We start from the raw sequence: 92,133 nt of genomic DNA, 5'->3' as shown, positions 1-92,133 counted from the left end.
ATCTACGTCGCCCTCTCCACCGGCACCACATTCGCCCCCAGCACCAAATGGCACGACTACTTCGGCCTCAACGGCGAAACCACCCTCTGACCCCGACAGACCCCCAGGAGGATCCATGGACCACCAACCCGTGAGCAGGCGACGACTCCTCACCGGTGCCGCAGGGGTCGCCGCAGCTGGCGCCCTCGCCGGTGCCTTCTCCGCGCCGACCTCGGCAAGCGCCGCAGGTAACGGGTACGGCCTGCGCATCGTCGCCCGGAACGAGAACGGCGGCCGGTTGCAGTACTACCGGTTCGCCACCGACGCGATCGAGTGGGACCCGGCGGTCAACGTGCTGCTGCCGGACGGCTACCACACGAGCGGCAAGCGCTACCCGGTGCTCTATCTGCTGCACGGTGGCAACGCCGACTTCCGCACCTTCCACATGCATGACAACATCATCAACCTCACCGCCGGCCGCGACATCATCGTCGTGATGCCGGACGCCTCCACCGGCTGGTATTCCAACCCGGTCACCAGCAACACCGGGCCCCGCAACTGGGAGACGTTCCACATCGCTCAGTTGCTGCCCTGGATCGACGCCAACTTCCGGACGTTCGCCGAATACAACGGCCGTGCCGTGGCGGGTTTCTCGATGGGCGGCTTCGGCGCTCTCAAGTACGCCGCGAAATACTACGGTCACTTCTGCTCGGTGAGTGCCCACTCGGGGCCGGCAAGCCTGCGCCGCGACTTCGGCCTCGTCGTCCACTGGGCCAACGCCACCTCTGCCGCTCTCGACCTCGGCGGCGGCACGGTCTACGGCGCGCCGCTGTGGGACGAGGCTCGGGTCAGCGCCGACAACCCGGTGCAGCGCATCGAGAGCTACCGCAACAAGCGCGTCTTCCTGGCCGCCGGCACCTCACCCGACCCGGTCAACTGGTTCGACACCGTCAACGAGACCCAGGTCCTGGCGGGGCAGCGTGAGTTCCGCGGCGCGTTGGCCTGGGCCGGCATCCCGCACGAGTGGCGGGAGGTTCCGGGCGGCCACTACTTCCGTCACGAACTGTTCGTCCAGGATCTCGGCGGAATGCTGGGGCGGCTGCGTCGCGCCGCCTGACCCCGTGCAACGCACAGGCCGCCGTACCCGGGAGGGTACGGCGGCCTGGCAGGCGCGGTGGAGCTCAGGAGCCGGGGGTGTTGCCACCCTTCGCGGTGGCCGCGAGGTAGTCGCGGTTGAGCCGGCCGATCGTGTTCAGCGGAATGCCCTTCGGGCAGGCCACAGTGCACTCGCCGGCGTTGGTGCAGCCGCCGAAGCCGGCCTCGTCGTGCGCGTCGACCATGCCGATGACCCGGGTGTAGCGCTCCGGCTGGCCCTGAGGCAGCAGCGAGAGTTGGGTCAGCTTGGCGGCGGTGAAGAGCATCCCGGAGCCGTTCGGGCAGGCCGCCACGCACGCGCCGCAGCCGATGCAGGCCGCCGACTCGAAGGCGGCGTCCGCGTTGGCCTTGGCCACCGGTGTGGAGTGCGCCTCGGGCGCGCTGCCGGTCGGTGCGGTGATGTAGCCACCGGCGGCGATGATCTTGTCGAAGGCGTTCCGGTTGACCACCAGGTCCTTGATGACCGGGAAGGCGCTGGCCCGCCACGGCTCGATGTCGATCGTCTCGCCGTCGGAGAACTGCCGCATGTGCAGCTGGCAGGCGGTGGTGCCGCGCTGCGGCCCGTGCGCGTCACCGTTGATCATCAGACCGCACATGCCGCAGATGCCCTCGCGGCAGTCGTGGTCGAACGCGACAGGGTCCTCACCGTCGAGGATCAGCCGCTCGTTGAGCACGTCGAGCATCTCCAGGAACGACATGTCCGGGGACACGTCGTTGACCGGGTAGGTCACCATCCGACCCTTGTCCTCAGGGCCCTTCTGGCGCCAGATGCGCAGGGTCAGGTTCACTTGTAGCTCCGCTGCGTGGGGTGGACGTATTCGAACTTCAGGTCTTCCTTGTGCAGCACCGAGGGCTCGCCGGCGGCGGTGAACTCCCAGGCCGCCACGTACGCGAACTTGTCGTCGTCGCGCTGCGCCTCACCGTCGGGGGTCTGATGCTCGGCCCGGAAGTGGCCGCCGCAGGACTCCTCGCGGTGCAGGGCGTCGATGCACATCAGCTCGGCCAACTCGAAGAAGTCGGCGACGCGGCCGGCCTTCTCCAGAGACTGGTTGAGCTCGTCGCCGGTGCCGGACACCTTGACCCGCTGCCAGAACTGCTCGCGCAGGCCGCGGATCTCGTCGATCGCCTTGCGCAGCCCGGCCTCGCTGCGCTCCATGCCGCAGTGCTCCCACATGATCTGGCCCAGCTCCCGGTGGAACGAGTCCACAGTCCGGTCGCCGTTGATCGCCAGCAGCCGCTGGATGCGGTCCTCGACGTCGGTGCGCGCCTCGATCGCCGCCGGGTGACTGGCATCGACCTTCTCCAGCGGACCGGAGGCCAGGTAGTTGGCGATCGTGGTGGGGAGCACGAAGTACCCGTCGGCGAGGCCCTGCATCAGCGCGGAGGCGCCGAGCCGGTTCGCGCCGTGGTCGGAGAAGTTCGCCTCGCCGATCACGAACAGGCCCGGGATGCTCGACTGGAGGTCGTAGTCGACCCAGAGGCCACCCATCGTGTAGTGCACGGCGGGGTAGATCCGCATCGGCACCTCGTACGGGTCCTCGCCGGTGATCCGCTCGTACATCTCGAAGAGGTTGCCGTACTTGGCCTCAATGGCCTTGCGGCCCAGGCGGTTGATCGCGTCGCCGAAGTCGAGGTAGACGCCGAGCTTCGTCGGCCCCACGCCCCGACCGTCGTCGCAGACGTTCTTCGCGGCGCGGGAGGCGATGTCGCGGGGGACCAGGTTGCCGAAGGAGGGGTAGATCCGCTCCAGGTAGTAGTCCCGCTCGTCCTCGGGAATGTCCCGGGGGTTGCGGTCGTCGCCCTTGGTCTTCGGCACCCAGACGCGGCCGTCGTTGCGCAGCGACTCGCTCATCAGGGTCAGTTTCGACTGGTGGTCGCCGGAGACCGGGATGCAGGTCGGGTGGATCTGCGTGTAGCAGGGGTTCGCGAAGTACGCGCCCTTGCGGTGCGCCCGCCAGGTGGCGGTGACGTTGCAGCCCTTGGCGTTTGTGGAGAGGTAGAAGACGTTGCCGTAACCGCCGGAGGCGAGCACGACGGCGTCGGCCATCTCGGTGCTGATCTCGCCGGTGACCATGTCCCGGACGACGATGCCCCGGGCCTTGCCGTCGACGAGGACCAACTCCAGCATCTCGTGCCGGGAGTTCATCTCCACGTTGCCGAGGCCGATCTGCCGCTCGAGGGCCTGGTACGCGCCGAGCAGCAGTTGCTGGCCGGTCTGGCCCCGGGCGTAGAAGGTGCGCTGCACCTGGGCGCCGCCGAAGGAGCGGGTGTCCAGCAGGCCGCCGTACTCGCGGGCGAACGGCACGCCCTGGGCGACGCACTGGTCGATGATGTTCACCGACACCTCGGCGAGCCGGTGCACGTTCGACTCGCGGGAGCGGAAGTCGCCGCCCTTGACGGTGTCGTAGAACAGCCGGTGCACCGAGTCGCCGTCGTTGCGGTAGTTCTTGGCGGCGTTGATGCCGCCCTGCGCCGCGATCGAGTGCGCGCGGCGCGGGCTGTCCTGGTAGCAGTAGGACTTGACGTGGTAGCCCTGCTCGGCGAGCGTGGCGGCGGCGGACCCACCGGCCAGGCCGGTGCCGACCACGATCACCGTCATCTTGCGGCGGTTGGCCGGGTTGACCAGCTTGGCCTCGAAGCGGCGGGTCTCCCAGCGCTTGTCGATGGGGCCGGCGGGAGCCTTGGTGTCGGCGATCGGGTCGCCCTCGGTGAAGAGTTCCATGTCAGGACACCAATCCGGTGAGAACGGCGAACGGGACCACCAGGTACCCGGCGCAGAGCGCGACGGCGAAGACAAGCGCCGCGACGCGTGCCCGACGCTCGCCCCTCGGCGTCTGCTGGCCGAGGCTGCGGAACGCGCTGAACGCGCCGTGGCGCAGGTGGAAGCCGAGCGTGACGATCGCCAGGGTGTAGAAGAGCGTGACGTACCAGCGCTCGGGCGCGAAGTCGGCGACGACGTTCGCGAACGGCCTGCTGGGGTCGCCGACCGGGTTGAGCGTGCCGGTGGTCAGGTCCAGGAGGTGGTAGATCACGAAGAGCAGGATGATCACCCCGCCCCACCGCATCGTGCGGGCGGCGTAGCTGCCCCGGACCTTCTTGCGGTGGGCGTACTTCACCGGGCGCGCGGCGCGGGCTCGCAGCGCCAGAGTGGTGGCGGCCCAGATGTGACCGACGGCGGCCACCACCAGCACGATGCGCAGGATCCACAGGAACCAGACACCGGGCAGCAGCGGCTTGCCGATGTCGCGCAGCCAGTGCGCGTAGTGGTCGAACGAGGTCGCCCCCGCGAACACCTTCAGGTTCCCGAGCATGTGCGCGATCAGGAACAGCACCAGCACTATGCCCGTCACCGCCATGACGGCCTTGAGACCGACGTTGGAGCGGATGGGCGACCGAGTTTTCGTCATTACCACGTGACCGACGCTAGGAGCACTTGGACCAGTCGTCCAATGCATCGAACTCGCAGTGTTGATAGCCGTAAGCTATGCAGATGCAGCTCCATCAGCTTCGGTACTTCGTCGCAGTGGCCGAAGTACGACATTTCACCCAGGCCGCCGACATCGTCGGCATCACTCAGCCTTCTCTCAGTAAGCAAATTCACGCTCTGGAAACCGACCTCGGTGCCCCTCTCTTCGAACGGGTAAGGGGAAACATCACACTGACGACGGCCGGCGAGGTCCTGCTGCCGTTGGCCACCCGGATCCTCGCCGACGTGGAGACCGCCACCCGCGAGGTGCAGGAGTTGGTAGGGCTCCGGCGGGGCCGCGTCCGGCTCGGCGCCACCCCGAGCCTCGCCACCTCGCTCGCCCCGCCGGTGCTGCGCCGGTTCCGCGACGCCCACCCCACCGTCGACCTGCGGGTCGAGGAGGGCGGCTCCCAGGACCTGGTCCGCGACCTGCTCCGAGGCGACCTCGACCTGGCGCTGATCATCATGCCGGCCCAGGGCGCGGACCCGGGTCTGCGCGTCGATCCGATCCTGCGGGAGAGCCTCGTGGTGGCCTCGGTGCACGAGGTGCCGACCGCCTCGGCGACCGGCGAGCTGCACATCACCGACCTGCGCGATCAGCCGATGGTCATGTTCCGGGAGGGCTACGACCTGCGCGACGCGACCATCCAGGCGTGCCGCGAAGCGGGCTTCGAGCCGACCTTCGCGGTCGACGGCGGCGAGATGGACGCCGTCCTGAGCTTCGTCGAGGCAGGGCTCGGCATCGCGCTGGTGCCGGGCATCGTGCTGGCCCGCCGCCCGGGGGTACGGATCACACCCCTGGCCCCGCCCGGGGTGCGACGGACCATCGCGGTGGCCCGCCGCCGGGACGTGGTGCCCACCCACGCCGGCCGGGAGCTGCGGCGGATCCTGCTCGACTACATCCAGTCCGCGATCGACCGCGACGACCTGCCGCCGGGCGTGGACCCGCGCTGAGCGCCGTCAGCGGCCCTCGGCGTCGTCCATGGCCCGGTAGATCCGCTGCTCCGAGACGGGGTACGGGGTGCCAAGCGCCTGGGCGAAGAGGTTCACTCGCAACTCCTCGATCATCCAGCGGATCTGTCGGACCGCTGTCTCCTGCCGACGCGCGGGCGGCAGCGCGGCGAGCAGATCGTCGTACTCCTTCTGCACCGCCGCGACCCGGTCCTGCTGCTGACGGTCGCGCTGCGGGTTGCCGCCGAGCCGGTCCAGCCGGCGCTCGATGGCTGTCAGATAGCGCAGCAGGTCGGGCAGGCGGGCGTACCCGGTCTCGGTGATGAAACCGGCGTGCACGAGCCCGGCGAGCTGTTTGCGGATGTCGGCGAGGGCCGCCACCACGGCGAGGTTGCGGGTGGCGCCGAGCCGCTGCTCGACGGCGTACGCGGAGGCGAGCACCCTGCGGACCCGGTCCATCACCTCGACCACTGTGTCGACCAGGTCGGCCCGGACCTTCTCGCGTAGCGCCGCGAAGCCCTCGGCGTCCCAGGCCGGCCCGCCGGCGTCGCCGATCAGCCTGTCGATGGCGGCACCGGCGGCGTCCTCGATCAACTGCTGTACGCCGCCGTGCGGGTTGCGGCTCAGCGCCAGCTTCGCCTCGTTGCTCAGCCGACCCTGGAGGAACCGGGCGGGCGACGGCACGGTGAGCCGCAGCAGCCGTCGGGTGCCTGCCCACTGCGCCGCCTCCGCCTCGGCGGGGGAGTCGAACACCCGCACCCCGACAGTGGTGCCCTCGTCGACGAGCGCCGGGTACGCGGTCACCGCGTAGCCGGCGCGGACCTGCTCGATGGTCCGTGGCAGTGTGCCGATGCTCCACTCGCGCAGCCCGGTCCGGGCGACCTCCGGCGCGGCGGCCGCCACCACCTGGCGTACCTCCTGGCGGAGTTGGCGCTGTAGCGCCTGCAGGTCCTTGCCCTCGGCGACGGGCTTCTCGTCGTCGCCGAGCACCCGGAACGTGACCCGCAGGTGGGCGGGCAGCTTGGCCGGCTCCCAGGCGTCCCGGGGCACTGTCACCCCGGTCATTCGCCGTAGTTGCCGGGTGAGCGCGTCAAGCAGCGGCTCCTCGCCCGGGGTGATCGCCGCCAGGGCGGCCCGCGCGAAGTCCGGCACCGGGACGAAGTTGCGGCGGATCGGCTTGGGCAGCGACCGGATCAGAGCGATCACCGTCTCCTCGCGCAGCCCCGGCACCTGCCAGTCGAAGCTCTCCGCCGGCACCTGGTTGAGCAGTGGCAGCGGGATGTCCACCGTGACGCCGTCGGTGGGGGTGCCCGGCTCGAACCGGTACGTCAGCGGCAGGCTCACCCCGTCGGCCTGCCACTCGTCCGGGTAGTCGTCCTCGTCCACGCCGGCCCGACCGTCGTTGACAAGCACGTCGCGGGTAAAGGTGAGCAGGTCGGGCTGCTCGCGGCGGGTCTGCTTCCACCATGAGTCGAAGTGCCGGCCGGAGACCACGTCGGCGGGGATCCGCTTGTCGTAGAAGCCGAAGATCGTCTCGTCGTCGACGAGGATGTCCCGGCGTCGGGCCCGGCTCTCCAGCTCCTCGATCTCGGCGAGCAGGCGCTTGTTGTCGGCCCAGAAGTGGTGGTGGGTCTGCCAGTCGCCCTCGACGAGGGCGTGCCGGATGAACAGCTCCCGACTCATCGCCGGGTCGATCCGCCCAAAGTTGACCTTGCGGGAGGTGACAAGCGGGACGCCGTACAGGGTGACCTTCTCGTAGGCCATCACCGCGGCCTGCTTCTTCTCCCAGTGCGGCTCGCTGTAGCTGCGCTTGACCAGGTGCTGCGCGAGCGGTTCGACCCACTCCGGCTCGACCCGGCCGGCGATGCGGCCCCACAGCCGGGACGTCTCCACAAGCTCGGCGGCCATCACCCAGCGCGGCGGCTTCTTGAACAGCGCCGAGCCGGGGAAGAGCGCGAACTTCGCCCCCCGGGCACCCAGGTATTCGTGCTTCTGGGCGTCCTTCAGGCCGATGTGCGACAGCAGACCGGGCAGCAGCGACTGGTGCACCTTCGGGGTGTCGATCTCCTCCGGCAGGTCGGCACCGGCGCGGCCCGCACCCCGGCCGGCGTCCGCGTCGCCCGAGGTGTCCCGCGCCGGCCGCCCACCACGCCGCTCGCCCTCGGCCGGGGTACGCAGCACCTGGCGCAACTGGCCCACGATGTCCTGCCACTCGCGGACCCGCAGGTAGTTCAGGTACTCCGCCTTGCACATCCGGCGGAAAGCGCTCGAGGACAACTCCCGCTGCTGCTCCCGCAGGTAGCGCCACAGGTTGAGGTACGCGACGAAGTCCGACTCCTTGTCGGCGAACCGGGCGTGCGCCTGGTCGGCCTGGGCCTGCTTCTCCGCCGGCCGCTCGCGCGGATCCTGGATGGAGAGCGCGGCGGTGATCACCAGCACCTCGGTGGCGCAGCCGTTGCGTTCGCCCTCGACCACCATCCGGGCCAGTCGCGGGTCGACAGGCAGTTGCGCCAGCCGCCGGCCCAGCGCGGTGAGCCGCTTCGCCGGGTCGGCCTCGGTCGGGTCCAGCGCGCCAAGCTCGTGCAGCAGGTTGACGCCGTCGGCGATGTTGCGTTTGTCAGGCGGGTCGATGAACGGGAACGCGGCCAGGTCGCCGAGCCCGATGGCAGTCATCTGGAGGATTACCGACGCCAGGTTGGTGCGCAGGATCTCCGGGTCGGTGAACTCCGGCCGGGACAGGAAGTCCTGCTCGTCGTAGAGGCGGATGCAGATGCCGTCGGAGGTACGCCCGCAGCGGCCCTTGCGCTGGTTGGCCGACGCCTGGGAGATCGGCTCGATCGGCAGCCGCTGCACCTTGAGCCGGCTGGAGTAGCGGGAGATCCGCGCGGTGCCCGGGTCGACCACGTACTTGATGCCGGGCACTGTCAGCGAGGTCTCCGCGACGTTCGTGGCGAGCACCACGCGCCGCGAGGTGTGCGCGGCGAACACCCGGTGCTGCTCGGCGCTGGAGAGCCGCGCGTACAGGGGCAGGATCTCGGTGCCGAGCAGTGTCCGCTTCGTCTGCACCAGCTTGGCCAGGGCGTCGGCGGTGTCCCGGATCTCCCGCTCCCCGCTGAGGAAGACCAGGATGTCGCCGGGCCCCTCGGCGGCCAACTCCTCGACGGCGTCCCCGATCGCCTGGATCTGGTCGCGGACGTTCTCCTCGTCGCTGTCGCCGTCCTCCTCACCCTCGGCCAGCTCGACAAGCGGCCGGTAGCGCACCTCCACCGGGTAGGTGCGACCGGACACCTCCACCACCGGCGCCGGTACGCCCTGCGGCTCGTCGGCCGTGGGCGGGCCGGCGAAGTGCCTGGCGAAGCGGTCGGTCTCGATCGTCGCCGAGGTGATGATGACCTTGAGGTCGGGTCGCCGGGGCAGCAGCTCCCGCAGGTACCCGAGGATGAAGTCGATGTTGAGGCTGCGCTCGTGCGCCTCGTCGATGATCAACGTGTCGTACTGGCGGAGCATCCGGTCGGTCTGCAACTCGGCAAGCAGGATGCCGTCGGTCATCAGCTTGACCAGGCTGCGTTCGCTCACCTGGTCGGTGAAGCGCACCTTGTAGCCGACCACGTCACCCAGCTCGGTGCCCAGCTCGTCGGCGATCCGGTCGGCCACCGTCCGGGCCGCCAACCGCCGGGGCTGGGTGTGCCCGATCAGGCCGTGCACCCCGCGCCCCAACTCCAGGCAGATCTTCGGCAGCTGGGTCGTCTTGCCGGAGCCGGTCTCGCCGGCCACGATCACCACCTGGTGATCGCGGATGGCTGCGGCGATGTCGTCCTTGCGTTCACTGACCGGCAACCCCGCCGGGTACGTGATGACCGGCACCGCCGCGCGACGGGCGGCGAGGCGCTGCTCGGCCCGGGCCAGCTCGGCGGTGATCTCGGCAAGCGCGGCCTCCCGACGCTGCGGGTCACGCAGCTTGCGGGCACCGTCGAGCCGCCGCTGGAGCCGGCGCTGGTCGCGGAACATCAGGGGAGTGAGGCGGCGGTGCAGCTCGCGGACCGGATCGGTCGCGGCGGCGGCGGCTGGATTCTGCATGTCGTGCCCAAGAATAGGCAGCGCGGCGGCGTACCGCCCCTGGGTTATCGCCCCGGCCGCCGCCCGATGGTCGGGGAGTGGCCGGGTGCGCCGCCGTCTAGTGTTGGCGGCCGATGTCGAGCGCCAGGGGGCCGGGATGGAACTGCGGGACACGGACCGGGCGCTTGTGCAGGCCGCCACGGCGGTCGCCAAGCTGCGCTGCCGCAGCCAGCACCACACCGTCGCGTCGGCGGCGCGTACCGCCGACGGTCGGGTCTTCACAGGCGTGAACGTCCACCACGAGACCGGCGGGGCCTGCGCCGAGCTGGTCGTCGTCGGCACCGCCGCGACCCAGGGCGTCACCGAGTTGGAGACGATCGTCACGGTCGCCGACCGGGGCCGCGAGGTCGTCGCGCCGTGCGACACGTGCCAGGCCGTCCTGCGGGACCACTTCCCGTCGCTGCGGATGATCGTCGGCCCGGTGGACGCCCTGCGGGTGACAGCGCTCGACTGAGCCGCCGCTTGGGCGTGCGGCGCGGCTCAGTCGCCGGACGCCGCCTCCAGCATCGACCGGGGCATCGGCACGCCCTCGAACCGCACGTTGCCCTCCGGCACCATCCAGCTCATCACCCGCACGGCCAGCAGCCCGGCGCGTACCGCCGGATCGTTGTGATAGAGCTCGCGGGCCTCGTCCGGGCTTATCGAGAGCACGGCGAAGCCCCGCAACCTGTCGTCGTCGGCGGCCAGGAACGGGCCGGCCGCGAGCACGAGGCCCTGCTCCACCAGACCGGCCTGGTGGGCCAGGTGGGCGTCCCGCAATCGGTCGGCCGCGTCCAGCGGCAGCTCGGGGGCGTCCGCCGGCCGGATCAGGAGTACGACCGTGTGCTGGTCGAATCGCATGAGCCCACCCTAGGCGCGCCAGTCCGCCCGCGCGGGCGTCCGCCCTGGTCAGCCCGTTTCGGATCGACGGATGCGAGTTAGGTAGCCCTCAGGGGGTCGGCTAAGGTAAGGCGACCCTAAGCGCGAATGTGCAGGAGACTCGTGACCACCCTCGCCACCCGGCCGGCCCCGGCCTCCAACCGGTCCGGCACCCGCACCGGCCGCCGGGTGGCCGTCACCGTCGGCGCCGCGCTCGTGCTGCTGCTCGCCGTGCTGGCCAGCTTCGCGCTCGGCAGCCGACAACTCGGCGTCGACCAGGTGTGGCACGCCCTCGTCGCACCGGACGGCGGCGACGCCACAGTCATCGTCCGCGAGCTGCGGATGCCGCGCACCGCACTCGGGCTCGCCGTCGGGCTCGCGCTCGCCATGGCCGGCGTCCTGTTCCAGGCGCTCACCCGCAACCCCCTCGCCGAGCCGCGCATCCTCGGCATCAGCGCCGGCGCGTCGTTCGGCGTGGTGCTCGCCATCTCCGTCTTCGGTGTCAGCACGCTCGCCGGGTACGTCTGGTTCGGCATCGCCGGGGCGCTGATCGCCGGCCTGCTGGTCTTCGCCATCGCCGCCCGGGCCCGCGACGGCGCCAGCCCGGTCACCCTCGCGCTTGTCGGCGCGGCGCTCGACGCCAGCCTCGCCTCCGGGGTGTACGCGCTGCTCAGCATCGACGCCCGCACCTTCGAGGAGTACCGGTTCTGGGTGGTCGGCGGGCTCTCCGGCCGCGACCTGACAGTCACCGCGCAACTGCTGCCCTTCGTCCTCGTCGGGCTCGTGCTGGCCGCCGTGGTCGCCCGAGGGCTGGACGCGCTGGCCCTCGGCGACGACGTGGCCCGCGGCCTCGGCCACCGCATCGGCCTGGTCCGCCTCGGCGGTGGCCTCGCCGCGGTGCTGCTGACCGGGGCGGCGGTCGCGGCGGCCGGGCCGATCGCCTTCGTCGGGCTCGCCGTGCCGCACCTGGCACGTGCCCTGGTCGGCGCGGACCACCGCTGGACCCTCGCCGTCTCCGCCCTGCTCGGGCCGGCGCTGCTGCTCGGCGCCGACGTCGTCGGCCGGCTCGTCGCCCCACCCGGCGAGATACCCGCCGGGATCGTCACCGCCCTGATCGGCGCCCCGCTGCTGGCCTTCCTGGTTCGCCGCGCCCGGGTGGTGACCGCGTGACCACCACCACCCAGCGCCCGGCTGGCTCGTCTGGTCCGGCCGGTGCCAGGCATGCGCTGCTGCCCGGCCGGTCGCTGCTGCGGATCGGCCCGGTCAGCCTGCAGTTCCGCCGCCGCGCCGTGCTGGTCGCCGCCACGCTCACCGTCCTGCTCCTGCTGGCGATGCTGCTCAGCCTCTCCCTGGGCACCCCGTACGTCGCCCCGGCCGACGTCCTGCGCTCCCTCTCCGGCGTCGGCACCCCGTACGACCTCGTTGTCCTTGATCTTCGGTTGCCCCGGATCATGCTGGCCGCGGTGGCCGGCGCTGCCTTCGGCGTGGCCGGCACGCTCATCCAGAGCGTGGCGCGTAACCCCCTCGCGAGCCCTGACGTCATCGGCATCACGCAGGGCGCCGGCCTCGCCGCGACCATCGCGCTCACCAGTGGGGCGGCCGCCGTCCTGGTGGCGCCCAGCGCGCTTGTCGGCGGGCTTGTCGCGGCGGCCCTGCTGTTCGTCCTCGGCGCCCGGCACGGGCTGGCCGCCCAGCGGTTCGTGCTCGCCGGGGTGGCGGTGGCATTCGGCTTCCGGGCGCTGATCGAGGTGGTCATGCTTACCGCCGACCCGATCGACGGGCTGCGCGCGCAGATCTGGCTCATCGGCACCCTGGCCGGCAAGGGCTGGACCGAGGCCGCCTGGATCGCCGGCACCCTGCTGGTGCTGCTCCCCGTGCTGGCCTGGGCCGGTTGGGCGCTCAACAGCACAGCCCTGGACGACGACACGGCCCGCGGCGTCGGCCTGCGCCCAGCGGCCCGCCGGATCGGGCTCGCCGGCACCGGCGTGGTCATCGCCGCGATGGTCACCGCCCAGGTCGGCGCCGTCGACTTCGTGGCGCTTGTCGCCCCCCAACTGGCGCGCCGGCTGGTCCGCGCCGAACGGCCACCGCTCGTCTGCGCCGCCCTGCTCGGCGCGCTGCTGCTCGTGCTCGCCGACCTCGCCGGCCGGCGACTGTTCGCGCCCACCCAACTGCCGGCAGGTGTGCTGACCGCCGCGATCGGCGGCCCATACCTGATCTTCCTGCTGCTTCGCGGACGGCGGCGGTCGTCGTGACGCACCTAAGGAGTCGTGTGATGCTCTCCACCCGCGACCTTGTCGTCGGCTACGACGAGCGGACCGTGCTCGACGGACTCAGCCTCGACCTGCCCACCGACGCGTTCACAGTCATCGTCGGGCCGAACGCGTGCGGCAAGTCCACCCTGCTGCGCACCATGGCCCGGCTGCTCAACCCTCGACGCGGCGCGGTCCTGCTGGACGGCACCGCGATCCGCGACCTGCCGACCCGGGAGGTCGCCCGCCGGCTCGGCGTGCTGCCGCAGAGCCCGCTCGTGCCCGAGGGCGTCACAGTGGCCGACCTGGTCGGGCGGGGTCGCCAGCCGTACCAGCGGTGGTGGCGGCAGTGGTCGCCGGAGGACGGCGCGGCCGTCACCGAGGCGATGGCACTGGCCGACGTGGCGGACCTCGCCGACCGGCCGGTGGACAGCCTCTCCGGCGGCCAGCGGCAGCGGGTCTGGATCGCCATGACACTCGCCCAGGACACCGACGCCCTGCTGCTTGACGAACCCACCACCTTCCTCGACCTGGCACACCAGGTGGAGGTGCTCGACCTGCTGCACCGGCTGCGCGTCGAGCGCGGACGCACAGTCGTCGCCGTGCTGCACGACCTCAACCAGGCCGCCCGCTACGCCGACCACCTGGTCGCGATGCGCTCCGGCGAGGTGGTGGCCGCCGGCCCGCCCCGGGAGATCCTCACCGCGGACTTGGTCCGCGACGTCTTCGGGCTGGCCTGCGTGGTCGTGCCCTGCCCGGTGACCGGAGCGCCACTTGTGGTGCCCGCCCTCACCGGCGGCACCGCCGCCCTGCCGGCCACCGCCGCTGCCGTCGACCCCGATCCGTCGGAGACGTCCATGCCGGACGCCCGACTCCCTGGCGACGCGGTCAACCCGCTCGCCGCCTCGTCCCCCTCGAAAGGACTCTGATGCGTCGTCTCGTCGCCGTTCTCGCCGCGGCCGCCGCCCTTGGCGTCGGACTCACCGCCTGCGGTGAGAGCGACCCGGTCGCCAGTACCACCACCGGGGAGACTCGGGAGATCACCCACGCCATGGGCACCACAAAGGTCCCGGCGGAACCCAAGCGCGTCATCGTGCTCGACACCGACAAGATCGACACGGCGCTCTCGCTGGGCATCACACCGATCGGCGCCGCCACCGCCGGTGAGGCCAAGAGCTGGCCGACCTACTTCGGCGAGGACAAGCTCGCCGGCATCAAGGAGGTCGGGGTGCTCACCGAGCCCGACCTGGAGGCGATCAACGCGCTCAAGCCGGACCTCATCCTGGGCAGCAAGTTCCGCCAAGAGAAGTTCTACGACGAGCTGGCCGCCATCGCGCCCACCGTGTTCACCGACAAGGTGGGCATCACCTGGAAGGAGAACTTCCTCCTCGACGGCAAGGCGCTCGGCCGCGAGCAGCAGGCCAAGGACCTCCTCGGCGCGTACGAGAAGCGGGCCAAGGACTTCGGCGCGACCCTCGGCGACCCCGCCGCCCGCAAGGTGTCGATCGTGCGGTTCGTTCCCGGCAACATCCGGGTGTACGGCCCCGACTCCTTCTCCGGCATCGTCATCGGCGACACCGGCCTCGGCCGCCCCGAGCGGCAGATGCTCGCCAACAAGGAGGACAAGCGCTTCGACCTGGTCAGCCCCGAGCGGATCAACGAGGTCGACGGTGACGTCATCTTCGTGACCGCGTACGGCGAGAAGGCCGCGGCCGAGCAGGCGAAGGTCGGCGGCGGCACCCTCTGGAAGGGCCTCGGCGCCGTCAAGGCCGGCAAGGCGTACCCGGTCTCCGACGAGATCTGGATGACAGGCATCGGCGTCGGCGCCGCCAACAAGATCCTCGACGACCTGGCGAAGTACCTGCCCGCCGCCTGACCCATCCCGAGCCAGGATCCCGCGACACCCACGAGGTAGTGGTCTCCCAGCGCTGGGAGACCACTACCTCGTGGCGTGTCGGATTTGGGACTCCTGGCGCCCCAACAAGGCCGAGAAAGATCGTAACCACCCACGCCTTCGCCCCGTTTGTGTCTGCGACGCGAATTCGGCATGGGGTGGGGAAACGGATGACACGAACGGCCGTGCGACCGGAAGCCAATCCCCGGGCCGCATTTCGCGGTGATGTAGAGGGGCTACGTGCGCTCGCCGTCGTTCTGGTGCTGGTGGGACACGCAAGTCAGCAACTGGTGCCCGGCGGCTTCGTCGGCGTCGACGTCTTCTTCGTCATCTCCGGATTTCTGATCACCGGCCTGCTGGTGGCCGAGGTGGACCGGACGGGCCGCCTCTCGCTTATCGGTTTCTACGGCCGGCGTGCCAAGCGACTGCTTCCGGCCGCCGTTGTGGTGCTCATCGGGACCCTGCTGCTCACGTTCGCGTTCCTGCCGCGCACCCGGTGGTCGGCCACTGGCTGGGACGTCGTGTTCAGCGGGCTGTATGCCATGAACTGGCGGCTCGCCGAACAGTCCGTCGACTACCTGGCGGCCAACCGCGCGCCCAGCATCCTGCAGCACTTCTGGTCCCTCGGTGTCGAGGAGCAGTTCTACCTGGTGTGGCCACTCCTGCTGGCCGCTGCGGTGTGGTTCGGCCGGCGGCGGTACGCCCGCACCGGATACCTGCTCGCCGCTCTCACGCTTGTCGCGGTGCCGTCCTTCGCCTGGTCCATCTGGCTGACGGAAGACAACCCCGCCCGTGCGTACTTCGTGACCACCACACGTATGTGGGAGCTGGCCCTTGGTGGCTTCCTGGCCCTGCTTGCCGGCCACCTGCAACGCCTGCCCCGGCTGGCGGCGGCCGCGCTCGCCTGGTGTGGCCTCGTCGCGATTGTGGCGTCCGCCGTACTCCTGAGCGAGAGTTCCGCGTTCCCCGGATATCTGGCGTTGGCCCCCACCCTGGGCACGGCTGCGGTCATCGCCGGTGGCGTGGCCGCGGGCGGCGTCGGCCCTGCCGTGCTGTTGGCGCTGGGGCCGGTACGCGCAGTGGGCGCGATCTCCTACTCCCTCTACCTGTGGCACTGGCCGCTCCTCGTCGTTGCCGAGGCCCGGTTCGGGGAACTCACCACCGTCACCGGCCTGGCCGTTGCGGCGTTCGCCGTGGTGCCGGCTGCGCTCACCTACCGGTTCGTCGAGAACCCGATCCGGCACTCGACGACGCTCGAGTGGGAACCCGCGCGGGCCCTGCAACTCGGCGCGCTCTGCACCGGAGTGTCCCTCCTGGCAGGGCTCGCCTTCCAGTTCACCGTTCCACAGGTGAGTTCGCCGTTGCCACCCACCCTGGCGGTGCCGACTGTGGGCGGCACCGGTGTCCCCGTGGCGGCGGCACCCACGGTTCTCGGCGCGGCCGCTCTGGGCGGCTCCCCGGCCAGCAGCGACGCCGGGCGTCCGGTGGACCGCGTGGGCCCGTTCGTGCCCGATCCGCTGGTGGCCAGTAAGGATGGCCCCGACGCGTGGCGTGACGGCTGCCATGCGGACCAGCGCAGCAGCGCGGTCAGAGCCTGCCAGTACGGGGACCCGAACGGATCGTTCACCGTGGCTCTCGCCGGGGACTCCCACGCCGCCCAGTGGCTTCCGGCGCTTCAGCGGGTTGCCGAGTCGAAGAAATGGCGTCTCAAGAGCTACACGAAGTCCTCCTGCCCGTTCATCGACGGCGTCGTCGCCCTGGACAATCGGCCGTACCCCAGTTGCACCGAGTGGAACGAGAAGCTTCGTGCACAACTGACCGGGGCTGAGCGACCGAACGTGCTTGTGGTGAGCAGCTCCTTCTACGTGATGATCCAGAACGGCGAGAGGGTCACCAGTGGAACGCAGGCCGCCTTCGCGGCGGCGCTGCGGCGCACCTGGGCCACGACGGCGGCAGCCGGGATTCCCGTGATCGTGCTACGCGACACCCCCTACCACGACCGGGACATCGCAGAGTGCGTGGCCGCCAATCCGAAGAACTTGACCCGCTGCGCATCACCGCGCGACAAGGTCCTCGCGGGTGGCGGTGGCCCGGCCCACGAATCGGCCGCCCGGGACAACAACAAGGTGTACCTGGTGGACCTGAACTCGGCCATCTGCCCGCGTGAGCGGTGTGCGCCGGTGATCGGCGGCGCGCTCGTCTATCGCGACAACAACCACATCACCGCCACCTACGCGGCCACTCTCGCGCCACGGTTGGCCACGGCGCTCGACCGCGTCCTCACCTGAGGTCACCACACTCTCCGCGCCCGTCGGGGGACGGAGGTCGCGGACACCGGCGACATCGCCCGGGTCGGAGTGGGGTCCACTTCGGTCTGGAGGCGGTCGGGCGGCTTCCACCAACAGGGCGCCGCCCGAGCGACAAGCCGGACCGGTAAACGGCGGCGGGCGCTCGGGCGGCGGCGCATGTCAGATGGTGAGGGAATTAGGCGGCGGTGGACCAGATGGCGCGGAAGGCGGCTGCTTCGCCGGCCAGCCAGCGCTCGATGTGCTCGGGCTTGGCGTCGGCGGGCATGCGATGTGCCTGACCGCGTCGGACGTCGACCAGGACCGGCTCGGCGTGCGGGAGGACCGCGTCCATGTGCCGGGCCATCAGGTGCAGGGTCGCGAGCACCGATTCCTCGCTCGGTGGGGTCTCGTCGAAGTGCAGGCGGATCGCTTCGGCGCGGCCGTCGCTGTGCCGTACCCCGAAATGGGGGTTGATCTTGACTGGTAGGTCGCCGAGCATGGCCAGGGCGTCGCGGGTCTGCGCGAGGTCGATGGCGGACGGGTCGCCGAGGGAGTGCAGCCAGGCCGTGGCGCCGGGAACCAGGGCCTGGTAGAGCGGGCGCCAGCGTGGCTTGACCACGTCGACCACCCCGGTCAGGTGGGTGCCGCCGGTGTGGAAGGCGATGTCGGCCTTGAGCGCCTTGACGAACTGGCCGTGCGGGTTGAAGCCCGAGCGGCTGGCGCGCTGCTTGCGCAGCCCACCCACGAATGTCGCCTTGGTGGGGCCGGTGCGGTCGACGTAGCGGGTGAAACCGAGCAGGGTGGCGTAGGGGGTGAGGGGTGCGGAGGCGGGCGCGGTCACGGGCGTCCTCCCAGGTCAAGAACTCGATTAGTACATACATTCTAATCGACACCTGTGACATCGCCCAGCGAATCTGGGCTGCGCGATCGGGCAGCGGCATCGATGTCGGCGCGGAGGCTCCCTACACTCGCCACCATGGCGACATCACCTGCTGCCGTTCGAGACCTTGGCTATGAACTGCGAGAACTCGGATGGGTCAGCGACCTGATGGTGGCAGGGTCGTTAGCCACCGGTGACTACGTCCCACGCATAAGTGATCTTGACCTGGTTGCGCTCGTGGACGGGCCTGTTGACACCGGTCGGCAGGCAGCACTTTCGGTGGTCCACCGTCGACTCGACAGCGGGAGCGGTGCGGGCTTCAGCCTTGGCTGTGTGTACGTCGACACCGCGACTGTCTCCGACGTCGACGTGCAACATCCGACCTGGACCCACGGCCAACTCGTTCACCGCATTCTTTCCAGGGTCACAAGAGCAGAACTAGCGCGACACGGATACGAGGTCTTCGGGCGCTCGCCGCGCGAGGTCTTCCCTGCGGTCTCGGCCGAGGACATACGAGCAGCGGCCCGCGCCGAGCTGACCGGCTACTGGGCCTGGGCCGCTCGACGTCCATGGCTATGGGTGGACCCCACCATGGCTGAACTCGGCCTTACTTCCATGGCCAGAGGGCGTTACGCACTCGACAAGGGCGAACTCCTCACCAAGACGCAGGCCATCAAACAGGCGCACGCCCCAACCTGGCTTATCGACCAACTCGGCGCCAGGCGGCGAGGCGAAGCCGTCTCCGCACCCCGGATACGGACAGCCTTGATCGCCTGGCGTGACGCCCGCCGGACAGTCGCTCGCGCGAAGCGCGCCGTCTGAAACTTCCGTCTCGCCGCGATGACCCGGTCGACCACGAATTGGCCAACCGATTCCGGACGGCCTGCCGGGCGCGTGCACCGGACAACGCATCGACGCCTGCGCGGGTAACGTGTCCGTGTCAGTGGACCCGGTACGGCGCAGTGGAGGCTCCGAATGGGAAGCGTTCCACCCCCGCGCACGCAAGCCGACGCGTAAGCCCGCAGTGCCAGCCAGGCCACGGTGAGCAGTGCGTTCAGCCGACTCGACCAGCTCAGCCGCGAGCTGCGCGAGCGGCTCCTGGCCGCAGCACGGGAGCTCGGCTCTCCCCGCTCCGACCGAATGTCGAACACGGTCCGGCGGGGGCGGACCGGCGCTGTCGGGTTGATCGTTCACAAGCCTCTGCGGCACCTCTTCGAGGACCCGGCGGCACGACTGACCATGGCCGGGGTGGCCCGCATCTGCGGCGAGCGCGGCTCCGCGCTGGTGCTGGTTCCCCGTGCCGAGGCGGGCGTGCCGGACGTCGTCGCCACCGCGCAGGTGGACGGCTTCGTCGCCTTCTGCGACCCGCTGGAGCCTGAGCGGCGCGAAACGCTTCGCGCCCGGCGGCTGCCTGTGGTCGGGCTCGACGCGCCAGTGGCACCGGGTGAGCCGTACGTCGGCATCGACCACCGCGCCGCCGCCCGCGCCGCCGCCGCCCACCTCGTCGACCTCGGTCACCGGCGCATCGGCGTGATCAGCCTGGGCCCGGCCCGTGGTCCGGAGACCGCCGTGGTGCCCGCCGGTTTCGACGGGCCCAGCGGGTACGTCGCCAACCGGGCCCGCCTCGACGGCTACCGGGACGCCCTGCGCCCCGTGGTCGCCGATGGCGGCCGGGTCGTCGTCGTCGTGGCGCGCGGGGGCGAGGAGGCCGATGGGGCTGCCGCCACGCGTGCACTGCTGGACCTCGCCGAGCCGCCGACCGCGATCCTGGCGATGAGCGACAGGCTGGCGTTCGGTGTCATCGCCGCCGCCACCTGCCGGGGCATCCGAGTCCCGGGTGGGCTCTCCGTCGTCGGGTTCGACGACGTGCCGGCGGCGGCCGCCGCCACCCCGCCCCTGACCACTGTGCGGCAGCCGCACGTCCGTAAGGGCGCCGAGGCCGTCCGGATGCTTCTGCGGCCAGCACTGACCCGGGCGGCCCTGATCCTGCCGACCGAGGTCGTCGTCCGGGCGTCGACGGCACCGCCCCGGACGTAGGGCCGACGCCGGCCGGCGGTCACGTCGCCCGGGGCGGTCGCAGGGCCGTCAGGGCGGCGGTCAGGCGGGTGATGCCGAACTCGAATGCCTCATCGAGGTCGCCGCCGAGATTGAAGGCGCCCGCGAGTTCCATGCTGATGAAGCCGTTGGCCCAGGCGGTGAACGTGCGGGCGGCAGCCAGGGCGTCGTCGGGCCCGGCGAGGTCGGCGGCGACGCGCAGGGCGGGGGCGCTGGCCAGGGTGAGGGTGTCGAGGCTGGGGCGGGTCTCCTCGGGGCCGTTGCTGAAGATCAGGTGGTAGCCGGCCGGTTGGGCGTGGGCGAACGCGCGGAAGGCGCGGGCCAACTCGGCGAGGTCGCGGCCCGGGTCGCCGCTGCCGGCGACGGCGCCGAGCCGCTCGCCAAGGTCGTGGACCGTTGCCTCGGTGACGAGCCGGATCAGGTCGTCGCGGTTGCGGACGCGTTTGTACAGCGAGGGGGCGCGTACGCCGACCCGCTCGGCGACCGCCTGCATGGTCAGGCGCGGGAGCCCTTCGGCCTCCAGGATCTGGCGGGCAGCCGTGACGATGTCGGCGAGGGATGTCCGGTCGGGGGTGGGCATGCGATGTTCCTTCCCGGTGGGCGACGAGCGTCACCATGATAGCTATGGCGCTTAGGCATCATGGCTATGTATCGTAGCTATCAGAGCACGACACCACTCCCCGGAGGAAGCCATGAAGCTCGGCCCGCATCTGCACCGCATCGGCAACGACATCGTGGCCGCCTACCTGGTCGACACCGAGGAGGGTGTGACGGTCGTGGACGCCGGCCTCGCCGGCCACTGGGCCGAACTGGTCGCGGAGCTGTCCGCCATGGGTCGCTCGCTCTCCGACGTCCGCGGCCTGATCCTCACCCACGGCGACACCGACCACATCGGTTTCGCCGAGCGGCTCCGGCGCGACCACGGCGTACCGGTCTACGTGCACGAGGCCGACGCCGCCCGTGCCCGCGGCGAGGTCAAGCCCAAGGCGCCCTTCGGAACGTTCAAGGTCGGGGCGACGGCAGGTTTCATCTGGTACGCGGGCCGCAAGGGCGGCCTGCGCACGACGTACCTCAGCGAGGTGGTCACCGTGCGGGACGGTCAGGTGCTCGACCTGCCCGGCGCTCCGCGCGTGATCGGGATGCCCGGCCACTCGCCGGGCAGCATCGCCGTGCACGTGCCGGTCGCCGACGCCGTGTTCGTCGGCGACGCGCTCACCACCCGACACGTGCTGACCGGCCAGCCGGGTCCGCAGCCGGCGCCGTTCACCGACGATCCGGCGCTTGCGCTCGCCTCGCTGGCCCGCATCGAGGACCTGCCGGCGACGTGGATCCTCCCCGGTCACGGCACCCCGTGGAACGAGGGCGCCGCTGAGGCGGTGCGCCGGATCAAGGCCGCCGCGCAGAGCCGGTGACGGCGGGCGTCAGAGCTGGCCGACGTCGGTGATCCGGACGACCGCGGCGCCGACCTCGTCGGACGCCACCAGGTCGATCTCGGCGCTGATGCCCCAGTCGTGGTCGCCGTTGGGGTCGTCGAAGCTCTGCCGGACGGTCCACCGCTCCCGGCCCTGCTCGATCATGAGCAGCGCCGGCCCGCGGGCGTCTGGCCCGACACCGATCGAGTCGTACTCCTCGAAGTACGGCGCCAGGGCGTCGGCCCACGCGTCGTAGTCCCAGCCGTCGCCGGCGTCCAGTTCGGCGAGCAGGTCCCAGCGGCGTAGCGCGGCCAGCTCGACGCGGCGGAACAGCGCGTTGCGCACAAGCACCCGGAACGCCCGCGCGTTGCGCGTCACCGCCGGCGGTCGGTCGGTGAGGGCGGCGTGCGCCTGGGCCACCTCGGCCACGTCCGACGGGTTGCGCAGCCGCTCCCACTCGTCGATGAGGCTGGAGTCGACCTGGCGGACCAGCTCGCCGAGCCACTCGATGAGGTCGATCAGCTCCTCGGTCTTGGCGTCCTCGGGGACTGTCTGCCGCAGCGTCTTGTACGCGTCGGCCAGGTAGCGCAGGACCAGGCCCTCCGAGCGGGTCAGCCCGTAGAACTGCACGTACTCGGTGAAGGTCATGGCCCGCTCGTACATGTCGCGGACGACGGCCTTGGGGGAGAGCTGGTGGTCGGCGACCCAGGGGTGGCCCTGCCGGTACATCTCGTACGCGGCTTCCAGCAGCTCAGCGAGGGGCTTGGGGTGGGTCACCTCGTCGAGCAGTTCGAGGCGTGCCTCGTACTCGATGCCCTCGGCCTTCATGGCGGCGACCGCCTCGCCGCGCGCCTTGAACTGCTGCGCGGAGAGGATCTGCCGGGGGTCGTCGAGGATCGACTCGATCACGCTGAGCACGTCGAGGGCGTACGACGGGGACTCGGCGTCGAGCAACTCGATGGTGGCCAGGGCGAGGGGGGAGAGGGGCTGGTTGAGCGCGAAGTCGAGCTGGAGGTCGACGGTGAGCCGGATCCGCCGGCCGGTCTCGTCCGGCTCGGGCAGCTCCTCGACGACACCGCCGGCCCGCAGCGCCCGGTAGATGGCGATGGCCCGGCGGATGTGCCGACGCTTGGCGGCCGGCTCCTCGTGGTTGTCGGTGAGCAGGTGCCGCATGGCGGTGAACGCGTCACCGGGGCGGCCGATGACGTTGAGCAGCATCGAGTGGCTGACCTGGAAGCTGGACGTCAGCGGCTCCGGCTCGGCGTCGACAAGCCTGTCGAAGGTGGGCTGGCCCCAGCCGATCGAACCCTCCGGTGGCTTCTTGCGGACCACCTTGCGGCGCTTCTTCGGGTCGTCGCCGGCCTTGGCGAGGGCCTTCTCGTTGTCGATGACGTGCTCGGGGGCCTGCACCACGACCCGGCCGATGGTGTCGTAGCCGGCCCGGCCGGCCCGCCCGGCGATCTGGTGGAACTCGCGGTTCTTGAGCAGCCGGGTGCGCACCCCGTCGTACTTCGACAGGCCTGTGAACAGCACGGTGCGGATCGGCACGTTGATGCCGACGCCGAGGGTGTCGGTGCCGCAAATGACCTTGAGTAGCCCGGCCTGGGCGAGGGTCTCCACGAGCCGGCGGTACTTGGGCAGCATGCCGGCGTGGTGCACGCCGATGCCGTGCCGGACCAGCCGGGTCAGCGTCTTGCCGAAGCCCGAGGTGAACCGGAAGCCACCGATCGCGCTCGCGATCATGTCCTTCTCGGCGCGGGTGCAGACGTTGACGCTCATCAGCGCCTGGGCGCGCTCCAGGGCTGCGGCCTGGGTGAAGTGCACGACGTACACCGGGGCCTGCTTGGTCTCCAGCAGCTCTTCGAGCGTCTCGTGCAGCGGCGTCATCGCGTACGAGAAGATCAGCGGGACCGGCCGCTCGGCCGAGCGGACGACTGCGGTCGGCCGCCCGGTGCGCCGGGTCAGGTCGTCGACGAACCGGGTGGTGTCCCCGAGAGTGGCCGACATCAGGACGAACTGGGCCTGCGGCAGCTCGATGATCGGCACCTGCCACGCCCAACCCCGGTCGGGCTCGGCGTAGAAGTGGAACTCGTCCATGATCACCTGGCCGACGTCGGCCTTCGCGCCCTCGCGCAGCGCCAGGTTGGCCAGGATCTCCGCCGTGCAGCAGATGATCGGGGCGTCGGCGTTGACACTGGCGTCGCCGGTGAGCATGCCGACGTTCTCGGCGCCGAAGACCTCGCACAGCGCGAAGAACTTCTCCGACACCAGTGCCTTGATGGGCGCGGTGTAGAAGGTCGTCCGGCTGTCCGCGAGGGCCGCGAAGTGCGCCGCGATCGCCACCAGGCTCTTACCCGAGCCGGTGGGCGTGTTCATGATCAGATTGGCGCCGGAGACGATCTCGATGACCGCCTCCTCCTGATGGGGGTAGAGGTCGAGGCCGCGCTCCTTCGCCCAACTGGCGAACGCGTCGAAGAGGGTGTCGGGGTCGGCGCTTGTCGGCAGCGCGGCGGTGAGCGTCATATCCCGTCCATGGTGCCTGGATCATGCCCTCCGGCGCCAACCGGCTCCCTTTTTCAGCGGCGCCGGTAGATCAGGTCGGCGACCGGCCGCCCGGCGACGATCGCCCGCCGCTCGAACTTCGTCACCGGGCGGTGCGGCGGACGAGGCGCGAAACCGCCGTACACGTCCACAAGTTCCGGGTCGGCGTCCAGGGTCTGCCGCATCGCCTCGGCGTACTCGGCCCAGTCGGTCGCGCAGTGCAGCGTGCCGCCCGGCGTCAAACGGGAGCGCAGCAGTGCCACGTGCGCCGGCTGGATGATCCGCCGCTTGTGGTGGCGGGCCTTGGGCCACGGGTCCGGAAAATAGATGTGCACGGCGGCCAGGGCACCCTCGGGCAGCCCTCTGACCAGGTCCAACGCGTCGCCCTGGGCGATCCGGACATTGCCCAGGTCGGTGCGCTCCACCAGGTCGAGCAGGTTCGCGATTCCCGGCGTGTGCACCTCGACCGCCAGATAATCTCGATCCGGGTCAGCGGCGGCCATCGCGGCGGTGCTGTCCCCCATGCCCGAGCCGATCTCCAGCACCACCGGGGCCTGCCGGCCGAACAGTTTCGCCAGGTCGACGGGCCCGTCCGACACGTCCAGGCCGTACCGCGACCAGAGCCGGTCGAGGGCGTCGGTCTGCCGGCCGCTCATCCGACCCCGTCGGGGGTGGAAGGTGCGGATGTGGCCCACGGGCGGGACGGCGGCGGGATCATGGTCGGTGGCGGTCACAGCAATCCGAGGGTACGCGACGCCGCCAGCGGATCGGATGTGATGTGCGACCGGGAGTGAGAGGATCCATCTGGTACGGCAGGCCGGGCGGTCCGCTGCCCGGCGCGGTCCTACCGCGTCGAGAGGGGACATCGTGCCAGTGACCCGCGTCGGCGTGACCCTGTCGGTGGTGACCGTGCTCGCCGGCCCTCTGCTGGCCGCCGCCCCCGCGCACGGCGCGCCTCAACTCGTCGGCCCCGCGCCCGCCTCGGGCGTGCTGGCCGCTCCCGGCCGTGTCGCTTCCGGCCTGGTGGCCCCCGCGCCGAGCCCGTCGCGACCCGGTGGCCTGCCGGTCGCCGCGCCTCAGCCGCCACCGCCGGTCGACGTTTTCGTCGAGGTGACCCCCAGCACGGTGCAGCCCGGCTACCTCGTCGGCATTCGGGCCAGCTGCCGGGACAATTCGGTGGGCGCCACTGTCGTCTCCGACGCCTTCGGCGCCGTCGGAGTCCAACCGCAGCGCGACGTGCTCACCGCCGCCCCGATGGTGCGTGAGCGCACCCGCCCCGGCAACTATCGGGTCAAGCTGGAGTGCCGCGGCGGCGAGACCGCCTCGACAATGTTGCAGGTGGTCAAGAAGGTGCCGGACCACCCCAGCCGGGGTCCGGCCACCGGTTTCGGCGGCAGCTCCGGCGGCATGACCGGCAAGCTGCTGCTGCCGGGCGGTGCGGCGCTGACCATCGCCGGACTTGTCATCGCGGTGCTGGCCCTGCGTCGGCCGCGTACCGCCCGTGGCGCCGCGCGCCGCTGAGCCCGCCATGGAGATCTTTCGCCCCACGCCGCCGCCCCCCGGGTCACGTCCGCCCGCTGGGTCACGTCCGCCCGCTGGGCCGCGACCGCCCGCCGGTGCGTGGCCGCCTGCCGATGCGCCTTCGCCCGATGGTGTACGCCCGCCCGATGGTGCACGCCCCGCCGACGGCGCTCGCCCGCCTGTGGATCTGGGGCCCTCGGTCGAATCGCGGCCCTCCGGTGGTCGGCCCTCGGTGGCCGCCCGCGCGCCGACAGCCGTGGCGCCCCGGCGCAGCCGTCCGTCCGGGCGCAGCCCCTGGTCGGTGCCGCTGGCCGTGGTGCTGGTGCTGGTCGGCGTGTTCGCTACCGGGGCGGGGCTGGGTCGCTCGGCCGACCCGTTCGATTGGGCTCCCGCCGGCGGCGACAGCCCTGCCCGCAGCGAGGCCGTCGGGATGTCGGCCAGCCGCCCGGTGCGCCTCACGGTGCCGGCGATCAAGGTGGCCGCGCCTGTCGCACCCGTCGGGCAGGCCCGCGACGGCTCGATCGCCGTGCCGCCGTTGGAGCGGCACAACGAGACCGGCTGGTACGACCGTGGTCCGACGCCCGGCGAGCCCGGCCCGGCGGTGATCGTCGGGCACGTGGACACCAAGAGCGGCCCGTCGGTCTTCTACGACCTCGGCAAGCTCAAGCCGGGGGACCTGATCGAGGTGGCCCGGGCGGACCGGTCGGTGGTGGTGTTCAAGGTCGACACCGTCGAGCACTTCCCGAAGGACCGGCTGCCCGCCGAGCGCATCTACGGGCACGACGGGCCCGCCGGGCTTCGACTGATCACCTGTGGCGGTCAGTTCATCGGCGGTCGCACCGGCTACGCCGACAACGTGATCGCGTTCGCCACCATGCAGTCCTCCCGCAAGCCCTGACCTGCACCGCGTCGGGCGCCGTCGGTCCGCATGATCGACACCACGTCGGCGATGTCGGGGCATCCCGCCCGCCCGGACACCCCCACATCGCCGACCTGGAGTGGATCAACAGCTCGGAGGGCCGGCTAGGCCAGAGGGCCGGCTAGGCCAAGGGGGCCGGTTACGGCTGGGGGACGTGCAGGGCCACCTCGAACTCCAGCAGGCTCGCGCCGCTGGCGACCGGAGGGCGGGGCTTCTCGCCGGGAGCGCTTGCGTGCGCGGCACGGGACGGCCCGGCGGCCCAGGCCTGGTAGGCCTCCTCGCTCTCCCACTTGGTGTAGACGAAGTAGCGGGTCTCGCCGGCCACCGGCCGGAGCAGTTCGAAGCCGAGGAAGCCGGGGGAGTTCTCCACGGTGCCCGCGCGGGCGGCGAACCGCTTCTCCAACTCCTCGCCAGCGCCCGGCGGAACGTCGATTGCGTTGATCTTCACGACTGCCATCTGCCCACCCTAGTCACCGACGACGGGCAGCGGCTCAGAACGTCTCGACGGCCGGAACGAGGTCGGCGTCGACCACGATCGGTGCGTGGTCGGACGGGCCCTTGCCCTTGCGGGCCTCCCGGTCGACGTACGCGGAGCGGACCGCGCGGGTGAACGGCGCGGAGGCGTACACCAGGTCGATCCTCATGCCCTTGTTCTGGTGGAACATCCCGGCCCGGTAGTCCCAGTAGGTGAACGGGTGTGGCCCCTTCATCGGGGTCGGCACCACGTCGCTGAGCCCCAGGTCGCGCAGCGCCGCGAGGGCCGCCCGCTCGGCCGGGGTGACGTGCGTGGAGTGGGTGAAGACCCCCGGGTCCCAGACGTCGGCGTCGGTCGGGGCGACGTTGAAGTCCCCGCAGACGGCGAGCGGGAGGCCGTCGACCAGCTCCGCGTCCAGCGCGTCGCGCAGCGCCGCGAACCAGGCCAGCTTGTACGCGTAGTGCGGGTCGTCGGGCGTGCGACCGTTGGGCACGTACACCGACCAGACCCGCACCCCGTCGCAGGTGGCGGAGATGGCGCGGGCCTCTGGGTCGGGAAAGCCGGGCTCACCGGCGAACCCGACCCGGACGTCGGCCAGGCCGACCCGGGACAGGATGGCCACCCCGTTCCACCGGCCGTCGCTGTGGCTGGCCACGGTGTAGCCCAGCTCGCCCACCTCGGCCACCGGGAAGGCGCCGTCCGGGCACTTGGTCTCCTGCAGGCAGACCACGTCCGGCCCGGTGTCGGCCAGCCACTCCAGCAGCCGGGGCAGGCGGGCCTTCACCGAGTTGACGTTCCACGTCGCCAGGCGCATGCCCCCAGCCTGCCGCATCCGCCCCCGCGACGCCCGGTCAGCTGCCCGGGGTGTCGCCGGGACGGGTCTGTTCGGCCAGGAACCGTTCCAGCTCCGCGCCGAGTTCGTCGGCGGTGGGCAGCGGGCCGGCGTCGGCGGCGAGCAGACTCTTCTCGCCACGGCCCCGGGCGAACGCGTCGTACTGCTCCTCCAGGGCCTGGACCAGGGCCGCGGCGTCCTCGGTCTGGGCGACCTGCCTGTCGATCTCCACCCGGACCACCTCGGCGGCCGAGCGCAGCCCGTCGCCGGGCAACAGCAGCCCGGTGCTGCGCGACACCGAGGTGAGCAGCACCTCGGCGGCGGCCGGGTACTCCGTCTGCGCCACGTAGTGCGGCACGTGCGCGGCGAAACCGAGCGCGTCGCGGCCCTGCTCGCCGAGGCGGAACTCCAGCAGGTGGCCGACGCTGCCGGGCACCTGGACGCGTTGCAGCCAGGGCTCGTATCCGCTGATCAGCTCCGGCCGGGTGGCGTGCGCGGTCACCCCGGTCGGTCGGGTGTGCGGCACCGCCATCGGGATCGAGTTGAGCCCGACGGTGAGCCGCACGTCCAGTCGGATGGCGAGCCCGGCGACGGCGGCGGAGAATCGCTCCCACTGCAGGTCCGGCTCGGGACCGGTGAGCAGCAGGAACGGTGTCTCGTCGTCGTCGTGCAGCAGGTGCAGCTCCAGCTTGGGCGCGTCGAAGCTCTCCCAGTGGTCCTCGACGAAGGTCATCACCGGTCGCCGTGAGCGGTAGTCGAAGAGCTGGTCCACGTCGAAGGTGGCGATGGGCCGGCTCTCCAGCGAGGTGAGCAACTGCTCGCGGGCCAGTCGGCTGGCGTTGCCGGCGTCCACGAACCCGGTGAGGGCCTGGATCAGGACCGGTTGCCCGAGGTCGGGCAGATCGTCGGTGAGCTCGTAGAGCTCGTGTGGGTCGAGCACCGGTGCGGACCTCCCTGGAATGTGCCTACGGATGCCGACGCGAGGACGGCACCCGGTTCGGGAAACGTACCCGCCATCCTGGTGCATTCCTGCGGCGGGCGATTCGTTGCCCGCCGGGTGGGCACGATCGGACCAACCATCCCAATACGCCTTTCGGTCGATGCCGGGTTCGGCTCAAAGGCCGAGTTTGTGGATCATGTCGGTCTGGGCGGCCCGATGTCCGGGCCTGTCACCGCCCGTGCCGACATGCGTGTGGCACCGGCTTCATCCGGTACGCGAGGTACGTTCCCCGGGCGGGTCCACCCGCCCTGCTCGTCCACCCGGGCACCCCCGATCTGTGGCGAGGACCACGTGATCACCGTGCGTGATCGGGGATGTCGCCTGCCTAGCCTCGGCTGATGCGTGACGACGGCATCCTCGACGACCCGAACGCCCCGAGCAGCCCAACTGCCGAAACGGAGGAAGGCACCTCAACCGAACGGACAACCGCCGCTGGCCGGCTCCGGGCGTACGCCCGCGACCTGACCGGACGCCGCCGGGCGCAGGTGGCGCTCGCCACCGGCGTGGTCTGCTGCCTCGGCCTGGCTGCCGTCGTGCAGGTCCGCGACGAGACCGCCGGCGCGGCGACCCGTGTCGACCCCACCGCGAGCGCCGAGTTGGCGCAGCGCGCCGACCAGCAGCACGCCTCCCGCGGGCGCGACCGTTCCGCCGCCCCGACGACCCCCGCCGCCACTCCTTCCGCGTCCGCGACCTCCGCCGATCCGGACACCTCCGCACGGGCGCGCAAGGTCGCCTCGGCGACGCCCACCAACCCGGCGCCGGTCGCCGGGCTGGACGAGGACCAGATGGACAACGCCGAGGCGATCGTCCGTACCGGCCGCGACATGGGTGTCCCGCGTCGTGGCCTGGTGATCGCGGTGGCCACCGCCATGCAGGAGAGCAACCTCTACAACGTCGCGAGCGGGGTCCTGCCCGAGTCGCAGAACTACCCGCACCAGGGTGTCGGCTGGGACCACGACTCGGTCGGGCTGTTCCAGCAGCGCTCCAGCAGCGGGTGGGGACCGGTCGGTCGGCTGATGGACCCCGCGTTCGCCACCCGGCAGTTCCTCGCTGCGCTGAAGCAGGTGCCGGGTTGGCAGCAGATGCGGCTCACCGACGCCGCCCAGGCGGTGCAGATCTCCGCGTACCCGGAGCACTACCAGCAGCACGAATGGCGGGCCGTCCGGGTCGTCGACGCGATCATCCCGGCCGGGGAGTAGCCTACCGACCACTGTGGACGGTGGGGGCTGAGCCTGCGCGTCCCGGGTTCATCCGTTGCGGCTTCGGGGTACACATGACACAGGGATCGTCGACAGGAGGACGTCATGTCACTGATGCAGCGGATAAGTGCATTTCTGAAATCGCCGAAGGGGCAGCAGTTGGTGGACCGGGGTCGGCGCGAGATGGCCAAGCCCGGCAACCAGCAGAAGCTCAAGGGGTTGGCGGCGCGGCTGTCCAACCGCCGCCGCTGACCGTCGAGCCGGTCCTCCTGCCCGCCGTGACCCCTGGGGAGCCCCGGTGACCGACACCCCGCCCGTCGGCAGTCAGCCCGCCACGCCCACCCCCGAGCCGTCGGCCGACGTGCCGGCGGTGCCGCCGGCCGCCCCCGAAGGTCCGCCGGCTCGACTGTGGGACCGGATGCGCGCCGATCCGCAGTACGCCCCGGAGCACCTCGCCCTGGAGGCCGTACGCCGGCTCGGGCCGGAGGCCGCGCAGTGGGCCGCCCGGGCCCGGGCCGAGCACCCAGGCATCCCGGCCGACGCCCTGGCCGACCAGGCGGCCCGCAAGTTCGTCAACCTGGCCCGCCTCTCCGGGGCGGTCTCCGGTGTGGCCGGGCTGCCCGGTGCCGTGCTCGACGTGGGCGTGCTGGCCTGGACCCAGGCGCGGATGGTGCTGCACATCGCCGCCGCGTACGACGTCGACCCCCTGCACAGCGACCGGGCCACCGACCTGCTCGTGCTGCAACGGGTGCACAAGGTCGCCGCGAGCGCCCGGCTGGCGCTCGGGGTGGCTGCCGGCCGGGAACGCGCCGACGCTCTCTTCGGCGTCGGCGGCCAGCGCCCGCTCGGCCGGGTCATGCTGCAACTCGGTGTGCGGCTGGCGCAGATGGCAGGCGTGCGGGCGGCCAAGCGCATGTTCGCCAAGATCGTGCCGGGTGCGGCGATCGTGCTCGGCACCTGGGCCAACTCGTCCGCCACCAAGGACCTCGCGCAGCGTTCCCGGGCGCTGTACCGCGAGCGCGGCACCACCGTTCCGGAGCCGCGCCGCCGCTGACCCGTGCGCCGGCCTGGCGCACGGACCTGTGCGCCGGCGGGCGCGTCGCGGTCGGTCAGTTGGCCAGGCCGGAGGCCCGCCAGGTCACCTCGGCGAGCCGATCCTGCCCGGCGGCGTTGGGGTGGAACCAGTCAAGCGGGTTGAGCAGGTCCAGGGTGAACCGGACCTTGTGCACCGCGCCGCCGTCGTGCCGGCAGCGCGAGCCGTACGCCCGGCAGGCCGCCACCAACTGCGCGTTGTACGCGTCGATCCGGTCCCGAACGGCGGCTCGGCGGGCGCGGTCGGCGGGTGCCGTCGACGTGGCGTTCGCCAACAGGGCTGGGCAGACGCCCCGCCGCCAGGCGCGTGTCGCCCGCGCGTCGTCGTGCCCGACCTCCCAGAGCCGGTGCAGGTCGGGAATGCTCACCACAAGCACCCGGGCCTGCGGCCGGCCGGTCCGCAGTGCCCGCAGGCCCCTGTCGACGTCGGCCCGGAACTGCTTCACAGGGGTCATCGCGTCCACCCCGCCCCGGCAGATGTCGTTGGCGCCGATCAGCACGGTGACGTAGTCGACGCGGTCGCGTACCGCCGCCTGGGCCTGGCCTTCGAGGGCGTCGGCGCGGGCGCCGGGCCGGGCGTGGTTGTACGTCCGGCCGCGGATCGCGGAATCCTGGTCCAGCAGCCGCCGGTAGTGGCTCTGCACCCGCAGCCCGTCGCCCGTCGACCAGGAGTTGCGCTCGCAGGAGGTGAGCACCAGGCAGGAGGCGAAGCCGGTGCTTATCGAGTCGCCGAGCGCCGCGATGCCGCCGGGCCCGCCGGACTGCGGAGCGCTCTTCGTGGGACGGGGTGTCGCCGAGGTGCCGCCCTCACAGGCCAGCGCGACAAACGCCGCGATGCAGGCCAGGGCGGCGACCCAGCGTCGAGGCATGACAACCCCCGTCTCGCAGCACAGAGCGACAGCGCGGTAACTCTATGCGTAGGACGTGGTGTGGCGGGAACGTGCTGTCGGGTATGCGGCGAAGTGGCTGCGGCACCACCGCCGGAGTGCTATGAGCGGCGCCAGGGAGCCGGCTGGCCGTGCAACCACCAGCGCAGCGCCCGGGTGATCAGGGGCAGCACCAGATAGGTCATCAGCGGGGTCAGGCAGAGCGTCATCAACAGCACCCGCGCCGCCAGCGGCACAGCGTGGAGGAAGTGGCTGGTCAACAGGGTGGCGGTGAGGCTCAGCGGAAAGAACGCCAGCCAGATGGTCACCGCCTGCTTCCACCTCGGCGGCGTCGGCGGGACGGGCGGCTCGACCGGGTCCACCCAGTGCTCCAGCGGCGGATCGAACCAACCCTCGATCCCGGTCCGCCGCTCCACCCGTGTGTGCTCGACGATGCCCTGCGCCGAACTGAGCCACCAGTGCCGCTGCGGCGACTCCTCCCACCGGCGCAGAGTCTCGGCGTCGGCGAAACGGTAGAGCATGTGCCACTCCGGCGAGCCCTGGCCGCTCTGCACCCAGCCGGCGCCGAGGAACCCGGGAAACGCCTCCGCAAGCGCGGTGCCGGCCCGCATCCAGGCCACCATCTCGCTGGCCCGGGCCGGGTCGGCGCGCCGTGCGATGGCGACGGTCACCGGCACGGTCTGGGTCATCAGCATGCGTCCATCCTGCGGTCGCCACCGCCGCTTGGCGAACTGATGTAACCGAGCACACCGGCAGACCGGTTAACGCCCCCGATCGAGGGTAGATCGGGGGGTATGACGAGATCGCAGCCCCGGCGTGCCCGCGGCACGGTCGGCCATGCCTACAGCGCGTTGAACCTCCGGCTCACCCTTGCCGGCTTCGGGCTGGTGATCATGGTGCTCTTCGCGGTGCTGGCGTTCTGGGCCGGGATCGCCTGGCTCGGCGTCCTCTGCGTGATCTTCGCGGTGGTCGCCGTGGTCGACCTGGTCGTGATCCAGCGCCGCCGCGCCGCTCGCCGCCGCGAGGAGCCGGGTGTACGACACTCGCTGTTCGAGTGACAGGAGGACGAGATGCCCCACATCGCCACCACCAACCCCGCCACCGGACAGGTGCTCAAGACCTATGAGGCGATGTCCACCGAGCAACTCGACGGGGCCATCGAACGCACCGACCTCGCGTACCAGCAGCTGCGCGCGACCACCGTCGAGATGCGGGCCCGCTGGATGAACGCGGCGGCCGACCTGCTGGACGCCGAGCGGGACGAGATCGCCCGGATCATGACCACGGAGATGGGCAAGACGTACATCGCGGCGCAGGCCGAGGTGACCAAGTGCGCCAGCGCCGCACGCTTCTACGCCGACAAGGCGCCGGCGTTCCTCGCCGACGAACCGGCCGACGCCAGCGCGGTCAAGGCCACCAGGGCATTCATCCGCTACCAGCCGATCGGCGTGGTGCTCGCCGTGATGCCGTGGAACTTCCCGCTCTGGCAGGTGATGCGCTTCGCTGCCCCGGCGCTGATGGCCGGCAACACCGGCCTGCTCAAGCACGCCTCGAACGTGCCGCAGACCGCGCTGCTGCTGGAGGACGTGTTCCGCCGCGCCGGGTTCCCCGAGGGGGCGTTCACCACCCTGCTGGTCGGTTCGGAGGCCGTCGAGCGGATCCTCGCCGACCCCCGTGTACGCGCCGCCACCCTCACCGGTAGCGAGGCCGCCGGCCGTTCCATCGCCCAGATCGCCGGCCGGGAGCTGAAGAAGACAGTCCTGGAACTCGGCGGCAGCGACCCGTTCGTGGTGATGCCCTCGGCCGACATCGACCGGGCCGCCGAGGTCGCCACCACCGCCCGCTGCCAGAACAACGGGCAGTCCTGCATCGCCGCGAAACGGTTCATCGTGCACACCGACGTCTTCGACGCGTTCGCCGAGAAGTTCGCCGCGAACATGGCCGCGCTGCACGTCGGCGACCCGATGGACCCGGACACCGACGTGGGGCCGCTGGCAAGTGAGCATGGCCGCGACGAGGTGCACGCCCAGGTCCGCGACGCCGCGGACAACGGCGCGACAGTGCTCTGCGGCGGCGAACTGCCAGCCGGCGACGGCTGGTTCTACCCGCCGACAGTCGTCACCGACCTCACCCCGCAGATGCGCATGTGGTCCGAGGAGGTATTCGGCCCGGTCGCCGGCCTGTACCGGGTGTCCTCCTACGAGGAGGCCATCGAGGTCGCCAACGGCACCAGCTTCGGGCTCGGCTCGAACGCCTGGACCCGGGACGAGGCCGAGCAGGAACGCTTCGCCACCGACCTGGACGCCGGCAACGTCTTCGTCAACGGGATGACGACGTCCTATCCGGAGTTGCCGTTCGGCGGTGTGAAGAACTCCGGCTACGGCCGGGAACTGTCCGCGCTGGGCATGCGGGAGTTCTGCAACACCAAGACGGTGTGGGTGGGCGAGGGCGCCGCCTCGGCCGGCGCGGGCGCGCACGCCGAGTAGCGCGCTCGTCGAAAGACCCTCGGTTCCGCCACCCGGCGTCGGACCGGGGGTCTTCGCATGCGTCAGCCGACGACACGGTGGGTAGGAAGAGCTGGCATGACGTCGTTCGGATTTCACGCCTCACATGAACAGATCGGTCCGCGCGCCCTGCTGACGGCGGTGATGCACGCCGAGCGGGCCGGCTTCGACGCCGCCATGTGCTCCGACCACTTTTCGCCCTGGAGCGCCCGGCAGGGCGAGTCCGGCTTCGCCTGGTCCTGGTTGGGCTCCGCGCTACAGGCCACCGGCATGCCGTTCGGCGTGGTCAACGCACCCGGCCAGCGCTACCACCCGGCGATCGTCGCGCAGGCGATCGGCACCCTGGGCGCGATGTACCCGGGCCGGTTCTGGGCCGCGCTGGGCACCGGCGAGGCCAGCAACGAACACATCACCGGCGACGTGTGGCCGCGTAAGGACATCCGCACGGCCCGGCTGCGCGAGTGCGTGGACGTGATCCGGGCGCTGCTGGCCGGCGAGGAGGTCAGCCACGATGGCCTGGTCCGGGTGGACCGCGCTCGGCTGTGGACCCGCCCCGAGGAGCCGCCCGCACTTGTCGGCGCGGCCGTCAGCGTGGCCACCGCCCGGTGGTGCGCCGAGTGGGCCGACGGGCTGATCACCGTGAACGCGCCGTTGCCGCACCTGCGCGAGATGATCGACGCGTACCGGGACGCCGGCGGGCGCGGGCCACTGCACCTCCAGGTGCACGTCTCCTGGGCGCCGGAGCAGGCACAGGCCGAGGCAATCGCGTACGACCAGTGGCGCAGCAACGTCTTCCCCCCGCCGGTCTGCTGGGATCTGGAGACCGCCGAGCACTTCGACGCGGTCTCCGCAGATGTGCCGGCGCAGCGGGTCGCCGAGGTGGTGAACATCTCGGCGGATCTGGGCCGGCACGTCGGCTGGCTCCAGGAGTACGTGGAGTTGGGCTTCGACCAGATCGCCCTGCACCACGTCGGGCAGGAGCAGCGCGGATTCATCGACGCATTCGGTGCTGAGGTGCTGCCGAAGCTGCGCCCGGGCGGCTGATCGAGCACTGATCCACCCGGCCCTAGGCTCGTACCCCATGGAAGGTCTGTTCCCGGTCGTCGTCTTCCTGGCGATCGCCACCCTGGGCGCCGCGCTGGCCCGCCGGCTCGGTCTGCTCGCACCGATCGTGCTTGTCGTACTCGGTCTGACGCTCTCCTTCGTGCCGGGTTTCCCGCAGGTGCGGCTCGAACCGGAGCTGGTGCTGATCGGCATCCTGCCGCCGTTGCTCTACGTCGCCGCGCTGGAGACCTCGGTGCCGGCGTTCAAGAACAACATCCGGCCCATCCTGCTGCTGGCCGTCGGTCTGGTGTTGTTCACCGCGTTCGTGGTGGGTTCCGTGCTGCACCTGCTGCTGCCGCAGGTGCCGTACGCGATCTGCCTGGCCCTCGGCGCGGTGGTCGCCCCGCCGGACGCGGTGGCCGCCACGGCGGTCGCACGGCGGGTCGGGCTGCCCCGCCGGGTGGTCACCATCTTGGAGGGCGAGAGCCTGGTCAACGACGCCACCGCGCTTGTGCTGCTGCGGGTCGCCACAATGGCCACCATCGGCTCGGCGGTCGGCGCCGCCGACGTCGCGACCGAGGTGCTGCGGGCCACCGGCGGCGGCATCCTGATCGGCGCGCTCGGCGCGCTTGCCTTCGGCTTCCTCCACAGGCGGATCACCGATCCGCTGCTGGACAACGCGCTGTCGCTGATCATCCCGTTCGCTGTGGTGTTCGCCGCCGAGTCGGTGCACGCCTCCGGTGTGGTCGCCGTGGTCGTCACCGGGCTCGCGCTCGGCCACAAGCTGCCCCAACTGCTCTCGGCGGCCTCCCGGTTGCAGGTCGGCGCGTTCTGGCGGCTGGCCCGGTTCCTGCTGGAAGGGCTGGTCTTCCTGCTTGTCGGCCTCCAACTGCGGGAGGTGCTCAGCGACCTCGACGAGCCGGTCGGCTCTCTCGCACTGATCACCGTCGCGGTGCTCGCCACTGTCTTCCTGACCCGGTTCGTCTGGCTCTTCCCGGCCACCTACCTGGCCCGGCTGGTGCCCCGGATCCGCCGCCGGGATCCGGCCCCGTCGCCCAAGGTCCCGATCGTCATCGGCTGGGCCGGGATGCGGGGCGTCGTGACGCTTGCCGCAGCCCTGGCGCTGCCGCTGACCCTGGCCGACGACGAGCCGTACCCTCGGGCGCTGTTCATCTGGCTGGCCTTCGCGGTGATCGTTTTCACCCTGGTCGGTCAGGGGGCCACACTGCCGTTCGTCGCCCGCCGATTGAAGCTGCCGCAGGACGACCCGGTGCAGGACGCGCTGTCGGCCGCCGGGGTGCAGCAGCAGGCCAGCCGGGCCGCTCGGGACCGCCTCGACGAGTTGGCCGACGACGCGCCACCGGCGGTGGTGGACCGGCTGCGCCGGGCCCTGGACGACCGAACGAACATGGCCTGGGAACGGCTCGGCGGCGCCGAGCGGGAAACCCCCTCCCAGGCGTACGGTCGGCTGCGACAAAAGATGATCGACACCGAGCGGGACGTCTTCCGGGCTGCCCGGGACGCCGGTCGGATCCCTGAGGAGGTGCTGGTGCGGGCCTATCGTGACCTGGACCTGGAAGAGTCGTTGCTACGGGAGGTCGAGAAGTGAGCTGTCAGCATCTGACCGAGGCCGGTGCCGCCGAGCCGCGTACCCCAGACGAGTGCGCCGACTGCGTCGCCGCCGGCGAAACCTACTGGGTGCATCTGCGCACCTGCCTGAGTTGCGGGCAGGTCGGCTGCTGCGACTCGTCGCCGAACCAGCACGCGAGCAAGCACTTCGCGTCCACCGGTCACCCGGTGATCCGCTCGGCGCAGCCCGGCGAGGCCTGGCGCTGGTGCTTCGTCGACGAGGAGATCGGCTGAGGGTCCGGCGACCGTCGGGCCTCTGGCGACGGCGTCGGCCTCCTGGGCCGGCGTTGGGCGCTCAGCCGAGCCGACGGACGAGGAGTTGCCCCGGCCAGGGGTCGCGTCCGGGCCGGGTGACCGTGAACGAGTCGGTGGCGGTGAAGCCGCAGCCCTCGTAGAAGCGGACAAGCGCGCGATCGTCGCCGCCGTAACAGTCCACCCGCAGCAGCCCCAGCCCACGCGACCGGGCCAGGTCCGCGGCGTGTTCCAGCAGCCGCGCCCCGATCCCCAGGCCGGCGTGCTTTCGGTCGGTGACGAGCAGTCGTACGTAGAGTTCCGGCTCGGTGGCCGGAGGTACGTCGTCGCCGGCATCGCCGACCACGAGCGCACCGACCGGGTGGTCGCCGAGCATCGCCAGGTAGAGGCCGCCGCCTGCGGTCCAGTCGTCGGCCTGGGCGATCCGGCGTGGATCCGTCGACGCCGGCTCGGTGCCCCACTGGCCGGTGCGGCCGCGCGCCGCCAGCCAGGCGGTGGCACCGTCGAGCAGGCGTAGCACGGTCGCGGCGTCTTCGGGGCCGCCGGGGCGGATGGCGATGGTCTGCTGAGGGGGCATGCCCGCCATGCTGCTACACCGCCGGGCGGGTGGCCAATGCCCACCTGGTCAGCGCGGGACTGGCCAGACCCACCACGGCGAAGAGCCCTCCGACGGCCAGCCAGCCGGGCACACCACCGTCGAGCACCACAAGCGTCAGCAGAGCCGGGGCGAGGGCGCGGGCCAGGCCGGCGAGCATTCCGTCCGCCCCCTGGTAGGCGCCGACCGCGTCCGGCGGAGCGAGATCGTAGGCGAGTCCCGCCCCGGCGGTGCCGTGCCACAGGTCGCCGACGGTGTAGACGACCGTGGCGACCAGTAGGAGCGCGACCGCCGCAGTGGTGGGCAGGCCTGCGGTGGTGGCGTACAGCAGCATCGCCGCGGCCAGCACCAGGCCGGCCCGGCGCATCTTCCGGGCGGCCGGAGCGGCGGAGTCCGCGCCCCGGCTCAGCCGCACCGCCAGCAGCACGGTGAGCACCGTGTTGGTCAGCAGCACCGCCGACACGACGGGCGGGGGCGCCCCGAGCAGGTTCACCGCCCAGAGTGGCACCACCAGCGTGAGCACCGTCTGATGGAGTGCGAGCAGCGCCGACGCGCCGCTCACCGCGAGGAAGCGGCCGTCGCGCAGCGGACGCGCGCGGCGGGGGACAGCGGTCGTCGACGGATGCGGGCGTGGGGCAAGGGCAGGCAGCCGCAACAGCAGCGCCGCCGACACCAGATAGGTGGTCGCGTTGCCGGCCACCAGGATCTGGTACGCCAGGTGCGTGTCAGCTACCAGCGCGAACCCGGCCAGCCCTGCCCCGATCGCGATGCCCAGGTTCGCCACCGCCCGCAGCGTGGCGAAGGCGTGCACCCGCCCCTGCGGGCCGGCGACGGCGGCGACCAGAGCGGCGCGGACCGCGAGGTTGCCGGAGGTCAGCAGCAGTTCGAGCACCGCGACGACCAGGAAGACCGGGAACGAGTCGACCAGCAGGTACGTTGCGGCAACCACCGCCTGGAGCACCTGCAGGACGACTCGCAGCGTACGCGGGTCGCGCCGGTCGGCCAGGCCGCCGAGCGGCACGCTGGCGGTCAGCCCGACAAGCCCTGCGACGCTGAGCCCGGTGCCCACCTGGACGGCGGAGAGCCCCACGTCCCGGGTGAGATAGAGAACCCCGCCGGTCAGCCAGAGTCCCGAACCGACGGTGTTCGCCAGCGTGGCGAGGGAAAGGGTGCGCAGTCGACCGGGCGGCGGCAGCGGCGAAACGGCCTGCATCCAACGCGTGGTGGGTACGGCCGATGAGACGTCGGCGACCCGCTGACCCCCGGTGTCTCGATCCACCGTGCCCCCGTTGACCATCATGATGCCGACGCTAGGCAGGCCAAGGAATGTTGGCGGTCCCGAATGACGCGAGGCCGGTCACACTGACCCCCTGGCCCGTTCCGGGGCGCGCGGGAGAACGGGACCATGCTCGCTGCGCGTTGCCGGCTCGCGCTGAGTTCTGGCTCGCGCTGAGTTTCGGCCCATTGTGATCTGCGGAGGTGGACGCGGCGCAGCGTCACGCTGGGCTGCGCGGTGGCCGGTCGTGGCTGGTGGACGGCTGTGGTGGTCACGTCCGGCGGTGGTAATGGTTGCGGCGGGGAAGCTGGTCGGGGTCGAGCCACGCTGGCGGCACGAATTCGGGGCGGCCGTCGCCGCGCAGCCGGACGGCCCAGTCGCCGCGATGGAGGTGCCGGTGGTGATGTGCGCAGACCAGCACCGCGTTCGCGAGGCTGGTGGTGCCACCGTCGGCCCAGTGCCGGATGTGGTGCGCGTCGCACCAGCGGGGCGGCCGGTCGCAGCCCGGGAAGGCACAGCCGCCGTCGCGCAGGACCAAGGCGCGTCGCAGGGGGCCGGTGACGAGCCGGCGTTGCCGGCCGACGTCGAGCGGTTGTCCCGCGCCGCCGAGGACGACGGGGAGGATCGCGGCGTCGCAGGCGAGCCGGCGGACCGTCTCGGAGGTGAGCCGGAGGCCCGTGTCCAGGGTGCCGGCGTGGAGCTGCCGGGTCAGCGCGTCGAAGCTGGCGGTGACGACGACCTGGGCGGGCTCGCCGCCGTGCTCGGGTAGTTCGCTGGTCCGCAGGGCGAGTCGGCAGACATCGGCGAGCGCGTCATGGCGGCGTTGCCCAGGGCTGCGTGGATCGTCTGGACCCGACGGTGCCATCAACGGATCGATCGCGGCGCGCAGCAGGCCGGCCGCCTCGGCGTCCAGGCGGCCGGTCAGGCGCACGTGACCATCGGGCAGCTCGGACAGGGTGACGTGACGGTCACGGGCGAACCGGTGAGCTTCGGCCTCCAGGGCGGCCTTGTCGGCGGCTTCTGCGACCTCCGGGGCAACGTGGTCGAGGATCCGGGTGCCCAGCTTGCGCAGCAGGGTCGGCTCGAACTGCCCGGCCCACTCGACCAGCACGCCGACGGCCTTGTCGGCGGCCTCCGCGCCAGCAGCGGCGTGCACCGTGCCGACCGTGTCGCCGATGACGCGGGCCTGCTCCACGCTGATATGCCCGTCGCCCAAGGCGGCCCGGACCCCGGGTGGCCCTGCATCCAGCGCTGCGGCGAGGTCGACCAGCCGACGTGCGGCCGCAACGGTGAGCCGCAGCCGGTCGCGCAGCCAGACCGCCGTGGACGACGCGCCCTGTGCCGCGGCGGTGCCCCGGCCGTCCAACTCACGCACCAGGGCCAGTTTCACGGCCGCCAGGCGCTGCTCAACACGGTATGTGGCGTCGAGCGCCGCGACGAGGTCGTGCTCACCAAGTGCCCACGGTGCCGCGTCGACGCACACGGCGGCTGCCGCCTCCGCCTGCGCCAACTCCTCCATCACCCACTCAAATTAGAACAGGAGTACGACATTTTGGCGGCCTGATGAGCGGGCTGCGCTCTGTCGTCATCGAGACGCGCAGGGCCAGGCCGATGGCAGGTCGACGTCTTGCCGATTGCCCGGCGAACAGTGCGTCGACCTCGTTGGGCACCGGACGGCGTTGGACGTTTTCCGCAGCTGTGGTGCGTTGCGGAATAGCCGGCTATTCGCTGGGCCCTCCGGTCCGAGGGTGGCGGTGGGCGTCCGGTGAACACCCTCAGCGGTGGGCGTCCGGTGAACAGGTGTTCGCTGGACGCTCACCCCGAGGGTGGAGGTATTGGACTCGCTGGTCGTCGCCCAAGCTCAGCGGTCCGCATGCTGGGCGAGGCGCTCGGTGGCGAGGCAGGACACGAGGCAGCGTTCCTTGGCGTCGCCGGTGAGCTGGGCGGTCCAGTCAGTGAGGCCACCGTCGCCGATCTCCAGGCTGCCACCCTGGACGGTGATCCGGATGGCGCAGCCCCGGTAGTAGCCGCGGCCCCGTTCCCGCTCCGGCTCGTCCACCAGCGGCACCGGGCCACCGTCGAGTGCCGGGCGGACCGTGTCGTCCAGTCGCTGCCGGACTGTCTGGTCGTCGAAGACCGTGACGTGCAGCTGGGGCGCGCTTGCCGAGGCCAGCTCGGCGAGGACGGTCCGCCAGTAGGTGAGATGGCGGATCAGCAGCCGGGCCTCGGTGTTACCCGAGCCGGCGTCCCGGGCGCTGGACACCAGGGCGAAGAGCCGGAAGTGCGCCGACCAGTCGCCGCCGAAGTGCTGCGCCCGCAGCACCCGGTGGGCGGCAGCAAGGTGCACCTCGCTGCTCCGACGACGGCGTACGGCCGCCTCGATCGCGAGGGCGTTGGTGGGATCGCTCAGCACCTCGCTGGCGCGCATCGTGGTGACGATCCGGTTCTGGCTGACCGGCGCGACCCCCGAGCAGGTGCCCATCGGTACGACCGGCGACAGCTCCAATCCCGAGACGTCGGCCGGCAGCAGCTGCCACAGGCGTGCCTCGATCTGTGCGAGCGCGCGTGGGTCGGCGCGGGCCGGGCGGACGAAGCGGTCCTCGTGCCAGCGGCGCACCACGTCGGACGGCCGCACGGTGGCCGCGCGGTCGCGGGCCACGGTCAGCAGCAGGGTACGCAGATCCGTGGCGGGTAGGTCCGCCAATGCCGATCGTGTGCCCGCTGGCATCGCCGTCCACACCCGACGCTCCGTGTCGGTCAGCTCGTCACCACCCATGGCCTTCACCATGGCTCAGGCGGCGCGCCGGATCCACCGGGTTTGGTGCGTGTGCAGTGAATCGTTTACGTCATCAGCTCGAAAGCATCCGCCAGCCAAAGCGCCGACCGCCCCCGCCCAGGATCTGGGACAACGCGACCGTGACGGGAAACGCAATCGGTCAGGAGGGCCTCCGGACCTTTCGGCCAGATCTCGGTCTCGTGGTCGGGTTGGAGCGCCGACCCGCCGTCGACCCGCCGTCGACCCGCCGCCGACCCGCCGTCGACCCGCCGTCGACCCGCCTCGGCGAGCCGGAGTCGTTCGGCGACGAGGAACGGCTGGGCTGGTGGCCGCCCGAGGAAGGGCGGCCACCAGCCGTACCGATCAGGTCAGGGTCAGCTCAGCGAGCAGGCCGACCCGTTGACCGTGACCAGGCCCGGGTCGGGGTTGGCCCCGCCCGCGGTGGTCGCGTTGAAGCCGAACATCACAGTGCCGCCGGGGGCGATCCGGGCGTTGTACGACTCGTTTTTCGCTGTCACCGTCGCGCCGGCCTGGGTGACCTTGGCCATCCACGCCTCACGGACGCGCTGGTCGCCGGTGAACGCGAACCCCACGCTCCAGCCGTTGACGGCAGTGCTGCCGGTGTTGGTGATGGTCAGCTGGGCCGTGAAGCCGGTGCCGCCCTGCCAGGAGCCGTAGTTGTCGTAGCGCACCGAACAGGTGGTTGCCGGCACTGCGCCGGAGTCACCCTGGTCGGCCAGGAACGAGGAGATCCACGTCAGCGCCGAGTTCCAGTTGATCGCCACCTCGTTCGTGGAGTACGAGTTGATGTCGTCGACGTAGCAGAACATCGGGGCGCAGCCGGCGAGCAACTTCGCCACGAACGGGTCCTGGAGTGCGGCGTTCGGGCCACCGGCGAGGGAGCCGGCGGGCGGGCGGGGCATGCTCGGGTCGAGTTGGTGGCCGAAGATCCGGCTGTGCTGGTTCTGGGCGGCGTGCTCGCCCCAGCCGGTGACGTAGGAGATGTTCAGGGCGTTGCGGCCGAAGATGTAGTCCATCGTCTGCACGGCGCCGTCGCGGTAGGCGGGGTTGCGGGTCAGGTCGAACGCGGTGGCGAGCACCACGGCGTTGTTGATGACGTTGCTGTTGCCACCCCAGAAGTAGCTGTTGGCGTCACCGGGCATCGGCAGCCCGTACGCCTGCCGGCGCAGTTCGGCGAGGTACGCGTCGGCGGCCGAGGTGACCGAGGCGCGGACCCGGGTCAGGTCGGCGGCGGGCAGCCCGTTGGGCACGGTGGCCAGGTCGAGGCGGCCCAGCGCGGCGACGCTCTGCCAGCCGAAGCCACGCGGGTCGAACACGTCGCCGGTGTGGTGCGGCGAGGCGGTCAGGTCGGTCAGGTAGGTCTGCGCCCCGGTGGTGAGGTACAGCTCGGCCGCCGCCCAGTAGAACTCGTCGGTGACGTTGCTGTCGTCGTACGCGCCGCCGCCCGTGCCGTCGGTCGGGCTGGCGTACACCGCAGGGTGTGCCTTGGCCGCGCTGTAGGCCGTCTTCGCGGCAGTGCCGCAGCGGGTCGCGAACGCCGCGTCGTAGGGGGCGAAGAGCCGTGCGCACTGGGCGGCGGTGGCGGCGAGGTTGAGGGTGGCCGCGGTCGACGGCGCATGCAGCTCGCGCGGCTGCGGGTCGTCCTCCGGGGCGAGCGGCAGGCCCGTCCAGTTCCGGTCGTGGATCTTGTGGTGGACCATTCCGGCGAACGGCTTTCCGGCGGGGACCTGCATGCGCAGCAGGAACTCCAGCTCCCAGCGGGCCTCGTCGAGGATGTCCGGTACGGCGTTGCCGCGCTCGGGCACCCGCAGCGTGCTGTCGGCCAGCCCGGCGCCGCCGGCCGCGGTGGCTGCCGTCTTGGTCCGCTCGAAGGTGCTCAGCAGCTGGTAGGTGGCGATGCCGCCGTTGACCACGTACTTGCCGTGGTCGCCGGCGTCGTACCAGCCGCCGCGCACGTCAAGCGAGTAGTCGCAGACGCCCGGCTGGCACGGCACGTTTGTGTCGCCCTGGTTGGGTGCCACGCCGAGGTGGCCGGCGGGGCGGGCGTACTCGTCGCCGATCAGGTCGCCGTCGATGGCGATGCCGCTGCGCTGGGCGTAGAAGAACTGCAGCGAGTCGGAGCGCAGTTGGTCGTAGAGGGTGCCGGAGATGTCGAACGGGTGGCTGGTCTCGCCGTCCACGGTCAGGGTCAGGCCGCTGCCGGGGGTGCGGTAGCTGGAGAAGTCGAGGGTCTGCACGTTCTGCCCGGAGGCGGCGTCCACGCCCCGCGCGGTGGTGGTGCCGCTTGCCAGGACGGTGCCGGTGGCCGAGCGCAGCTGCCAGGGCAGCGGCCCGGTGGCGTCGGTGACGACTGTGGCATTCTTTGGCCCGCCGGGCAGGTAGCCGACCTGGTTGACACGCACCCGTGGCCCGGTGTCCGGCACGTACGGCTCGGGCGGTTCGCCGCCGCGCAGCGACACGTCGTCGAGGCAGATGGTCTGCGTCTGGGGGCTGCCGCCGACCTGGAAGATCAGCTGCGCGTTGGGGTTGTCGTCCGGGACGGTGAAGGTCTGCTCGAAGCGCTGGGCGGTGCCGGTGGCGGCGGCGTCCACGGCGGCGTACGTGGTGTAGGGGGCGCTGCCGAGCTGGAGCACCGCCTTGACGGCGGTGCCGGGAGTGGCGGAGATGTCGAAGCCGAGGGTGTATTCGGCGCCGGCGACAAGCGGCACGCCGTCCTGGCCGATGCCGGCGTCCCACGGGTTGGCAAGGCCACCGTCGACGGTCGTGCAGAGCCGGCCGTCGGTCACCGCGAGCGGGCCGGTGCCGTAGGAGAACCAGGGGCTCACGCCGGCGCTGAAGTCGCCGTTGTCGATCTGCTCGGGGGCGTCCGGGGGCGGGTCGGCGTGGGCCGAGCCGGCGCCCGCGCCGACGAGGGCCAAGGTGGTCGCCGCGGCCAGCAGGAGGCGGCGTCGGGATGGCGTCACGGGGTAGTCCTTCCGGGACGGGAAGTGAGGCAGGTGGTGGTGGCGATACCTGGGAGCGCTCCCAGGTGTCGGCTCGATGTTTCCAGTGGCCGCACCTCCTGTCAATTGATCCGACTGGATGGGTTGTGGCGTACGACGAGGGCGGGGTCGGCGCGACACGACGGCGCGTGAACGTGAGATTCACCGCGCCACGCGCCGTCGTCCTGATCTCCTAGAGACAACTGCGCCCTTCGCCTGGCAGGCTGCCTCCCATGACCCTGAAGCTGCGTTCCGTGGGAACGAGCGACCGTGGGCTGATCCGCAGCGGAAACCAGGACGCCCTGCACGCCGGCACCTGGCTCGTCGCCGTCGCCGACGGCATGGGCGGAATGGCAGCCGGCGACCTGGCCAGCGCGCTCACCATCGACGCGGTCGCTCCGCTGGACGTGGAGACACCCGAGGACGCTCTGGTGGCCGCGCTGGAGGGCGGCATCGCGCTCGCCACAGCCCGGATCCGGGCGGCGGTCGCCGAGGACCCGGAGCGCCAGGGCATGGGCACCACGCTTACCGCCCTGCTCTTCGCGCGTACCGGCACCTGCCTGGCACTCGCCCATGTCGGCGACTCGCGGGCCTACCTGTTCCGCGAGGGTGTGCTCAAGCAGGTCACCCGCGACGACACATTCGTCCAGATGCTCGTCGACCAGGGTGTGATCACCGCGGACCAGGCCAGCAGCCACCCGCGCCGGGCGGTCGTCACCCAGGCATTGCAGGGTGAGGACGTCTCACCGTCGTACGCGACGATGGTGCCCCGGGCCGGCGACCGGTGGCTGCTGTGCAGCGACGGCCTATCCAACGTCGTCCGCCCGGACACCCTGGCGGAGGTGCTCACCACCTACCCGGACCGGGCCGCCTGCGCCGGCAAGCTGATCGACCTGGCGCTGCACGCGGGCGGGCCGGACAACGTCACGGTGGTGGTGGCCGACGTGGTCGAGGAATAGCCGGGCTGTCAGCGCAGCCTGCCGTCAGCGCCGCCGGGGCGCGGCGCGGCGGGTGGGCGTCGCGGTGCCCGGGTCCTCCGGCCACGGGTGGCGGGGGTAGCGCCCCCGCAACTCCGCGCGGACCTGCGGGTAGCCGGTGCGCCAGAACGACGCCAGGTCGGCGGTGACCGCCACCGGCCGGCCGGCGGGGGAGAGCAGGTGCAGCAGCACCGGCACCCGGCCGTCGACGATGCGGGGCGCCGCCGGCCAGCCGAAGGTCTCCTGGAGCTTCACCGCCAGCACCGGCGCTGCCGGATCGGCGTAGTCCAGCCGGATCCGTGAACCACTTGGCACCTCGATGCGCTCCGGTGCCAGCTCGTCCAGCCGGGCGGCCAGCGCCCACGGCAGCAGTCGGCGCAGCGCCGAGGTCACGTCGATCCGACCCAGGTCGGCGCGTCGCCGGGCGGCGGCCAGTTCCGGGCCGAGCCAGGTCGGCGCGGCGGCCAGCAGCGCCTCGTCGCCGACGTCCGGCCACTCGCCGCCGAGGTGGTGGCGGCAGAACGCCATCCGCTCGCGCACCGCCCGCGCCGCAGGCGTCCAGGACAGCAGGCCCACCCCTTCCTGACGCAGGCCGGTCAGCAGCGCCTCCGCCACCTGTGTCCGGTCTGGGCGATCCAGCCGCCGCGCCTGAAGCTCGATCGCGCCGAGCCGGGTCACCTCCCGGGCCACCACGTCCCCGTCGGCCCAGCCGACCTCCCGGCGCGTGGACAGCAGCGGGCCGGCGGCCTCACGGGCGGTCGCCTCGTCCAGCGGGGTCGCCCGGCGGATCCGCGCCGAGGGCGCGCCGGGGGTGCGGTCCGCGACGGCGACCGCGAGCCAGTCGGAACCGGTCAACCCCGACCCGACCGCCAGCTCCGCGGCGGTGCCACCCGTCATGAGGTACGCCGACCCGCCCGGCCGCCGCACCCGCGCCAACCGCTCGGGGTACGCGAGACCGACGAGCAGCCCGGCAGCGAGATCGTCGGTGAGCCCCGCCGAGCCGGCGCGTCCGTGCGGTGGCGAGCCGGCGGGCAGCGCGGCCCGCAACCGGCGTACCTCGGTGCGCCAGCGGGCCGTGGCTCCCGCGTCCACTCCTGTGCGCAGCCGTCGCCAGCCGGCCACCAGGTCGTCGGTCGGGCCTGCCGCGCTCTCCTCGGCGAGCAGGGCCACCACCTCGGCGGCCCGGTCCGCGCCGACCCGACCGGCGCCGTCGAGCAGCGCCCGGGCCAGCCGTGGGTGCGCTCCGGCGGCGGCGATCGCCCGTCCCCGCGCGGTGATCCGACCGTCCGCTCCGACGGCGCCCAACGTCTCCAGCGTGTCCCGGGCCACCGTCATGGCGGCGGCCGGCGGCGGGTCGGGCAGTGCGAGCCCGACGCCGTCCGGCCGGCCCCAGGCGGCCAGCTCCAGGGCGAAACCGGTCAGGTCGGCGGTGGCGATCTCCGGCTCCGGCCGGGCCGGCAGCCGCTCGTGGGTGGCCTCGGACCAGCAGCGGTAGACGTACCCGGGCGCCTCCCGGCCGGCCCGCCCGGCGCGCTGGGTGGCGGCGGCCCGGGAGACCGGCACGGTGACCAGCGCGCCCAGCCCGCGGGCCAGGTCGACGCGTGGCACCCGGGACAGTCCCGCGTCCACGACCACCCGCACGCCCGGCACGGTGAGGCTGGTCTCGGCCAGCGCGGTGGCCAGCACCACGCGCCGCCGGTCGTCGGTCGCGCCGGCTCGGGGGCGCAGGGCAGCGTCCTGCTCGGCGGCGCGCTGACGGCCGTGCAGTGGCAACAGCGCGACGGTGTCCCGCAGGTCGGCGAGTCGGCCGGTGATCGCGGCGATCTCACCGGCGCCCGGCAGGAAGACAAGGATGTCACCGTCCTGTTCGCGCAGTGCCCGCCGAACGGTGGCCGCCACGTGATCGAGCAGCGCGCGGTCCACCGGCCCGGCTCCGGGCGGCGCGATCCGCCGGGACGGCGGCGCCCAGATCCGCCGCACCGGGTGCAGCGCCGACTCGGCCCGCACCACCGGGGCGGCGTCGGCCCCGCCGAGCAGGGCGGCGAACCGGTCGGTGTCCGGCGTGGCGGACATGGCGAGGAGCCACAGGTCCGGCCGGAGGGTGGCCCGCGCCTCCACGGTGAAGGCCAATGCGAGGTCGGCGTCGAGTTGCCGCTCGTGGCACTCGTCGAGCAGCACGGCGCCGGTGCCCGGAAGCTCCGGATCGTGGTGCAGCCGACGGACCAGCAGACCGGTGGTGACCACCTCGATCCGGGTGGCCGGGCCGACCCGGCGCTCGCCGCGTACCGCGTAGCCGACGCGTTCACCGACGCGCTCACCGAGCAGCTCGGCCATCCGCCGGGCCGCGGCGCGTGCCGCCACCCGGCGGGGCTGCGCGATCACCACCCGACCGTCGACCCGGTCGGCCACGGCAAGCGGGGCGAGGGTGGTCTTGCCGGTACCCGGCGGGGCCACCAGGACCGCGGCGCCGGCAGCATCGAGCGCGGCCGTCAGCGCCGGCAGCGCCGGGCGTACCGGCAGGTCCAGGGTTACGTCGGAGAGCACGGCACAGTCTCGCACCGGCTCGCGGGGCTCAGCCCCGGTGGACCTCGCCGAGGCCCCGCAGGAAGAGACGCCAGGCCGTCGGATCGAAGGCGAGCACCGGGCCGGAGCGGTCCTTGCTGTCCCGGACGGCGACCTGACCGTCGGCTGTCGCGACCTCCACGCAGTTGCCGTTGCCGCTGCTGCGCGTGCTGGTGCGCCAGTCCGCTCGGGTCAGGTCGAGCGCCGTCATCCGCGATACCTCTCATCTGTGTCGGCGTGCCACAGATGCGGTCACGCAAAGTTACGAGCAGCATCCTCGATGCGGGTCATCGACGCCCCCGGATCGAGTGCCATCCGGCACAGCTCCTCGTGCAGAAGGCTATACCCGAGCACATGATCGGCCTCTTCCAGCGCCAGTCCCACCGTGAGGTTATCCAGGTAAACCACTGACGCGTCGGCGGCGTCGGCGAAATTGAGGATCACATACGGTGTGCTCATCGCCGGGTGCACACCAGCCGCGAACGGAAGTACCTGCACCCTCACGTTGGGTAGCTGCGCGATGCGCGTCAGGTGCGCCAGTTGCTCGGCCATCACGAGAGGGCCACCGACCGGGCGCAACAGCACCGCCTCATTGAGCACCACCGAGAGTTGGGCTGGCTCGTCGCGGCGGAGCACCCCCTGCCGGTGTAGTCGGGCCGCGACCTTGCGCTCCAGCCCCTCCTCGCCCGCGGTGCGTCGGAAGATCGCCCGGGCGTACGCCTCGGTCTGCAACAGCCCTGGCACCGACTCGGCCTCGTACGTGCGCAGCGCCGCCGCCTCGGCCTCCAGCCCGACGTAGAACTCGAACCACTCGGGCAGCACGTCGCTGTAGTTCTGCCACCAGCCACGCTGCTGCGCGCCCCGGGCGATCTCAATCAGCACCTCGGCGTCCGCGCCGGTGACCGAGTAGAGCGCGAGCGCCGCCCGGACGTCGCGCGGCTTGATGCCGATCTGCGCATTCTCGATCCGGGAGAGATTGCTCTTGGACATGTCGAGTTGGCGGGCTGCCACATCGAGGGTCATGCCCGCGCGCTCGCGGAGCTGGCGGAGCTCCCGAGCGATGCGCCGACGGCGCACGGTCGGGCTGGCGGCGGGCCGGAGGCTGCGGGAGGCGGTCACCCTCCGAGTCTGACACGACAAGATCCGCAGGTCGCAGGTGCACGGAGTGCAACTTTCAGATCTGGGAGTTGCATTGCAGTAGCGGTGGGTGCATCCTTTCCCGGTCGCGATCACTGTGGACACACTCTGTGCGGGAGGACCGTTGCTCATCGCCGACGAGTTCTTCCTCATCGCTCACAACGACAGTCGCGGCAAGGCCAAACTCCACCCGGCGGCGACCGGCCTCGGTCTGGCCGGTGGACTGCTCGGTGAGCTGATCCTTTACGGACACATCACCGTCTCGGGCGGGCAGGTCGCCGTCCTCGACCGACGCCCACCGGCCGACGCGCTGGCACACACAGTGCTCGACCAGCTCATCGGCGAGTCCCAGCACCACGCGGTCACCACCTGGCTCAGCTTCCTGGCCCAGAGCGCGACGACATCGGTCGGCGAGCGGCTGGCCCGGGCCGGCGTGCTGCGGCGCCAGGAGAGTCGCCGGCTGCTGCGTACCTCGGTCAGCTATCTGCCGATCGACCTCAACGCCGTAGCGTGGCCGGCCACCCGGCTGCGGGCCCTGCTGGACCGGCCGGACCCGCCGAGCGTGCCGGACGCGCTGCTGCTCGGCCTGGTCGTGGCCGCCGGGTTGACCCGCGAGGTGCTGTGGAGCGCCGGCCCGCGCGCTCACCACCGCCTGAACGTCCTCATCCCCGCGCTGCCGCCACCGCTGAAGGAACTCGTCGGCCACACCGAGGCAGCCGTCGGCGCCGCCGTGCTGCGCGGCGTGCCATAACCCCCCGGTAATCCCCAACCCCTCTCGACAACTGGAGTAGTCGTATGCCCTCGACATCGACAGTCGACAGACCCAGCAATGTCTCGGAAGCCCTCGCCCGGGGCCGCCTCGGCATCCCGTCGGTCATCTTCTTCGTTCTCTCCGCCGCCGCGCCGCTGACAGTGGTGGCCGGTGTCGTCACCACCGGCTACGGCGTCATCGGCGTGACAGGAATCCCGCTGGCGTTCCTGGTGGTCGCCGCGGTGCTCGCCCTGTTCTCGGTGGGCTACGTGGCGATGTCCCGCCGGGTGGAGAACGCCGGCGCGTTCTACGCCTACATCTCTCGTGGCCTCGGCCGCCCGGCCGGCGTGGGGGCGGCCTGGATGGCACTTGTGGCGTACAACGCGCTCCAGGTGGGGCTCTACGGCACCATCGGCATCGCCGCCGAGCCCGTGCTCGACCGGATCTTCGGCGGGCACCCGCACTGGTCGATCGTCGCCCTTGTGGCGTGGGCGCTTGTCGGTCTGCTCGGTCTGCTCCGCGTGGACATCAACGGCATGGTGCTGGCGGCGCTGCTGGTCGCCGAGATCGTGGTCGTCCTGATCTTCGACCTGGGCCAGCTCGGCAACCCTGCCGGCGGCGAGGTCAGCTTCGCCGGGTTCTCGCCGGACAACCTCTTCGTGCCCGGGGTCGGCGCGGTTCTCGTGCTGGCCATCCTCGGCTTCGTCGGTTTCGAGTCCGCGGTGGTGTTCAGCGAGGAGAGCAAGGACCCGAAGCGGACGGTGCCGCTGGCCACGTACCTCTCGGTGGGCATCGTCGCCGTGCTGTACGCCCTCTCCTCCTGGACCATGACCGTCGCGGTCGGGTCGGACCGGATCGTCGCCGAGGCCGGCGAGCAGAGCGTCGGGCTGATCTTCAACCTGGCCGCCGCGCAGCTGGGAGACACGGCGGTCACCATCGGCCAGGTGCTCTTCCTGACCTCGGTGCTGGCCGCGATGATCTCTTTCCACAACACCACGGCCCGCTACACGTTCGCGCTGGGTCGGGAGCGGGTGCTGCCGGCGGTGTTCGGGCGAACCTCGCCGCGCAGCGGCGCTCCCCGTGCCGCCTCGCTGGCGCAGAGCGTCCTCGGCCTGCTTGTCATCCTGCTGTACGCCGTCAACGGCTGGGATCCAGTGGTCAAGTTGTTCTTCTGGGTCGGCACCAGCGGCGGCTTCGGTGTGCTGCTGTTGATCGCCACCACCTCGGTGGCGGTGATCGCCTACTTCGCCCGCTCCGGCGGTGACGAGACGTTGTGGCGGCGGGCCATCGCACCCGGTCTGGCCACCATCGCGCTCGTCGTGATCATCTGGCTGGCCGTGTCGAACTTCGCCAACCTGCTCGGCGTCGCGCCGGACTCCAGCCTGCGCTGGATGCTGCCCGCCGTCTACCCGGTGGCTGCCGCGCTGGGCATCGGGTGGGCGCTGCTGCTGCGCCGCAACCGTCCGGACACGTACGCGAGGATCGGCCTCGGCGCGGCGAGCGCCGCCGCTGCCGTGCGGCCGGCGGAGCAGCCACCGGCGCCGGCCAGTGCGGAGACGTCTCGGTGAGCGCGAGGAGTGAGCCGGGGTTGCGAGCCCCGCAGCGCGAACGGAAGGTGATTCGATGAGCGCGGACATCGACCGGCTCGGGCCCGAGGACACGGCGCTGGTGGCCGGTCGGATCGCCGGGGCGTTCACCGCGCTGAGGGTGACCCGGTGGCTGGTGCCGGACGCGAGTAAGCGTGAGGCCGTGCTGGCCGGGGACTTCGAGATCATCGTCGATCACGCGATGCGGCACGGCCTGGTGTTCGGCACCGCGGACCGGTCTGCCGTCGCGGTGTGGCTGCCGTCGGTCGGTGAGCCGACCCCGCCGCCGCCGGACTACGACGCCCGGCTGGCCGCCGCCTGCGGCGAGTGGACCGACCGTTTTCAGCATCTCGACGAGCTGTTCGCGGCGAGCCACCCGCATGGCGACCATCACCACCTGGCCTTCCTGGCGGTCGAGCCGGCGCGGCAGGGGCAGGGGTTGGGCACCGCCCTGCTGGAGCACCACCACGCCTGGCTGGACGCCAATGACATGCCGGCGTACCTGGAGGCGAGCGACCCCCGCAGCCGGGACCTGTACGCCCGGCACGGTTATCGGGCCGGCGAGCCGTTCCGGGTGCCGGACGGCACGCCGTTCTGGCCGATGTGGCGGGAGCCGGCGGGGCGCTGACGAAACCGGCCGGGCCGCTGCCCATGGGCAGTGACCCGGCCGGTACGCCGAGGTCAACGCGTGAGGGCCGGGTCCGTGGACCCGGCCCTCACGTGTGAACCGATCAGTACGTGCCGTCGAGCTGGCCGCGCAGCTTGGTCAGCGCCCGGGCCAGCAGCCGGGAGACGTGCATCTGCGAGACACCGATCTGGTCGGCGATCTGCGACTGGGTCAGGTTGCCGTAGAACCGCAGGGTGAGGATCTTCTGCTCCCGCTCGTCGAGCGTGGCAAGCGCGGGGCCGAGAGCGACACGCAGCTCGGCCAGCTCGAACTCGCTGTCCTCGCCGCCGAGCATGTCGCCCAGCTCGGTGGCCCGTTCGCCGTCGCCGGTCGGGGTGGACAGCGACACCGCGTTGTAGGCCCGAGCGCCTTCCAGGCCTTCCAGGACCTCTTCCTCGGTGAGCTTGAGGTGGGCGGCGATGTCGGCGACTGTCGGGGAGCGGCCGAGGGTCTGCAGAAGCGAGCTGTTGGCGTCGGAGATGGCCAGCCGCAGCTCCTGGAGGCGACGCGGCACCCGGATGTCCCACGTGCGGTCGCGGAAGTGTCGCTTCAGCTCACCGATGATCGTGGGGATGGCGTACCCCGCGAAGTCGACGCCGCGGGACGGGTCGAACTTGTCGATGGCCTTGATCAGGCCGACGGCGGCGGTCTGCGCCAGGTCGTCGGTCGGCTCGCCCCGCCCGCTGTAGCGGTGGGCGAGGTGGTTGGCCAGAGGCAGCCAGGCCTCGATGGCCCGGTCCCGCAGAGCGGCGCGCGACGGGTGGTTGGCGGGCAGCGCGGCCATGGCGTTGAGCAGGTCGGCGGCGCTGTCGGTGAGGGCGCGCGGGTCGAGCTTGGTGGTGGTCTTCTGCTCGGCAGCGGTGGTGCTCGTCTGCTCGGTGATCGTTGGCGCGGTCATGGGTGGTCCTCCCTGCACCTCGTCCGCGGATAAAAAGACGTGACGCTTTGGTTTAGCTTCAATGGGCCGTTCGGGACTCACCTTAGCCTGATCGGCTGTTGGAAATCTAGCCGAAAGGTTGATGCACTTAAGGTGTGTCGTGCTACAAAACGGGCCAAAAGGGGGCAGCGATCGGGAGGGTCGTGGGGTGACTTACCCGATCTTCGGGTGATCCCTCGGCAGCCGGCCGTCCCGTTTGGTCCCGTCCGGCCGGTTGATGGGAGCTGACCGGGCGGTCAACATGAAACCCGACATTCGGCTAGCACTGTCGCCTATCTGTCGTTGTCCCGTCGGCGGGACTGCCCGTAGCTTCGGTGTACATACCCGGTTCGGAGGCACCGTGCTCGATCCAGCCGCTCCCCAACTCGTCGTGAACAGTCGCACGCTCTTCTTCAGCTGGTTGCCTGCCGATCCGGACGCGGTCGCCGCCCTGGTCCCGGCCGGGCTGCGCCCGCGCCCGGATCGGCAGGTGTTCCTCAACCAGTACGTCGTCGACGACGAGACGCAGACCTCCGGCTTCGGCGCCTACTCGCTTACCTACCTCGGTGTCTCGCTCGTCGGCGTCGACGCCCCCGGCGGGATCAGCCCGGGTGGCTGGTGGACGCACTATGTGGCGTCCAGCCGGATGGTCGGCGAATACGCCGCCGCCCGTGGCGCTCCGGTGCTCGCCGGCGGGACCCGGATCGAGGTGGACGGCGAGAACCTGTTCTCCGAGACGGAGGTCGACGGGACGCCGCTGCTCCGGGCCCGCTGCCGCGTGGGGGAGACCGGCCACCTGATCAGCAGTGGGCACCACCGCTACTTCACCCGCCGCGACGGTGAACTCCTCAGCTCGGTCTACCCGTACGTGGCGGAGCCGGTCGCGCCCTTCGAGGTCGAGTCGGTGGAGTTCCTGCCCGGGCACCCCATGTACGCGCTGCGCCCGGCCAACCCGCTGATCATCGGCTTCGGCTACTACTCGCCGCGCTCATCGTTCGCCTACCCCGGCGGGTTCACCGTGTATCCCGGTGGGGCCGCCATTGCCGATCCGGCGCGGCAGGGTCACCAGGTGCCGGCGAGTCTGGCCCGCAGTGGCCGGCCGTCGGGGTCGTAGACCAACCGGTAAACAGGCAACGCCCAGGCCCGGGTATACCAGGGCAGCCGCTCGGGGCGGTGCGGGCGCAGCCGGCCGGGCGGCCGTTCGCCGACCTGACCGCCGTCGTACCACAGTTGCAGCGCGTCGGCAGCGGCCGTGACGGCCGCGACGGCGGTCGCCGGGTCGAGCAGGTCGTCGTCGTCCGCGCCGGCCGGGTCGCGGTCCAGGTGCTCGCGCCAGAGTCGCAGCCGGAGGTCCCGGGCGAAGACCCGCGCGCCGTCGCCCTGACCAGACGGGTCGGTGGGCTCCCGCCGGTCGCGGGTGTCGTCGAGCACCGCGCAGGACAACTCGCTGTCGTGCGTCCAGGACCGGCGGTTGAAGTTGTCGCTGCCCACGCTGGCCCAGACGTCGTCGACCACGCAGACCTTCGCGTGGACGTAGACCGGGTCGCCGGCGTGGTTCTCCACGTCGAACACGTGCACCCGGTCCGGTGCGGCGCGCTCGCACAGCGACAGCGCCTGCTCGCGGCCGACCATGTTCGGTGGCAGCGCCAGCCTGCCGTCCACGTCCGGGTGCCGGGGCACCACGGCGACCAGGTGCAGCTCGGGATTGTCCCGCAGAGCGTTGGCGAACAGGTCCGCCACCTCGGTCGACCAGAGGTACTGGTCTTCCAGGTAGATGAGCCGGCGTGCGCGGTGCACCGCCTTCGTGTAACCGCGGGCGACGGTGCGCTCGCCGTCGGGCGCGAAGGAGTAGCGCGGCCGAACGGCCGGGTAGGTGCGCAGCACCTGGATCTGGTGCGGCCCGCATTCCGGCGGGTCGGCGGGCTGCTCGGGCAGCGGGTCCGGGCGCAGGTCCGCGCCGCGCAGCCGGTCCCGCACGTACGCCATCGGGTTCTCCGAGTCCAGCGGCATCGGGTCGGTCCAGCGCTCCCGGAACAGGGTGTCCAGCGCGCCGACCACCGGGCCGCGCACCGCGAGCTGCACGTCGTGCCAGGGCGGGTGGGGGCCGTACCGGGGGGACATCTGCACCGGCTGCGGATCGCCGTGGTGTGCCGCGTCGTCGCGGCGGCTGTGACACAGGTCGACACCACCGGCGAACGCGATGTCGCGCTCCGGGGCGCCCAGGTGCCGCAGCACCACGAGCTTCTGGTGGTGCGAGCCGCCACGGCGGACCCGCTGGTCGAGCAGCACCTCGCCGCCGGCAGCGGAGATCGTCTCGCTGAGGTCGCGGTTCTCTGCCTCGCTGTAGGCGAGCGTGTCGAGGTGTGACCGCCAGATCAGCCCCTTGACCACCACGCCCCGCTGGGCGGCCCGGGCGAAGAGCTGGGCCACCGTCGGGCCGTCCGGGCGCAGGAGTTGGTCCGGGTCGCCCCGCCAGTCGGTGAAGAACAGGTGGTCGCCGGCGGTAAGCGCCTGGACCTCGTCGACCAGCCGGTCGAAGTACGCCGCGCCGTGAATCAACGGCTCGGCGAGGTTTCCCCTGGTCCAGACGGGTAACCCAGAGACCGGGTTGGCGCGTTCCTGCGCGGTGAGGAACCAGTCCCGCAACGGCACGATCCAGCCCTCCCGAGGTCGACAACGTCCTCACGGTAGGACCGCGGCCGTGCATACGCACGTCAGGCCGACCTGACCGGTCGGACCGCCGCCATCCGTTCGACGCGACAACCGAGGAGGCCACACCATGCCCCGCGAGACGACGAACCCCGTGACCGAGCACCACGAGCCGGTGGTGGAGAGCGAACGGGGGGCGCTGGTAGCGGTGTTGGTGATGGTGATCCTGGGTGTCGCGGGGATTTTTGCGGTCTCCTGAGGTGGCGCCGGCACCCCGCGGGGTGCCGACGCCGATCGCAGAGGTCGACCGAGGTCAGGGCCGCGAGCCCTGACCGTCGGTGTGCGGCACCCGCTCGGTGGGGATCACGCCGAGCCGACCGGCCTGGAAGTCCTCGAACGCCTGGATCAGCTCGTCCCGGGTGTTCATCACGAACGGGCCGTACTGCGCCACCGGCTCCCGGATCGGCTTGCCGCCCATGATGTAGAGGTCCAGCGCCGGGCTGTTGCTGTCCTGCGTGGGGTCGGCGCTGAAGCGCAGGGCGTCGCCCGGCCCGTGCACGGCGAGCTGACCGGTGCGCACCGGCCGACGGTCGGTGCCTACCGTTCCGCGCCCGCCGAGGACGTACACAAGCGCGTTGAAGTCGGGCTGCCAGGGCAGGTCGACCTGCGCCCCCGGTTGCACCGTGACGTGCGTGATGGTGATCGGCGTGAAGGTGGAGCCCGGGCCGCGGTGCCCGGCCACCTCACCGGCGATGACGCGGATCAGCGCGCCCCCGTCGGGCGTCGTGAGCAGCGCGGACTCCCGGCCACGGATGTCCTGGTAGCGGGGCGGGTTCATCTTGGCCGCGCGGGGCAGGTTGACCCAGAGCTGGGTGCCGTGGAACAGCCCGCCGCTGAGCACCAGGTGCTCCGGCGGGGCCTCAATGTGCAACAGGCCACTTCCGGCTGTCATCCACTGGGTGTCCCCGTCGGTGATGGTGCCGCCGCCACCGTGCGAGTCCTGGTGGTCGAAGACCCCGTCGATGATGTAGGTCACCGTCTCGAAGCCGCGGTGGGGGTGCCACGGCGTTCCCTTCGGCTCACCCGGCGCATAGTCGACAGCGCCCATCTGGTCGAGGTGGATGAACGGGTCCAGGTCGGTCGTCGACACCCCGGCGAAGGCCCGGCGCACCGGGAAGCCCTCGCCCTCGAAGCCGCTGGGCGCGGTGGTCACCGTGCGGACCGTGCGGAAGCTGGTGTTCTCGTCGAGCCGGGGCAGCCGGGGCAGGACGAGGACGTTGTCAACGGTGATCGCGGGCATCGGAGGCTCCTTGACTTGTGGCTTGGGTGTTCGCGGTGGTCCGGGCCGCCCGCAGGCGGCGACCGAGCCGGTCGAAGACCCGGGTGAGGCAGGCGACCTCGGCGTCGTCGAGGTCGTCCATCAGATGGGTACGCACCGACGCCAGGTGGTGGGGTGCGGCTTCGGAGAGGGTGAGCAGCCCGGCGGCGGTGAGCACCGCCTCGCTGCCGCGCCTGTCGTCCGGGCAGGCCTGCTTGCTGACCAGCCCGCGGCGTTGCATCGAGGAGATCTGGTAGGTGAGACGGCTGGGGGAGAAGACCAGGCGGCCGGCCAACTCACCCATCCGGAGCCGCTGCCCCGGCGCCTCGGAGAGCAGGACCAGCACGTGGTAGTCGGCGAAGCTGAGGTCGCTGTCGGCCCGTAGGTCGTCCTCCAGTTGGGTGAACAGGCGCTGGCTCGCCTCGATGTAGGCGCGCCAGGCGGCCGATCGGGTGCTGTCCAGGTTTTCTGTCACGACTACGACGATAGCACTCGTTCAAAATTTAACTAGTGCCGTAACCCGTTGTCTACGTCACCTGAGCCCGGTTGGCGGCGTGAGTTGTGCAGCTTTGAAGGAAGCCTGCGGAAATGGGGCGGCAGAGTTGACCCGGGGTGTGCCAAACTCCCGCCTCGTGGAACACGTGGAACTCGCCGCCGGCGACCTGCTGCTGCGACCCTGGCGGGACGCCGACGCCCCGGCGGTGCGCGACGCCCTGCGCGACAGCGCGATCGCACAGTGGAACCCGCAGGGCGGCGGCCCGGTCGACGACGAAGCCGCCCTGCTGTGGGTCCGGCGCCGGGCCGACTGGTCGGCAGGCGACCACGCCTCGATGGCCGTGACCGCCGCGACAGGTGGCGACCTGCTGGGCTCGGTGTCGCTGCACCACATCCACCACGGCGACGCCTCCATCGGCTACTGGACGGTGCCGGCGGCGCGGGGCTGCGGGGTGGCGGTGCGCGCCGTCGTTCGGCTAACCGAGTGGGCGTTCGCCGACCTGCGGCTGCACCGGGTGGAGTTGTGTCACGCGGTGGCCAACCGGGCCTCCTGCCGGGTCGCCGACCGGGCCGGCTACCTGGCCGAGGGGACGCTGCGCGAGTCGTACCAGTACGGCGACGGCCGCCGCCACGACGAGCACCTGCACGCCCGCCTGGCGACCGACCGTTAGTCGGAGGGTGTCACTCGGCGACCTTGCGGAGGAACGCGGCGAGGGTGGTCCTGACGCGGTCGATCCGCTCCGGCAGGGGTAGGGGCTCGGGCATGCGGGGCTCGGAGCGCTTTTTCCCGCGCAGATAGAGCGAGCAGGCCAGGTCGGAGCAGATGTACGTGCCCACGGAGTCACCCTGCCGGCCACCCGGGCCGGCCTTGCGGGCGGTCATCAACGAGACGCCGTCGCCGACGTGCGTGGTCAGGCAGATCGAGCACATGCTGTGCCGCCCGCGCCCGGTCTGGTGCGTCGCGGCCCGCAGCACCACTCCGACGAGCTTGCCGTCGGATTCGGTGACCAGGTAGGCCCGCTGCGGCGCCGCCGGGTCCCGCCAGCCGAGGAAGTCGAGGTCGTCCCAGGGGCGCACTTCAAGATCGTTTGGTACGGCCATCCGCTTCGCCTCACCCTGCGTGCAGTTGACGAAGGACTTGCGGATGGCGGATTCGGTAACAGCTAACATAGGTAGTAGCCTAGCGCTCCTAGGCAAACGAATAAGGAGGCTAGTTTTGGAGGCTGCCGCGTGGCACGTGCCGGGCTGACCGCCGAGCGTCTGACGCTGGCCGCCGCCGACCTGGCCGACGAGGTCGGCCTGCCAAACGTCACAGTCGCGGCGCTCGCCCGCGCCTTCGGTGTCAAGGACGCGAGCCTCTACTTCCACCTCAGGAACGCCCAGGATCTGCGCGCCCGGGTGGCGCTGCTGGCACTCGCGGAGCTGGCCGACCGGGTCGCCGACGCGCTCGCCGGCCGTGCCGGCAAGGACGCGCTGGTGGCCTTCGCCGACGCGTACCGGGACTATGCGAAACAGCACCCCGGGCGGTACGCCGCCATGCAGATCGACCTCGACCCCGAGACGGCCGCCGCGAGCGCGGGTGTCCGGCACGCGGAGATGACGCGGGCGATCCTGCGCGGCTACCGCCTCGGCGAGCCGGACCAGACCGACGCGGTGCGGATGATGCACAGCACCTTCCACGGCTTCGTCAGCCTGGAGAAGACCGGCGGGTTCCGCCACACGCCCCGCAGCGCGGACGACTCCTGGGCGCGCACCCTCGACGCCCTCGACGCTGTCCTGAGCAACTGGCCGGCCAGCGCCTAGGCTCGGAGGGGTGCAGGATCTCGAGTTGGCCGACTGGCGCGAGCGGATGGCGCGGCTGTACCTGTCCGACGTCGACCTCGCCGGCTTCCGCGCCGGCCGCGACGACCTCTTCGCCACCCACCCGCAGAGCCCCATCCCGCCCGCCGATCGAGCCGGGTTCACAGGGGTGCGCTACTTCCCGCCGAACCCGGACGCGGTGGTCGAGGCGGCGCTGCGGCCCGCAACCGGCGAACTCCGGGTCGACACCGGCGGGCCGGACGGCGTTGTCGCGTACCGCCGGGTCGCTGTGGCGCAGACGCCGTGGGGGCCGCTGACCCTGTGGTGGATCGAGGCGTACGGGGGTGGGCTGTTCGTGCCCCTGCGCGACGGCACCTGCGGGCAGGAGACCTACGGCGGTGGGCGGTACCTCACCGACACGGTGAAGGGCACCTTCGGCCGGGGCGTCGAGCTGCTGCCCGGCGACCGGGTCCGGCTGGACGCCAACTATCTCTACAACCCGAGCTGCGCCTACGACGACCGCTGGGCCTGCCCGTTGGCGCCGCCGGAGAACCGCCTCGACGTGCCGCTGCGCGCCGGAGAGCTGGCGTACCACGACTGACCGGCCGCCCCGGCGTGCTGCCGGGACGGCCGGTCGACGGCCGGGTGGGTCAGTGGGCGTTCGCCGTCTGCGGCATCCGCAGTCGGGCCAGCACCTGCCGGGCCTGGTCGGCCAGCTGCGCGTCGACGATCACCGCGTACTGGCCGGCGCGTAGGGAACTGGCCGATGTGAAGTCCCGCTGCCCGCCGGTCATCGCGTGCGCGACGGCGCCGAAGACGGCACCCCAGATCGCACCGATGACCAGGCCCACCAGGATCACCGCCAGCCAGTTGCCGACGGTGAAGATGCCGAACAGCAGGCCGATGAAGAGCCCGAACCAGGCGCCGGTGCCGGCGCCGAGCAGGGCGGCACGGCCGGTGGTCATCCGGCCGAGCACCGTCTCCACGAGTGTGAGGTTGGTGCCGACGATGGCGCTGTGCTCCACCGGGAAGCGGTTGTCGGCCAGATGGTCGACCACCCGCTGCGCGGCCGGATAGTCCGGATACGAGCCGATCGTCACCGTGGGCGGGCCGCTCTCCGGCCCGTGCCCGTCACCTGCCGGTGCGGAAAGGCGGCCTCCCGGACCGGCCGGAAGCAGGTTGCCGTTCTGTGCGCCGGGCCGCCATGCGGCGGTCGGCCCCGAAGCTGAGGTCATGAGCATCCTCCCTCGTCAGAGCACCGGGTTCCCGCAAGCGTCGAGCGGTAACGCCATCCGCCACGGCATGTGCCGTCTGGGACAATGCCCTGATGCGGTTGGTGCTGACGGCGGACACCCACCTGCCCAAGCGGGCCCGGGACCTGCCCGGGCCGCTCTGGACGGCCATCGAGGCGGCCGACGTGGTGGTGCACGCCGGCGACTGGGTCGACGAGTCGCTGCTCGACGCGATGACCGCGCGGTCGCGGCGACTGATCGGGGTGTACGGCAACAACGACGGCCCGGCGCTGCGGGCCCGGCTGCCCGAGGTGGCCCGGGCCGACCTCGACGGCCTGCGGGTGGCCGTGGTGCACGAGACCGGCCCCCGGACCGGCCGTGAGCAGCGGTGCGCGGCCCGCTTCCCCGACACCGACCTGCTGGTCTTCGGACATTCGCACATCCCGTGGGACACCGTGGCCCCCGGCGGGCTGCGCCTGCTCAACCCCGGCTCACCCACCGACCGCCGGTCCCAGCCGCACGCCACCTACCTCACCGCCGAGATCCGCGCCGCGCGCCTGACTGATGTCGAGCTGCACCGGCTGCCCGCTCGCCGCTAGTCCTGCCGGCCCCGACCGGTCTCGGCCTGGAGCTCGTCGATCCGCTTGGACGCCTCCGCCTTGGTGAGGTCGTCCGGCAGCGGCGCGTCCGCCTCCCGGGCGAGGGTGGCCAGGTACGACTCCTGGGCCGCCGTGGGCGGTTCGTCACCGGTGACCCACTCATCCGGGTCCTTGATCGCGCCGCGTGGGTCGGCCTGCTCGTTGCGGTGGTCAGTCATCGTCATCACCCTTTCTTCGAACAGGTGTGCCAGTACCCCGGTCGGCGCCGGTTCATGCCGCCGACGGGCACCTACGATCAACCAATGAGCCGGCAACGGGGTGTGGTGGTGGTCGGGGCGGGCATCGCCGGCGTGGCCTGCGCGGTGGAGTTGGTCCGGGCCGGCGTGCCGGTGCGGGTCCGTGAGCGGGGGCACGTGTGTGGCGGCCGGATGGCCAGCAAGCGCTTCGCGGGTCGCCCCGCCGACATCGGCGCCGCGTACTTCACCGTCAGCGACCCGGACTTCGCCGCGGTGGTCGACACGTGGCGCGCCGCCGGCCTGGTCCGGGAGTGGACCGACACCTTCCAGTCGTACGACACGCACGGCCGCCACGACGCGCCAGGCCCGATGCGGTACGCCGCGCCACGCGGGCTGCGGTCGCTCGTCGAACACCTCGCCGGGCCGGTGCCGTTGACCGTCGACCGGCTGGTGCTGACAGTGGAACCCGGGCCGGTGGTGGACGGCGACCGGTTCGACGCTGTCGCCCTGGCTATGCCCGGGCCGCAGGCCGCCCTGCTGCTCGACCCCGCCCTGGCCGAGGCCACCCGTGCCGTGCAGGCCCAGGCCTGGTCACCCACGCTGTCCGCGGTGCTGCGGTTTCCGTCCCGACGCTGGCCGGCCTTCCACGGCGCGTTCGTCAACGACCACCCGGTGCTCAACCTGGTCTGCGACGACGGCGACCGGCGAGGTGACGACGCGCCGGTGCTCGTCGCGCACACGGTGCCGGAGTTCGCCGCCGGGCACCTGGCCCAGCCCACCGGAGCCGGCCCGGCGATCGAGCAGGCCGTGCGGGACCTCCTCGGGTTGCCCGAGCAGGCAGCCGACGTGCACGTGCACCGCTGGACGTACGCGAAGCCGACCGGCGACCCCACCGGCGCCACCTGTCACCTCGACGCCGACGGCATCGGCCTTGCCGGCGACGCGTTCGGGACGCCCCGGGTGCAGAGCGCCTGGCGTTCGGGCCGCGACCTCGGCCGCGCCCTGGCGGCCCGCCTCGCCTGACGGCCGGGGCTCAGGCGTGCCCGGCGGCGACGGGCCGGGCGTCACCGTCGCGTTCGGACGGGTCCGCGGTCCGCTCGCCCTGCCGGTCCAACAACTGCATGACAGGGGTGGCCGCGACCCCGTGCACCACCACCGAGACGAGCACCACCAGCCCGACCGTCGCCCAGAGCAACTCGGCCTGCGGAAAGTCCGCCTTCGTGGTGGCGTACGCGAGGTAGTAGAACGAGCCCACCCCGCGGATGCCGAACAGCGAGATCACCACGTGCTCGGCCGGCCGGCCCGGCGCGCCGCGCAGCGACAGCCAGCCGACGACAGGTCGGACCAGGAAGACGAGCACCAGCCCGACGGCCGCCGCCCGCCAGGTCAACGGTGCCAGCAGGCCACCCACGATCGCGCCGCCCAGCAGCAGCAACAGCACAAGGGTCAGCAGCCGCTCGATCTGCTCGGCGAAGTCGTGCAGCACCGAATGGAACTCGTGGGTCCGCTCGGCGGCCCGGATCGCCCGCGCGGCCACGAACACCGCCAGGAAGCCGTACCCGCCGGCCACCTCCACAAGCCCGTACGCCAGGAAGGTGGCGGCCAGGGCCAGGAAGCCCTCGGCGTGCCGGGCCAACCGCAACTGGCTGGGCGCCCGGAAGAACAGCTTGCCGAGCAGCCAACCGATGAGCAGGCCGCCGCCGACACCGACGCCGACCTTCCAGAGCACGTCGACGGCGAACCAGTCGGCCAGCCACTCGCGCGGGGCGAGGCTTGTCGAGGCGATGGCGATTGCCGCGTACACGAACGGGAACGCCAACCCGTCGTTGAGGCCGGCCTCGGAGGTCAACGCGAAGCGGACCTCGTCCTCGGAATCCTCCACATCGGTCGGCTCGCCGACCTGCACGTCGGCGGCGAGCACCGGATCGGTAGGTGCCAGCGCGGCGGCCAGCAGCAGCGCCGCCGCCGGCACCAGGCCGGCCCACCACCAACCGAGCAGCGCCACCGCTGCGATGCACAGCGGCATCGCGATGGCCAGCAGCCGCCAGGTCGACGACCAGCGGGCCCAGCTCAACGGGCGATCGATCTTGAGGCCGGCGCCCATCAGGGCGACGATCACCCCGATCTCGGTCAGGTGGGTGGCCAGCTCCGGGTGGGCCAGCGGGTCCGGTGTCGGCAGCCCGACCGGCAGCAGGAACACCACCATGCCGAGGGCGAGGAACGCTATGGGCATGGACAGTGGGCGGCGCTCCAACACCCGGGGCAGGATGCCCGCCAGCAGAGTTCCCAGGCCCACAAGCGCGAACTCCACGTCTACCGGGTCCACGGCACCACCCCTTCGCCGCACCCGCGTGGTGCGGGCAGGTGGCCACAGATGCCCCGAATGGCGTGCCGCTATGCGTGCGCGCTCACGCCATCCGACATGATCTATCTCGGCGTGGTGAGCGGTGAGTCGGCCAGCGCGGCCAGCAGCGCTGCCGGGTCGTCGTACACGGCAACCGCGCCCGCGCCCGCCAACTCGCCCCGGCTGGTGCCGCCGCAGGTCAGCCCCACGCACGGGATGTTCAGCTTGCCGGCCGCCGCGACGTCCCAGACCGAGTCGCCGACGAAGACCACCCGCTCGGCGGCCAGCCCGGACTGGTCCAGAGCCGCCACCAGGATGTCCGGTGCCGGCTTGCTCTCCTTCGCGTCCGCCGACGAGGTGACGGTGTCGATCACGTCGTCGGCGTTCAGCGCCCGGCGCAGCGCACCGACCTCGTGCTCCGCGGCGGAGGTCGCGAGCACCACCCGCAGCCCCCGCTCGGCGCAGGCACGCAGTAGGTCCGCCGCCCGGGGCAGCGGCGTGAGCCGTTCCCAGTACTCGGCGTACAGGGTGTCGTGCGCGTCGCGCAGCTTCGGGTCGTCGTCGCGGTCCCGCTCCGGGCCGAGCAGGTGATCGAGGAGCTTGTCCGCGCCCATCCCGATCGCGCGGTGCACAGTCGCCATCGGCACCGGCTGGTCGGCCTGGCGCAGCGCCTCCCACCAGCTCACCGTGTGGAGGTAGGTGGTGTCGACGAGGGTGCCATCGACGTCGAAGAGGACCCCTGTGGGTCGTTCGTTAGCCATGGCGGCACTCCTACCCGTCCGGTTGCCGACTGATTCGTGTGGACAGTGCTTCGCCTACCGACCTCAGCGGGGCTCGGCCGGCGGAACGAGGATCTCGAACCAGACAGTGGAACCGCGCACCGACGGGTCGGTGCCCCAGGCGTCGCTGAGCTCCTCGATCAGGCCGAGACCACGACCGCGACTGCTCAACGTGTCGGTACGCGCCCGGGTCACGGTGCCCCGGGTGCCGGAGTCGGCGACCGACACCAGCAGCCGCTCCGGGCTGAGGTCGATCTCCACCCGCGCGGCGGTGCCCGCGTGCAGCAGCGCGTTCGTGGTCAGCTCGCTCGTGCACAGCACCGCCGCGCCGATCACCGACTCGGCGACCTGCCACTCGGTGAGCTGGTCGGTCATCCAGTGCCGGACCCGGCTCGGCGCGGTCGGCTCCGCCGGCACCTCCATCGCCGCCGAACGGCTCGGCATGAGCGCGTGCTCGACCGCCAGCACGGCCACGTCGTCCTCGGTGCCGCCCGGCACCGACGCGGTGGCCACCGCGCAGAGCGCACGGGGATCACTGCTCCCGGCCTTGGCCACGGCATCGCCGAGGGCGTCCAACCCGGCGGTGAGGCTCTGCCGGCGGCGCTCCACGACGCCGTCGCTGAACAGCAGCAGCGTGTCGCCGGGCGGGAAGGCGACGGTGATCGTCGCCGGCCGTCCGCCCAGCCCCAGCGGAGGGCCGGCCGGCACGTCCACGTACTCGGCGTACGACCTGCCGTCCGGGGTGCACCTGCGGATCAGCGGAGCGGGATGACCGGCACTGGCGAGAGTCAGCTCCCGCCGCTGCGCGTCGATGACACCGAACACCACAGTGACGAACAGTTCGTGCGTGCGGGCCTCGGCCCCGAGGCTGGTCACCAGCCGGTCCAGCCCGGCCAGCACCGCGTCCGGCGCCGGGTCGGACAGGGCCAGCGCCCGCAACGCCGCCCGCACCTGGCCCATCCGCGCCGCGGCCTGCACGTCGTGCCCGGCGACGTCGCCGAGCACCACACCGAGCCCGCCGGTGGGCAACAGGAAGGCGTCGTAGAAGTCACCGCCGGCCGCGTTGCCGTCCACCCCCGGGTCGTAGCGGGCCGCGATCCGCAGCCGGGGCAGGTCCGGAAGGTTCTCCGGCAACATGCTGCGCTGTAGCAGCTGAGCCGTGCCGTGCTGGGTCTCGAACCGGCGGGCCCGCTCCGCCGCCTGACCGATCAGCTCCGCCGAGGCGGCCAGCAGCGCCCGCTCGGCGGCCGACCAGGAGTGCGGCACCTGGTAGCCGACCGTCAGGCCGCCACGGATCACCGAGGTGCCCAGGGGCAGCACGGCGAGGGCCTGCACCTTCTGGTCGTGGCGGTCCGCGGCCGACTCCCGCAGCGGCTGCCCGTCGCGTATGAACGACGGCTCGCCGGAGCGGACGGCGTGCGCCACCGGGCCGGACCAGTCCGTTGACGCCCGTCGCCACAGCGGCGGCAACCGCTCGTCGGCCTCGTCGAGCAGTTCGCCGCGTACTCGGCGGACCATCCGCCAACCACCGCCGCCCTCGTCGACCACGAACGAGACCCGATCGGCGTCGAACGTGGTGATCGCGTGGCGCAGCGCGACCCGGGCCACGTCGTCGAGGGTGAGGGTGCCGGCGAGCGCGGCCGCGACCTGGCTGAGACTCTGCAACTGTTGGGTCACGTGGGTGGTCTCGGCGGCGACCGTCAGGATCCCGAGGATGCGCCCGGAGTTGTCGCGTACGGCCGAGTGGCCCCGGGTGAAGACCATCTGCTCGGCCACCCTGGAGCGGCCACGGACCACGAGGGCCGTGGACTCCTTCTCCACGAACGGCACGCCCTGCCGGTAGGTGCGCTCGATCATCTCACCCCAGCCGGACAGCCCCCAGACATCGGCGTACACCTCGGCCGCCGGGCGGCCCAGGGCTGCCGGGTGCTTGTCGCCCAACAACTCGGCGTAGCTGTCGTTGTAGAGCAGGACGAGGTCGTCGCCGTACGCGAGGGCCATCGGCATCGGTGAGCCGAGGATCAGGTCGACCACGGTCCGGACCGCCGTGTCCCACCTGTCGCGGGGGCCGAGGGGAGTGGCGGCCCAGTCGTGGGCGAGCACGGCGGCGGTCGCGCCGGGCCCGGTGGTTGCGCCCGGGACCGGGGTTGCTGGCGTGGGGACTCGCCCGACCGTTCCTGGCATGTTCGCAGCCTAGTCGCCTGCCGGACAGCCGCATCTGATCATGGCGGCGGGTCGCCGCCAGGTCTGGAGTCGTGACTGTTAGGGCTGGCCAGGGCCACTGTCGGTCGACTTGTCGGAAAAATGGCTGCGAGCCGCTCGGACTGCCGCACCTGTGGCCGGGTATGCGCCCGGCGCAGTCCATGCGACAGGAGGGACATCATGCTGAAAACCCTCGCGGTTCGGCAGGCCGACATCGGCGATGCCGTCGCCGACACGTGGAGATCGGTGCTGCTCTTCATCCCGAAGGCAGTGGCCTTCATCGTCATCCTCGTGGTCGGTTGGCTCATCGCTCGAGCGGTTCTCAAGATCGTGGACACGGTGCTGGAACGGTTGCGGTTCGACGAGGCGGTCGAACGCGGAGGCATCAAACGAGCACTGGAGAGAACGAAGTACGACGCCAGCGACATCCTGGCCAGACTGGCCTACTACGCCGTCCTGCTGTTCACACTGCAGTTCGCCTTCGGCGTCTGGGGGCCCAACGCGATCAGTGACCTGATCAGGGGCGTGGTGGCCTGGCTGCCACGGGCGTTCGTCGCGATCATCGTCGTGGTGGTGGCGGCCGCGATCGCCAACGCTGTCCGGGATCTGGTCACCGGGGCGCTGGGCGGTCTGTCGTACGGCAAGGTCCTGGCCGACCTGACGGCGATCTTCATCATCGCGCTCGGCGTGATCGCCGCGCTGAACCAGGTGGGTATCGCCACCACGGTCACCACACCTGTGCTGATCGCGGTGCTCGCCACGGTGGCCGGCATCCTGATCGTCGGTGTCGGTGGCGGTCTGGTGAAACCGATGCAGAACCGCTGGGACGGCTGGCTGCACCGGGCCGCCGAGGAAGCCCGAGCGGTGCAGGAGAACCGGCGGGCAAACGCTGCCGGGCGCGGCGACATGGAGCGGCAGATGGCCGACCGTGGCGGCGAGCGCACGCAGAACATGCCCCGGGTCGACGAGCAGTCGACGATGTCCGGTGGGCGCGGCACGTACCAGTCCGGTGCGGCCGACGAAACCCAGCAGTACCGCCCGTAGCGGGGCGACACGTACGGATCGTCACGGGAGGGTGTCCGCGTTGTGGCGCGGGCGCCCTCTCGCGCGTGCGCTCAGGTGTCCCTTGCGCTCAGGCGTCGCTGAGGGAACGGGCCAGCGCGCAGACGGCGATCAGTCGGGCGAGCGGCCACTCCGGCTCGCTCCAGTCCACCGGGCCGCTCGGCGGCACCCACCCGTGCTCCAGTGCGGCGACGCGGACCCCTTCGGCGTAGCCGGCGAGGGCGGCGGCGGTCAGGGGACGGCGGTCTCCGTCCAGGCTGTCCCGAACGGCTGCCGCGTGCTGGTCGACAAGGGCGAGCAGGCCGGGCCGCGCGGCTGCGGCGGCCAGCCCGGCGGTGCCCACGGCGACCGTGAGGGCGGCCAGGGTGGACCGCGCCGAGTCGACGGCGGTACGGGAAGCGACCCGCTTGAAGGACACACGCATGGTGACCGAGGCTAACCGACAGGTGACCGGATCCGCCTCGGCCAGGCGGCGGGTGTGGTTGGTGCCACCGGACGACTCGGGGCTGGCCGCGAGGGTTGATCCGGCACAGAGAGGGCAGCAGGAGAGACACCGCGCAGCAGGGCACAGAGCACCGGAGGTGGCAATGGGGGAGCAGGTGGACGGGCCGGACGAGCAGCACCGGCGGCCGGCGGGGGTGAGCGACGAGACGGTGGCCGCGCTCGGCAAGCTCAGCGAGGCGCTGGAGTGCGTGGAACGGGCCCGGGGGCACCTGTACTCGTTGCACCAGTTGATCGGGCACGCCGACCTGATGCTCGACGACGCGGTGGAGCGGTTCCGTGCCGCAGGTCACCCGCACATCGCCGAGCGGATCGACACCGAACTGCTCGGCCGCAACGTGATCGCCGGCAGGTGGACGTTCCAGATCGTCGAGGACTTCGACGACGGCTACCACGCGCTGTTCCGGGAGCTGGATCGGCAGGCCCGCGACGAGCTGGTGGGCGGGCGGCGGCACCTGTACGAGGCGGAGATGAAGGAGCACCGCCGTAGCCGGGGCCGGCCGGGGCACGAGGCCCGACCGGCCGGCGAGGGCTAGTCGCCTGTTGTCGCGCCGGCCGGCCGGCGGCGGGCCGCGTCGTCGGCGATGATCACGGTCGCCACCATGAGCGCGACACAGACGCTGAACAGCCATGACTCGTCGGAGACCAGCCAGGCCGACACGGGCGCCTGCAGCGCGGCGAGCAGGAAGCCGAGCCAGGCGAGGCGGCGCTGACGCGTGGAGAGGATTCCGGTGCCTTGATGCATCCCGAAAGTCTGACGCGAACCAACCGGATTGCCGTCACCCGATCGGCCGATTCTGGATGAGCTGTCCGCTTTCTCGACCGATCGGACCGCACTTACCGTCACACCCGGTGGCCACCTGCCATCGGCACTAAACTGCCGCTGCGGCAGGATGGCGTCTCGTGTCCACCGCGCCCACGCCACCCCGCGCCTCGCTGCTCCTGCTCGCCTACCTCGGGTTCGTCAGCCTCGGGCTGCCCGACGGGCTGCTCGGCGTCGGCTGGCCGTCGATCCGCACGGAGTTCGGCGTGTCGACCGGGGCGGTCGGGCTGTTGCTCACCGCGGGCACCGTGGGTTATCTCACCTCCAGCGTGCTCGCCGGGTTCACGTTGGCCCGACTCGGCGTTGGCGCGCTGCTGGCCGGCAGCACCCTGCTGGCCAGCCTGGCGCTTACCGGCTACGCCCTGAGCCCCGCCTTCGCGGTGATCGTGGGCTGCGCGCTTGTGCTCGGGCTGGGCTCCGGGGCGATCGACTCCGGGCTCAACGCGTACGCCGCCGGCGCCTTCGGCCCGCGCCACATGAACTGGCTGCACGCCTTCTTCGGACTGGGCGTGGCGATCGGACCGCTTGTCATGACCGGTGTGCTGAGCGCCGGGCTGAGCTGGCGGTGGGGGTACGGCATCGTTGCCGCCGCCCAACTCGTCCTCGCCGCCGCGTTCGCGCTCACCGTGCGAGCCTGGCAGCGTGGCGGCCCGGCTCCCTCGTCCGGCGACGGGACGTCAGCGCATGTGGCTCCGGTCCCGATCCTGGCCACGCTGCGTCTGCCGGCGGTCTGGTCGGGAACGCTCGCCATCACGCTGTACGTGGCCATCGAGGTGTCCGCCGGACTGTGGGCGTTCCTGCTGCTGACCGAGGGGCGTGGCCTGAGCGCGGCAGTGGCCGGCGGCTGCGTCTCCGCGTACTGGGGCAGCCTGTTCGTCGGGCGTGTGGTGCAGGGTGTGGTGGCCGAGCGGTTGGGGTCCCGGTTGGTGTTGCGCGCCAGCCTGGCCGGCATGGCCGTGGGCGCGGCGCTGATCGCCGTACCGGGGCCGGCCGTGCTCGCCGTGCTCGGCCTGGTCGTGGTCGGCTTCGCCGCCGCGCCGGTGTTTCCGCTGCTCACCCTCACCACCGCCGAGCGGGTCGGCGCGGCGCACGCCGACCGTGCTATCGGCCTCCAGATCGGCGCCGCCGGCCTGGGTGGGGCGCTCGTCCCGGCCGGGCTGGGCATGCTGATCGGCGCCGCGTCGGTGCAGATCCTCGGCCCGGCGCTTGTGGTGCTCGCGCTGGCGCTTGTGGTGATCTACGAGCTGGGCACCCGTCGACCCGACGCGGGGGTCGGCGGAGAGCACACCGGTCCGGGTACGCCCGGGGCCGGTGCGCCCGCCCGGTCCAGGGCCGGTGTGCCCGGCGGGGACTATCCGGCGTCGGGGCCGGTGCGGCCGGTGGTCGACGGACGGTAGGCGCGCTCCGGGTCGGTCGGCACGCGCCCGGCGCCCTCGGCCTGACCGCCCCGATCCGCCGCCGCGGGTCCGTGCCCGAACGCGGCCTCCTCGCCGGCGTCGTTGCCTGTCACATCGTCGGCCTGCCCGTCGATGCTGGAGCCCGCCACGGCGCGCTCCAACTCCTCAAGCGGGAGTCGTTCCTCGTCCCGCCACACCCTGTCGTCCGTCATGACATCAGCCGTACCCGGGCGCGATGATCGCAAACGGCCGGGACCGTCCGGAGAGACGGCGGTGGCCGCCGGGAACCCCGGCGGCCACCGCGCGAACGCAGCTCAACGATCACGGCTGCGGTCGGTCCACGGTTCCGCGCCAGGCGCCGGTCTCGTGACCGCGCCGCTCGATGTACGTCTTGAACCGCTCCAGGTCGCCCTTGGCCCGCCGGTCGACGATGCCGAGCTTGTCGCCGGCCTGCTCGACCACCCCGTGCGGCTCGAACTCGAGCTGCAGGGTGACACGGGTCTTGTCCTCGTCGAGCCGGTGGAAGGTCACCACACCGGCCTGCTGCGTGCCGCCTGTGGAACGCCACGCGACCCGCTCGTCGGGGAGCTGCTCGGTGATCTCGGCGTCGAACTCGCGCTTCACACCGGCGATGTCCACAGTCCAGTGGGTCATCGTGTCGGAGAGCTGCCGGACCTCCCGCACACCCTCCATGAAGTGGGGGAACTCCTCGAACTGCGTCCACTGGTCGTAGGCGGTGCGGACGGGTACGGAAACCTCGACGTGCTCGGTAACGCCACTCATCTGGAACCTCCTTCGGTCGCCGATTGTCGTCAGGATCGGGGGGGCGATCCCTCTCACCAGCGAGTTGTCTCGTTGCGGTTGCCGAGCGCGGCCCAGACCTCGGAGACCGTCTGGTACTCGGTGCCGTCGGGCAGCCGCTCCAGCGCCGCCACGATGTCGTCCGGCGCCTCGTTCTCCCGGGCGCTGGCGATGAGCACCAGGCGGTCGCCCGGCAGCGCGCTCATCGAGATGAACCGGCCGAGCCGGCTGCGCTGCTCGACGTCCGTGGAACTCATCCCCTGCGGGGTGCCGGTGCGCAGGTCGCCGGCCGGGGCCGTGGTGGTCTCCGGCTGGTCTTCGCCTGCCGGTTCCGGCACCCGGGACTCGTCGACCCGAGAGCCACCGGTCCCCGGCCCCTGAACGAGGCCGCTGACCTCCTGGCTCATCTGCTCGTCGATCCTCGGTCCGTGCTTGCTGTTGCCACGCTCCATGCCTTCTGCGCTACCCGGCACCCCGGCGGGTAAACCGGCACCGGGCCACGAAGCGTCCCCGGGGCCGGACATTCCGCTCGAATCTGCTGCTGTCAGGAGTCGGCCGGCCGTCGCGGCGGCAGCACCGGCTCCTCCGGATCGGGGTCGCCCGCCTGCAACTGCCGGCCCCGCTGCACCTCGGCGTTGATCTGCACGCCCAGCATCAGGGCCGAGTTGGACAGGTAGAGCCACACCAGGAACGCGATTGCCGCGCCGAGGCTGCCGTATGTCGTGTCGTACGAGCCGAAGTTGGCCACGTAGAGGCCGAAGCCGACGGACACCGCCGCCCAGGAGAGCAGGGCGACTGCCCCGCCGGGGGTGAGCCAGCGGAACCGGGGCTGGCGCACGTTCGGGGCGATCCAGAACAGCAGGGACAGCAACGCCATCATGATCATGGCGAGCACGGGCCACTTTGCCACGCTCCACACCGTGCGGGCCAGGCCACCGGCGTTGACCAGGTCGCCGACCGCGTCGGTGACCGGACCGCTGACGATCAGCCCGAGCGCGACCACCGCGAGCAGCACAAGCGTGATCGCGGCCAGCCCGATCTGCAACGGCCGCAGCCGCCAGACCGGCCGGCCCTCGGTCACCCCGTAGATCGCGTTCGAGGCGCGGGTGAACGCGCCGATGAAACCCGACGCCGACCAGAGCGCGCCCAGCAGACCGAAGCTCAACAGCACCTTGGCGTTGCTCTGCTTCACCACCACGGCCCGGATCACCCCGACCACACCGTCGTCGGCCACCACCGACCCGGCACCCACCTGCTGTGCCAGGTCGACCACCGTGTCGACGGTCTGCTCGCCGCTGGACACCAGGCCGACCAGGGCCACCACCACGATGGCGGACGGAAAGAGCGCCAGCACTCCGTAGTAGGTGAGCGCGGCGGCCCAGTCCGAGCAGTTGTCGGTGACGAAGTTGCGCACGCTGCGGACCAGCACCCCTCGCCAGGTCCGCCAGCTCAGCTGCCGTACCCGCCGGGGCACCCGGCCGCCGCCGATCGCCGTACCGGGCTCCGTTGTCGTCATGCCCGCTCCCTGTGCCCCCGGCCGCCGGATGACCGATCATCGGGTCGAGCCTGGCCCGGCCGGTACCCACGGCGGGAAATCGACAAACCCGCACGCGCCGCACCGTCGGCGTCTACGGTTTGCCGCCCGGCCAGCGGGGAACGGTCACAGTGACCCTGTCGACGCGGAGGAGGACGAGATGCCCGGGCGCGAGGACATGCCCAGCACGCTGCGACGCTCCCCGGATAAGGCGCAACGCACCTGGGAGAAGACGCACGACTCGGCGGTGGAGACCTACGGCGAGGGGGAGCGGTCGCACCGCACCGCCTTCGCCGCGGTGAAGCACCAGTTCGAGAAGGTGGGCGACCACTGGGAGCCCAAGGGCCGCAAGGGCCCGAGCGACGAGCAGGCCGCCGGCGGCGGACCGGAGCGGCGGGCATCGACCGCCGGTGGGGTGGACGCCAACGCCACAAAGGACCACCTGATGTCGGTCGCCCGCAAGCTCGACGTACCCGGCCGGTCCAGCATGACCAAACCGGAACTGGTCACGGCCATCGAGAAGGCCAACGACCGCGCCACCCGCAAGGCTCGCGGCGACTGACCTGGCAGAACCATCAGTGGTACGGGCGGACGCCGCGGCGTCCGCCCGCATCCGCTCACCAGTGCCCACCGCCGGGCGCCTCGATGTGTACCGCCTTCGTGGCGGTGAACTCGTCAAGCAGCTCCGGGCCGTACCCGAAGCCCTGCCCACTGGCTCGGCGCGGATGCGCGGCACCGCCCGGTGCGCCCCCGAACACCGCGTTGACCTTGACGGTGCCCACCGGCAGCTCCCGCCACGCACGCTGTGCGTGACTCATCGACCCGGTCAACACGGTGGCGGCCAGCCCGTACGGGGAGTCCGCGGCGCACCGCAGCGCCTCGTCGAACGAGTCGACGACAACCACCGGGGCGACCGGCCCGAAGGTCTCCTCCCGCACCAGCGGCATGTCGTGCCGGCAGTCGGTGACCACTGTCGCCGGATAGAACGCGCCCGGCCCGTCCGGCACCTCGCCGCCGACAAGCACCCGTGCGCCGTCCGCCACGGCCGCCGCCACCTGACCGTGCACGTGGTCGCGGTGCCGCCGGTCGACAAGCGGCCCCAGGTCGGTGCCCGGGTCCCGGCCCGGCCCGACCCGCAGCGCCTCGGCCCGGCTCACGAGCGCCGTCACGAACTCGTCGGCCACGTCCCGGTGTACGTAGATCCGCTCCACCGCCACGCAGATCTGCCCGGCGTTGGCGAACGCACCGAGCGCCGCCTGTCCGGCCGCCCACCGCGGGTCGACGCCCGCGTCGACGATCAACGGGTCGCTGCCGCCGTTCTCCAGCAGCACCTTCGCGCCGGTGCGGGCCGCCGCGGCGGCGATCGAGCGCCCGGTGGCTGTGGAGCCGACGTGCGCGACCACGTCCACGTCCTGGGCGGCAAGTGCCGCGCCGACCTCCGGGCCGCCGGTGAGCAGCGACAGCACACCCGCCGGCAGCGCCTCGTCCAGGGCGCGGGCCAGCAGCCAACCGGTCGCGGGCGTCCGCTCACTGGGTTTGTAGAGCACCACGTTGCCGGTGACCACTGCCGCGCCGAGCAGCCCGCAGGACACCGCCACCGGGTCGTTCCAGGGAGTCATCGCGGCCACCACACCCCGCGGCTGCGGGGTCATGAAGTCCACCGCGTCCCCCGCGCCGTTGAGGGTTCGCCCGCCGCGCAGCGGGGCCAGCTCCGCGTACTGTCGCAAGGTGGCGATGCCCGCCTCGACCCCGCCCCGGGCGTCCGCGAGGGGTTTGCCCATCTCCGCGGTCACCGCCGCCGCCAGCTCGTCGATGGCCGCCGCCACCGCGTCCGCCGCCCGGTGCAGGGCCGCCGCCCGCGCGGCCGGAGCGGTCGCCGCCCACTCGGCGGCCGTCTCCCGCGCCGCCTGCGCCGCCTTACCCACCTCGTCGGCAGTGGCCACCGGCACCGAGCTGACCGGCGAGCCGTCCGCCGGATCGTGGACGACGAACTCGCCGCCCGCACCGCCCGCGCCCCACACCCCGCCCACCAACTGCGCAACCGTGTACATGCGGCGCTGCATGCCCCGGCCCCGGCCCGGCAAACGCGTTTCGCCCGGTTGCGCGCCGGGTAGGCGGATCCGATGACAACCACCGGCGCGCAGCACGCGGACGCCGTCGTCGTCGGAGCCGGGCACAACGGCCTCGTCGCGGCAAACCTGCTCGCCGACGCCGGCTGGGACGTGGTGGTGCTGGAGGCGACAGCGGTCCCCGGCGGCGCGGTCCAGTCCGCCGAGGTGACCGCGCCCGGCTACCTCAGCGACCTCTACAGCTCGTTCTACCCCCTCGGGTATGCCTCGCCCGTTCTGCGTGGGCTCGACCTGGACCGGCACGGGCTGCGCTGGCGGCACGCCCCGGACGTGCTGGCGCACCTGCTGCCCGACGGCCGGGCCGCCGTGATCAACCGTGATCCGGACGTCACAGCCGCCTCGCTGGAGCAGTTCGCCCCCGGCGACGGTAAGCGCTGGCTCACCGCGTACACCGACTGGCTCGACGTGGCCGAGCCGATGCTGACCGCCATCACCACGCCGTTCCCGCCCGTGCGAGGCGGGCTCGGCCTGCTGCGCCAACTGCGGATCGCGGGCGCCCTGCGGCTGGCCCGGCGCCTGGTGGTGCCGGTCCGCAAGCTCGGCGACGAACTCTTCGACGGCCCCGGCGGGCCGGCGCTGCTCGCCGGCTGCGCCCTGCACACCGACCTGTCCCCCGAGGAGGCCGGTTCCGGCGTGTACGGCTGGCTGCTGGCCATGCTCGGCCAGCAGGTCGGCTGGCCGGTGCCCGACGGCGGCGCGCGGCAGATCACCAATGCGCTTGTGGCCCGGCTACAGCAGCGCGGCGGCCGCATCCTCTACGGCGCCCGCGTCGACCGGGTGCTCACCGCCCGAGGCCGGGCCATGGGCGTACGCACCGACGGCGGCACGCTGTGGCGGGCCCGTCGGGCCGTCCTCGCCGACGTGCCGGCACCGGCGCTCTACCTCGACCTCGTCGGGGCGGCCGTGCTGCCGTCGCGGCTTGTGGAGGACCTGGCGCACTTCCGGTGGGACGGGTCGACGCTGAAGGTGGACTGGGCGCTCTCCGCCCCGGTGCCCTGGACCAACCGGCAGATTGCCGGCGCGGGCACCGTGCACCTCGGCGCGGACCTCGACGGGTTGACCTCCTACGCCGGGGAGCTGGCCCGTGGCGAACTGCCCCGGGACCCGTTCCTGCTGGTCGGGCAGATGTCCGTGGCCGACCCCAGCCACTCCCCGCCGGGCACCGAGTCGCTCTGGGCGTACACCCACCTGCCGTTCCGCAGGGACTGGCGGGCCGAGGACATCGCCGGGCACGTGCAGCGGATGGAGGACGTCCTGGAGGCGGCGGCCCCGGGCTTCCGGAAGCTCGTCGTCGGCCGGCACGTGGCCGGCCCCGCCGACCTGGAGAAGGGCAACCCGAGCCTTGTCGGCGGCGCGCTCGGCGGCGGCACCGCCGCCGCGTACCAGCAGCTGTTCCTGCGCCCGATCCCCGGCCTGGGCCGCGCGGACACCCCGGTGGACAGGCTCTTCCTGGCCAGCGCGTCGGCGCACCCCGGCGGCGGTGTGCACGGCGCGCCGGGCGCCAACGCCGCCTGCGCGGCTCTGGCGCGCGACCGTGCCCTTACCGGGCGGGCGTACGCCGCCGCCATCGCCACTGCCCACCGCGCCGTCTACCCCGACTGACCCGACCGGCCCGCCTTGCGGGACGGGCCGAACGGGCGTCGGTCAGCCGGTGATGTTGCGGTGCTTGCTGCGCAGCTTGAACGGCATCAGCGCGCTCTCGACCTTGGTGGCGGTGGTCATCTTCGAGACGCCGTCGCGCCGCTCCTCGAAGCGGATCGGCACCTCCAGGATGGTGTGCCCGAGCTTGGTGGCCAGGTAGTGCATCTCCACCTGGAAGCTGTAGCCGTTGGACTGCACCCGGTGCAGGCCGATGTCCTTCAACGCGTCGGCACGCCAGATCTTGAAGCCGGCGGTCAGGTCCCGGATCCGCACACGCAGCAGCGTGTGCACGTAGAGGTTGGCCCAACCGCTGAGCGCCCGGCGGTACAGCGGCCAGTTCTCATCCAGCTCGCCACCGGGCACGTACCGGGAGCCGATCACCACGCCCGACTGGGTGGACAGCAGCGCGCCGAGCATTCCCGGCAGCGCCTCCGGCGGGTGCGACAGGTCCGCGTCCATCTGCGCCACGTACTCGGCGCCGCTCTCCAGTGCCCGGGTCATCCCGTCCACGTACGCCCGGCCCAGGCCCTCCTTGCCGGCCCGGTGCATCACCTCGATCCGCTCCGGGTGCTCGATGGCCAGCTTGTCGGCCACGTCGCCGGTGCCGTCGGGGGAGTTGTCGTCGGCGACGAGGATGCGCAGGCCCGGCAGCGGCAGTGCGAGCAGCCGCTCGACCAGCGCCGGGAGGTTGCCCGCCTCGTTGTAGGTGGGCACCACGACGGTCAGGTGTGCGTCTCGCCACGGCGACGGCAGCTGGACGGGCTCGATCATGTCGGACATCCTCGGTTTGCGGACACGGCTACCTCAGAGGGTAGCCAGTTGCCCGACCGGGATTGAAAAGGCTCCCCGTCCGGAGGTCGCAGGGCTGGCCGCGGGGCCTGCTACCACGGTCCGCGTCACCGCTGCCCCTTCTGCCGGGTGGCGATGTCGGAGAGCCGGTTGAGCGTCTCCCGGTTGCGCAGGTGCAGCACCAGGTCGTTGACCTTGGTGCGGATCCAGCGCAGCGGGCCGGCGGCGAAATCCTCCCCGATGCGAACGCGGGTGGCGGCGCCACCGTCGACCGGTTCCAGGGTGAACGCCACGATCGCCTCGCCGGCTGGCCAGAGCCCGGCCCGCAGGACGAGGCGGTGCGGTGGCTCGCAGGCCAGCACCGTCGAGGCGTCCTGCAGCGAGAACGGCCATGGCCCGGCCCGGTGGTGCAGTTGACTGCCCACCCGTGGCCAGGCGTCGTCCACGTCGCGGACGTGCGCCGTCCCGACCACCCAGTCGCTGTACGTCCACCCGTCGGCCAGCACGTCGAACACCTGCTGCGGGGAGGCCGCGATCACTTTCTCCACTATCGCCACTGGGCTCCCATACCCGCGCCGTGGCGAGGGCTAACAGGGCGTCGGGTTAGCTTCTCAACGGCTGCGGGTAAGGCCGACGCGGGGCACCGCCGACGGCGTTGGCCCACCGCGCCGACGACGACGTTTACTCCTCGGGGCGCAGGGAACCCGCCGGCTGTGCGACAGGACCAGGAGGATCCGTATCAGCGCAGGTCAGCCCGGGTTTATGCCGGTGCTGACCGGGCCGTTTCCGGGTCTGTCGGGTCTTTCCGAGGTGTCCTGTACGACGCGGTGCTGCTGGACCGCGACGGCACGCTGATCGAGGACGTGCCGTACAACGGCGACCCGGAGAAGGTGCGGCCGGTCGAGGGAGCGCGTGCGGCGCTTGACGAGTTGCGGGCCGCCGGGCTGCGACTGGCCGTGGTGACCAACCAGTCGGGCCTGGCAAGGGGCTTCTTCGACGAGGACCAGATGCGGGCCGTGCACGCCCGCGTCGAGGAGCTGCTGGGCCGCTTCGACGCGTGGTTGGTCTGCCCGCACGACGACGCCGACGGGTGCGACTGCCGCAAACCGGCGCCCGGGCTCGTGTACGCCGCCGCCCGGGAGTTGGGCACGAGCGCGGCGCGGTGCGTGGTGGTGGGCGACATCGGCCGCGACGTGGCCGCAGCGCTGGCGGCCGGCGCCGCCGGTGTGCTGGTGCCCACGCCGGTGACCCGACCGGAGGAGGTCGCCGCCGCCGGCTGGGTGGCAAGCGACCTGCCCTCGGCGGTACGGGAGATCCTGCGCCGCCAGGAGGCGGCGCGCCCCGCGCAGGTAAGTGAGCCGGTGGGGACTGCTCTTGTGGTGCGCTCGGACTCGGCCGGGGACGTGCTGGTCACCGGGCCGGCGATCCGCGCCGTCGCGGCCGGCGCCCTGCGGGTGGTGCTGCTGTGCGGGCCACGCGGGCGGGCCGCGGCCGACCTGCTGCCGGGCGTCGACGAGATCATCGAGCATCCGTTGCCGTGGATCGACCCCGCGCCGGGGCCTGTCGACCCGGAGGCCATGCGGACCCTTACCGCCCGCCTCGCCGCCGTCGGCGCGGACGAGGCGGTCGTGTTCACGTCGTTCCACCAGTCCGCCCTGCCGCTGGCGCTGCTGCTGCGGATGGCCGGGATCTCCCGGATCGCCGCGATAAGCGACGACTACCCCGGATCCCTGGTGGACATCCGGCACCGGGTGCCGGTCGGCGTACCCGAACCCGAACGGGCGCTCTCCCTCGCCGCCGCCGCCGGACACCTGTTGCCCGCCGGCGACGAACCAGTGCTCCGGCTGCGCTCCGACACCGTGCCACCCCGCCCGGTCGACGTCGGCGAGCCCGGCTACGTGGTGCTGCATCCCGGGTCCGCCGCGTCGAGCCGGGCCTGCCCGACCGAGCTGGCGGCGCGGATCGCCGGAGCGCTCACCGCCGCCGGGCACCGGGTGCTCGTCACCGGAGGACCCGACGAGCGCGCGGTCACCGCGACCGTGGCGGCGGCAGGCGGCACCGACCTGGGCGGCCGAACCGACCTCGCCGGACTGGCCGCGATAGTGGTCGACGCCGCTGCGGTGGTGGTCGGCAACACCGGCCCCGCGCACCTGGCGGCGGCGGCCGGAGTGCCCGTCGTGAGCCTCTTCGCGCCGACAGTCCCCTTCGGGCAGTGGGGGCCCTACCGGGTGCCCACCGTCCGGCTCGGCGACGCCGGTGCGCCGTGCCGCGACACCCGGGCGGCCACCTGCCCGGTCCCGGGGCATCCGTGCCTCAGCGGCGTCGACCCGGCCGAGGTCGTCGACGCGGTGCGCATGCTCAGCGGTGGTGGCGACCGATGAACATCCTGCTCTGGCACGTGCACGGCTCCTGGACCACGTCGTTCGTGCACGGCAAACACCGCTACCTGATCCCCACCACACCCGACCGTGGCCCGTACGGGCTCGGCCGGGCACGCACCTATCCCTGGCCGGACAGCGCCGTCGAGGTGGCCCCCGACGACCTGCCGGGCAGCGACGTCGACCTGGTCATCCTGCAACGCCCCGAAGAGGTCGACCTGGCCGAACAGTGGCTCGGCCGCCGGCCCGGCCGCGACATCCCCGCCATCTACGTGGAGCACAACACCCCCAAGGGCGACGTGCCCAACACCCGCCACCCGATGGCCGACCGGAGCGACCTGCTCGTCGCCCACGTCACCGGGTTCAACCAGATCTTCTGGGACACGGGCGGCGCCCGCACCACAGTCGTCGACCACGGCATCGTCGCACCCGCCGTGTCGTACACCGGGGAGCTGGACCGGCTCGCCGTGGTGATCAACGAGCCGGTACGACGGGGACGGGTCACCGGCACCGACCTGCTTCCCCGCTTCGCCGAGATCGCGCCCCTGGACGTGTACGGCATGGGCGTCGCCGGCCTCGCCGACCACCTCGGGCTGCCCGCCGACCGGCTCACCAGCCACGATGACGTACCCCAGGACCGGATGCACGCCGAGCTGGCCCGGCGGCGCGCGTACCTGCACCTGTGCCGCTGGACCTCGCTCGGGCTCAGCCTTATCGAGGCGATGGCGATCGGCATGCCCGTCGTCGCGCTCGCCACCACCGAGGCGGTGACCGCGGTGCCCCCCGAGGCGGGGGCCCTCGCCACCCGGATGGACACCCTGCTCGACGCCGCCAGCCGGTTCATCGCCGAACCGGCCGCCGCACGTCAGGCCGGCGCGGCGGCGCGGACCGCCGCGCGCGACAGGTACGGCCTCGACCGTTTCCTCGCTGACTGGGACCGGCTGCTGGAGGAGGAAGTATGCGGATCGCGATGATCTCGGAGCACGCCAGCCCGCTCGCCATCCTCGGAGGCGAGGACGCCGGCGGCCAGAACACCCACGTCGCGGAACTGTCCGCCGCGCTCGTCGCCGCCGGGCACGACGTGCGGGTCTACACCCGCCGGGACGCCCCCGACCTGCCGGTGACGGTGCGCACCCCCGACGGGTACCACGTGGTGCACGTGCCGGCCGGCCCGGCCGAGCCGGTCGCCAAGGACGCGCTGCTGCCGCACATGCGGGAGTTCAGCAGGTGGCTGGTCGAGCGCTGGCGGGGTGGGGACTGGGTGCCCGAGGTGATCCACGCGCACTTCTGGATGAGCGGCCTGGCAGCGCTGACGGCCGGCCGGCAGACCGGGGTGCCGGTCGTGCAGACGTACCACGCGCTGGGCACCGTCAAGCGCCGCTACCAGGGCGTACAGGACACCAGCCCGGCCCGGCGCATCTCCTACGAGCGGGAGTTGGGCCGATCGGTGGACCGGGTCGTCGCGCAGTGCCGCGACGAGGTAGGGGAGTTGGTGCGGATGGGGGTGCCCCGATCGCGGATGACAGTCGTCCCCTCCGGGGTCAACCTCGCCTCCTTCACCCCGCTCGGGCCTGTCGCCGACCGCGAGCCCGGTCGGGCCCGGATCCTGACCGTGGGCCGGCTCGTCGAACGCAAGGGCTTCCAGACCGTGGTACGCGCCATGGCGCTTGTCCCCGACGCCGAGTGCGTGGTGGTCGGCGGGCCGCCCGAGGGGCTGTTGGAGACCGACCCGTACGCCCGGCGGCTGCGGGCGCTCGCCGAGTCGTGCGGGGTCGCCGACCGGGTGCACCTGGTCGGCGCGGTGCCCCGGGAGGAGATGGGCCGCTGGTACCGCTCGGCGGACCTGCTTGTCGCCGCACCCTGGTACGAGCCGTTCGGGTTGACCCCGCTGGAGGCGATGGCCTGCGGCGTGCCTGTCGTCGGCACCGCGGTGGGCGGCATCCGCGACACGGTGGTCGACGGGACGACTGGTGACCTCGTGCCGGCGCGCGACCCGCACGCCCTGGCCACCGCGATCCAGCGTCTGCTCGACGATCGGATCCGGCGCTTCCGGTACGCCACGGCGGCGGGCGAGCGGGCCCGGTCGCGGTATTCGTGGGCGGCCACCGCCGAGCGCCTGGCCGAGATCTACGGCGAGGTCGCCACTGTGCGCCGGCCGACGCGGGTGGTGGCTTGATGCCGGCGGGCAGCCTGCTCGACACCCACCTGAACAACCTCGTGGCGGCGCTGCCGCACTACCGGCGGTGTGAGCCGCAGCTGGCGCGCTGGGGCGCGGATCTGGCGTACCGGCTGGTCGGCGGCGCCCGGCTGCTTGTCGGCGGCAACGGTGGCAGCGCGGCCGAGGCCCAGCACCTCACCGCCGAGCTTGTCGGCAGGCTGCACGACGACCGTCAGCCGTTGTCGGCCATCGCCCTGCACGCCGAGACCAGCGCGCTGACCGCCATCGCCAACGACTACGGCTACGACGAGGCCTATGCGCGCCAGGTGCGCGCCCACGGCCGCCCCGGCGATGTCCTGCTGCTGCTCAGCACGAGCGGCGCCAGCCCCAACCTGCTCACCGCCGCGCACGCCGCCCGCGAGGCCGGCCTCACCACCTGGGCGCTCACCGGGCCCGCCCCCAACCCGCTCGCCGACGCCTGCGACGAGGTGCTCGCCGTGTCGTCGGTCGACACCCAGGTCGTGCAGGAGCTGCACCTCGTCACCAGCCACCTGCTGTGCGAGTACCTCGAACGGGAACTGCCCGCCGCGCTGGCCGCGTCCGCCGCCGCCCGGCCGGTGTCGGTCGAGCCCGCCGGGCCGGTGCCTACCGTGCCCGCCGAGCCCGCGCCGGCCGGTCGGCTTCCGTCCGGTAGGCCGGTGCGCACCGGGGTCGAGGTGGTGCTCGACGGCGGTGCGGAGCAGCAGGTCGACGCGTGAGGATGAGGAGGAAAGCGTGAGGGGACCCGTGGTGGTGGTCGGGGACACCCTGCTCGACCGGGACGTGGAGGGGGTGGTCAACCGCCTCTGCCCGGACTCCCCGGTGCCGGTGCTCGACGAGACCTCGGCTGTCGACAGGCCCGGCGGCGCCGGCCTGGCCGCGGTGTTCGCCGCGGCGCAGGGCGCCGACGTGGTGCTGGTTACCGCGCTCGCGGACGACGCCGGCGGCGCGCGGCTCAGCGCGCTGCTCGCCGCCGCCGGGGTGCGGGTGTATCCGCTGGCATTGCGGGGCGCGACCCCGGAGAAGATCCGGCTGCGGGCTCGGGGTCGGGTGCTGCTGCGCCACGACCGGGGCGGTGCGTCCGGTGAGCCGGGCGAGCCCTCCGACGAGGTGCTGCGGGTGATCGGTGCGGCATCGGCGGTGCTGGTCAGCGATTACGGCCGGGGGGTGGCCCGCCAGCCTGCGTTGCGCGCCGCGCTGGCCGCCACCCGCGCGCCTGTGGTGTGGGATCCGCATCCGCGCGGTCCGGCCGCCGTGCCCGGCGTCCACCTGGCCACCCCAAACGAGTCGGAGGTACGCGAGCTGGTGCCCGCGTTGCCCGGGGCGTCCCGCCTGGCCACCGCCTCGCGGGGCGCGCAGGGGCTGCGGCGGCGGTGGCGGGCAGGCGCGGTGGCGGTGACCCTGGGCGGGGACGGCGCGTTGCTCTGTCACGCCGGGTCGACACCGCTCGTGGTGCCGACCCCGGGCAACGCCGAGGGGGACACCTGCGGGGCCGGCGACCGGTTCGCCGCCGCCGCCAGCCTCGCCCTGGCCGAGGGCGCGCTGGTCTCCGAGGCGGTGCAGGCGGCGGTCGCCGAGGCGTCCGCGTACGTGGCAGGTGGGGGAGTGGCCGCGGCCCTGCCGCCGCCGGTGCGACCGGCCGGCGAGCCGGCCTCGCGGGCACCCCGGTCGGGAACGAGCCTGTCCGGGTTCGCCGGGGACCGCGTGGGCGTCGCGGCGGTCGCGGGGCTGCTCGCCGGGGTACGGGCCGCCGGCGGCACGGTGGTGGCGACCGGAGGCTGCTTCGACCTGCTGCACGCCGGGCATGTGGCCACGCTGCAGGCCGCTCGGCAGTTGGGTGACTGCCTGATCGTGTGCGTGAACTCCGATGCCAGTGTCGCCGGGCTCAAGGGTCCGGACCGGCCGGTGATGGCCGAGGGTGACCGTGCCCGGTTGCTGGCCGCGCTTGGTTGCGTGGACGCGGTGATGATCTTCGACGAGCCGACGCCGGACGCGGTGCTGTCGTGGCTGCGACCTGACATCTGGGTCAAGGGTGGGGACTACGCGACAGGCGGCGGGGACGCCATCACGCTTCCCGAGGCGGAGGTCCTGCGCCGCTGGGGCGGGAACACAGTTGTGGTGCCCTACCTGGACGGTCGGTCCACCACCGACATGATCGCCCGCTCCGGCGGGCAGGGCTCCGGAGTCGCCGCCGCCTTCGGCGCACCAGAGCAGCAGGTGTCGATGACGCGGGAGGGGACCCGATGACCGCCATGAGCCCTGGTGCCGGGCCCACCGTACTTGTCACCGGCGGCTCCAGCGGGCTCGGTGCGGCGGTGGTCGCCGCGGTGGCCGCGTCGGGTGGCCGCCCGCTGGTGCTGGACCGGCAGCCGCCTGTCGACGGGGTGTCCTGGACGGAGTGCGACCTGGCCGACACGCGGGCCGCCGAGGTGGCCACCCAGCACCTCGCCGAGCAGGCCGGTGGTCTGGACGCCGTGGTCACCGCCGCCGGCATGGACGTGCCGGGCCGTCTCGCCGACGTGCCGGGCGAGACCTGGGACCGGATCGTCGCCGTCGACCTGCTGGCCACCGCCGCGGTGATCCGGGCCGCCCTGCCGTTCCTCCAGACCTCGCGGGGGCGCATCGTCACTGTCGCGTCCACCCTTGGCGTCAAGGCGGTGAGCGACGCCACGGCGTACTGCGCGGCGAAGTTCGGCGTGGTCGGCTTCACTCGGGCCCTCGCCGCCGAACTGGCCGGCCAGGTCGGGGTCACCCTGCTCATTCCCGGTGGGATGCGGACCGCGTTCTTCGACGAGCGCGACCCGCAGTACAAGCCGGGACCGGACGCCAACCTCAACGATCCCGTGGACACGGCGGCGGCGGTCATGTTCGCGCTCAACCAGCCGCCCGGCTGCGCGGTCCGCGAGCTTGTGGTCTGCGCCGAGCAGGAGACGTCGTACCCGTGATCCTCGTGCTGCGCGCCCTCGGCGTCGGCGACCTGGTCACCGCGGCGCCCGCGCTGCGGGCGCTGCGGGCCGCGTACCCCGGTCGGGAGGTGGCGCTCGCCGCGCCCGCCGCGCTGGCGCCGCTTGTCCGCCTGGTGGGCGGCGTCGACCGGCTGGTGGACACCGCCGGGCTGGACGGGCCGGTATGGCCGGGGCCGGCCCCGCTTGTCGCGGTCAACCTGCACGGTCGCGGCCCACAGTCACACCGGCTGCTGGCCGCCGCCGGTCCCGCGCGGCTGCTGGCCTTCGCCAACGCCGACGCCGGGTTCGCCGACGGCCCGCGCTGGGTCGACGACGAGCACGAGGTGGACCGGTGGTGCCGGCTGCTGTCCTGGTACGGGATCCCGGCCGACCGCACCGACCTCGCGCTGCGCCGACCCGCGCCGACCGGACTGCCCGCCGGGGCCACAGTGCTGCATCCCGGCAGCAAGATCCCCGCCAAGCGCTGGCCCGCCGAGCGGTTCGCCGCGCTGGCGCGGGCGCTCACCGACCGGGGGCACCGGGTGCTGCTCACCGGCTCGGCCGACGAGTGGCCGCTTACCGCCCGGGTGGCCGACGAGGCAGGCCTGCCACCCGACTCGGTGTTGGCCGGCCGCACCGACCTCGGCGCGCTCGCCGCGCTCGTCGCCGACGCCCGGCTGGTGGTCAGCGGGGACACCGGCGTGGCGCACCTGGCCACCGGCTACGACACGCCGTCGGTGGTGCTCTTCGGGCCGGTGCCGCCGGCGCGGTGGGGTCCGCCTCCGGACCGGCCCCGACACCGCGTGCTCTGGGCCGGCGACGAGGATAAGACCAGGTGGGACGGGGTAGGAAGCCATCCGACGTTGGCGGCCGTGCACCTCGACCAGGTGTTGGCCGCCGTGGACGAGGTGGAACGGGTGGTGCGGGTCTCCGGTGCGGTTGCGGCGTAGCGATCCGGGTCGGCCGGGGTACGGCCGTCGCCGGCGGGGCAAGGGTTGGCTCTTCGTCGATCCGGCGGGTGCTCCGGTCAAGGACCCCGACGTCCTGGCCCGGCTGCGTGAGCTGGTCATCCCGCCGGCCTGGCAGGACGTCTGGATCTCGCCGTACCCGAACGGGCACATCCAGGCGACTGGCGTCGACGCCGCCGGCCGCAAGCAGTACGTGTACCACCCGCAGTGGCGGGAGAAGCAGGACGAGGCGAAGTTCGACCACATGCTGGAGGTGGCCCGCCGGCTGCCGGTGCTGCGCGAGCGGGTGGGGCGCGACCTGGACGGTCGAGGGCTGGGCCGGGACCGGGTGCTGGCCACTGTGGCCCGGCTGCTGGACATGGGGATGTTCCGGGTCGGCAGCGACCAGTACGCGGCCGGCGACGAGCCGACCTTCGGCGTGTCCACCCTGCGGCCCGAGCACGCCCGTTCCCGCAAGGGCTGTGTGGTCTTCGAGTTCCCCGCGAAGGGCGGCATCGAGCAGGTGCGCCGGATCGAGGATCCGGAGCTGTGCCGGGTGCTCACCAATCTGCGCCGTCGGCGGCGCAAGGCCGACCGGCTGTTCGGCTACTGGGACGGCCGGGCGTGGCGTGACGTGCGCAGCGACGAGGTCAACGGCTACCTGCGCGACGCCAGCGGCGGGGAGATGACGGCCAAGGACTTCCGCACCTGGCACGCCACAGTGCTGGCCGCCACCGAGTTGGCCACGGTCGGCCCGGCGCGTTCGATGACCGCCCGGCGAAAGGCCGTCGTGGCGGTGATGCGCGAGGTGGCCGAACTGTTGGGCAACACCCCGACTGTGGCGCGCACCTCCTACGTGGACCCCCGCGTGGTCGACCTCTACCACGACGGGGTGGTGGCGTCGCTGGATCCGCAGGCGCCGCGCGAGGAGGCCGAACGCGTCGTGTTGGAGTTGCTGGAGAAGGCCTGACCGGCCCCGCCGAGGATCCGGGGGGAGAACGCGACGGGGCCGGCGTTTCGGCTTGTGCCGCCTGGGGTGACACCGGGCGGCCGCCCGCCGCCGACTGGCGGCGGGCGCCTCGCCACGGCCCCCCCCGTTAGCGGGGGCCGCGAGCCCGTTGGGGTGGGCGGCGGTCGCCCGCTGTGGTCGTCAGTCTGCCAGCGGCAGGTTGTCCGTGGATGCCGGGCGATTGACGATCCGCGCCGGATCGGAGTTGCCCTCCCGGTACGCCTGCGGGCTCATCCCTTGGGCGGCCCGGAACGCCCGGCTGAAGTGGGCCTTGTCGGGGAACCCCCAACGGGCGCCGATGGTCTGCACGGGCTGGGTGCGCAGCGCCGGGTCGGTGAGGTCGCGCCGGCACCGCTCCAGCCGCAGGTCCCGGATGTACGACGCCACGGTGGACTCCTCAGCCTCGAACAGCCGGTGCAGTGAGCGCAGCGAGATGTGGTGCGCGTCCGCCACGGCCTGTGGGGTGAGCGCCGGGTCGCCGAGGTGGCGGTGGACGTACGCCTGCACCTGGGTGACCAGCGCGCGTCGGCGTACTTCGGTGGGTATTTCGTCCTCGGCGACCAGGTGCCGCCCGAGCATTGTGGTGGCCAGGTCCAGCCCCACCGCGCCGAGCCGGTTGGCGTCGGCGGCGTGGTACTGCTCGGGATGCCCGCTGATCTGGTGCAGGAACTGTGCCAGCAGTGCCCCGATCCCTTCGGTGCCGGACATCCAGCCGCCGTACAGCGCGGCCATCCGCTGTGGCGGCAGCGGCAGTACGGAGTGCGGAATCCGCATGATGACCGAGGTGGCCTGCGCCCGGTCCTGATCGGACGCGTGGTGGTAGACGTCGTGCGGGCGGGAGGCGTCGTAGAAGGTGAACTCGCCGGGCCGGGTCTCGCTGTGGCGACCGTCCTGGCTGGAGGTGCCGACGCCGCCGGTGGTGAGGGCGAGGATGTGAAAATCCGGGTCGGAGCGCCGGATCAGCTTGCGGGTGCGGGTGGCGGCCAGTGACGGGTACTCGAACCCGATCAGTTGGATCGGACCGAGGTCGATGAAATCGGCGCGGGCGGCGAAGTCGGCACTGTGCGCGGACCGGATTCGCAGTGGCACCGCCGTGCGCGCGACCAGGTCGAGCCACATCCCGAACCGCTCGCTCGGCGGCAGCACGGTGGTGTCGACGGTGTCCCGGTGCAGCATCTGGCTCCCCTCATGCCGCCCGCCGGCGGATCAGAGCCTCGATGCCGTCGAGGATCCGGTCCAGGCCGAAGGCGAACTCGTCCTCCGGATCGTCGGACTGGCCGAGAGCGCCGCTGCGCAGCACCCGGTGCAGCGCGGGGAAGCGGGCCGGGTCGATGAGGCGGCCCACCATCTGGCCGTACGCCGGCATCATCTCGTCCGGCTCGACACCGGCCGCCCGGCTGCCCTCGGCGATCTGGTTGGTGAGGGTGGCCTCGTTGCGGACGTACCCGGTGATCAGCAGGAGCACCGACATCTTCTCGCCCTCGGGCAGCGGGGTGTCGTCGAGGCAGCGCAACCCGGCCTCCAGCCAGCCGAGTTGTCGCGGCGTGATCGGTGGGCCGGTGATCGGCACGTGCAGCAGCCAGGGACGCCGTCGCAGGACGGCGTGTTCGGCCCAGGCCCAGCGGGTCAGGCCGGCGCGCCAGTCGTGCTCGGGCGCGGCCGGCTCGGGTGACGGGCCGTACCCGAGGTCGACCATGAGCAGGAGCAGATCGTCCTTCGAGGCGATGTGCCGGTAGAGGGCCATGGTGGCGGCGCCGAGTTCCTTGGCCACCCGGCTCATCGAGACGGCCGCCAATCCGTCGGCGTCGGCCACCCGCACGGCGGCCTCCACGATGGCGGGGGCGTTCAGCCCCGGCCGGGGGCCTCTGGGTGGCCGCTCGCGCAGCCCCCAGGCGCTCTCGACGGCCGGCGGAATCGCCGGGCCGCTGTCAACGTCCTTCGCCGTCACATGTCCTCCTTGCCCCGCCATCCTAGTTCTGCGTATGGTCTACGCATAACAGCGTACGGCATACGCAGAAAGGTTCTCTCATGACGACGACCACCCCGGCACCCCGCGCCGGACAAAGGGAATGGATCGGGTTCACGGTGCTGATGCTGCCGTTGCTCCTGGTCTCGATGGACGTGTCGGTGCTCTACTTCGCCGTCCCGTTCATCAGCGAGGAACTGCGCCCCACCGCCACCCAGCAGCTCTGGATCTTCGATATCTACGGCTTCGTGCTGGCCGGGCTGCTGATCACCATGGGCGCCCTCGGCGACCGGATCGGCCGGCGCCGACTGCTGCTGATCGGCGCCACCGCGTTTGGCGCCGCGTCCCTGCTGGCCGCGTACGCCGACAGCGCCACCACCCTGATCGCCGCCCGTGCCGTGCTCGGCGTGGGCGGGGCCACCCTGATGCCGTCCACGCTCGCCCTGGTGCGCAACATGTTCCACGACGCACGCCAGCGCGGCACCGCGATCGGCATCTGGACCGCCACGCTCACCGGCGGCATCGCCGTCGGCCCGGTGCTCAGCGGCGTCCTGCTGGAGCACTTCTGGTGGGGCTCCGTATTCCTGATCAACATTCCGGCGATGCTCCTGCTGCTGGCGTTCGCCCCGGCCCTGGTGCCCGAGTCCCGAAACCCGGGCGCCGGGCGGTTCGACCTGGTCAGCGCGTTGCTGTCGCTCGCCGCGCTGCTGCCGGTGGTCTACGGCATCAAGGAGATGGCCCGCGACGGTGTCACAGCGGCAAGGGCACTGTCCATCGTCGCCGGGCTGCTCGTCGGGGCGCTCTTCGTGCACCGCCAGCGCACCGCGCGTACCCGATGATCGATCTGGCCCTGTTCCGCCGGCCCGGCTTCGCCGGGTCGCTCGCGGTCAACCTGCTGGCGATGTTCGCCATCGTGGGCTTCGCCATCTTCACCACCCAGCACCTGCAACTGGTGCTCGGCCTCAGCCCGCTGCGGGCGGCGCTGTGGAGCCTCGTGCCGTCGCTCGCCGTGGGCGGAATCGCCCCGGCCGCCGCCGTGCTCGCCCGGCGCGTCGAGCGGGCGCACCTGATCGGGGCCGGTTTCGGCATCGCGATGCTCGGCTTCGTGGTGCTGACCCAGGTCACCCCGGAGACACCGCTGTGGCTGCTGCTGCTCGGCGCCAGCGTCTACGCCGGCGGCCTGGTGATGGTGATGTCACTGGTCACCGAGCTGGTTCTGGGCGCGGCGCCGCCCGAGCAGGCCGGCATCGCCTCCGCGCTGACCGAGTCCAGCAGCGAGCTGGGCGGCGCGCTGGGAATGGCGGTCCTGGGCAGCGCGGGCGCGGCGATCTACCGCCGGGAGGTCCTCGACGACCTGCCGGCCGGGCTGCCGGCGGACGCCCGGGACACGGCCGGGGAGACGTTGGCCGGTGCGCTGGCGGTGGCCCGAGGGCTGCCGGCGGAGCTGGGCGAGGCGGTGCGGCACGCGGCCCGGTTCGCGTTCACCGACGGCCTGCATCTCGCCGCGGTCGTCGCCCTGGCGGCGATGCTGCTGGGCGCCGTGACCGCCCTGGTGGCGTTGCGGGGCATCCGACCGGCGGAGCCCGCAACGATGCCCGACGACGTACCGGCCGTGCCGGCCGGCACGTCGTCGCCGGACGCGTCGGTCAGTCGTTGAGCACCTGCGCGAGCCGGTCGCGGAAGCGCCGCTCCGAGTCGCTTACCGCCTCGCCGCCGAGGCCGAGCAGCCCGCCGCTGGACGCCGCGCCCACCACCTGCTCGGCGATCTGCACCAGCCAGTGCTTGTACGCCCCGGCCTCACCCTCGTCGACCCGGGCGGCCAGCAGCACGGACGCCTCACCGGCGCGCACCAGGACGTCGTCGATCATCGCGCGCGGGTCGGCGGGCGCGATGACCGGCAGCTCCTCGCCGCTCTCCGGGTCGCCGACACGGGTCACGATCTCGCCGGCCACGGCGGCGACAAGCGGGCTGGCCGACTCCCGGCCGGCGGCGATCGTCTCCAGCCCGGCCGCGTTCTCCGCCATGGTCCGGCGGGTGCCGTCGGACTCGGCGGCGCTGGCCGCGGTCAGCACCGACTGCGGCAGGCCGACAAGCAGCCCCCACTCCTCGTCGGAGAAACCGAAACCGGTGTACGCCGGTTGCTCGATCACGGCAACGCCCCTTCCACACTGCTCTGCTCTGGTCAATCGGTTGGCCCGGTGCCCGGTCAGGCTAGTCCAGCGTCAGCAGGCCCTGCTCGGACACCACGCGCACCGACAGCGTCTTGTACCCGACCTCGTCGAAGAGAACCGTCATCTTGTCGTCCTCGTAGGAGAGCACCATGCCGGGTCCCCATTCGGGGTGGCGCACCTGGCTGTGCACCGCGAACGGCCCGACAGCGCCCTGGTCGGCAGCGCTTGTGCCGTTGTGGCAGTTGTCGCAGTGCGCACAGACCTTCGTCATCTGCTCGCCGAAGTAGGCAAGCAGGGTCTGCCCTCGGCAGGCGGTGGTCTCGGCGAAGGCGCGCATCATGTCGGTACGGGAACGGGTGACGGTCTGCTGCCGCTCCGCCTCGGCAAGCGCCGCCGCGGCGGCGTCGGTCGGGGTGGGGGCGTAGCGGGGTACGCCGATGCGCTGGCGTGCGCGTGGCTCGGCCGCGCCGACCTGCTCCAGCAGCGAAATGTACTGGCCCAGCTTGCGCGGCCCGAGGCCGGAGGTCTCACGCAGCTCGGTCTTGGTGGCCGGCTCGCGGCGCAGCAGCGCGGCCAGGTCCCGCAGCTCGGTCTCGTCTGGCAGGCCGCCGCTGAAGAACCGTTGCAGACCCACGTCCTCGGCCTGCCAGAGCAGCAGCACCCGGGCCGGCTGCCCGTCGCGCCCGGCGCGGCCGATCTCCTGGAAGTAGCTGTCCGGCGAGTCGGGCAGCGCCATGTGCACC

Annotated in this window: 92 protein-coding genes and 1 pseudogene (1 of these 93 cut by a window edge); 47 read left to right on the top strand and 46 right to left on the bottom strand. The window is 72.2% G+C overall.

The genetic code is table 11. The annotated features are described in order from the left end of the window. Positions 1-115: 115 nt before the first annotated feature. Positions 116-1,096: an alpha/beta hydrolase gene (locus ACFY2Q_RS23825; RefSeq protein WP_387133682.1), complete on the top strand. Its 981-nt coding sequence runs from the start codon at positions 116-118 to the stop codon at positions 1,094-1,096. Between the two features lie 64 nt (positions 1,097-1,160). Here ACFY2Q_RS23825 and ACFY2Q_RS23820 read toward each other — a convergent pair whose 3' ends face one another. From ACFY2Q_RS23820 to ACFY2Q_RS23810, 3 genes are read right to left on the bottom strand one after another with little or no spacing between them, the layout of a single operon-like run. Beyond that, a complete protein-coding gene (locus ACFY2Q_RS23820) occupies positions 1,161-1,922 on the bottom strand; it encodes a succinate dehydrogenase/fumarate reductase iron-sulfur subunit (RefSeq protein ID WP_387133681.1) in 762 nt (253 codons plus the stop codon). Next, positions 1,919-3,856, bottom strand: a complete 1,938-nt coding sequence (locus tag ACFY2Q_RS23815) for a fumarate reductase/succinate dehydrogenase flavoprotein subunit (RefSeq protein ID WP_387133680.1) — start codon at positions 3,854-3,856, stop codon at positions 1,919-1,921. The genes ACFY2Q_RS23820 and ACFY2Q_RS23815 overlap by 4 nt, the downstream gene beginning before the upstream one ends. A gap of 1 nt (position 3,857) precedes the next feature. Beyond that, complete coding sequence (locus ACFY2Q_RS23810; protein ID WP_387133694.1) at positions 3,858-4,541, bottom strand: succinate dehydrogenase cytochrome b subunit; 684 nt, start codon at positions 4,539-4,541, stop codon at positions 3,858-3,860. Between the two features lie 77 nt (positions 4,542-4,618). On the opposite strand from ACFY2Q_RS23810, the gene ACFY2Q_RS23805 reads away from it, so the two are divergent. Continuing rightward, entirely contained in the window at positions 4,619-5,554 is a 936-nt protein-coding gene (locus ACFY2Q_RS23805; RefSeq protein ID WP_387133679.1) for a LysR family transcriptional regulator, read from the top strand. Positions 5,555-5,560: 6 nt separating this feature from the next. On the opposite strand, the gene hrpA is transcribed toward ACFY2Q_RS23805, so the two are convergent. Beyond that, a complete protein-coding gene (gene hrpA / locus ACFY2Q_RS23800) occupies positions 5,561-9,628 on the bottom strand; it encodes an ATP-dependent RNA helicase HrpA (RefSeq protein ID WP_387133677.1) in 4,068 nt (1,355 codons plus the stop codon). A gap of 85 nt (positions 9,629-9,713) precedes the next feature. Between hrpA and ACFY2Q_RS23795 the strand changes: the two genes are divergently transcribed. Further along, positions 9,714-10,121 carry a cytidine deaminase gene (locus ACFY2Q_RS23795; protein WP_387133676.1) on the top strand — a complete coding sequence of 136 codons (408 nt, stop codon included), beginning with the start codon at positions 9,714-9,716 and terminating at the stop codon, positions 10,119-10,121. A gap of 26 nt (positions 10,122-10,147) precedes the next feature. On the opposite strand, the gene ACFY2Q_RS23790 is transcribed toward ACFY2Q_RS23795, so the two are convergent. Further along, the gene (locus ACFY2Q_RS23790) at positions 10,148-10,507 is read right to left on the bottom strand and encodes a YciI family protein (RefSeq protein ID WP_387133675.1); all 360 of its coding nucleotides are present in this window, start codon (positions 10,505-10,507) and stop codon (positions 10,148-10,150) included. 141 nt (positions 10,508-10,648) lie between these two features. Here ACFY2Q_RS23790 and ACFY2Q_RS23785 point away from each other — a divergent pair, with 141 nt between their 5' ends. The 5 genes from ACFY2Q_RS23785 (at position 10,649) to ACFY2Q_RS23765 (ending at position 16,959) form a co-directional block, all read left to right on the top strand. After that, a complete protein-coding gene (locus tag ACFY2Q_RS23785; RefSeq protein ID WP_387133673.1) occupies positions 10,649-11,695 on the top strand; it encodes a FecCD family ABC transporter permease in 1,047 nt (348 codons plus the stop codon). Then, complete coding sequence (locus ACFY2Q_RS23780; protein ID WP_387133672.1) at positions 11,692-12,780, top strand: FecCD family ABC transporter permease; 1,089 nt, start codon at positions 11,692-11,694, stop codon at positions 12,778-12,780. The genes ACFY2Q_RS23785 and ACFY2Q_RS23780 overlap by 4 nt, the downstream gene beginning before the upstream one ends. Positions 12,781-12,800: 20 nt before the next feature. Next, the gene (locus ACFY2Q_RS23775; RefSeq protein WP_387133670.1) at positions 12,801-13,706 is read left to right on the top strand and encodes an ABC transporter ATP-binding protein; all 906 of its coding nucleotides are present in this window, start codon (positions 12,801-12,803) and stop codon (positions 13,704-13,706) included. Further along, on the top strand, positions 13,706-14,653 hold the full coding sequence (locus ACFY2Q_RS23770; protein ID WP_387133668.1) for an ABC transporter substrate-binding protein: 948 nt from the start codon (positions 13,706-13,708) through the stop codon (positions 14,651-14,653). The genes ACFY2Q_RS23775 and ACFY2Q_RS23770 overlap by 1 nt, the downstream gene beginning before the upstream one ends. 188 nt (positions 14,654-14,841) lie before the next feature. Then, positions 14,842-16,959 (top strand): acyltransferase family protein, encoded by a 2,118-nt coding sequence (locus ACFY2Q_RS23765; RefSeq protein WP_387133666.1) that lies wholly within the window; start codon positions 14,842-14,844, stop codon positions 16,957-16,959. Positions 16,960-17,155: 196 nt separating this feature from the next. Here ACFY2Q_RS23765 and ACFY2Q_RS23760 read toward each other — a convergent pair whose 3' ends face one another. Both ACFY2Q_RS23760 and ACFY2Q_RS23755 read right to left on the bottom strand, forming a co-directional pair. Next, entirely contained in the window at positions 17,156-17,800 is a 645-nt protein-coding gene (locus ACFY2Q_RS23760) for a hypothetical protein (RefSeq protein ID WP_387133665.1), read from the bottom strand. A 27-nt stretch (positions 17,801-17,827) separates the two neighbouring features. Beyond that, positions 17,828-17,917, bottom strand: a pseudogene (locus tag ACFY2Q_RS23755) (hypothetical protein); the annotation flags it as partial. A gap of 18 nt (positions 17,918-17,935) precedes the next feature. Here ACFY2Q_RS23755 and ACFY2Q_RS23750 point away from each other — a divergent pair. Both ACFY2Q_RS23750 and ACFY2Q_RS23745 read left to right on the top strand, forming a co-directional pair. Continuing rightward, positions 17,936-18,661, top strand: coding sequence for a hypothetical protein (locus tag ACFY2Q_RS23750; protein ID WP_387133663.1), 726 nt, complete (start codon positions 17,936-17,938; stop codon positions 18,659-18,661). 219 nt (positions 18,662-18,880) lie between these two features. Next, positions 18,881-19,876 carry a substrate-binding domain-containing protein gene (locus tag ACFY2Q_RS23745; protein WP_387133662.1) on the top strand — a complete coding sequence of 332 codons (996 nt, stop codon included), beginning with the start codon at positions 18,881-18,883 and terminating at the stop codon, positions 19,874-19,876. Between the two features lie 19 nt (positions 19,877-19,895). Here ACFY2Q_RS23745 and ACFY2Q_RS23740 read toward each other — a convergent pair whose 3' ends face one another. Beyond that, complete coding sequence (locus ACFY2Q_RS23740; RefSeq protein ID WP_387133661.1) at positions 19,896-20,474, bottom strand: TetR/AcrR family transcriptional regulator; 579 nt, start codon at positions 20,472-20,474, stop codon at positions 19,896-19,898. 112 nt (positions 20,475-20,586) lie between these two features. Here ACFY2Q_RS23740 and ACFY2Q_RS23735 point away from each other — a divergent pair, with 112 nt between their 5' ends. Continuing rightward, the gene (locus ACFY2Q_RS23735) at positions 20,587-21,306 is read left to right on the top strand and encodes an MBL fold metallo-hydrolase (protein WP_387133659.1); all 720 of its coding nucleotides are present in this window, start codon (positions 20,587-20,589) and stop codon (positions 21,304-21,306) included. Positions 21,307-21,315: 9 nt separating this feature from the next. On the opposite strand, the gene ACFY2Q_RS23730 is transcribed toward ACFY2Q_RS23735, so the two are convergent. Both ACFY2Q_RS23730 and trmB read right to left on the bottom strand, forming a co-directional pair. Next, positions 21,316-23,829 (bottom strand): DEAD/DEAH box helicase, encoded by a 2,514-nt coding sequence (locus ACFY2Q_RS23730; RefSeq protein WP_387133657.1) that lies wholly within the window; start codon positions 23,827-23,829, stop codon positions 21,316-21,318. Between the two features lie 53 nt (positions 23,830-23,882). Then, on the bottom strand, positions 23,883-24,581 hold the full coding sequence (gene trmB, locus ACFY2Q_RS23725) for a tRNA (guanosine(46)-N7)-methyltransferase TrmB (RefSeq protein WP_387133656.1): 699 nt from the start codon (positions 24,579-24,581) through the stop codon (positions 23,883-23,885). 130 nt (positions 24,582-24,711) lie between these two features. Here trmB and ACFY2Q_RS23720 point away from each other — a divergent pair, with 130 nt between their 5' ends. Both ACFY2Q_RS23720 and ACFY2Q_RS23715 read left to right on the top strand, forming a co-directional pair. After that, positions 24,712-25,368: a hypothetical protein gene (locus ACFY2Q_RS23720; RefSeq protein WP_387133692.1), complete on the top strand. Its 657-nt coding sequence runs from the start codon at positions 24,712-24,714 to the stop codon at positions 25,366-25,368. Positions 25,369-25,600: 232 nt separating this feature from the next. After that, complete coding sequence (locus ACFY2Q_RS23715) at positions 25,601-26,266, top strand: class F sortase (RefSeq protein ID WP_387133655.1); 666 nt, start codon at positions 25,601-25,603, stop codon at positions 26,264-26,266. Between the two features lie 160 nt (positions 26,267-26,426). Here ACFY2Q_RS23715 and ACFY2Q_RS23710 read toward each other — a convergent pair whose 3' ends face one another. From ACFY2Q_RS23710 to ACFY2Q_RS23700, 3 genes are read right to left on the bottom strand one after another with little or no spacing between them, the layout of a single operon-like run. Then, entirely contained in the window at positions 26,427-26,744 is a 318-nt protein-coding gene (locus ACFY2Q_RS23710) for an antibiotic biosynthesis monooxygenase family protein (protein ID WP_387133653.1), read from the bottom strand. A 34-nt stretch (positions 26,745-26,778) separates the two neighbouring features. Continuing rightward, positions 26,779-27,576 (bottom strand): exodeoxyribonuclease III, encoded by a 798-nt coding sequence (locus ACFY2Q_RS23705; protein WP_387133651.1) that lies wholly within the window; start codon positions 27,574-27,576, stop codon positions 26,779-26,781. Positions 27,577-27,613: 37 nt separating this feature from the next. Next, complete coding sequence (locus ACFY2Q_RS23700; protein ID WP_387133649.1) at positions 27,614-28,534, bottom strand: proteasome assembly chaperone family protein; 921 nt, start codon at positions 28,532-28,534, stop codon at positions 27,614-27,616. A gap of 398 nt (positions 28,535-28,932) precedes the next feature. On the opposite strand from ACFY2Q_RS23700, the gene ACFY2Q_RS23695 reads away from it, so the two are divergent. From ACFY2Q_RS23695 to ACFY2Q_RS23685, 3 genes are all read left to right on the top strand, one after another. Continuing rightward, positions 28,933-29,793 (top strand): peptidase M23, encoded by an 861-nt coding sequence (locus ACFY2Q_RS23695; protein ID WP_387133647.1) that lies wholly within the window; start codon positions 28,933-28,935, stop codon positions 29,791-29,793. A 105-nt stretch (positions 29,794-29,898) separates the two neighbouring features. Further along, positions 29,899-30,045 carry a hypothetical protein gene (locus ACFY2Q_RS23690; RefSeq protein WP_167493040.1) on the top strand — a complete coding sequence of 49 codons (147 nt, stop codon included), beginning with the start codon at positions 29,899-29,901 and terminating at the stop codon, positions 30,043-30,045. 46 nt (positions 30,046-30,091) lie between these two features. Then, entirely contained in the window at positions 30,092-30,847 is a 756-nt protein-coding gene (locus ACFY2Q_RS23685; RefSeq protein WP_387133645.1) for an EcsC family protein, read from the top strand. A 55-nt stretch (positions 30,848-30,902) separates the two neighbouring features. Here ACFY2Q_RS23685 and ACFY2Q_RS23680 read toward each other — a convergent pair whose 3' ends face one another. Continuing rightward, positions 30,903-31,754, bottom strand: coding sequence for a GDSL-type esterase/lipase family protein (locus ACFY2Q_RS23680; RefSeq protein ID WP_387133643.1), 852 nt, complete (start codon positions 31,752-31,754; stop codon positions 30,903-30,905). Positions 31,755-31,873: 119 nt separating this feature from the next. Further along, a complete protein-coding gene (locus tag ACFY2Q_RS23675; RefSeq protein WP_387133641.1) occupies positions 31,874-32,467 on the bottom strand; it encodes an antibiotic biosynthesis monooxygenase in 594 nt (197 codons plus the stop codon). A gap of 99 nt (positions 32,468-32,566) precedes the next feature. On the opposite strand from ACFY2Q_RS23675, the gene ACFY2Q_RS23670 reads away from it, so the two are divergent. From ACFY2Q_RS23670 to ACFY2Q_RS23650, 5 genes are all read left to right on the top strand, one after another. Further along, complete coding sequence (locus tag ACFY2Q_RS23670; protein WP_387133639.1) at positions 32,567-32,830, top strand: DUF6343 family protein; 264 nt, start codon at positions 32,567-32,569, stop codon at positions 32,828-32,830. Between the two features lie 12 nt (positions 32,831-32,842). Continuing rightward, the gene (locus ACFY2Q_RS23665; RefSeq protein ID WP_387133638.1) at positions 32,843-34,258 is read left to right on the top strand and encodes an NADP-dependent succinic semialdehyde dehydrogenase; all 1,416 of its coding nucleotides are present in this window, start codon (positions 32,843-32,845) and stop codon (positions 34,256-34,258) included. 96 nt (positions 34,259-34,354) lie between these two features. Beyond that, entirely contained in the window at positions 34,355-35,320 is a 966-nt protein-coding gene (locus ACFY2Q_RS23660; RefSeq protein ID WP_387133636.1) for a TIGR03885 family FMN-dependent LLM class oxidoreductase, read from the top strand. A 37-nt stretch (positions 35,321-35,357) separates the two neighbouring features. Then, entirely contained in the window at positions 35,358-36,929 is a 1,572-nt protein-coding gene (locus tag ACFY2Q_RS23655) for a Na+/H+ antiporter (protein ID WP_387133635.1), read from the top strand. After that, positions 36,926-37,183: a UBP-type zinc finger domain-containing protein gene (locus ACFY2Q_RS23650; protein ID WP_387133634.1), complete on the top strand. Its 258-nt coding sequence runs from the start codon at positions 36,926-36,928 to the stop codon at positions 37,181-37,183. Before ACFY2Q_RS23655 ends, ACFY2Q_RS23650 begins: the two co-directional genes overlap by 4 nt. Before the next feature lie 61 nt (positions 37,184-37,244). Here the strand turns inward: ACFY2Q_RS23650 and ACFY2Q_RS23645 are convergent, their stop codons facing one another. From ACFY2Q_RS23645 to ACFY2Q_RS23625, 5 genes are all read right to left on the bottom strand, one after another. After that, entirely contained in the window at positions 37,245-37,778 is a 534-nt protein-coding gene (locus ACFY2Q_RS23645; RefSeq protein ID WP_387133633.1) for a GNAT family N-acetyltransferase, read from the bottom strand. 13 nt (positions 37,779-37,791) lie between these two features. Then, a complete protein-coding gene (locus tag ACFY2Q_RS23640; protein ID WP_387133691.1) occupies positions 37,792-39,009 on the bottom strand; it encodes an MFS transporter in 1,218 nt (405 codons plus the stop codon). 334 nt (positions 39,010-39,343) lie between these two features. Then, positions 39,344-40,594, bottom strand: a complete 1,251-nt coding sequence (locus ACFY2Q_RS23635; RefSeq protein WP_387133631.1) for a DUF222 domain-containing protein — start codon at positions 40,592-40,594, stop codon at positions 39,344-39,346. A gap of 339 nt (positions 40,595-40,933) precedes the next feature. Next, positions 40,934-41,848: a hypothetical protein gene (locus ACFY2Q_RS23630; protein WP_387133630.1), complete on the bottom strand. Its 915-nt coding sequence runs from the start codon at positions 41,846-41,848 to the stop codon at positions 40,934-40,936. Between the two features lie 374 nt (positions 41,849-42,222). After that, complete coding sequence (locus tag ACFY2Q_RS23625) at positions 42,223-44,832, bottom strand: glycoside hydrolase family 9 protein (protein WP_387133629.1); 2,610 nt, start codon at positions 44,830-44,832, stop codon at positions 42,223-42,225. A gap of 251 nt (positions 44,833-45,083) precedes the next feature. On the opposite strand from ACFY2Q_RS23625, the gene ACFY2Q_RS23620 reads away from it, so the two are divergent. Then, the gene (locus ACFY2Q_RS23620) at positions 45,084-45,809 is read left to right on the top strand and encodes a PP2C family protein-serine/threonine phosphatase (protein ID WP_387133627.1); all 726 of its coding nucleotides are present in this window, start codon (positions 45,084-45,086) and stop codon (positions 45,807-45,809) included. Between the two features lie 24 nt (positions 45,810-45,833). Here ACFY2Q_RS23620 and hrpB read toward each other — a convergent pair whose 3' ends face one another. Genes hrpB through ACFY2Q_RS23605 form a run of 3 tightly spaced genes read right to left on the bottom strand, consistent with a single transcriptional unit; the run spans position 45,834 to position 49,466 of the window. Continuing rightward, entirely contained in the window at positions 45,834-48,371 is a 2,538-nt protein-coding gene (gene hrpB, locus ACFY2Q_RS23615) for an ATP-dependent helicase HrpB (RefSeq protein WP_387133626.1), read from the bottom strand. Positions 48,372-48,399: 28 nt separating this feature from the next. Further along, positions 48,400-48,600 (bottom strand): DUF397 domain-containing protein, encoded by a 201-nt coding sequence (locus ACFY2Q_RS23610; RefSeq protein ID WP_387133624.1) that lies wholly within the window; start codon positions 48,598-48,600, stop codon positions 48,400-48,402. A 41-nt stretch (positions 48,601-48,641) separates the two neighbouring features. After that, a complete protein-coding gene (locus tag ACFY2Q_RS23605) occupies positions 48,642-49,466 on the bottom strand; it encodes a helix-turn-helix domain-containing protein (protein ID WP_387133690.1) in 825 nt (274 codons plus the stop codon). A gap of 184 nt (positions 49,467-49,650) precedes the next feature. Here ACFY2Q_RS23605 and ACFY2Q_RS23600 point away from each other — a divergent pair, with 184 nt between their 5' ends. The 3 genes from ACFY2Q_RS23600 to ACFY2Q_RS23590 are packed head-to-tail and all read left to right on the top strand — an operon-like array spanning position 49,651 to position 52,491. Continuing rightward, complete coding sequence (locus ACFY2Q_RS23600) at positions 49,651-50,277, top strand: GPP34 family phosphoprotein (RefSeq protein WP_387133622.1); 627 nt, start codon at positions 49,651-49,653, stop codon at positions 50,275-50,277. 44 nt (positions 50,278-50,321) lie between these two features. Next, positions 50,322-51,845: an APC family permease gene (locus tag ACFY2Q_RS23595; RefSeq protein ID WP_387133621.1), complete on the top strand. Its 1,524-nt coding sequence runs from the start codon at positions 50,322-50,324 to the stop codon at positions 51,843-51,845. 55 nt (positions 51,846-51,900) lie between these two features. Further along, positions 51,901-52,491, top strand: a complete 591-nt coding sequence (locus ACFY2Q_RS23590; RefSeq protein ID WP_387133620.1) for a GNAT family N-acetyltransferase — start codon at positions 51,901-51,903, stop codon at positions 52,489-52,491. A 103-nt stretch (positions 52,492-52,594) separates the two neighbouring features. Here ACFY2Q_RS23590 and ACFY2Q_RS23585 read toward each other — a convergent pair whose 3' ends face one another. Beyond that, a complete protein-coding gene (locus tag ACFY2Q_RS23585; RefSeq protein WP_387133618.1) occupies positions 52,595-53,428 on the bottom strand; it encodes a SigB/SigF/SigG family RNA polymerase sigma factor in 834 nt (277 codons plus the stop codon). Between the two features lie 379 nt (positions 53,429-53,807). Here ACFY2Q_RS23585 and ACFY2Q_RS23580 point away from each other — a divergent pair, with 379 nt between their 5' ends. Continuing rightward, positions 53,808-54,560 (top strand): hypothetical protein, encoded by a 753-nt coding sequence (locus tag ACFY2Q_RS23580; RefSeq protein WP_387133617.1) that lies wholly within the window; start codon positions 53,808-53,810, stop codon positions 54,558-54,560. Here the strand turns inward: ACFY2Q_RS23580 and ACFY2Q_RS23575 are convergent. Next, the gene (locus ACFY2Q_RS23575) at positions 54,509-56,098 is read right to left on the bottom strand and encodes a phospholipase D family protein (RefSeq protein ID WP_387133615.1); all 1,590 of its coding nucleotides are present in this window, start codon (positions 56,096-56,098) and stop codon (positions 54,509-54,511) included. The two genes, ACFY2Q_RS23580 and ACFY2Q_RS23575, sit on opposite strands and share 52 nt — an antisense overlap. Before the next feature lie 127 nt (positions 56,099-56,225). On the opposite strand from ACFY2Q_RS23575, the gene ACFY2Q_RS23570 reads away from it, so the two are divergent. After that, complete coding sequence (locus ACFY2Q_RS23570; protein ID WP_387133613.1) at positions 56,226-56,354, top strand: hypothetical protein; 129 nt, start codon at positions 56,226-56,228, stop codon at positions 56,352-56,354. 54 nt (positions 56,355-56,408) lie between these two features. Here ACFY2Q_RS23570 and ACFY2Q_RS23565 read toward each other — a convergent pair whose 3' ends face one another. Beyond that, positions 56,409-57,395, bottom strand: a complete 987-nt coding sequence (locus tag ACFY2Q_RS23565; protein ID WP_387133611.1) for a pirin family protein — start codon at positions 57,393-57,395, stop codon at positions 56,409-56,411. Next, positions 57,376-57,888, bottom strand: coding sequence for a MarR family winged helix-turn-helix transcriptional regulator (locus ACFY2Q_RS23560; RefSeq protein ID WP_387133610.1), 513 nt, complete (start codon positions 57,886-57,888; stop codon positions 57,376-57,378). The genes ACFY2Q_RS23565 and ACFY2Q_RS23560 overlap by 20 nt, the downstream gene beginning before the upstream one ends. 157 nt (positions 57,889-58,045) lie before the next feature. Here ACFY2Q_RS23560 and ACFY2Q_RS23555 point away from each other — a divergent pair, with 157 nt between their 5' ends. After that, complete coding sequence (locus tag ACFY2Q_RS23555) at positions 58,046-58,579, top strand: GNAT family N-acetyltransferase (RefSeq protein ID WP_387133609.1); 534 nt, start codon at positions 58,046-58,048, stop codon at positions 58,577-58,579. Between the two features lie 10 nt (positions 58,580-58,589). Here ACFY2Q_RS23555 and ACFY2Q_RS23550 read toward each other — a convergent pair whose 3' ends face one another. Next, on the bottom strand, positions 58,590-59,078 hold the full coding sequence (locus ACFY2Q_RS23550; protein WP_387133608.1) for an FBP domain-containing protein: 489 nt from the start codon (positions 59,076-59,078) through the stop codon (positions 58,590-58,592). Between the two features lie 60 nt (positions 59,079-59,138). Between ACFY2Q_RS23550 and ACFY2Q_RS23545 the strand changes: the two genes are divergently transcribed. Together ACFY2Q_RS23545 and ACFY2Q_RS23540 are read left to right on the top strand one after the other, a co-directional pair. Further along, positions 59,139-59,711 (top strand): TetR/AcrR family transcriptional regulator, encoded by a 573-nt coding sequence (locus ACFY2Q_RS23545; protein ID WP_387133606.1) that lies wholly within the window; start codon positions 59,139-59,141, stop codon positions 59,709-59,711. Positions 59,712-59,721: 10 nt separating this feature from the next. Beyond that, a complete protein-coding gene (locus ACFY2Q_RS23540; protein ID WP_387133605.1) occupies positions 59,722-60,309 on the top strand; it encodes a DUF1684 domain-containing protein in 588 nt (195 codons plus the stop codon). A 49-nt stretch (positions 60,310-60,358) separates the two neighbouring features. On the opposite strand, the gene ACFY2Q_RS23535 is transcribed toward ACFY2Q_RS23540, so the two are convergent. Beyond that, a complete protein-coding gene (locus ACFY2Q_RS23535; RefSeq protein WP_387133603.1) occupies positions 60,359-60,943 on the bottom strand; it encodes a general stress protein in 585 nt (194 codons plus the stop codon). 92 nt (positions 60,944-61,035) lie between these two features. Between ACFY2Q_RS23535 and ACFY2Q_RS23530 the strand changes: the two genes are divergently transcribed. After that, positions 61,036-61,539 (top strand): metallophosphoesterase family protein, encoded by a 504-nt coding sequence (locus ACFY2Q_RS23530; protein ID WP_387133601.1) that lies wholly within the window; start codon positions 61,036-61,038, stop codon positions 61,537-61,539. Here the strand turns inward: ACFY2Q_RS23530 and ACFY2Q_RS23525 are convergent. Then, positions 61,536-61,757 carry a DUF3072 domain-containing protein gene (locus ACFY2Q_RS23525; protein ID WP_387133599.1) on the bottom strand — a complete coding sequence of 74 codons (222 nt, stop codon included), beginning with the start codon at positions 61,755-61,757 and terminating at the stop codon, positions 61,536-61,538. The genes ACFY2Q_RS23530 and ACFY2Q_RS23525 overlap by 4 nt on opposite strands. A gap of 102 nt (positions 61,758-61,859) precedes the next feature. Here ACFY2Q_RS23525 and ACFY2Q_RS23520 point away from each other — a divergent pair, with 102 nt between their 5' ends. Further along, entirely contained in the window at positions 61,860-62,798 is a 939-nt protein-coding gene (locus ACFY2Q_RS23520; RefSeq protein WP_387133688.1) for an NAD(P)/FAD-dependent oxidoreductase, read from the top strand. Positions 62,799-62,808: 10 nt separating this feature from the next. Here ACFY2Q_RS23520 and ACFY2Q_RS23515 read toward each other — a convergent pair whose 3' ends face one another. The 3 genes from ACFY2Q_RS23515 to ACFY2Q_RS23505 all read right to left on the bottom strand — a co-directional run bounded on the left by ACFY2Q_RS23515 (position 62,809) and on the right by ACFY2Q_RS23505 (position 67,082). Continuing rightward, positions 62,809-64,101, bottom strand: coding sequence for a cation:proton antiporter (locus tag ACFY2Q_RS23515; RefSeq protein WP_387133597.1), 1,293 nt, complete (start codon positions 64,099-64,101; stop codon positions 62,809-62,811). A 101-nt stretch (positions 64,102-64,202) separates the two neighbouring features. Continuing rightward, a complete protein-coding gene (locus tag ACFY2Q_RS23510) occupies positions 64,203-64,880 on the bottom strand; it encodes an HAD family hydrolase (protein WP_387133596.1) in 678 nt (225 codons plus the stop codon). A gap of 63 nt (positions 64,881-64,943) precedes the next feature. Further along, complete coding sequence (locus ACFY2Q_RS23505; RefSeq protein WP_387133595.1) at positions 64,944-67,082, bottom strand: SpoIIE family protein phosphatase; 2,139 nt, start codon at positions 67,080-67,082, stop codon at positions 64,944-64,946. A gap of 198 nt (positions 67,083-67,280) precedes the next feature. On the opposite strand from ACFY2Q_RS23505, the gene ACFY2Q_RS23500 reads away from it, so the two are divergent. After that, positions 67,281-68,144: a hypothetical protein gene (locus tag ACFY2Q_RS23500; protein WP_387133594.1), complete on the top strand. Its 864-nt coding sequence runs from the start codon at positions 67,281-67,283 to the stop codon at positions 68,142-68,144. Between the two features lie 88 nt (positions 68,145-68,232). Here ACFY2Q_RS23500 and ACFY2Q_RS23495 read toward each other — a convergent pair whose 3' ends face one another. Next, positions 68,233-68,586 (bottom strand): DUF6401 family natural product biosynthesis protein, encoded by a 354-nt coding sequence (locus tag ACFY2Q_RS23495; protein WP_387133593.1) that lies wholly within the window; start codon positions 68,584-68,586, stop codon positions 68,233-68,235. Between the two features lie 163 nt (positions 68,587-68,749). Here ACFY2Q_RS23495 and ACFY2Q_RS23490 point away from each other — a divergent pair, with 163 nt between their 5' ends. Further along, a complete protein-coding gene (locus ACFY2Q_RS23490; RefSeq protein ID WP_387133592.1) occupies positions 68,750-69,199 on the top strand; it encodes a hypothetical protein in 450 nt (149 codons plus the stop codon). Here the strand turns inward: ACFY2Q_RS23490 and ACFY2Q_RS23485 are convergent. Continuing rightward, positions 69,196-69,408, bottom strand: coding sequence for a hypothetical protein (locus ACFY2Q_RS23485; RefSeq protein ID WP_387133590.1), 213 nt, complete (start codon positions 69,406-69,408; stop codon positions 69,196-69,198). The two genes, ACFY2Q_RS23490 and ACFY2Q_RS23485, sit on opposite strands and share 4 nt — an antisense overlap. 158 nt (positions 69,409-69,566) lie before the next feature. Here ACFY2Q_RS23485 and ACFY2Q_RS23480 point away from each other — a divergent pair, with 158 nt between their 5' ends. Then, positions 69,567-70,883, top strand: a complete 1,317-nt coding sequence (locus ACFY2Q_RS23480; RefSeq protein WP_387133589.1) for an MFS transporter — start codon at positions 69,567-69,569, stop codon at positions 70,881-70,883. On the opposite strand, the gene ACFY2Q_RS23475 is transcribed toward ACFY2Q_RS23480, so the two are convergent. The 4 genes from ACFY2Q_RS23475 to ACFY2Q_RS23460 all read right to left on the bottom strand — a co-directional run bounded on the left by ACFY2Q_RS23475 (position 70,838) and on the right by ACFY2Q_RS23460 (position 73,200). Further along, positions 70,838-71,095 carry a hypothetical protein gene (locus tag ACFY2Q_RS23475; RefSeq protein WP_387133587.1) on the bottom strand — a complete coding sequence of 86 codons (258 nt, stop codon included), beginning with the start codon at positions 71,093-71,095 and terminating at the stop codon, positions 70,838-70,840. The genes ACFY2Q_RS23480 and ACFY2Q_RS23475 overlap by 46 nt on opposite strands. A gap of 109 nt (positions 71,096-71,204) precedes the next feature. Beyond that, complete coding sequence (locus tag ACFY2Q_RS23470) at positions 71,205-71,666, bottom strand: SRPBCC family protein (protein WP_387133586.1); 462 nt, start codon at positions 71,664-71,666, stop codon at positions 71,205-71,207. A gap of 53 nt (positions 71,667-71,719) precedes the next feature. Next, on the bottom strand, positions 71,720-72,136 hold the full coding sequence (locus ACFY2Q_RS23465) for a DUF2795 domain-containing protein (protein ID WP_387133584.1): 417 nt from the start codon (positions 72,134-72,136) through the stop codon (positions 71,720-71,722). A gap of 92 nt (positions 72,137-72,228) precedes the next feature. Continuing rightward, positions 72,229-73,200 carry a YihY/virulence factor BrkB family protein gene (locus ACFY2Q_RS23460; RefSeq protein ID WP_387133583.1) on the bottom strand — a complete coding sequence of 324 codons (972 nt, stop codon included), beginning with the start codon at positions 73,198-73,200 and terminating at the stop codon, positions 72,229-72,231. Between the two features lie 178 nt (positions 73,201-73,378). Here ACFY2Q_RS23460 and ACFY2Q_RS23455 point away from each other — a divergent pair, with 178 nt between their 5' ends. After that, on the top strand, positions 73,379-73,780 hold the full coding sequence (locus ACFY2Q_RS23455; protein WP_387133582.1) for a ChaB family protein: 402 nt from the start codon (positions 73,379-73,381) through the stop codon (positions 73,778-73,780). A gap of 55 nt (positions 73,781-73,835) precedes the next feature. Here ACFY2Q_RS23455 and ACFY2Q_RS23450 read toward each other — a convergent pair whose 3' ends face one another. Continuing rightward, positions 73,836-75,269: an aldehyde dehydrogenase family protein gene (locus tag ACFY2Q_RS23450; protein WP_387133580.1), complete on the bottom strand. Its 1,434-nt coding sequence runs from the start codon at positions 75,267-75,269 to the stop codon at positions 73,836-73,838. 72 nt (positions 75,270-75,341) lie between these two features. On the opposite strand from ACFY2Q_RS23450, the gene ACFY2Q_RS23445 reads away from it, so the two are divergent. Further along, entirely contained in the window at positions 75,342-76,949 is a 1,608-nt protein-coding gene (locus tag ACFY2Q_RS23445) for a phytoene desaturase family protein (protein ID WP_387133578.1), read from the top strand. A 42-nt stretch (positions 76,950-76,991) separates the two neighbouring features. Here the strand turns inward: ACFY2Q_RS23445 and ACFY2Q_RS23440 are convergent, their stop codons facing one another. Both ACFY2Q_RS23440 and ACFY2Q_RS23435 read right to left on the bottom strand, forming a co-directional pair. Then, positions 76,992-77,759 carry a polyprenol monophosphomannose synthase gene (locus ACFY2Q_RS23440; protein ID WP_387133577.1) on the bottom strand — a complete coding sequence of 256 codons (768 nt, stop codon included), beginning with the start codon at positions 77,757-77,759 and terminating at the stop codon, positions 76,992-76,994. A gap of 125 nt (positions 77,760-77,884) precedes the next feature. Continuing rightward, positions 77,885-78,334 carry an SRPBCC domain-containing protein gene (locus ACFY2Q_RS23435; protein WP_387133576.1) on the bottom strand — a complete coding sequence of 150 codons (450 nt, stop codon included), beginning with the start codon at positions 78,332-78,334 and terminating at the stop codon, positions 77,885-77,887. A 156-nt stretch (positions 78,335-78,490) separates the two neighbouring features. Here ACFY2Q_RS23435 and ACFY2Q_RS23430 point away from each other — a divergent pair, with 156 nt between their 5' ends. The 8 genes from ACFY2Q_RS23430 to ACFY2Q_RS23395 are packed head-to-tail and all read left to right on the top strand — an operon-like array spanning position 78,491 to position 87,214. Then, positions 78,491-80,158, top strand: coding sequence for an HAD-IIIA family hydrolase (locus ACFY2Q_RS23430; protein WP_387133574.1), 1,668 nt, complete (start codon positions 78,491-78,493; stop codon positions 80,156-80,158). After that, positions 80,155-81,129, top strand: a complete 975-nt coding sequence (locus ACFY2Q_RS23425; RefSeq protein ID WP_387133572.1) for a glycosyltransferase — start codon at positions 80,155-80,157, stop codon at positions 81,127-81,129. Before ACFY2Q_RS23430 ends, ACFY2Q_RS23425 begins: the two co-directional genes overlap by 4 nt. Then, a complete protein-coding gene (locus ACFY2Q_RS23420; RefSeq protein ID WP_387133570.1) occupies positions 81,114-82,331 on the top strand; it encodes a glycosyltransferase in 1,218 nt (405 codons plus the stop codon). The genes ACFY2Q_RS23425 and ACFY2Q_RS23420 overlap by 16 nt, the downstream gene beginning before the upstream one ends. Continuing rightward, the gene (locus tag ACFY2Q_RS23415; protein WP_387133568.1) at positions 82,328-83,071 is read left to right on the top strand and encodes an SIS domain-containing protein; all 744 of its coding nucleotides are present in this window, start codon (positions 82,328-82,330) and stop codon (positions 83,069-83,071) included. Before ACFY2Q_RS23420 ends, ACFY2Q_RS23415 begins: the two co-directional genes overlap by 4 nt. 16 nt (positions 83,072-83,087) lie before the next feature. After that, positions 83,088-84,599, top strand: coding sequence for a PfkB family carbohydrate kinase (locus tag ACFY2Q_RS23410; protein ID WP_387133566.1), 1,512 nt, complete (start codon positions 83,088-83,090; stop codon positions 84,597-84,599). Next, complete coding sequence (locus ACFY2Q_RS23405) at positions 84,596-85,297, top strand: SDR family oxidoreductase (protein ID WP_387133565.1); 702 nt, start codon at positions 84,596-84,598, stop codon at positions 85,295-85,297. Before ACFY2Q_RS23410 ends, ACFY2Q_RS23405 begins: the two co-directional genes overlap by 4 nt. Next, positions 85,294-86,247, top strand: coding sequence for a glycosyltransferase family 9 protein (locus tag ACFY2Q_RS23400; RefSeq protein WP_387133563.1), 954 nt, complete (start codon positions 85,294-85,296; stop codon positions 86,245-86,247). Before ACFY2Q_RS23405 ends, ACFY2Q_RS23400 begins: the two co-directional genes overlap by 4 nt. Then, positions 86,231-87,214 carry a DNA topoisomerase IB gene (locus ACFY2Q_RS23395; protein ID WP_387133561.1) on the top strand — a complete coding sequence of 328 codons (984 nt, stop codon included), beginning with the start codon at positions 86,231-86,233 and terminating at the stop codon, positions 87,212-87,214. The genes ACFY2Q_RS23400 and ACFY2Q_RS23395 overlap by 17 nt, the downstream gene beginning before the upstream one ends. Positions 87,215-87,394: 180 nt before the next feature. Here the strand turns inward: ACFY2Q_RS23395 and ACFY2Q_RS23390 are convergent, their stop codons facing one another. Both ACFY2Q_RS23390 and ACFY2Q_RS23385 read right to left on the bottom strand, forming a co-directional pair. Further along, positions 87,395-88,429 carry a helix-turn-helix domain-containing protein gene (locus ACFY2Q_RS23390; RefSeq protein WP_387133559.1) on the bottom strand — a complete coding sequence of 345 codons (1,035 nt, stop codon included), beginning with the start codon at positions 88,427-88,429 and terminating at the stop codon, positions 87,395-87,397. Positions 88,430-88,439: 10 nt separating this feature from the next. After that, complete coding sequence (locus tag ACFY2Q_RS23385; RefSeq protein ID WP_387133557.1) at positions 88,440-89,201, bottom strand: TetR/AcrR family transcriptional regulator; 762 nt, start codon at positions 89,199-89,201, stop codon at positions 88,440-88,442. A gap of 80 nt (positions 89,202-89,281) precedes the next feature. Between ACFY2Q_RS23385 and ACFY2Q_RS23380 the strand changes: the two genes are divergently transcribed. Both ACFY2Q_RS23380 and ACFY2Q_RS23375 read left to right on the top strand, forming a co-directional pair. Then, positions 89,282-90,058: an MFS transporter gene (locus tag ACFY2Q_RS23380; protein WP_387133556.1), complete on the top strand. Its 777-nt coding sequence runs from the start codon at positions 89,282-89,284 to the stop codon at positions 90,056-90,058. Next, the gene (locus tag ACFY2Q_RS23375; RefSeq protein ID WP_387133555.1) at positions 90,055-90,876 is read left to right on the top strand and encodes an MFS transporter; all 822 of its coding nucleotides are present in this window, start codon (positions 90,055-90,057) and stop codon (positions 90,874-90,876) included. The genes ACFY2Q_RS23380 and ACFY2Q_RS23375 overlap by 4 nt, the downstream gene beginning before the upstream one ends. Here the strand turns inward: ACFY2Q_RS23375 and ACFY2Q_RS23370 are convergent. Together ACFY2Q_RS23370 and ACFY2Q_RS23365 are read right to left on the bottom strand one after the other, a co-directional pair. Continuing rightward, the gene (locus ACFY2Q_RS23370) at positions 90,866-91,369 is read right to left on the bottom strand and encodes a hypothetical protein (protein ID WP_387133553.1); all 504 of its coding nucleotides are present in this window, start codon (positions 91,367-91,369) and stop codon (positions 90,866-90,868) included. The two genes, ACFY2Q_RS23375 and ACFY2Q_RS23370, sit on opposite strands and share 11 nt — an antisense overlap. Before the next feature lie 61 nt (positions 91,370-91,430). Further along, positions 91,431-92,133 carry the final stretch of a RecQ family ATP-dependent DNA helicase gene (locus tag ACFY2Q_RS23365; RefSeq protein ID WP_387133551.1) on the bottom strand. It continues 929 nt past the right edge of the window, so the window shows 703 of its 1,632 coding nt (coding positions 930-1,632); the start codon falls outside the window, past its right edge — the gene reads right to left on this strand; its stop codon occupies positions 91,431-91,433.

Source organism: Micromonospora sp. NPDC000316, assembly GCF_042898885.1.
Taxonomy (GTDB): domain Bacteria; phylum Actinomycetota; class Actinomycetes; order Mycobacteriales; family Micromonosporaceae; genus Micromonospora.
The sequence above is the reverse complement of the archived record's forward strand: the minus strand, read 5'-3'. Positions and strand labels throughout refer to the sequence as shown.

Excerpts from the sequence above, each read along its gene's own strand:
- ACFY2Q_RS23825 (WP_387133682.1), top strand. The coding sequence starts at position 116 with ATGGACCACCAACCCGTGAGCAGGCGACGACTCCTCACCGGTGCCGCA.
- ACFY2Q_RS23815 (WP_387133680.1), bottom strand. The coding sequence starts at position 3,856 with ATGGAACTCTTCACCGAGGGCGACCCGATCGCCGACACCAAGGCTCCC.
- ACFY2Q_RS23810 (WP_387133694.1), bottom strand. The coding sequence starts at position 4,541 with ATGACGAAAACTCGGTCGCCCATCCGCTCCAACGTCGGTCTCAAGGCC.
- ACFY2Q_RS23805 (WP_387133679.1), top strand. The coding sequence starts at position 4,619 with ATGCAGATGCAGCTCCATCAGCTTCGGTACTTCGTCGCAGTGGCCGAA.
- hrpA (WP_387133677.1), bottom strand. The coding sequence starts at position 9,628 with ATGCAGAATCCAGCCGCCGCCGCCGCGACCGATCCGGTCCGCGAGCTG.
- ACFY2Q_RS23790 (WP_387133675.1), bottom strand. The coding sequence starts at position 10,507 with ATGCGATTCGACCAGCACACGGTCGTACTCCTGATCCGGCCGGCGGAC.
- ACFY2Q_RS23775 (WP_387133670.1), top strand. The coding sequence starts at position 12,801 with ATGCTCTCCACCCGCGACCTTGTCGTCGGCTACGACGAGCGGACCGTG.
- ACFY2Q_RS23770 (WP_387133668.1), top strand. The coding sequence starts at position 13,706 with ATGCGTCGTCTCGTCGCCGTTCTCGCCGCGGCCGCCGCCCTTGGCGTC.
- ACFY2Q_RS23765 (WP_387133666.1), top strand. The coding sequence starts at position 14,842 with ATGACACGAACGGCCGTGCGACCGGAAGCCAATCCCCGGGCCGCATTT.
- ACFY2Q_RS23750 (WP_387133663.1), top strand. The coding sequence starts at position 17,936 with ATGGCGACATCACCTGCTGCCGTTCGAGACCTTGGCTATGAACTGCGA.
- ACFY2Q_RS23740 (WP_387133661.1), bottom strand. The coding sequence starts at position 20,474 with ATGCCCACCCCCGACCGGACATCCCTCGCCGACATCGTCACGGCTGCC.
- ACFY2Q_RS23735 (WP_387133659.1), top strand. The coding sequence starts at position 20,587 with ATGAAGCTCGGCCCGCATCTGCACCGCATCGGCAACGACATCGTGGCC.
- ACFY2Q_RS23730 (WP_387133657.1), bottom strand. The coding sequence starts at position 23,829 with ATGACGCTCACCGCCGCGCTGCCGACAAGCGCCGACCCCGACACCCTC.
- ACFY2Q_RS23710 (WP_387133653.1), bottom strand. The coding sequence starts at position 26,744 with ATGGCAGTCGTGAAGATCAACGCAATCGACGTTCCGCCGGGCGCTGGC.
- ACFY2Q_RS23705 (WP_387133651.1), bottom strand. The coding sequence starts at position 27,576 with ATGCGCCTGGCGACGTGGAACGTCAACTCGGTGAAGGCCCGCCTGCCC.
- ACFY2Q_RS23695 (WP_387133647.1), top strand. The coding sequence starts at position 28,933 with ATGCGTGACGACGGCATCCTCGACGACCCGAACGCCCCGAGCAGCCCA.
- ACFY2Q_RS23690 (WP_167493040.1), top strand. The coding sequence starts at position 29,899 with ATGTCACTGATGCAGCGGATAAGTGCATTTCTGAAATCGCCGAAGGGG.
- ACFY2Q_RS23680 (WP_387133643.1), bottom strand. The coding sequence starts at position 31,754 with ATGCCTCGACGCTGGGTCGCCGCCCTGGCCTGCATCGCGGCGTTTGTC.
- ACFY2Q_RS23675 (WP_387133641.1), bottom strand. The coding sequence starts at position 32,467 with ATGCTGATGACCCAGACCGTGCCGGTGACCGTCGCCATCGCACGGCGC.
- ACFY2Q_RS23670 (WP_387133639.1), top strand. The coding sequence starts at position 32,567 with ATGACGAGATCGCAGCCCCGGCGTGCCCGCGGCACGGTCGGCCATGCC.
- ACFY2Q_RS23665 (WP_387133638.1), top strand. The coding sequence starts at position 32,843 with ATGCCCCACATCGCCACCACCAACCCCGCCACCGGACAGGTGCTCAAG.
- ACFY2Q_RS23660 (WP_387133636.1), top strand. The coding sequence starts at position 34,355 with ATGACGTCGTTCGGATTTCACGCCTCACATGAACAGATCGGTCCGCGC.
- ACFY2Q_RS23655 (WP_387133635.1), top strand. The coding sequence starts at position 35,358 with ATGGAAGGTCTGTTCCCGGTCGTCGTCTTCCTGGCGATCGCCACCCTG.
- ACFY2Q_RS23645 (WP_387133633.1), bottom strand. The coding sequence starts at position 37,778 with ATGCCCCCTCAGCAGACCATCGCCATCCGCCCCGGCGGCCCCGAAGAC.
- ACFY2Q_RS23640 (WP_387133691.1), bottom strand. The coding sequence starts at position 39,009 with ATGCAGGCCGTTTCGCCGCTGCCGCCGCCCGGTCGACTGCGCACCCTT.
- ACFY2Q_RS23630 (WP_387133630.1), bottom strand. The coding sequence starts at position 41,848 with ATGGGTGGTGACGAGCTGACCGACACGGAGCGTCGGGTGTGGACGGCG.
- ACFY2Q_RS23620 (WP_387133627.1), top strand. The coding sequence starts at position 45,084 with ATGACCCTGAAGCTGCGTTCCGTGGGAACGAGCGACCGTGGGCTGATC.
- ACFY2Q_RS23610 (WP_387133624.1), bottom strand. The coding sequence starts at position 48,600 with ATGACGGCGCTCGACCTGACCCGAGCGGACTGGCGCACCAGCACGCGC.
- ACFY2Q_RS23595 (WP_387133621.1), top strand. The coding sequence starts at position 50,322 with ATGCCCTCGACATCGACAGTCGACAGACCCAGCAATGTCTCGGAAGCC.
- ACFY2Q_RS23590 (WP_387133620.1), top strand. The coding sequence starts at position 51,901 with ATGAGCGCGGACATCGACCGGCTCGGGCCCGAGGACACGGCGCTGGTG.
- ACFY2Q_RS23585 (WP_387133618.1), bottom strand. The coding sequence starts at position 53,428 with ATGACCGCGCCAACGATCACCGAGCAGACGAGCACCACCGCTGCCGAG.
- ACFY2Q_RS23570 (WP_387133613.1), top strand. The coding sequence starts at position 56,226 with ATGCCCCGCGAGACGACGAACCCCGTGACCGAGCACCACGAGCCGGTG.
- ACFY2Q_RS23565 (WP_387133611.1), bottom strand. The coding sequence starts at position 57,395 with ATGCCCGCGATCACCGTTGACAACGTCCTCGTCCTGCCCCGGCTGCCC.
- ACFY2Q_RS23550 (WP_387133608.1), bottom strand. The coding sequence starts at position 59,078 with ATGTTAGCTGTTACCGAATCCGCCATCCGCAAGTCCTTCGTCAACTGC.
- ACFY2Q_RS23535 (WP_387133603.1), bottom strand. The coding sequence starts at position 60,943 with ATGACCTCAGCTTCGGGGCCGACCGCCGCATGGCGGCCCGGCGCACAG.
- ACFY2Q_RS23530 (WP_387133601.1), top strand. The coding sequence starts at position 61,036 with ATGCGGTTGGTGCTGACGGCGGACACCCACCTGCCCAAGCGGGCCCGG.
- ACFY2Q_RS23525 (WP_387133599.1), bottom strand. The coding sequence starts at position 61,757 with ATGACTGACCACCGCAACGAGCAGGCCGACCCACGCGGCGCGATCAAG.
- ACFY2Q_RS23510 (WP_387133596.1), bottom strand. The coding sequence starts at position 64,880 with ATGGCTAACGAACGACCCACAGGGGTCCTCTTCGACGTCGATGGCACC.
- ACFY2Q_RS23505 (WP_387133595.1), bottom strand. The coding sequence starts at position 67,082 with ATGCCAGGAACGGTCGGGCGAGTCCCCACGCCAGCAACCCCGGTCCCG.
- ACFY2Q_RS23500 (WP_387133594.1), top strand. The coding sequence starts at position 67,281 with ATGCTGAAAACCCTCGCGGTTCGGCAGGCCGACATCGGCGATGCCGTC.
- ACFY2Q_RS23495 (WP_387133593.1), bottom strand. The coding sequence starts at position 68,586 with ATGCGTGTGTCCTTCAAGCGGGTCGCTTCCCGTACCGCCGTCGACTCG.
- ACFY2Q_RS23490 (WP_387133592.1), top strand. The coding sequence starts at position 68,750 with ATGGGGGAGCAGGTGGACGGGCCGGACGAGCAGCACCGGCGGCCGGCG.
- ACFY2Q_RS23485 (WP_387133590.1), bottom strand. The coding sequence starts at position 69,408 with ATGCATCAAGGCACCGGAATCCTCTCCACGCGTCAGCGCCGCCTCGCC.
- ACFY2Q_RS23475 (WP_387133587.1), bottom strand. The coding sequence starts at position 71,095 with ATGACGGACGACAGGGTGTGGCGGGACGAGGAACGACTCCCGCTTGAG.
- ACFY2Q_RS23470 (WP_387133586.1), bottom strand. The coding sequence starts at position 71,666 with ATGAGTGGCGTTACCGAGCACGTCGAGGTTTCCGTACCCGTCCGCACC.
- ACFY2Q_RS23465 (WP_387133584.1), bottom strand. The coding sequence starts at position 72,136 with ATGGAGCGTGGCAACAGCAAGCACGGACCGAGGATCGACGAGCAGATG.
- ACFY2Q_RS23460 (WP_387133583.1), bottom strand. The coding sequence starts at position 73,200 with ATGACGACAACGGAGCCCGGTACGGCGATCGGCGGCGGCCGGGTGCCC.
- ACFY2Q_RS23455 (WP_387133582.1), top strand. The coding sequence starts at position 73,379 with ATGCCCGGGCGCGAGGACATGCCCAGCACGCTGCGACGCTCCCCGGAT.
- ACFY2Q_RS23450 (WP_387133580.1), bottom strand. The coding sequence starts at position 75,269 with ATGTACACGGTTGCGCAGTTGGTGGGCGGGGTGTGGGGCGCGGGCGGT.
- ACFY2Q_RS23445 (WP_387133578.1), top strand. The coding sequence starts at position 75,342 with ATGACAACCACCGGCGCGCAGCACGCGGACGCCGTCGTCGTCGGAGCC.
- ACFY2Q_RS23440 (WP_387133577.1), bottom strand. The coding sequence starts at position 77,759 with ATGATCGAGCCCGTCCAGCTGCCGTCGCCGTGGCGAGACGCACACCTG.
- ACFY2Q_RS23425 (WP_387133572.1), top strand. The coding sequence starts at position 80,155 with ATGAACATCCTGCTCTGGCACGTGCACGGCTCCTGGACCACGTCGTTC.
- ACFY2Q_RS23420 (WP_387133570.1), top strand. The coding sequence starts at position 81,114 with ATGCGGATCGCGATGATCTCGGAGCACGCCAGCCCGCTCGCCATCCTC.
- ACFY2Q_RS23405 (WP_387133565.1), top strand. The coding sequence starts at position 84,596 with ATGACCGCCATGAGCCCTGGTGCCGGGCCCACCGTACTTGTCACCGGC.
- ACFY2Q_RS23390 (WP_387133559.1), bottom strand. The coding sequence starts at position 88,429 with ATGCTGCACCGGGACACCGTCGACACCACCGTGCTGCCGCCGAGCGAG.
- ACFY2Q_RS23380 (WP_387133556.1), top strand. The coding sequence starts at position 89,282 with ATGACGACGACCACCCCGGCACCCCGCGCCGGACAAAGGGAATGGATC.
- ACFY2Q_RS23375 (WP_387133555.1), top strand. The coding sequence starts at position 90,055 with ATGATCGATCTGGCCCTGTTCCGCCGGCCCGGCTTCGCCGGGTCGCTC.